The organism is Bacillus sp. FSL R5-0434 (assembly GCF_038004745.1).
GTDB lineage: Bacteria > Bacillota > Bacilli > Bacillales > Bacillaceae > Bacillus > Bacillus halotolerans.
Window position 1 is genome coordinate 577,977 of record NZ_JBBORV010000001.1, and the last position, 115,343, is coordinate 693,319.

102 protein-coding genes, 4 tRNA genes, 3 rRNA genes, 4 pseudogenes and 3 riboswitches (2 of these 116 cut by a window edge) are annotated in these 115,343 nt (G+C 43.6%); of the genes and pseudogenes, 81 read left to right on the plus strand and 32 right to left on the minus strand.

Going from position 1 to position 115,343, the window contains the following annotated elements; translation table 11 throughout:
- Positions 1-301: the start of an MBL fold metallo-hydrolase gene (locus tag NYE43_RS03030; RefSeq protein ID WP_095714180.1), read on the minus strand. 461 nt of this gene lie to the left of the window's left edge; the window shows 301 of its 762 coding nt (coding positions 1-301); it begins with the start codon at positions 299-301; its stop codon lies beyond the left edge, outside the window.
- Between the two features lie 282 nt (positions 302-583).
- Here NYE43_RS03030 and NYE43_RS03035 point away from each other — a divergent pair, with 282 nt between their 5' ends.
- A complete protein-coding gene (locus NYE43_RS03035) occupies positions 584-1,003 on the plus strand; it encodes an Lrp/AsnC family transcriptional regulator (RefSeq protein WP_024120359.1) in 420 nt (139 codons plus the stop codon).
- A gap of 281 nt (positions 1,004-1,284) precedes the next feature.
- Here NYE43_RS03035 and NYE43_RS03040 read toward each other — a convergent pair whose 3' ends face one another.
- The gene (locus NYE43_RS03040; RefSeq protein WP_095714182.1) at positions 1,285-1,869 is read right to left on the minus strand and encodes a DUF421 domain-containing protein; all 585 of its coding nucleotides are present in this window, start codon (positions 1,867-1,869) and stop codon (positions 1,285-1,287) included.
- A 328-nt stretch (positions 1,870-2,197) separates the two neighbouring features.
- Here NYE43_RS03040 and NYE43_RS03045 point away from each other — a divergent pair, with 328 nt between their 5' ends.
- The 4 genes from NYE43_RS03045 to NYE43_RS03060 all read left to right on the plus strand — a co-directional run bounded on the left by NYE43_RS03045 (position 2,198) and on the right by NYE43_RS03060 (position 4,235).
- Positions 2,198-2,533 carry a thioredoxin family protein gene (locus tag NYE43_RS03045; RefSeq protein ID WP_024120361.1) on the plus strand — a complete coding sequence of 112 codons (336 nt, stop codon included), beginning with the start codon at positions 2,198-2,200 and terminating at the stop codon, positions 2,531-2,533.
- A gap of 159 nt (positions 2,534-2,692) precedes the next feature.
- A complete protein-coding gene (locus tag NYE43_RS03050; protein WP_024120362.1) occupies positions 2,693-3,292 on the plus strand; it encodes a TetR/AcrR family transcriptional regulator in 600 nt (199 codons plus the stop codon).
- On the plus strand, positions 3,289-3,633 hold the full coding sequence (locus NYE43_RS03055; protein ID WP_024120363.1) for a DoxX family protein: 345 nt from the start codon (positions 3,289-3,291) through the stop codon (positions 3,631-3,633). Before NYE43_RS03050 ends, NYE43_RS03055 begins: the two co-directional genes overlap by 4 nt.
- Positions 3,634-3,761: 128 nt before the next feature.
- Positions 3,762-4,235: a GNAT family N-acetyltransferase gene (locus tag NYE43_RS03060; RefSeq protein ID WP_185848246.1), complete on the plus strand. Its 474-nt coding sequence runs from the start codon at positions 3,762-3,764 to the stop codon at positions 4,233-4,235.
- 10 nt (positions 4,236-4,245) lie between these two features.
- Here the strand turns inward: NYE43_RS03060 and NYE43_RS21675 are convergent.
- Positions 4,246-4,562, minus strand: a pseudogene (locus NYE43_RS21675) (HIT domain-containing protein).
- Between the two features lie 350 nt (positions 4,563-4,912).
- Between NYE43_RS21675 and NYE43_RS03070 the strand changes: the two are divergent.
- From NYE43_RS03070 to NYE43_RS03085, 4 genes are all read left to right on the plus strand, one after another.
- Entirely contained in the window at positions 4,913-5,938 is a 1,026-nt protein-coding gene (locus NYE43_RS03070; RefSeq protein ID WP_341060840.1) for a Gfo/Idh/MocA family oxidoreductase, read from the plus strand.
- Between the two features lie 92 nt (positions 5,939-6,030).
- Positions 6,031-7,035: a LacI family DNA-binding transcriptional regulator gene (locus NYE43_RS03075; RefSeq protein ID WP_103671992.1), complete on the plus strand. Its 1,005-nt coding sequence runs from the start codon at positions 6,031-6,033 to the stop codon at positions 7,033-7,035.
- 82 nt (positions 7,036-7,117) lie between these two features.
- Complete coding sequence (locus NYE43_RS03080; protein WP_341060842.1) at positions 7,118-8,461, plus strand: sugar porter family MFS transporter; 1,344 nt, start codon at positions 7,118-7,120, stop codon at positions 8,459-8,461.
- Between the two features lie 15 nt (positions 8,462-8,476).
- Positions 8,477-9,298 carry a sugar phosphate isomerase/epimerase family protein gene (locus NYE43_RS03085; protein WP_341060845.1) on the plus strand — a complete coding sequence of 274 codons (822 nt, stop codon included), beginning with the start codon at positions 8,477-8,479 and terminating at the stop codon, positions 9,296-9,298.
- A gap of 54 nt (positions 9,299-9,352) precedes the next feature.
- Here NYE43_RS03085 and abc-f read toward each other — a convergent pair whose 3' ends face one another.
- The 3 genes from abc-f to dinB form a co-directional block, all read right to left on the minus strand.
- Positions 9,353-11,002: a ribosomal protection-like ABC-F family protein gene (abc-f, locus tag NYE43_RS03090; RefSeq protein ID WP_101860707.1), complete on the minus strand. Its 1,650-nt coding sequence runs from the start codon at positions 11,000-11,002 to the stop codon at positions 9,353-9,355.
- A gap of 338 nt (positions 11,003-11,340) precedes the next feature.
- Complete coding sequence (locus NYE43_RS03095) at positions 11,341-12,720, minus strand: amino acid permease (RefSeq protein ID WP_024120370.1); 1,380 nt, start codon at positions 12,718-12,720, stop codon at positions 11,341-11,343.
- 178 nt (positions 12,721-12,898) lie between these two features.
- A complete protein-coding gene (dinB, locus tag NYE43_RS03100; RefSeq protein ID WP_024120372.1) occupies positions 12,899-13,408 on the minus strand; it encodes a damage-inducible protein DinB in 510 nt (169 codons plus the stop codon).
- Between the two features lie 167 nt (positions 13,409-13,575).
- Between dinB and NYE43_RS03105 the strand changes: the two genes are divergently transcribed.
- The 3 genes and pseudogenes from NYE43_RS03105 to NYE43_RS03115 all read left to right on the plus strand — a co-directional run.
- Positions 13,576-14,034, plus strand: a complete 459-nt coding sequence (locus tag NYE43_RS03105) for a MarR family transcriptional regulator (protein ID WP_103671995.1) — start codon at positions 13,576-13,578, stop codon at positions 14,032-14,034.
- Positions 14,031-16,688: an MMPL family transporter gene (locus tag NYE43_RS03110; RefSeq protein ID WP_341060847.1), complete on the plus strand. Its 2,658-nt coding sequence runs from the start codon at positions 14,031-14,033 to the stop codon at positions 16,686-16,688. Before NYE43_RS03105 ends, NYE43_RS03110 begins: the two co-directional genes overlap by 4 nt.
- A gap of 37 nt (positions 16,689-16,725) precedes the next feature.
- A pseudogene (locus tag NYE43_RS03115) lies at positions 16,726-17,020 on the plus strand (SDR family oxidoreductase); the annotation flags it as partial.
- 40 nt (positions 17,021-17,060) lie between these two features.
- Here the strand turns inward: NYE43_RS03115 and NYE43_RS03120 are convergent.
- The 3 genes and pseudogenes from NYE43_RS03120 to NYE43_RS03130 form a co-directional block, all read right to left on the minus strand.
- A complete protein-coding gene (locus tag NYE43_RS03120; RefSeq protein ID WP_038954157.1) occupies positions 17,061-17,690 on the minus strand; it encodes a nitroreductase family protein in 630 nt (209 codons plus the stop codon).
- A gap of 15 nt (positions 17,691-17,705) precedes the next feature.
- Positions 17,706-18,199, minus strand: a pseudogene (locus NYE43_RS03125) (MarR family transcriptional regulator).
- A gap of 82 nt (positions 18,200-18,281) precedes the next feature.
- Positions 18,282-18,839 (minus strand): helix-turn-helix domain-containing protein, encoded by a 558-nt coding sequence (locus tag NYE43_RS03130; RefSeq protein WP_044161601.1) that lies wholly within the window; start codon positions 18,837-18,839, stop codon positions 18,282-18,284.
- A gap of 118 nt (positions 18,840-18,957) precedes the next feature.
- On the opposite strand from NYE43_RS03130, the gene NYE43_RS03135 reads away from it, so the two are divergent.
- The 3 genes from NYE43_RS03135 to NYE43_RS03145 all read left to right on the plus strand — a co-directional run bounded on the left by NYE43_RS03135 (position 18,958) and on the right by NYE43_RS03145 (position 21,407).
- Positions 18,958-19,683, plus strand: a complete 726-nt coding sequence (locus NYE43_RS03135) for an AzlC family ABC transporter permease (RefSeq protein ID WP_024120378.1) — start codon at positions 18,958-18,960, stop codon at positions 19,681-19,683.
- Positions 19,680-20,003, plus strand: a complete 324-nt coding sequence (locus tag NYE43_RS03140; protein WP_024120379.1) for an AzlD domain-containing protein — start codon at positions 19,680-19,682, stop codon at positions 20,001-20,003. Before NYE43_RS03135 ends, NYE43_RS03140 begins: the two co-directional genes overlap by 4 nt.
- 198 nt (positions 20,004-20,201) lie before the next feature.
- Positions 20,202-21,407, plus strand: a complete 1,206-nt coding sequence (locus tag NYE43_RS03145; RefSeq protein ID WP_024120381.1) for a Bcr/CflA family efflux MFS transporter — start codon at positions 20,202-20,204, stop codon at positions 21,405-21,407.
- Positions 21,408-21,447: 40 nt separating this feature from the next.
- Here the strand turns inward: NYE43_RS03145 and NYE43_RS03150 are convergent, their stop codons facing one another.
- Entirely contained in the window at positions 21,448-22,185 is a 738-nt protein-coding gene (locus NYE43_RS03150; protein ID WP_044161595.1) for a sulfite exporter TauE/SafE family protein, read from the minus strand.
- Positions 22,186-22,437: 252 nt separating this feature from the next.
- Between NYE43_RS03150 and NYE43_RS03155 the strand changes: the two genes are divergently transcribed.
- The 5 genes from NYE43_RS03155 (at position 22,438) to NYE43_RS03175 (ending at position 27,772) form a co-directional block, all read left to right on the plus strand.
- Positions 22,438-23,112: a GntR family transcriptional regulator gene (locus NYE43_RS03155; RefSeq protein WP_059291861.1), complete on the plus strand. Its 675-nt coding sequence runs from the start codon at positions 22,438-22,440 to the stop codon at positions 23,110-23,112.
- 138 nt (positions 23,113-23,250) lie between these two features.
- Positions 23,251-24,513, plus strand: a complete 1,263-nt coding sequence (locus NYE43_RS03160; protein ID WP_044161592.1) for a glycoside hydrolase family 18 protein — start codon at positions 23,251-23,253, stop codon at positions 24,511-24,513.
- A 204-nt stretch (positions 24,514-24,717) separates the two neighbouring features.
- A complete protein-coding gene (locus NYE43_RS03165) occupies positions 24,718-24,849 on the plus strand; it encodes a hypothetical protein (RefSeq protein WP_024120384.1) in 132 nt (43 codons plus the stop codon).
- A gap of 138 nt (positions 24,850-24,987) precedes the next feature.
- Positions 24,988-26,172, plus strand: a complete 1,185-nt coding sequence (locus NYE43_RS03170) for a macrolide family glycosyltransferase (RefSeq protein ID WP_024120385.1) — start codon at positions 24,988-24,990, stop codon at positions 26,170-26,172.
- Positions 26,173-26,560: 388 nt separating this feature from the next.
- A complete protein-coding gene (locus tag NYE43_RS03175) occupies positions 26,561-27,772 on the plus strand; it encodes a BclA C-terminal domain-containing protein (RefSeq protein ID WP_341060854.1) in 1,212 nt (403 codons plus the stop codon).
- Positions 27,773-28,382: 610 nt separating this feature from the next.
- On the opposite strand, the gene NYE43_RS03180 is transcribed toward NYE43_RS03175, so the two are convergent.
- Both NYE43_RS03180 and phoB read right to left on the minus strand, forming a co-directional pair.
- Positions 28,383-29,090 carry a membrane lipoprotein lipid attachment site-containing protein gene (locus tag NYE43_RS03180; RefSeq protein WP_341060856.1) on the minus strand — a complete coding sequence of 236 codons (708 nt, stop codon included), beginning with the start codon at positions 29,088-29,090 and terminating at the stop codon, positions 28,383-28,385.
- A gap of 64 nt (positions 29,091-29,154) precedes the next feature.
- Complete coding sequence (gene phoB, locus NYE43_RS03185) at positions 29,155-30,543, minus strand: alkaline phosphatase PhoB (RefSeq protein WP_216394945.1); 1,389 nt, start codon at positions 30,541-30,543, stop codon at positions 29,155-29,157.
- A 322-nt stretch (positions 30,544-30,865) separates the two neighbouring features.
- Between phoB and NYE43_RS03190 the strand changes: the two genes are divergently transcribed.
- Positions 30,866-31,843: an HD domain-containing protein gene (locus NYE43_RS03190; protein WP_216394944.1), complete on the plus strand. Its 978-nt coding sequence runs from the start codon at positions 30,866-30,868 to the stop codon at positions 31,841-31,843.
- A 220-nt stretch (positions 31,844-32,063) separates the two neighbouring features.
- Positions 32,064-32,630: a YdhK family protein gene (locus NYE43_RS03195; protein WP_216394943.1), complete on the plus strand. Its 567-nt coding sequence runs from the start codon at positions 32,064-32,066 to the stop codon at positions 32,628-32,630.
- A 15-nt stretch (positions 32,631-32,645) separates the two neighbouring features.
- Here NYE43_RS03195 and pbuE read toward each other — a convergent pair whose 3' ends face one another.
- Positions 32,646-33,812: a purine transporter PbuE gene (gene pbuE, locus NYE43_RS03200; protein WP_185848235.1), complete on the minus strand. Its 1,167-nt coding sequence runs from the start codon at positions 33,810-33,812 to the stop codon at positions 32,646-32,648.
- A gap of 54 nt (positions 33,813-33,866) precedes the next feature.
- A riboswitch (purine riboswitch) is annotated at positions 33,867-33,966 on the minus strand.
- A gap of 179 nt (positions 33,967-34,145) precedes the next feature.
- Between pbuE and NYE43_RS03205 the strand changes: the two genes are divergently transcribed.
- From NYE43_RS03205 to NYE43_RS03240, 8 genes are all read left to right on the plus strand, one after another.
- On the plus strand, positions 34,146-34,457 hold the full coding sequence (locus NYE43_RS03205; RefSeq protein ID WP_024120394.1) for a PTS sugar transporter subunit IIB: 312 nt from the start codon (positions 34,146-34,148) through the stop codon (positions 34,455-34,457).
- A complete protein-coding gene (locus tag NYE43_RS03210) occupies positions 34,457-34,789 on the plus strand; it encodes a PTS lactose/cellobiose transporter subunit IIA (RefSeq protein WP_024120395.1) in 333 nt (110 codons plus the stop codon). The genes NYE43_RS03205 and NYE43_RS03210 overlap by 1 nt, the downstream gene beginning before the upstream one ends.
- 17 nt (positions 34,790-34,806) lie before the next feature.
- On the plus strand, positions 34,807-36,132 hold the full coding sequence (gene celB, locus NYE43_RS03215) for a PTS cellobiose transporter subunit IIC (RefSeq protein ID WP_024120396.1): 1,326 nt from the start codon (positions 34,807-34,809) through the stop codon (positions 36,130-36,132).
- A gap of 18 nt (positions 36,133-36,150) precedes the next feature.
- The gene (locus NYE43_RS03220; RefSeq protein WP_024120397.1) at positions 36,151-37,548 is read left to right on the plus strand and encodes a glycoside hydrolase family 1 protein; all 1,398 of its coding nucleotides are present in this window, start codon (positions 36,151-36,153) and stop codon (positions 37,546-37,548) included.
- 156 nt (positions 37,549-37,704) lie between these two features.
- Positions 37,705-38,418 (plus strand): transcriptional regulator GmuR, encoded by a 714-nt coding sequence (gene gmuR, locus NYE43_RS03225; protein WP_024120398.1) that lies wholly within the window; start codon positions 37,705-37,707, stop codon positions 38,416-38,418.
- 28 nt (positions 38,419-38,446) lie between these two features.
- On the plus strand, positions 38,447-39,346 hold the full coding sequence (locus NYE43_RS03230) for an ROK family protein (protein WP_216394942.1): 900 nt from the start codon (positions 38,447-38,449) through the stop codon (positions 39,344-39,346).
- A complete protein-coding gene (gene manA / locus NYE43_RS03235; RefSeq protein WP_216394941.1) occupies positions 39,343-40,293 on the plus strand; it encodes a mannose-6-phosphate isomerase, class I in 951 nt (316 codons plus the stop codon). Before NYE43_RS03230 ends, manA begins: the two co-directional genes overlap by 4 nt.
- A gap of 16 nt (positions 40,294-40,309) precedes the next feature.
- Positions 40,310-41,398 (plus strand): glycoside hydrolase family 26 protein, encoded by a 1,089-nt coding sequence (locus NYE43_RS03240; RefSeq protein ID WP_341060865.1) that lies wholly within the window; start codon positions 40,310-40,312, stop codon positions 41,396-41,398.
- A gap of 57 nt (positions 41,399-41,455) precedes the next feature.
- Here NYE43_RS03240 and NYE43_RS03245 read toward each other — a convergent pair whose 3' ends face one another.
- Positions 41,456-42,310 (minus strand): manganese catalase family protein, encoded by an 855-nt coding sequence (locus tag NYE43_RS03245; protein ID WP_216394940.1) that lies wholly within the window; start codon positions 42,308-42,310, stop codon positions 41,456-41,458.
- Between the two features lie 335 nt (positions 42,311-42,645).
- Here NYE43_RS03245 and NYE43_RS03250 point away from each other — a divergent pair.
- The 12 genes from NYE43_RS03250 to tsaD all read left to right on the plus strand — a co-directional run bounded on the left by NYE43_RS03250 (position 42,646) and on the right by tsaD (position 51,796).
- A tRNA-Arg gene (locus NYE43_RS03250) sits at positions 42,646-42,722 on the plus strand.
- Positions 42,723-42,735: 13 nt separating this feature from the next.
- Positions 42,736-42,809 (plus strand) — tRNA-Gly (locus NYE43_RS03255).
- Between the two features lie 168 nt (positions 42,810-42,977).
- Positions 42,978-44,527 (plus strand): 16S ribosomal RNA (locus NYE43_RS03260).
- 169 nt (positions 44,528-44,696) lie between these two features.
- Positions 44,697-47,624, plus strand: a 23S ribosomal RNA gene (locus NYE43_RS03265).
- Between the two features lie 53 nt (positions 47,625-47,677).
- Positions 47,678-47,793, plus strand: a 5S ribosomal RNA gene (gene rrf / locus NYE43_RS03270).
- Together the 16S, 23S and 5S rRNA genes with 4 tRNA genes alongside form the textbook arrangement of a ribosomal RNA operon.
- A 22-nt stretch (positions 47,794-47,815) precedes the next feature.
- Positions 47,816-47,892, plus strand: a tRNA-Met gene (locus tag NYE43_RS03275).
- A gap of 9 nt (positions 47,893-47,901) precedes the next feature.
- Positions 47,902-47,978 (plus strand) — tRNA-Asp (locus NYE43_RS03280).
- Between the two features lie 181 nt (positions 47,979-48,159).
- Entirely contained in the window at positions 48,160-49,137 is a 978-nt protein-coding gene (thiL, locus tag NYE43_RS03285) for a thiamine-phosphate kinase (RefSeq protein WP_198097604.1), read from the plus strand.
- Positions 49,138-49,151: 14 nt separating this feature from the next.
- On the plus strand, positions 49,152-49,628 hold the full coding sequence (gene tsaE / locus NYE43_RS03290; protein WP_095714311.1) for a tRNA (adenosine(37)-N6)-threonylcarbamoyltransferase complex ATPase subunit type 1 TsaE: 477 nt from the start codon (positions 49,152-49,154) through the stop codon (positions 49,626-49,628).
- Positions 49,609-50,298 (plus strand): tRNA (adenosine(37)-N6)-threonylcarbamoyltransferase complex dimerization subunit type 1 TsaB, encoded by a 690-nt coding sequence (tsaB, locus tag NYE43_RS03295; protein WP_095714312.1) that lies wholly within the window; start codon positions 49,609-49,611, stop codon positions 50,296-50,298. Before tsaE ends, tsaB begins: the two co-directional genes overlap by 20 nt.
- A gap of 9 nt (positions 50,299-50,307) precedes the next feature.
- Positions 50,308-50,763, plus strand: a complete 456-nt coding sequence (gene rimI / locus NYE43_RS03300) for a ribosomal protein S18-alanine N-acetyltransferase (protein ID WP_095714313.1) — start codon at positions 50,308-50,310, stop codon at positions 50,761-50,763.
- Positions 50,756-51,796 (plus strand): tRNA (adenosine(37)-N6)-threonylcarbamoyltransferase complex transferase subunit TsaD, encoded by a 1,041-nt coding sequence (tsaD, locus tag NYE43_RS03305; protein WP_059335927.1) that lies wholly within the window; start codon positions 50,756-50,758, stop codon positions 51,794-51,796. The genes rimI and tsaD overlap by 8 nt, the downstream gene beginning before the upstream one ends.
- 226 nt (positions 51,797-52,022) lie before the next feature.
- Here the strand turns inward: tsaD and NYE43_RS03310 are convergent, their stop codons facing one another.
- Entirely contained in the window at positions 52,023-53,951 is a 1,929-nt protein-coding gene (locus NYE43_RS03310) for an ABC-F family ATP-binding cassette domain-containing protein (RefSeq protein WP_024120408.1), read from the minus strand.
- 126 nt (positions 53,952-54,077) lie between these two features.
- On the opposite strand from NYE43_RS03310, the gene moaC reads away from it, so the two are divergent.
- The 4 genes from moaC to tatC are packed head-to-tail and all read left to right on the plus strand — an operon-like array spanning position 54,078 to position 56,194.
- Entirely contained in the window at positions 54,078-54,590 is a 513-nt protein-coding gene (moaC, locus tag NYE43_RS03315) for a cyclic pyranopterin monophosphate synthase MoaC (RefSeq protein ID WP_010333208.1), read from the plus strand.
- Positions 54,587-55,234, plus strand: a complete 648-nt coding sequence (locus NYE43_RS03320; RefSeq protein ID WP_010333209.1) for a redox-sensing transcriptional repressor Rex — start codon at positions 54,587-54,589, stop codon at positions 55,232-55,234. The genes moaC and NYE43_RS03320 overlap by 4 nt, the downstream gene beginning before the upstream one ends.
- Before the next feature lie 21 nt (positions 55,235-55,255).
- Complete coding sequence (gene tatAY, locus NYE43_RS03325) at positions 55,256-55,429, plus strand: sec-independent protein translocase protein TatAY (RefSeq protein WP_010333210.1); 174 nt, start codon at positions 55,256-55,258, stop codon at positions 55,427-55,429.
- Positions 55,430-55,435: 6 nt separating this feature from the next.
- Positions 55,436-56,194 carry a twin-arginine translocase subunit TatC gene (gene tatC, locus NYE43_RS03330; protein WP_081638244.1) on the plus strand — a complete coding sequence of 253 codons (759 nt, stop codon included), beginning with the start codon at positions 55,436-55,438 and terminating at the stop codon, positions 56,192-56,194.
- A gap of 44 nt (positions 56,195-56,238) precedes the next feature.
- Here the strand turns inward: tatC and NYE43_RS03335 are convergent, their stop codons facing one another.
- Entirely contained in the window at positions 56,239-56,430 is a 192-nt protein-coding gene (locus NYE43_RS03335) for a DUF4305 domain-containing protein (RefSeq protein WP_024120410.1), read from the minus strand.
- The gene (locus NYE43_RS03340) at positions 56,427-57,161 is read right to left on the minus strand and encodes a CPBP family intramembrane glutamic endopeptidase (RefSeq protein ID WP_024120411.1); all 735 of its coding nucleotides are present in this window, start codon (positions 57,159-57,161) and stop codon (positions 56,427-56,429) included. The genes NYE43_RS03335 and NYE43_RS03340 overlap by 4 nt, the downstream gene beginning before the upstream one ends.
- A gap of 238 nt (positions 57,162-57,399) precedes the next feature.
- On the opposite strand from NYE43_RS03340, the gene groES reads away from it, so the two are divergent.
- From groES to NYE43_RS03360, 4 genes are all read left to right on the plus strand, one after another.
- Entirely contained in the window at positions 57,400-57,684 is a 285-nt protein-coding gene (groES, locus tag NYE43_RS03345) for a co-chaperone GroES (RefSeq protein ID WP_003155970.1), read from the plus strand.
- 46 nt (positions 57,685-57,730) lie between these two features.
- Entirely contained in the window at positions 57,731-59,365 is a 1,635-nt protein-coding gene (gene groL / locus NYE43_RS03350) for a chaperonin GroEL (protein WP_010333214.1), read from the plus strand.
- 1,403 nt (positions 59,366-60,768) lie between these two features.
- Positions 60,769-61,071 carry a hypothetical protein gene (locus tag NYE43_RS03355; RefSeq protein ID WP_341060874.1) on the plus strand — a complete coding sequence of 101 codons (303 nt, stop codon included), beginning with the start codon at positions 60,769-60,771 and terminating at the stop codon, positions 61,069-61,071.
- Positions 61,072-61,947: 876 nt separating this feature from the next.
- Positions 61,948-63,399 (plus strand): DNA-methyltransferase, encoded by a 1,452-nt coding sequence (locus NYE43_RS03360; protein ID WP_341060876.1) that lies wholly within the window; start codon positions 61,948-61,950, stop codon positions 63,397-63,399.
- Between the two features lie 10 nt (positions 63,400-63,409).
- On the opposite strand, the gene NYE43_RS03365 is transcribed toward NYE43_RS03360, so the two are convergent.
- Genes NYE43_RS03365 through NYE43_RS03380 form a run of 4 tightly spaced genes read right to left on the minus strand, consistent with a single transcriptional unit; the run spans position 63,410 to position 67,801 of the window.
- The gene (locus tag NYE43_RS03365; protein ID WP_341060878.1) at positions 63,410-64,279 is read right to left on the minus strand and encodes a DUF3883 domain-containing protein; all 870 of its coding nucleotides are present in this window, start codon (positions 64,277-64,279) and stop codon (positions 63,410-63,412) included.
- A gap of 3 nt (positions 64,280-64,282) precedes the next feature.
- A complete protein-coding gene (locus tag NYE43_RS03370) occupies positions 64,283-66,058 on the minus strand; it encodes a DEAD/DEAH box helicase (protein WP_341060880.1) in 1,776 nt (591 codons plus the stop codon).
- Positions 66,045-67,328, minus strand: a complete 1,284-nt coding sequence (locus NYE43_RS03375; RefSeq protein WP_341060881.1) for a hypothetical protein — start codon at positions 67,326-67,328, stop codon at positions 66,045-66,047. Before NYE43_RS03375 ends, NYE43_RS03370 begins: the two co-directional genes overlap by 14 nt.
- Before the next feature lie 14 nt (positions 67,329-67,342).
- Complete coding sequence (locus NYE43_RS03380; RefSeq protein WP_341060883.1) at positions 67,343-67,801, minus strand: BglII/BstYI family type II restriction endonuclease; 459 nt, start codon at positions 67,799-67,801, stop codon at positions 67,343-67,345.
- A 705-nt stretch (positions 67,802-68,506) separates the two neighbouring features.
- Here NYE43_RS03380 and NYE43_RS21680 point away from each other — a divergent pair.
- A pseudogene (locus NYE43_RS21680) lies at positions 68,507-68,633 on the plus strand (hypothetical protein); the annotation flags it as partial.
- Between the two features lie 180 nt (positions 68,634-68,813).
- On the opposite strand, the gene NYE43_RS03385 reads toward NYE43_RS21680, so the two are convergent.
- Positions 68,814-71,294 carry an NB-ARC domain-containing protein gene (locus NYE43_RS03385; protein ID WP_341060885.1) on the minus strand — a complete coding sequence of 827 codons (2,481 nt, stop codon included), beginning with the start codon at positions 71,292-71,294 and terminating at the stop codon, positions 68,814-68,816.
- Between the two features lie 233 nt (positions 71,295-71,527).
- On the opposite strand from NYE43_RS03385, the gene gutB reads away from it, so the two are divergent.
- The 3 genes from gutB to NYE43_RS03400 all read left to right on the plus strand — a co-directional run bounded on the left by gutB (position 71,528) and on the right by NYE43_RS03400 (position 75,136).
- Complete coding sequence (gutB, locus tag NYE43_RS03390; protein ID WP_341060887.1) at positions 71,528-72,589, plus strand: sorbitol dehydrogenase; 1,062 nt, start codon at positions 71,528-71,530, stop codon at positions 72,587-72,589.
- A gap of 83 nt (positions 72,590-72,672) precedes the next feature.
- Entirely contained in the window at positions 72,673-74,061 is a 1,389-nt protein-coding gene (locus NYE43_RS03395) for a glycoside-pentoside-hexuronide (GPH):cation symporter (protein WP_024120419.1), read from the plus strand.
- A 106-nt stretch (positions 74,062-74,167) separates the two neighbouring features.
- Positions 74,168-75,136: a carbohydrate kinase family protein gene (locus NYE43_RS03400; RefSeq protein ID WP_341060889.1), complete on the plus strand. Its 969-nt coding sequence runs from the start codon at positions 74,168-74,170 to the stop codon at positions 75,134-75,136.
- A gap of 64 nt (positions 75,137-75,200) precedes the next feature.
- Here NYE43_RS03400 and NYE43_RS03405 read toward each other — a convergent pair whose 3' ends face one another.
- The gene (locus NYE43_RS03405) at positions 75,201-76,196 is read right to left on the minus strand and encodes a potassium channel family protein (RefSeq protein ID WP_341060893.1); all 996 of its coding nucleotides are present in this window, start codon (positions 76,194-76,196) and stop codon (positions 75,201-75,203) included.
- Positions 76,197-76,833: 637 nt separating this feature from the next.
- On the opposite strand from NYE43_RS03405, the gene NYE43_RS03410 reads away from it, so the two are divergent.
- Positions 76,834-78,255 carry a sugar porter family MFS transporter gene (locus tag NYE43_RS03410; RefSeq protein WP_213418369.1) on the plus strand — a complete coding sequence of 474 codons (1,422 nt, stop codon included), beginning with the start codon at positions 76,834-76,836 and terminating at the stop codon, positions 78,253-78,255.
- Between the two features lie 49 nt (positions 78,256-78,304).
- On the opposite strand, the gene bdhA is transcribed toward NYE43_RS03410, so the two are convergent.
- Positions 78,305-79,345, minus strand: a complete 1,041-nt coding sequence (gene bdhA / locus NYE43_RS03415) for a (R,R)-butanediol dehydrogenase (RefSeq protein ID WP_024120423.1) — start codon at positions 79,343-79,345, stop codon at positions 78,305-78,307.
- 440 nt (positions 79,346-79,785) lie between these two features.
- Here bdhA and walM point away from each other — a divergent pair, with 440 nt between their 5' ends.
- Positions 79,786-80,157, plus strand: coding sequence for a cell wall metabolism protein WalM (gene walM / locus NYE43_RS03420; protein WP_081638245.1), 372 nt, complete (start codon positions 79,786-79,788; stop codon positions 80,155-80,157).
- A gap of 65 nt (positions 80,158-80,222) precedes the next feature.
- Entirely contained in the window at positions 80,223-81,269 is a 1,047-nt protein-coding gene (locus NYE43_RS03425) for a hypothetical protein (protein ID WP_268544203.1), read from the plus strand.
- A gap of 32 nt (positions 81,270-81,301) precedes the next feature.
- On the opposite strand, the gene NYE43_RS03430 is transcribed toward NYE43_RS03425, so the two are convergent.
- From NYE43_RS03430 to gabP, 6 genes are all read right to left on the minus strand, one after another.
- Positions 81,302-81,460 (minus strand): hypothetical protein, encoded by a 159-nt coding sequence (locus NYE43_RS03430; RefSeq protein WP_038954158.1) that lies wholly within the window; start codon positions 81,458-81,460, stop codon positions 81,302-81,304.
- A 184-nt stretch (positions 81,461-81,644) separates the two neighbouring features.
- Entirely contained in the window at positions 81,645-81,854 is a 210-nt protein-coding gene (locus NYE43_RS03435; protein ID WP_003234008.1) for a cold-shock protein, read from the minus strand.
- A gap of 82 nt (positions 81,855-81,936) precedes the next feature.
- Positions 81,937-82,752: an alpha/beta fold hydrolase gene (locus NYE43_RS03440; protein WP_341060901.1), complete on the minus strand. Its 816-nt coding sequence runs from the start codon at positions 82,750-82,752 to the stop codon at positions 81,937-81,939.
- 13 nt (positions 82,753-82,765) lie between these two features.
- On the minus strand, positions 82,766-83,752 hold the full coding sequence (locus tag NYE43_RS03445) for a DUF4003 family protein (protein WP_341060903.1): 987 nt from the start codon (positions 83,750-83,752) through the stop codon (positions 82,766-82,768).
- Positions 83,753-83,856: 104 nt separating this feature from the next.
- Complete coding sequence (cotA, locus tag NYE43_RS03450; RefSeq protein WP_341060905.1) at positions 83,857-85,398, minus strand: outer spore coat copper-dependent laccase CotA; 1,542 nt, start codon at positions 85,396-85,398, stop codon at positions 83,857-83,859.
- 86 nt (positions 85,399-85,484) lie between these two features.
- A complete protein-coding gene (gene gabP / locus NYE43_RS03455; RefSeq protein ID WP_059293380.1) occupies positions 85,485-86,894 on the minus strand; it encodes a GABA permease in 1,410 nt (469 codons plus the stop codon).
- Positions 86,895-87,306: 412 nt separating this feature from the next.
- Here gabP and mneS point away from each other — a divergent pair, with 412 nt between their 5' ends.
- The 22 genes from mneS to purD all read left to right on the plus strand — a co-directional run bounded on the left by mneS (position 87,307) and on the right by purD (position 111,529).
- Positions 87,307-88,179: a manganese transporter MneS gene (mneS, locus tag NYE43_RS03460; RefSeq protein ID WP_024120430.1), complete on the plus strand. Its 873-nt coding sequence runs from the start codon at positions 87,307-87,309 to the stop codon at positions 88,177-88,179.
- Positions 88,180-88,338: 159 nt separating this feature from the next.
- Entirely contained in the window at positions 88,339-89,301 is a 963-nt protein-coding gene (locus NYE43_RS03465) for an AAA family ATPase (protein WP_024120431.1), read from the plus strand.
- Complete coding sequence (locus NYE43_RS03470) at positions 89,301-90,497, plus strand: DUF58 domain-containing protein (RefSeq protein ID WP_101861360.1); 1,197 nt, start codon at positions 89,301-89,303, stop codon at positions 90,495-90,497. The genes NYE43_RS03465 and NYE43_RS03470 overlap by 1 nt, the downstream gene beginning before the upstream one ends.
- A gap of 20 nt (positions 90,498-90,517) precedes the next feature.
- Positions 90,518-92,722 carry a DUF4129 domain-containing transglutaminase family protein gene (locus NYE43_RS03475; protein ID WP_341060909.1) on the plus strand — a complete coding sequence of 735 codons (2,205 nt, stop codon included), beginning with the start codon at positions 90,518-90,520 and terminating at the stop codon, positions 92,720-92,722.
- 161 nt (positions 92,723-92,883) lie between these two features.
- Positions 92,884-94,425: a glutamine-hydrolyzing GMP synthase gene (gene guaA / locus NYE43_RS03480; RefSeq protein ID WP_268498651.1), complete on the plus strand. Its 1,542-nt coding sequence runs from the start codon at positions 92,884-92,886 to the stop codon at positions 94,423-94,425.
- 143 nt (positions 94,426-94,568) lie between these two features.
- A riboswitch (purine riboswitch) is annotated at positions 94,569-94,670 on the plus strand.
- Positions 94,671-94,805: 135 nt separating this feature from the next.
- On the plus strand, positions 94,806-96,128 hold the full coding sequence (gene pbuG, locus NYE43_RS03485; RefSeq protein WP_024120435.1) for a hypoxanthine/guanine permease PbuG: 1,323 nt from the start codon (positions 94,806-94,808) through the stop codon (positions 96,126-96,128).
- 214 nt (positions 96,129-96,342) lie between these two features.
- Positions 96,343-97,140, plus strand: coding sequence for a hypothetical protein (locus tag NYE43_RS03490; protein WP_024120436.1), 798 nt, complete (start codon positions 96,343-96,345; stop codon positions 97,138-97,140).
- A 129-nt stretch (positions 97,141-97,269) separates the two neighbouring features.
- Positions 97,270-97,437, plus strand: a complete 168-nt coding sequence (locus tag NYE43_RS03495) for a Fur-regulated basic protein FbpA (RefSeq protein WP_010333239.1) — start codon at positions 97,270-97,272, stop codon at positions 97,435-97,437.
- A gap of 214 nt (positions 97,438-97,651) precedes the next feature.
- On the plus strand, positions 97,652-98,206 hold the full coding sequence (locus NYE43_RS03500; protein WP_024120437.1) for a DUF2179 domain-containing protein: 555 nt from the start codon (positions 97,652-97,654) through the stop codon (positions 98,204-98,206).
- Positions 98,206-98,403 carry an NETI motif-containing protein gene (locus NYE43_RS03505; RefSeq protein WP_101861358.1) on the plus strand — a complete coding sequence of 66 codons (198 nt, stop codon included), beginning with the start codon at positions 98,206-98,208 and terminating at the stop codon, positions 98,401-98,403. The genes NYE43_RS03500 and NYE43_RS03505 overlap by 1 nt, the downstream gene beginning before the upstream one ends.
- Before the next feature lie 79 nt (positions 98,404-98,482).
- Positions 98,483-98,584, plus strand: a riboswitch (purine riboswitch).
- Positions 98,585-98,724: 140 nt separating this feature from the next.
- Positions 98,725-99,213, plus strand: a complete 489-nt coding sequence (purE, locus tag NYE43_RS03510; protein WP_024120439.1) for a 5-(carboxyamino)imidazole ribonucleotide mutase — start codon at positions 98,725-98,727, stop codon at positions 99,211-99,213.
- Positions 99,206-100,348: a 5-(carboxyamino)imidazole ribonucleotide synthase gene (gene purK, locus NYE43_RS03515; protein ID WP_341060913.1), complete on the plus strand. Its 1,143-nt coding sequence runs from the start codon at positions 99,206-99,208 to the stop codon at positions 100,346-100,348. Before purE ends, purK begins: the two co-directional genes overlap by 8 nt.
- Positions 100,345-101,640 carry an adenylosuccinate lyase gene (gene purB / locus NYE43_RS03520; protein WP_255004889.1) on the plus strand — a complete coding sequence of 432 codons (1,296 nt, stop codon included), beginning with the start codon at positions 100,345-100,347 and terminating at the stop codon, positions 101,638-101,640. The genes purK and purB overlap by 4 nt, the downstream gene beginning before the upstream one ends.
- Positions 101,641-101,714: 74 nt before the next feature.
- Positions 101,715-102,440 (plus strand): phosphoribosylaminoimidazolesuccinocarboxamide synthase, encoded by a 726-nt coding sequence (gene purC, locus NYE43_RS03525; RefSeq protein ID WP_095714332.1) that lies wholly within the window; start codon positions 101,715-101,717, stop codon positions 102,438-102,440.
- A complete protein-coding gene (purS, locus tag NYE43_RS03530; RefSeq protein WP_010333246.1) occupies positions 102,433-102,687 on the plus strand; it encodes a phosphoribosylformylglycinamidine synthase subunit PurS in 255 nt (84 codons plus the stop codon). The genes purC and purS overlap by 8 nt, the downstream gene beginning before the upstream one ends.
- Entirely contained in the window at positions 102,684-103,367 is a 684-nt protein-coding gene (purQ, locus tag NYE43_RS03535; protein WP_341060916.1) for a phosphoribosylformylglycinamidine synthase subunit PurQ, read from the plus strand. The genes purS and purQ overlap by 4 nt, the downstream gene beginning before the upstream one ends.
- Complete coding sequence (purL, locus tag NYE43_RS03540) at positions 103,351-105,579, plus strand: phosphoribosylformylglycinamidine synthase subunit PurL (protein WP_341060917.1); 2,229 nt, start codon at positions 103,351-103,353, stop codon at positions 105,577-105,579. The genes purQ and purL overlap by 17 nt, the downstream gene beginning before the upstream one ends.
- On the plus strand, positions 105,555-106,985 hold the full coding sequence (gene purF, locus NYE43_RS03545; protein ID WP_024120445.1) for an amidophosphoribosyltransferase: 1,431 nt from the start codon (positions 105,555-105,557) through the stop codon (positions 106,983-106,985). The genes purL and purF overlap by 25 nt, the downstream gene beginning before the upstream one ends.
- A 100-nt stretch (positions 106,986-107,085) precedes the next feature.
- Positions 107,086-108,126: a phosphoribosylformylglycinamidine cyclo-ligase gene (gene purM / locus NYE43_RS03550; protein WP_341060919.1), complete on the plus strand. Its 1,041-nt coding sequence runs from the start codon at positions 107,086-107,088 to the stop codon at positions 108,124-108,126.
- Entirely contained in the window at positions 108,123-108,710 is a 588-nt protein-coding gene (purN, locus tag NYE43_RS03555) for a phosphoribosylglycinamide formyltransferase (protein WP_059293371.1), read from the plus strand. Before purM ends, purN begins: the two co-directional genes overlap by 4 nt.
- Positions 108,707-110,245, plus strand: a complete 1,539-nt coding sequence (gene purH, locus NYE43_RS03560) for a bifunctional phosphoribosylaminoimidazolecarboxamide formyltransferase/IMP cyclohydrolase (protein ID WP_103672125.1) — start codon at positions 108,707-108,709, stop codon at positions 110,243-110,245. Before purN ends, purH begins: the two co-directional genes overlap by 4 nt.
- A 15-nt stretch (positions 110,246-110,260) precedes the next feature.
- Positions 110,261-111,529 (plus strand): phosphoribosylamine--glycine ligase, encoded by a 1,269-nt coding sequence (purD, locus tag NYE43_RS03565; protein WP_341060922.1) that lies wholly within the window; start codon positions 110,261-110,263, stop codon positions 111,527-111,529.
- Between the two features lie 39 nt (positions 111,530-111,568).
- Here purD and NYE43_RS03570 read toward each other — a convergent pair whose 3' ends face one another.
- Positions 111,569-111,991: an Lrp/AsnC family transcriptional regulator gene (locus NYE43_RS03570; protein WP_024120450.1), complete on the minus strand. Its 423-nt coding sequence runs from the start codon at positions 111,989-111,991 to the stop codon at positions 111,569-111,571.
- Between the two features lie 143 nt (positions 111,992-112,134).
- Between NYE43_RS03570 and NYE43_RS03575 the strand changes: the two genes are divergently transcribed.
- Positions 112,135-113,409, plus strand: coding sequence for an APC family permease (locus NYE43_RS03575; protein WP_341062711.1), 1,275 nt, complete (start codon positions 112,135-112,137; stop codon positions 113,407-113,409).
- A gap of 14 nt (positions 113,410-113,423) precedes the next feature.
- Here NYE43_RS03575 and NYE43_RS03580 read toward each other — a convergent pair whose 3' ends face one another.
- The gene (locus NYE43_RS03580; protein ID WP_341060924.1) at positions 113,424-113,657 is read right to left on the minus strand and encodes a YgaP family membrane protein; all 234 of its coding nucleotides are present in this window, start codon (positions 113,655-113,657) and stop codon (positions 113,424-113,426) included.
- Positions 113,658-113,784: 127 nt separating this feature from the next.
- Between NYE43_RS03580 and NYE43_RS03585 the strand changes: the two genes are divergently transcribed.
- A protein-coding gene (locus NYE43_RS03585) for an adenine deaminase (protein ID WP_024120453.1) crosses the window boundary here: on the plus strand, positions 113,785-115,343 show its 5' portion. Its footprint extends 184 nt past the window's final position; the window shows 1,559 of its 1,743 coding nt (coding positions 1-1,559); it begins with the start codon at positions 113,785-113,787; its stop codon lies off the right edge, out of view.

A 115,343-nucleotide genomic window follows, 5' to 3' on the forward strand; every position in this document is an offset into this window, starting at 1 on the left:
TTCTGACTTCTTTCGCATCTTCTTCATTTTGTACAAACATTTTTATGTCTTTTGGCAACATGTCTTTGGCTGCATCATCAAAGTGATCCAAATGCAAATGAGTGACAATGACTGCATCAAGATTGTTGATGATATGATCCGCTGATGTCGGCAAGCTGACTAAAGGATTTTTTTGGTCTTGTCGTGGTGAATTTGGGAATGGAGGATAAGTGCCCTTTTCTGCTAACATTGGATCTATTAAAAACGTTTTGCCTGCATATTCGACAACAAGTGTGGCATTACGAATTTGTTGAATGTTCATATTAAAACTCCTTTTCTTTGATATACGTATAGCTTATACTATGACCAATCGCCAAATACATGGATGAAATCAAGTCTTTTTGCCGTTTTACTTGAATGTTGAAAGAACCTATTACACATGAACATCGAACGGGCTAGAGTGCATCCTGATTGAAGAGAATGCGGACAACCAAAATAGTACGCGGGTTTTAAAAAAGTGAATGTATTTTTGGAACTCGGACATAGGTGCCAATTTACTTAGCGCATACGATGTTTTCATTTGTTTTTGAAAGGATAGGATATGATGTTGGATCACACGGATATGCAAATAATAGAAGAGTTATCTAAAAACAGCCGCATTACAATGAAAGAATTAGGGGAGAAAGTTCATTTGACGGGCCAAGCCGCTGCATCCAGGGTTGCCAAATTAGAAGATAACGGAGTGATTGAGGGTTATACCATTAAAGTGAATCAAGACAAATTGGGATATTCTATCCATGCCTTGATTAATATCTATACAAAAAGCACGCACCATCAGCCTTATCTTTCCTTTATCAAAACGCAAGAGACATACGTCATCAATAATTATAAAATCAGCGGGGATGGCTGTTATCTTCTGGAATGCAGATTTCCCTCTAACGAATTGCTGGATGAATTTTTGGTAGGCTTAAATCAGCATGTAAACTATAAATTGTCTATTATTATTAATAACATGCAACAATAAAAATGCATAAAGTAAGAATATATAAATGCTAATAAAAACCAAGGGTGTCAGCCTTTGGTTTTTGTTATAAGGCGGAAGGATAATGAAGTTTGATGAAGACATTTAATCAGACTGTGGCGAATCATCCGTAATTGGAATCCATTAGTGATTAACAAATTACGAATATCATCTGGATCTGTGGGGTTCTTTGGAACAGGGAGGCGCTGCACCAGCTGTTCAACTGAATGGCCGACAATTGATGAAAAAAGGCACACAAAGACGTCCAATCACAGGCGCCTTTTTTAATGCAGCTTTTTAGGACTGGGATTTACATTTTCATGATCGATTTCATCAAATAAATTTCGGTTATTTGAATGGGATGGCTGAACATCTTCTTTGATAAAGTCGGGGTGAATGATCTTTTTTAAATCCCTGACTGTTAAAGGCTTGGCTTCATCAATTAATTCTAAGCCTAATAGGCCGTTTGCTTCTAACGTCGCCTTTTTGACATCCTGTAAAGTAGAAACGCCGTGCAGCCTCAATTGCATTTCCAGCTGATCTAACGTCAGTCTCATTCTCTTTAAATTGTCTAAATGTAATTGGCCATCTTCAATGATAATTGTCGCTTTCCCGGTTAACAGCTTTTCAATCAAATTAGACTTTAGCTGAATCCATTCCATAAAAAGGAGTGAGAGCGTAAAAATGACAGCTGCAACTAGTGTTTTTAATAGGCTGTTTTCGATGATCGGCTGAACAATGATGGTTCCGATCGAAATCATGACAACCGTTTGTGCCGAGGTCATTTGCGCAATTGATTTTCTTCCTGAAATTCTAAGCAAAATCACCCCAGATATCATGAGGACAAATGCTTCCCAAGTAAAACTCATCCTACCACCTGACCAGTAATGTAAAGGATTATAACGCCGGAGGCTAAGTGCAGAGCGTCTTTGACCATTTGAACGTTAATATATCCGAAAGCCTGGTTGTTCATTCAGCATGATGAATGACTTTGTATGTTGCCAAGCTGCCCGCATGAGAATAAACAGCGATAAAGTTGCCTTACAGCGGTTCGCGTTCCAAGCGGCTTAGAGCAGGTGAAAAGATTTGTCTTACAATTTTGGACAGGTTGTATAAAAATAAAGCAGATATATGGACATTCTCAAGGCTGGTCCCGTATATTTCAGGAGGTAAATACCAATCAGCAGGAGGAATGGGATGAAAGAGGTTACTGAATTACTATCACTGAATGCAATAGAGAATTTTATAAACCGTCACCAGTTAAGTTTTATCTATATATCAAGACCAAGCTGTACAGTATGCCACGCAGTTTTGCCGCAGCTCAGAGAATTGCTGGAGCAGTTTCCGCATATCAAACTAGGACACGTTAATGCTGACAGTGTGGAGGAGGTTGCCGGCAGATTTTCGGTCTTCACCGTCCCCGTTCTTCTTTTATTTATTGAGGGTACTGAATTTCTGAGAGAAGCGCGTTTCGTGCATTTTGAACAGCTGGAACAGAAATTAAAAAGAGTTTATCAATTATATGAGGAATAAAATGTGCAGCTAAACGAACATGGCTTCAAGTCATGTTCGTTATGTTTTTATGAAGGAAGCAGATGGATATGAAATTCATTGACATAAAATCCAAATTCATGAAATAATACTCATAAGTAATGTTACTGAAAAGTATCTTTTTGTGGAGGCTGATCCGATGTGAAAAGCAGAAAAGGACGTAAAGGGGAGGAGAGCCGGAAACGATTGCTCAAAGCTGCTGCACATGAATTTTCGATTCGGGGATTTCATGAAACGAAGGTAAGTGCCATTGTGAAAAGAGCTGGACTGACGCAGCCTTCCTTTTATCTGTACTTTCAAAGTAAAGAAGCCATCTTTGAGGAGTTAATCAACGATTTCCACTCTCGCTTAAGAAAGCTGACAGAATCACTTCTCCTGGAAACCGGATTACATGCGAACGATGTAACAAACGGAGTGCTCTCTGCTGTGGCAGCTGTTTTTCAGTTTCTGGCGGAGGACAAGGATTTAACAAGGATCGGTTTTTTTCTCAATCCAGAAGCGAAACAATTGAAACAAGATGTGGCGATGGTTTTGAAAGACAACTTAGAAGCAGAACAGCGCCTTGGCTATTTTCGTTCCGAATTGGAAATGGAAACCGTGGCGGAATGCTTGATCGGCATGATTGAACATTTGACCGATTCATATTTGTTAACCGGAATCAAAGATCCGGCAAGTCTCGCCGAGCCGGTTGTCAATCTCTTAATATACGGGATGCTTCCAAAAGGGAGTGACGCAAGATGATATCTATGATCATGAAAGTCAGTTTGGCAGCTTTTATGCTCGCAGGAGGCATCATAAAGGTGTTCCGCGTGCCCTTTCAAGTGGAGCATTGGCGGCATTATCAATATCCGTTATGGTTTCTGACTGTTACTGGTATTCTTGAAATAGCGGGGGCATTTGCTATGACAGCGGGAATTTGGAATCGGTATGCAGCATTTGGGGCAGGCGTCCTGTTTGTCGTTCTCATGGCGGGAGCGGTTCATGCGCACATTGTTCGAGCGCGCCAATCAGTACTCATGACGATCCCTGCAATGATCTGTTTGATTGTTTCTATCATTATAATCATTTGGGAGTCCACGTAAGCTATTCACTTAACAAACCAATTTGCAGGAGACCTCCTTCTCTTATCGAATAATAGAAAATAGATCTTCATTTGTACGTTATTCGTACGGCACCAGCTGGACTTTTTTTCATAAAGGAGGAATACAGGATGGCGTTAACTTTGGAAGACATGACTGTGGAGGAGTTCGAAGCATTTCGAGGGATGTCCGTGCAAAATTATGCGAAACAAAACATACAATCGGGAACTTGGACGGAAAAAGAGGCGTTTGAGAAATCGGAACAGGCATATGAGAAAATGATTCCGAATGGACGAAACAGCAGCAATCATTTCTTTTGGAACATCATAAATGAAGAAGGGGAAAGGATGGGCTGGCTCTGGCTGTATGCTGATCCGCTTCATCCGCAAAAGGAAGCGTTTATCTATTCCTTTGGATTGTATGAAGCCTTTCGCGGTAAAGGGCTGGCTCAATTGGCGCTTCAAAGTCTGGATGAAAGAGCAAGAGAGCTTGGGGCGGAAAGACTTGCTCTCCATGTGTTTGCACATAACGAGACAGCCGTCTATCTTTATCAGAAGATGGGATATGCCATGACCAATATACGTATGCGGAAACAGCTGTGCTGATAATAGCTGCTTATTTAAGCGGTTTCCCAAACACAATATGCCAATGCAGATGTTTAGAGTCATGGTAAGCTCCTAAGTTGGTGATCACACGGCATGCACCTTTTTCTTCCGTCACTATGGAAGCGACCTTTTGAATGACACCCATTCACATCATGGTCGTTCTCTTCCAGGGTGATCATGAGGAGATATGTTTCTTCGGGACAGCCACAACATGGACTGGATAAAAAGGGTTTGTATGATAGTAAGCCAATACGTTATCTGCCTCTAATACCTTATTTGCTTCGTTTTGCCGCTAAATACGTCATCACAGTAAAAGTCTTCAGTCATATGATCCATCCTCACTTTATTTCATTTTCTCTTCTGCTTTTCTTCATTACCTCTCTTCTATATATGAGAAGTTTCCATCTGAACGATCAGGGGCCGCACACCATTGGTATTTTTTTGCCCCTGAACCCTTAGTCGTTGCTGGCTTGATCGACGGGCTAAAGGAGAGGTCTGCTTAAACACAGAAAAAAAGATTGACCTCAAAAATGTAAGGGGTTACAATTGGAACCAATTAGGAAAGACTTTCTCTATCCTTAAATGTATTTAGAAATATTTTTAGGGGTTATTTTTTATTCTATAATGATATTAAAGGGAAAGACTTTCCTTATTTTCGCAGAATGGGAGTGGTACTGTTGGGAAATGTACAGGTTGGGCTATTAGGTGCGGGACGGATGGGAGCTTTTCACGGAGAAAGTATTGCGTTCCGTGTGAAAGGAGCAGATTTGTATGCGGTTGCAGATCCGGTTCCGGGGAATGCAGAAGCATTTGCAAAAAAGCTCGGCTCAAATATTAAAGCGTTTACGGATCCGTTAGACATGCTGGAGCATCCGGCTATTGATGCGGTCATCATTGCGTCGCCAGCAAGGACGCATGCCGCAAACATTATTGCAGCGGCAAAGAAGGGGAAAGCTGTATTTTGCGAGAAACCGATGGCTGTTACGCTGGAAGAAGCGGATGAGGTCATCAGAGCAGTAAATGAAGAATCTGTTCCGCTCCAGGTCGGTTTTAACAGACGTTTCGCTAAAGGCTTTCGCAGTGCATATGAAGAAATCTGTGCAGGAAAAATCGGCACACCACAGTTAATGCGTTCCATCACAAGAGATCCGGCACTCGGCGATCCGACTTCAATTCCTCAATGGACGATTTTTTTAGAGACGCTGATTCATGATTTTGATACCTTACTCTTTCTCAATCCAAATGCAAAGCCAATTGAAGTCTATGCCGCGGCCGATGCTCTTGTCAGACCTGATTTTAAAGACAAAGGATTTTTGGATACTGCAGTTGTCACGATCAAATTTGATAACGGAGCGATTGCAACGGCGGAAGCGAATTTCCAAGCCGTTTATGGATATGATGTCCGCGGAGAAGTGTTCGGATCTGAAGGCATGCTGACCATCGGAGATATCCGCCATACAAACATGACAAGGTATAACAAAGACGGAGTCAGCTACAACACGATTCGCTACGATCAGGACTTATTATTTGATGCTTATGTTGATGAGTTACAATCATTTGTGGATGCCGTTCGAAATCATAAGCCAACCTTAGTTACAGGCGAAGATGCGCGTGCGGCACTTGCCATTGCCGCAGCTTGTATAGAATCTTGCAAAACGAAGCGGCCTGTTACACTAAAAAACGGAGTGCCGCAAACGGTTTGAGTTTTTGATAGAAGAAGCTCCTTTTTAAAAAGAAATTCTGGTAAGCATTCGTTTATACTAGAGAGGATCTATTTTATAAAGGTGGCCTTCTTATGAAAACAACCATTTATGATGTTGCTAAGGAAGCAAACGTTTCAATCTCTACGGTTTCAAAGGTTCTTAATAACACCGGCAATATAAGTGAAAAAACGAAAAATAGAATTTGGAAAGTGATTGAGGAGCTTCAATATCAGCCAAGTGTTGTGACTTCAGCCAGAAAAATGATGAAGACCATCGGGCTGCTCATTCCTGACATCGCCAATCCGTTTATGGCCGAACTGGCCAGAGCCGTGGAGGACAGCGGCCGTAAAAAGGACTTCAGTGTCATCATATGCAGTACGGACAATCATTCGCTGAGAGAAGAAGAATATATCACCATGCTGAAGCAAAAGCATGTAGACGGCATTATTGTGGCGACGGGTCTCAAAAACAGTCAGGCGATACGCGAGCTGATTGAAAGCGACATGCCGGTTGTCATGCTGTCGAGAGATATACCGCATCTGCCTGTAGACACTGTAGTGGCGGATGATTTTAAAGGGGGATACGAGGCAGCTGTCCATTTAGCCCATTTAGGGCATGCAAATATAGCTGTCATAGCAGAAAAGATTAACAATACATCAATCAAAAATCGTGTCATCGGCTTTAAAGAAGGACTGCAGGTTTCAGGAATCCAAATCGATGAATCAGCCATTCTGGACTGTCCATATGACTTGTCAGCCAGTAAAGACATCAGTTTAAAGCTGCTTAATCAAAAACATAGGCCGACAGCTGTCTTTGTGACGACTGAGCTGCTTGCTTTAGGCGTTTTACAGGCTGCTAGGCAGCTTCACATTTCTATTCCTTCATCTCTTTCTCTAGTTGGGTTTGACAACAGCATCCTTGCAAAGATCAGTGATCCCCAATTGACGACTATCGCACAGCCGACTGAAGAAATGGGAGAAAAGGCAATCGAACTGCTGATGGACGGCATGGCCGATTCAAAACAAAAGAAAGTGATACAGCGTGTGATGCTGTCTCCTTCATTAATTGTGCGGAATTCAACGGCGTCACTGTTATGACCCTGTATTTTGGGGGATCTTTCTCTTAAACGAAGGGATATCCCCTCTTAAACGTTAAATACAATCAGTCGGAGGTGTCTTAATGACATCCAAAAAGGCCTATATCAGTCTTATTTATTTTTTCGGGGCATTAGGAGGTTTGCTGTTCGGGTACGATACGGGTGTAATATCCGGCGCGCTGCTGTTTATTAGAGAAGACATGGAGCTGACTCCATTTTTAGAAGGATTGGTTGTCAGCGGAGTACTGATTGGCGCTTTAGCCGGGGCAGCCTTTTGCGGAAGATTTTCCGACCGCTATGGCAGGAAAAAAACAATCATCTGGCTAGGTGTGCTTTTTACAATTGGAGCCATTGGAACAGGCTTAGCTCATAATATCGGAATATTATTACTATTCAGAATGGAATTAGGTGTAGCAGTTGGAGGAGCTTCGGCAATTGTTCCTTTGTATCTGTCAGAAATGGCGCCTGCCGCGATCAGAGGCAGAATCGCTTCATTGAATACATTGATGAATTCTTTCGGAATTCTCATGGCGTATATTGTAAACTTTGTTTTTTCATCTTCGGGCAGGTGGGATCTGATGCTTCTATTAGCAGTGATTCCCTCTTTCATTCTCATGGCTGGCATGTTTTTTATGCCTGAAAGCCCGCGATGGGTGCTGCAGAAAAGAAGTGAGGATGAAGCACGCCATATTTTGCTTCTGACGAGAGATCCGAAAACAATCGATGCTGAGATCCGCAGTATGAAGGAGATTAAGACGAAGGAACGTGTTTCCATATCAACATTATTATCCCCGGCAATCAGGCCGATCTTATTTTTAGGTATTGGGGTCGCCATCTTTCAGCAAGTAATAGGCACGAATACGATTATTTATTATACACCGACCATCTTAGAAAATGCGGGGTTCGGCGCTTCCAGTGCCATTGCAGGAACCATTGGCATCGGCATTATCAATGTCTTATTTACGATCATCGGCTTGCTGCTGATTGATATGATAGGGCGAAGAAAGCTCATGCTGATCGGCAATGTCGGAATGTCTTTGGCACTTGGTATTTTGGGCATCAGTACGCTGTTCTTTCATGCACCCGATTGGCTGCTGTTATCCTGCTTATGCTTGTTTATGGTAGCGTATTCAGCGAGCTGGGGAATGGTCGTTTGGGTTGTGCTGGCTGAAATTTTTCCGTTGCAGGTCAGGGGAACGGCGCTGGGAATTGCTAGTACCTGTCTGTGGCTGGCAAATATTGCAGTGTCGCTGTCCTTCCCGCTGCTTTTAGATCTGATAGGTACAGGTGCTTTATTTCTCATGTACGGCGCCATTGGTGTACTTGCCTTTCTCTTTGTTTATCAATATGTGCCAGAGACAAAAGGCAAATCATTGGAACAGATTGAAGGAGAAATCATGTCAAAGAATACAGCTTTATCTTTCTAAAAGGAGGATTTCAATATGGGAAGAGAATATGGGTTATGCTTATGGACTTTCGGCAGCATTCCATTTGAACAAAAATGCCGGCTGGCTGCAGAAATCGGAGTAGATGGGGTTGAGGTCGAAGGGGATATTTCGCTGAATCCGAAAGACATTGCCGAAACATTGGCTGCTCATCAAGTAAAGGTTTTATCGATAACGCCAAGGAATGTGGATATTTCAAGTGCGAATGAAGAAGTTCGTTCAAAGGCTGTGCAGTATTTCTTAGATTTACTGGATTGGGCTGTGGATTTAGGGGCTCCCCGTATCTGTATTCACGGCGATGTCGGTAATGTGAGAGGGAGCGGTGATGATACAAGGGATTGGAGTTTACTAGTCAAAAGCGCTAATAGGATCATGGCTAAAGCGGAGGAATTACAGATTCAGGTGGTATTTGAAGTACTGAACCGATACGAAAATCACCAAGTGGTCACTTGTGAAGAAGCTTTACAATTCATTCGCGATGTCGGCAGCCCCAATCTCGAAGTACTTCTCGATGCGTATCATATGAATATAGAAGAAGCTGATCCTGTAAAGGCCATTAAATTGGCAGGGCAGAAACTCGGAGTCTATCACGTGGCTGATTCAAATCGCCAGGCGATCGGAAACGGCCATGCGAATCTCAAAGAGCAAATCGAAGCGCTTAATTTTATCGGTTATAAAGGCCCGATAATTATGGAGATGGTGGCGGCTGGACCGGATCCGTTTACTCCGATGAAAGGAAATGCCTATTTGGAAGTAGCGGCAGGGTATTATAAGTCATCATTAGAGACATTAAGGTCATGGGAAGGCTTGAAAATATAAAGAAATAAAGGACAACGGCTGTTGTCCTTTTTAATGCCGCTTGAACATTCCCGCTCAGTTTTTTTTATCTTGATGATCAAGCTCTTTCATCCGTTTCGTAAGCTCATTGAAGGCCTGATCCAGCTCCTTGTACCCTTTATCATTTGGCGTCATAAAACTGAGCTTTCCCAGCACTTCTTGTCTTTCTGTCTCAAGCTTTAAACGAAGCTCCTCCCGGTCATTTCTTTCTGAAGGAACGTCATTCAATTGCTTTTCGATGCCATTGTTTGAGATAACGAGTTTGCTGTTCGTTGTTTTCTCGAGAAAATAACGGTCGTGCGATACCACAATCAGTGTGCCGCTGTATTGTGACAGTGTTTCTTCCAGCTGTTCGCGTGACGGCAGGTCGAGGTGATTGGTCGGTTCATCTAATATCAGCACGTCTTTTTCCTCTAAGATATAAGCCATCAGCTTGCACTTTACACGCTCGCCCATACTCATATGTTGAATTGGTTCTGTCCATTGAGAAGCGGTAAATCCCAATCGCGTCATGATATTCTGGACATTTCCTCTCGCCTCGAACGTGTCTTGATAAAATAACTCCTCCGGTGTTTGTTCTAAAGGCAAATCAAATACTTCCTGTGTTAAATAACCGATTTTTGCTGATGGTGATATCCACACCTTTCCCTCAGCCGTTTCCTGTCCAAGAATGACTTTCAATAAGGTTGTTTTTCCGCTGCCGTTCGGGCCTGTAATGGCAACCTTTTCTCCGTGCTGAATCGTAAAGCGGGCGTTTTGAAACAGTGTCTTTTCGCCAAATGACTTCGTCAGATGTTGAACCTCCAAAAACCGTTTTCCTGTTTTATGAGTTGTATCAATTGAAAAACGAACAGTATATTCCGGATCGACAGGCTCAGCCTTTGTTTTTTCGAGTTCTTTTTCAAGCCGCTTTTGTTTCGATTTGATCTGGGCATCTGTGCGCTTTGCTTTTACACGATGGTATTCTTTAAACCCTTCCTTTTTCGTCGATTGTGCGTGGGCTTTTTTCGACCATGAAGTGAGTTCTGTCATTTGTGCTTCAATCCGTTCAATCATTTTCTGCTGTTTTTCATATTCGCGCTGCTGTGTCAGTCTTTTTTCTTTCCGGAACTTCATGTAACCAGAGTAGTTCCCTTTGTATTCAGTCAGCGTGTGGTCCTCGATTGACCATATTTTCGTGGCAGCTTCATCTAAGAAATACCGATCGTGCGAAACGAGAATGACAGTGCCGCTAACATTTTTCAGCTGCTGAATGAGAAATTGCAGGCTTATGTCATCAAGATGGTTTGTCGGTTCATCTAGCAGGAAAAGGTCTGCATCCTCTGATAGCCCTTTTGCCAGCCGTGCTTTCAGTTTTTCTCCGCCGCTTAACTGGCTGAAATCACGGGCTGGCACGTGCCATTTCTCCAGCAGTTTCACTTCGGCAGGTGTCTGATTCTCAAAGGAATACGATTCAGTCTCCTGTTCAACCAGCACCGTTTTTAAGCCGTGCTGCATCCATTGGATTTGTCCCTGTGACGGAATTAAGTCCTTGTTGATCAGGTGAAGCAGCGTCGATTTTCCAGCCCCGTTTTTGCCGATAATCCCAATGATATCGCCTTGCTGAACGCTGGCATTTATGTTTTTAAAAACGGTAAGATCCTTCACTTCATAGCTGACGTTTATAAGTTTTAATTGTTCTTTCATCTATATCCCTCGCTTTAAGGGAGAACAAAAAAATCCTCCCAAATGTTTTGGAAGGATTAGCCGTGCCTTTGCCATGATTAAATAAGCTATTCTTCAGAAATAGCGCGTACGTATTTAGAAAATGGGCAGACTAATCCTATTTTTTATGATTTGAAATATGCGATTTCAAACGTTAAAAATAAGATTAGTTAATCATTGTCCACCCATCATCCCTTCTCAATTTATTACAAACAATATAGCATATTTTTTAATTCGAAAGCAAAGGGAAATTGGAATTCCTCTGGATATCCAATCAAAAAAGCTCCTGCTCTCATTTCTGAGGCAGGAGCTTAAAAGGGTTATGGCTGCTTTAATTTTCTTACTTTATAAATCACAATCAACAAAATAAACCAAACCGGTGTAACAAATAAGGAAACCCGAGTATCCTGTGCTAATGCCAGTACAACAAGGACAAACGCCAGGAACGCCAAAATTAAGTAATTCGTAAATGGATAAAGCGGCAGCTTAAATTTGTTTGCTTTCGCCAATTCAGGTCTTGTTTTACGGTATTTCATATGGCAGATAACAGTAATTCCCCAAATATAGATAAAACATACGGTGGAAATACTTGTGATCAAGGTGAATACGCCTTCCGGCATGATGTAGTTCAATGTGACACCGATTAAAATCACGATAGCTGAAAAGAACAATGCATTTCTCGGTACCTTGCGCGGTGTCAGTTTCGCCATTGATTCCGGCGCATTCTTGTCTTTCGCCAGTGAATAGACCATGCGGCTTGTACTGAATACAGCGCTGTTGCAGGCTGAGGCAGCTGACGTTAATACAACAAAGTTGATAATGCTTGCCGCACCGACGATGCCGACTGCAACAAAGACCTGTACGAATGGGCTTTCGCTAGGATTGATGACATCCCATGGATAGATGCTCATAATCACAAGAAGCGCCCCAATATAGAAAAGCAGCACCCTTACAGGGATATTGTTGATCGCCTTAGGGATGACTTTTTCAGGGTTTTCTGTTTCACCCGCTGTAAGCCCGACGAGTTCAATGCCGACAAAGGCAAACACAACCATCTGGAACGAGAGGATAAATCCGTGTATTCCATTCGGGAACATGCCTCCGTGGTTCCAGAGATTTGAGAAACTGGAAACACCTGAACTTGTGGAAAAGCCTTTGAAAATCATAAAAAGACCGATCACAATCAGCGCCAAGATGGCAATGACTTTAATTAATGCAAACCAGAATTCCAATTCTCCAAACAGCTTGACGGTAGCCAGGTTCATAATCAGTAAAATAATAAGAGCGATTAAGCCCGGAACCCATTGCGGCACACCGGGAAGCCAATACTGTGTATATAGCCCGACCGCAGTTAAATCGGCCATCGCGATTGAAATCCAGCAGAACCAGTAGGTCCAGCCTGTGATAAATGCGGCCATATCGCCTAAATAATCCTGAACAAAATCAACAAAAGAGTGATAGTTCAGATTAGACAACAGCAGTTCTCCAAGCGATCTCATAATTAAAAAGCAAATGATCCCCGTGATCATGTAAGCAAATAAAATTGACGGTCCTGCAAAGTGTATCGATTTTCCCGAACCGAGAAACAGGCCTGTCCCAATGGCTCCGCCGATCGCAATAAGCTGGATGTGCCTGTTTTTCAGGCCTCTCGACAGTTTCTGCTGATTTATATTAGGATCTTGCGTCTTGTCGTCTGTCACTTTGTGTGTTCCTCCATTGAAAATTGTTTAAACATGTTTTTAGATACTATTATAACACTAAAATTTCTATCTTTTTTACTATACAGGAAATATGGAAGGAAATTTTAAGGTTTATCGATTCATCACAAGGTACGAAAAAAGCGGCTCAATCGTGGGAGCCGCTTTTGTTTACGCCATTTTATGACTTTTTCATATACAGATAAAGCCCATAATCAGTCGGAGCAGATGCGTACCCTATCTGACGCAGCATCGCTGTTATGTTGCCGCGGTGATATGTCCCGTGATTTACAACATGCGGCACCAGTTCAGAAGCAGTCGTTTTCATGATTCCGCCGGCGGGATTTTCAATCTGAAGGGGTTTATGGATCTGTTCCTTTTGCTTGAAAAAAGCTGTATATCGCTCGGACAACTTTAGAAACAGGGCTTCCATTTCCGCTAGCTCCTTCGCCACTGTCTGTTCTGTAAGCTGTTCAGCTAATGCCAAAGCATGGTTCATACTTTTTCCGGAAAACACTTCAATCCAGCCGAGATCAGAAAGATAAACATGGGACAACACATGGGATATTGACGGGAACACACTTTGGATCTCCTGACGATAAACCTCCTGTGGAAGCTCTTTTAATCGATTAAACATTTGCTGATGAGCCCATACGTTATATTCATACAATTGTAATGCTAGATCAGACATGTGAATTTTCCCCTTTCGCGTTTATTGTTTCTATTGTATACGAACAAACATTCTTTAGGGAATTTTCTGTGAATAAAATGTATTGACAGAACATAGTTTAGAGGGATAAACTATGTAGCATCGATCGAAAGTTTAGAGGTGTAAACTAAAATGCAGGAGGAAAGACGTTGAATGAACAGAAGCTATGCCAAGCGATAAATCTTTTCGTAGAAGTTTTACTTGAAGGTACAGAGTTTGTACATCATGAAGTCGATCAGGATATATTCAAACACATCTCCAGAGAACAGGCCGACCTGTTAAAAATTTTAAAAGTCAAGGGCCCATCTTCTCCCGGCAGCCTGGCCATGTATCAAAACGTGCATAAGAGCGCGATTTCTAACCGATTGAAGAAGCTGCTGGAAAAGGGATTGGTTGAGTGGGATGACTGTCCGGTAAAAAATGATAAACGCACGAAACGAATCAAAATTTCAGAAAACGGTGAAAGCATTATCGAAGAATTGGATTCAGCTATCTTTAACGCGCTCAAAGAGCTGATGCACGATATAGATGAGGAGCACTTACAATCATTCATTGACATATTTACCATTCTAAAAAGCAAATTTAAAGGAGGGGATCTTCCGGAATGAAATCGATTGTCAAATTCAAATGGGCCATTGCGGCGGTTATCTTAGCGCTGACTGTTATATTGAGTTTATTTTCTCCCAACTTAACGGAGCTGGCCAATCAAAAGGGGCAGTCACAGCTGCCGGCTGATTCCGTTTCAGAAAAAGCAAATGCTATTCTGAAAAAAGCCGGAGAAAACAATAATTCGATAAGCATTGTCTTTCCATTAGATCGTGCGCTAAATAAAGATACAGAGGATCAGCTCCGCAGCATGATCGATAACGTCAAAAAGATTGATGGTGTTGAAGAGGTAACATCTCCGCTGACAGGTGAAAAAGAAATCAAAGATCAATTGATTTCAAAGGATAAGAAAACCATTCTTATTCCCGTAACGATCACCGGGTCTGATAAGAAAGCGGAAAATATTGCTGATGATATTTATCAAATCGTTCCCGATGATTTGACGGCATATATTACGGGAGCGTCTCTTATCAATCAGGATTTTGCGCACAGCTCAGAGGATGGGCTTAAGAAAACGGAAGTGATCACAGTCTGTTTGATTATCGGCTTGCTGCTGATCGTGTTCCGCTCTGTTGTGACGCCTTTTATCCCGATTGTGATTGTCGGTTTCTCGTATGTAATCAGTCAATCTATACTGGGCATTTTAGTTTATAATGTTGATTTTCCTATTTCGACATTTACCCAAACCTTTTTAGTTGCCATCCTGTTTGGGATTGGAACAGATTACTGTATTCTTCTTCTGACTCGTTTCCGTGAAGAACTGGCAAACGGGCATGACAAAAAAGAGGCAACCCTTATTGCTTACCGTACAGGCGGAAAAACATTGTTTATCAGTGGGTTTGCGGTATTGATCGGGTTTTCTGCCCTTGGTTTTGCAAAGTTTGCCATTTTCCAATCAGCTGTGGGAGTTGCTGTCGGGGTTGGCATTTTAATGATCATCCTCTTCACTCTGCTGCCTTTATTTATGGTGACGCTCGGTGAAAAGCTCTTCTGGCCGTCTAAGAAAGTGCTGTCGCACAATGACAATAAATTGTGGGCGTTTCTCGGCAGACATTCTGTTGCCCGTCCGTTTCTGTTTCTCGTTATAACAGTCATCATCACGCTTCCGTTCATTTTGACCTATGATGACCAGATTTCATTTGATTCAACGGCGGAAATCAGCAGCGATTACAAATCCATCAAAGGTCTTGAAGCCATTAAGGATGGGTTTGGTGAAGGAAAAGCATTTCCGGTGAATGTGGTGATAAAAGGAGACAAGGATCTCACTACCGCTGAGACGATCCCTTATCTTGGAAATATCAGCAAAGCCATTGAGAAAGTCGAACATGTTGATTCCGTCATGACCATTACCCAGCCGACGGGTGAAAAAATCAAAGATTTATATATTGATAAACAGCTAGGCTCTGTGTCAGACGGGCTGGATAAGACAGTAAAGGGAATTGCTGATGTCCAAAGCGGGTTAACGGATATTGAAGATGGGCTGAATCAAATGTCCGGGCAAACCGGAACAGCCGCGAATGGCAGCTCCGGAGGCTCACTGTCAGATGCAGCTGACGGTTTGGGAAAAATCAATCAGCAGCTGCAGCTTGTCAGCAAACAGCTTTCTCAAACCGGCAATACCGCACAGGCGGTGCCGCAGCTCACAGCAATCAGCGGACAGCTTGGACAAATTCAAACCGGCCTTGAGCAAGCAAATGAGCAGCTTTCAGGCCAGCAGAAACAGGCCGGAACGCTGACAGAAAGCCTGAATCAGCTTGCCGAAGGTGTGAAGAGCGCAAATAATGGACTGACAAAAATCACCGACGGGATTACGGAATCCAGTGATATGTTAGAGGACATGAGCAAAAGCTCAACCGTTCGGGATACGGGGATTTTTATTCCTGATCAAGTCATGAAAGATAAGGATTTTAAGAAATCAATTGATCGGTATTCCTTTGCAGACGGCAAGGGAGTGCAATTAAGCGTCGCCTTGGAGTCAAACCCGTATTCAGAACAAGCGATTACGACCATAAACCAGATCAAAAAAGCGGTAGCCGGCGAAGTCGGCGGCACGCCTCTGGAGGACACTCAAATTGTTTACGGCGGGGTAACGAGCGTCAATGCCGATTTAAAAGAGCTGTCTACAACGGATTTCTCCAGAACGATGGTCATCATGATTCTCGGGCTGTTTATCGTCTTGACAATCTTGTTCCGTTCAATGGTGATGCCGATTTATATGATCGCTTCACTGCTGCTTACGTATTACACTTCAATATCAATGACGGAATTGATTTTTGTGAATATCTTGGGCAATGATGGAGTCAGCTGGGCGGTACCGTTCTTCAGTTTTGTCATATTGATCGCGTTAGGGGTAGATTACTCGATCTTTTTGCTTGACCGCTTTAAAGAAGAGGTTCAGCTTGGCATTCATCAAGGTGTCATCAGGTCAATGAGCAAAATGGGCTCTGTCATCATCACCGCGGCTATTATTTTGGCCGGTACATTCGCGGCGATGATGCCATCAGGCGTAAATACGCTGATGCAGGTGGCAAGTGTCGTCATTATCGGGCTGCTGCTGTACGGCCTTGTCATTCTTCCGCTCTTGATGCCGGCAATCATTGTGACATTTGGAGAAGGAAACTGGTGGCCGTTTGGCAGAAAGAAAAATAAAGAATAGAAAAAAAGAGTGGTGACAATTCATTTGTTCATCACTCTTTTTTGTAAATGTAAAAGGCACGTTTTTCACCTGTCAGCAAGCAATGGAGGAACAGGGGAGAATCATCAACTTTCCCTACATCTGTTGTCGGTCAAATGTTTCCGACATACAGCATATGCGGGAACAAAAGGGCTTGGGCAATTCACCCGTCAGCTTGCCAAAGAATTAGCCGTGAAACAAATCACCATTAATGCGGTACCGGAAGATATCGCAAATGTGATTGAATTTTTAACGAGCGAACAATCCAATGGATCACAGACCAGACGATCCGTGTGAATGGCGGATTTATTTAAAATGAAAAAGCTCCCAAGAGTCATTCTTGGGAGCTTTGTTTTATTTCCATTCTGCAATAGTATCAATCGGCAGACGGTAGGAAGCGTATCCTTCGTCCGCAGCTTTTCCGATGGAAAGAAGCATAACAGGCACATAACGCTCTTTGTCTAATCCGAAGGCTTCCGCGATGTTTTCTTTATCGTAGCCGCCGATCGGGTTTGTGTCATAGCCGTGCGCGCGTGCAGTCAGCATAAGCTGCATAGAAACAAGGCCGCCGTCAATCAGGATCGTTTCACGGTTCACCTGAGCCGGAAGCTTTTCAAAATGTGCTGTCAGGGCAGCGATTTGTCTGTCTTTTACCTCCTGCGGCATGTAACCGAGCTCCACGGCTTTTGAATAAATGTCTTCTAAGTAGTCTGCATTGTTCATGTCTGCAAAAACAGCGATGACGGCAGATGAAGTTGTGACCTGTGTTTGGTTAAAGCTTGCTAGCGGCGCGAGCTTCTCTTTTCCTTCCGGGCTGTCGATGACGAGAAAACGCCATGGCTGCGCGTTGACAGAGGATGGCGCAGTTGTAGCTTCCTCTAGGATTTCTGTCATCTCTTCTTTGCTGATTTTCACTGTCGGATCATAATTGCGAATGGAACGGCGTCCTTTCATAATGTCCATAAAATCGTTTGTTTTGATCATGTTGATACACTCCTCTTAAGCTTCGATATTATTTATATTGTTTCGCATGCGCGCCAGCACATCAATGAGCAGGCGGCGTTCTTCTGCACTTACATTTGCGAGCATTTCGTTCATGAAACGCTCCTTTTCCTTCTTAGAAGACTCAATTCGCTCTCTTCCCTGGTCTGTTAACCGAACAAGGGTGATGCGGTTGTCCTCGGGCTTGCGCCGTCTTGATACCATGCCTTTGGCTTCAAGCTGTTTTAGGTGTCTTGTGACGGCCGCGCTGTCGATATTGACTTTCTTTTGAAGGTCGCTTTGACTGATCTCATCCGCATGATAAAGCAATGTCAGCAATTCCAAACGAGATTGGCTGATGCCCGTGCATGCCTCGAACTTCACGCCAATCACTTTGTTCACGCCTTGCAGCTGATATAAAATCTCGGCTTCCTCAGAACAAAATGATGCCAAAACCCATCCCTTCTTTCTTGTCAAAAAAATAATTGATATATCAATAATTGACACGTCAATTAATATACAACGATTGATTTCAATTTGCAAGCCTTTTGCATATTTGAAAAACCTCCCAACATATAAGTTGGGAGGTTTTTGTTATCCTTGCGGCTCAGGATAAAACATCAGCAGAAAAAAGCTGGCCGTTTTCTGTGATGAATTGATGTAGCTGTGCGGTGTGGATCCCGTAAACTGCATGGCGTCTCCTGGTACCAGCGAATGCTCCTGATCCTGCAGATTGACGGTTAACTCGCCTTCTTTGATTAAAATGTATTCTTCTCCTAAATGTGTTTTTGCTTCATGTATGCATCCCGGTTTCAGATCGACAACATAAATTTCAAACTTTGTTTCAGGGTTGTACGGAAAAAAGGGGTAAACAATGTAGTTTTCTTCATTATCTGTAACAGGTTCAATATCTTTAAGATTAATTTTTCTTACTTTCGGCTTGTCTTCTTTCAGAAAAACAGAAAAAGATACTTGCAGTCCATTTGCGATCTTCCAGAGAGTGGTGACAGTCGGGGTCGATTTTTCTTTCTCAATTTGTCCTAGCATCGCTTTGCTGACGCCCGTTAACTCAGAAACTTGATCAAGAGTCAGGTTTCTGCTTTTTCTGAGTTTGACAAGATTCTTTGCGATAATGGCTTGGATATCATCCATACATGTATCTCCTTACGTCATATTCGCTTTATTATAACATATTAAAATCAGCTATTACATACAGTTGTAAGCTATAACATATATGTGTATAATATGTTAGACGAGGAGGAGAAACAGAATGATATCAGAGAAGGAAATCACTCATGCCCCAACTTGCGAGCCATCGTTCTTACAAGGGTTTAAAGATTGTGTCCCGACGCTGATCGGCTACATCAGTATAGGTTTGGCTGCCGGAATCGTGGGAATTGCCTCGCATTTAAGCGTCCTTGAGATTACGCTGTTGTCAGGTTTGGTTTTTGCCGGCGGCTCCCAGTTCGTTATCTGTGCTTTGTTAGCAGCGAATAGTCCGATGTCCGCTATTATCCTGACAACGTTTATCGTAAATTTACGCAATTTTCTATTAAGTGCCGCGCTTGCTCCTCACTTTTCAAAGTATTCGCTAGTGAAAAATGTGGGGATCGGCATGATGGTGACAGATGAGTCATTCGGTGTTGCTTCAAATAAGATTGTAAAAAAAGAACCAATTAGTGATCGATGGATGTTCGGTTTAAATCTCACTGCATATGCGTGCTGGGTGCTCTCTTGTGTGGCAGGGGCAGTCTTTGGTAAATGGATTACCGATCCGGAAACGTTCGGACTCGATTTTGCGGTGACGGCTATGTTTTTAGCATTGCTGATTTTGCAGATGGAACATGTTGTGCCTGCAAAGATTAAACACTATGTATCTCTCATTATTTATATGGTGATTGCGATGATTGTTTTCTCTTTCTTTATGCCGTCACATCTCGCTGTGATTATTTCAACGATCATCGTAGCGACAATCGGGGTGGTGACAGATAAATGAGCGTAAATACATACATCCTGATGGTGATTATCGGCTGCGCGCTGGTCACAATGATTCCCCGCGTGATTCCATTTTTAGTTGTACGGAATATTTCCTTGCCGGAGCCTGTGCTGAAATGGCTCTCCTATGTGCCGGTTTGTATATTGACGGCACTTGTTGTGAAGGATTGCATGATTCAATCCAATGATTCTCTGAAATTGAATTGGCAGGCAGCAGTTGTATTGATTCCTACTCTATTGATTGCACTGAAAACAAAAAGTTTATCTATGACAGTCATCAGCGGTGTTGTTCTTATGGCCGGCTTGCGCTTATGGGTATAAAACAGCTGCTTACATCAAAACTCACGATATCAGGGGGAAGCAAACCCTGGTATTTTTTGTGTCTCTGATTCAATCTTTAAGCGGCTTTCACTGGCTGAAAGTTATGGTACAATATACAAATGTTTTACAGCTTCAATCAATTGTTGGAGTGACATCTGTTTCAGATAAATAATAGATTGAAGGGAAGGTTTTGATAGAATGCTGCAAAATCCAACTGGAAAAGAGCGTTTGGCATTGGCATTTCTGCTCGGCATGCTTGCTATATTGGGCCCGCTTAATATAGATATGTATTTGCCTAGTTTTCCTGACATTGCCGATGATTTATCGGCCAGTGCCTCGCTTGTACAGTTAAGTTTAACAGCCTGTCTGATCGGGCTTACCATCGGCCAGGTGATTGTCGGGCCGGTCAGTGATGCGCAGGGAAGACGGAAACCGCTATTAATCTGTATTTTCTTATTTGCGTTATCTTCTCTGTTCTGTGCGCTTTCACCAAACATTACAACACTAGTGGCAGCCCGTTTTTTACAGGGGATTACGGCCTCTGCAGGACTTGTGCTGTCTCGGGCAATCGTGCGGGATGTGTTCACAGGGAGAGAGCTTTCTAAATTTTTCTCACTGTTAATGGTGATTACCGCAGTCGCGCCAATGATAGCGCCAATGACAGGCGGTGCTCTTTTATTGCTGCCGTTTGCAACGTGGCATACGATTTTTCACTTTTTAACGATCATCGGATTTGTGCTTGTACTGATTATTGCGCTGAGGTTAAAAGAAACATTGCCGCCAGAAAAGCGGATTCCAAGCTCAATTGGAACATCAGTCAGAACAATGGGGAGCCTGCTGAAGGATCGTTCTTTTATGGGCTACGCGTTAACTGTCGGATTTGTTCACGGAGGAAGCTTTGCTTATGTATCCGGTACGCCTTTTGTGTACCAGGATATTTACGGGGTGTCGCCGCAGGTATTTAGTATTTTATTCGGCATTAACGGCCTGGCGATTATTACGGGAAGCTTTATTATCGGGCGCTTTGGCGGAATCATTCATGAAAAAAGCCTGCTCCGCATGGCGGTCATTACAGCTATGATCGCGACTGCCGTGCTATTAACGATGACGATGATTCACGGTCCTCTCGCTGCATTGGTCATCTCTATTTTTGTCTATATGATTACGATCGGCATGGTTCTGACGAGCACATTTACGCTGGCCATGGAAAAACAGGGGCACCGCGCCGGAAGTGCAAGTGCGCTGCTGGGAATGCTCCCGCTGCTCCTTGGCTCCATCGTTTCGCCGCTTGTGGGCATTGATGAGACGACAGCTGTTCCGATGGGAGCAATCATGTTTGTTACAGCAGTTATCGGTTCGCTCGCCTTTTTTAGATTAACTAAAGAGAGCGTGAAGCAGAATTAATCAAAAAAACCTGACGGCATGTCAGGTTTTTTTGATTTTATTAAAATAGCAAAAGCAGGCCGGCGATGGCCGGAGTCAAAAAGATTGCGGATTTCAAGACGGCCTTTGGCATGAGATTGGTGAATTTCGCGCCGACATACGCACCGCACATGGTTCCGATCAAGACTTTGACCAGCAATACATAATCAACAAATCCTTCCGTGATATACCCTATGCCTCCTCCTACAGCAAGAGGGATAATGACAAGCATCGTCGTTCCGACAGAATGACGGATGGAAAGGTTCAGCATAATCATTAAACCGATCTGGATAAAAGGAGCAGAACCGATGCCGAATGTGCCGGAAAGTATGCCTGATACGATTCCTAAAATCACGGCTTTTGTGTACATTGAAACATTGCTTTGATTCCCTTGAGGTTTTTCTTTTAAAATAAATAATCTGATTAAAATGAGAATCGCTGATAAAAATAACATTCCCGCTGTCAAATAATGAAGCAAATCGGCCGGAATAAAAGATGTCAGCTTTGCCCCGAAAAATGACCCGACGGCAGCAAAGCATCCGACCGTTAAACCGATTTTCAATTGGATGTTGCCTTCCCGGTAATGGCTGTAGGCCCCTGATAAGCTGGTGAAAGCCATACCGGCGAGGGAAGTGCCTAAAGCTGTATGAATCGGAATATGAAAAACCAGGGTTAAAAGAGCAATAACAAAGCCGGCTCCCCCGGCACCAATAAAGCCTAAAATGATTCCGAGAAGAAACATAACAAGAATAATGAGCATATTTTTTCCTCCATTATATTCTGAGCTGTAAATGTAATGAATCTGAGTGATTGTAGCTGAGGCGAAGTGTCCGGCAGCCGATGAGAGGATTATCTCACTGGTTTACAGTAGTCTGTCGACCGTCGTTTAGCAAAAATATCGTACCGCAAATTTTGGAATTTGACAAGGCAGTTTGTTGCTTCCCTTTATCATCTGTTATATGATTTTGATGAAGAACAGCCCCTGAATCTATTCAAAAGAGGTATTATTTATATGGATGATTTTAAATTAGACAAGCCGACTCCTTATTACCTGCAATTTTATTTCCAGCTGAAAAAAATGATTTTTAACGGGACTTTTAAGCCGGGGGAACGGATCAATGAAACACAGCTGGCTAAAAGTTTCGGCGTCAGCCGCTCTCCGATACGGGAAGCTATGCGGCTGCTTGAGAAAGACGGCTTGTTAAGAGCAGATGACCGGAATGGATTTTCAATCGCTTCTTTAACCGCTAAAGATGTAGATGAAATTTATAAAATCAGAATTCCTCTCGAACTGCTTGCTGTCGAATTGGTCATAGACGAAGCGAATGACGAAGAGCTTCAAACGCTTGAAAAACAGCTTGAAGAAACAGAAAACGCTATTCGTAACGGAGCGGAAGAAACTGAAATGATCAGCTTAAACCAAAAGTTTCACCAGCTGCTTGTCGATTTTAGCCATAACAGGCATTTAAAAAACTTGCTTGAGCATGTAAACGATCTGATTCACTTTTGCAGAATCCTTAATTATAAAGGGGACAACCGCCCTGAAACGATCCTGCGTGAACACCGCAGCATATTTGAAGAAGTAAAAAAGAGAAACAAAGAAGCAGCTAAAGAACATATGATGGCTCATTTCAATCATGATTCAGAACATTTGAAGCGTGTGCTTGAAGAAGGAAAAGAAAATTAAATGACATGTACAGATACCGAGGATGAGTCCTTGGTATTTTTTATTGCTCTCATCACTTTAATAAATCGAAAATCATATATAAGGAAGCCCATTAATAAGATTCTATGATGATTGACTAACGAATAATGGGGGTTAGACATGTTTATCCATATCGTCCGGCCGGGTGATTCTTTGTTTTCCATAGGCAGAAGATACGGTGCTTCTGTTGATCAAATACGGGGTGTAAATGGTTTAGAAGAAACGAATATTGTGCCGGGGCAGGCTCTGCTCATCCCTCTTTATGTATATACAGTACAGCCGGGAGACACGCTGGCAGCTATTGCAGCAAAAGCGTTTGTTCCGGCAGAACGGCTAAGAGCCGCAAATCCCGCTATAAATCCAAATGCCTTGCAAGCAGGAATGAGACTGACGATTCCTAATATCTCAAACTATATTGCGGGAACGTTAAGCTTTTACGTGCTCCGCAATCCGGATCTAGATCGCGATTTAATCAATGATTACGCCCCGTATTCGTCTTCGATTTCCATTTTCGAATACCATATTGCGCCTAATGGCGACATTGCAAACCAATTGAATGACGCAGCCGCTATTGAAACCACATGGAGAAGACGGGTGACGCCGCTTGCTACAATAACAAATCTGACCTCAGCAGGCTTCAGCACGGAACTCGTACACCAAGTGTTAAACAATCCAACTGCAAGAACCAATCTGGTTAACAATATTTATAACTTGGTATCCACAAGGGGATATGGCGGCGTGACGATCGATTTTGAACAAGTGAGCGCTGCAGATCGGGATCTGTTCACAGGATTTTTGCGTCAGCTGAGAGATCGTCTGCAGCCGGGAGGGTATGTGCTGACCATAGCGGTTCCGGCAAAAACAAGCGATGATATTCCGTGGCTGAGGGGCTATGATTACGGAGGGATTGGAGCGGTTGTCAATTATATGTTTATCATGGCGTATGACTGGCATCATGCGGGAAGCGAGCCGGGGCCTGTTGCGCCGATTACTGAAATAAGAAGAACAATTGAATTTGCGATTGCCCAGGTGCCGCGGAGAAAAATCATCATCGGAGTCCCGCTCTACGGCTACAATTGGATCATCCCTTACCAGCCGGGAACAGTGGCTTCAGCTATCTCAAATCAAAAATCAATTGAAACAGCGATGAGGTACCAAGCACCCATTCAATATTCAAACGAATATCAATCGCCATTTTTTCGCTACAGAGATGAGCAGGGACGGACGCATGAAGTATGGTTTGAAGATGTCAGGAGCATGAGCCAAAAGATGCTGATCGTCCGAGAATATGGATTACAAGCAATTGGCGCCTGGCAGTTAACACTCGGATTCACACCAGCTCCGTGGCTTCTGCGGAAATTTTTTACGATCAGAAAGGTTTAAGGGCACCGGGCACGGTGTCTTTTTAGTGATGTTTTAAGCGGCTGCTGAATGCTTTTACCGTCTCAGCCTGCCTTGCGTTGTTTCTCGCATCGTGCATTATCTCTAAGCTGCTTCGTTAAAGTCAGATGATAATCGTTCACGGTGTTGAAATATAAGAAGCAGATAAATGCCATTCTCACACAAAGGAGGACATAGGCGTATTTTTTGACTGCGGTGCTTCGAGCAGCCCTGAGTTCCCGACATATTGTCATTTCACTGGCTGGCAGCGCTGGCGATATCCTTTATCGTAACGGATTGATCGCCGTAAAACCGCATCAGCCTAAAGCGGCAGAATAATTCGATCATTTGTCACTTGCATGGCGTCAGTCTCCCCCATTATGATCGATAGTGAGAACTATCATCAGTCTAATCAGGCACAAATTGCATATCATCTTATGAACGCTTACGGAATATGAGTGAGAGGAAGTTGTCAGAATGAAAAAAGTATTGATCCTGAATTTCCCAGCTGAAGGCCATGTAAATCCTACATTAGGCATTACGAAAGCCTTTGCCGATCGAGGATATGATGTCCACTATATATCCACTGAAAAATATAAAGAAAGATTAGAAGCGGTGGGAGCGACTGTCCACCTTCATCAGGATTTGCTGAGAACAACACCTATTCATGTCGCTTCGCCAAATGGCATTCTTGATTTCCTGAAAATACATATCAAAACCTCACTGGACATTTTACATGTCGTAAAAGAGTTGTCAAAAAGCATCCAATTTGACTTTGTTTATTATGATAAATTCGGTGCGGGAGAGCTGGTCAGAGATTATCTCAACATCCCGGGCATCTCTTCATCTGCTTCCTTCTTATTCGATGAAGAGCATTTAAAGGTATTGCCTCTGCATCCGGATTCAGAAGTGCCTTTACAATTGGATAAAGAGTGTGAAGATCTATTATTAGAGATGAAACAAAATTATGGTGTATCACCTGAAAATATGGTTCAATTCATGAATAATAAAGGTGAATTAAATGTAGTGTACACAAGCCGATATTTTCAGCCGGAAAGCCATCGTTTCGGCAATGAATTTCTGTTTATCGGTCCAAGCTTTCCAAAGAGAGCGGAAAAAACTGATTTCCCAATTGAGAAATTGAAAGATGAGAAAGTCATCTATATTTCAATGGGGACTGTATTAGACGAAACTGAAGAGTTTTTCAACTTATGTATAGATGCTTTTTCTGATGTCGAGGGCAAGGTCGTGATAGCTGCGGGAGAAAAAGCTGATCTGACAAGATTAAAGCAAGCGCCAGAGAACTTTATCATTGCTTCATATGTGCCTCAATTGGAAGTGCTGGAACAATCAGATGTTTTCATCACTCACGGAGGAATGAACAGTGTAAATGAAGGCATTCATTTTAACGTTCCTCTAGTTGTAATGCCGCACGATAAGGACCAGCCAATGGTGGCCCAGCGGCTGACTGAATTACAATCAGGTTATACAGTATCTAAAGATCATGTAACCGCGCAGTCTTTAAAACATGCAGTGGAAGAAGTGTTGAATAACGACCGGTATAAGGAAGGGATTCAAAAAATCAATCAAAGCTTTCAGGATTGCATGAATATGGAAGAGGTAATGGAGCGGATTGATCAATTTATAGATCAGAGAAAATAAACAGCAAAAAATACATTTGGATGATATAAGAAAAAAGAGTGAGATGAAAATGGTCTCACTCTTTTTTACTGATAGGGTCTTACAGGCATTGTGACAATAACCGGATTCATTTTGCGGGATCAGAGATTTTAGCAAAAGGATTATAAATTTGTATGGGCTCATTTTCTGGGAACGGCAGGGCAGCAGGAGGAATACTTTCGCATTCATTCACACTCAAAATCATTTTTCATATTATGAATAAGTGTATGGAAAATTATGTATCGAAAGGATGTGGATATAAATTATGTCTCGAAAGCCGTCACATAGGTGCCCTTACTGTGGATCTAACTCTTCAAGCCCCAGTTGTAGAGTAGGCCCTAAAAAAAATCCTGAGCCTAAACATTCATGTATGTGCTGCTGCTGCGTAAGGGGAGTAATAGGGCCGCAGGGACCACGCGGATTACGCGGTATTCCAGGCAGTATTGGAGCCACAGGACCACAAGGACCACAAGGACCACCGGGGCTGCCAGGGCTGCCCGGAGCAACAGGGGCCACAGGACCACCAGGACTGGCCGGGGCTACGGGAGCCACAGGACCACCAGGGCCGGCCGGAGCAACAGGAGTCACGGGAGCCACAGGAGACGCCGGACCAGCCGGAGCAACGGGAGCCACAGGAGCTACCGGGGATGCCGGACCAGCCGGAGCCACAGGAGCAACGGGAGCCACAGGAGCAACCGGGGACGCCGGACCAGCCGGAGCCACAGGAGCAACGGGAGCCACAGGAGCAACCGGGGATGCCGGACCAGCCGGAGCGACGGGAGCGACGGGAGCAACAGGGGACGCCGGACCAGCCGGAGCCACGGGAGCGACGGGGGACACCGGACCAGCCGGAGCAACGGGAGCGACGGGAGCAACAGGGGACGCCGGACCAGCCGGAGCCACGGGAGCGACGGGAGCAACAGGGGACGCCGGACCAGCCGGAGCGACGGGAGCTACAGGGGACGCCGGACCAGCCGGACCAGCCGGAGCCACGGGAGCTACAGGAGACGCCGGACCAGCTGGAGCCACAGGAGCAACCGGGGACGCCGGACCAGCCGGAGCCACAGGAGCCACAGGAGCAACGGGAGCAACGGGAGCCACAGGAGACGCCGGACCAGCCGGAGTCACGGGAGCGACGGGAGCGACGGGAGCCACAGGCACAGGAGCAGCTGGGTTATCCGAATACGGGTATATTTATAACTTAAGCGCTCAAACGGTAGCTATAGAGGCTGATGTCATTTTTGATTCAACAGGGATAACCACCCCTGGAATTACACATGCCCCCGGAACTTCTCAAATTGCAATTACCACTCCGGGAGACTATGAGGTCACTTTTTCTGTTTCGGGAGTAGAGCCTAACCAATTCACACTATTTTTAAATGGTGCGCCGATTACGAATACAGTCTACGGTTCAGGTGCAGGTACTCAGCAAAACAACGGTCAGGCTATTATAGCCATAGCAGCCGGCGATGTTCTAACTCTTCGAAATCATACGTCCGCTGCCGCAGTGACTCTCCAGACTTTGGCAGGAGGCACACAACCTAACGTAAACGCTTCAATTGTAATTAAAAAATTAGATTAACAATTAGCACTGTGTCATGAACAAACAAAAAGTACTCTATTGATCTTACTAGTACTTATATTTCAGCAGTGCTTTTTTTGACCTATTTATGTGATCATACAAACGCTCCAAGTTCTTTTTATCTCAGATATTTATTTTGTATGGGGAGAAGAGACAAATACTGAATTTCATAACTCACTGACAGACTTTTATCACTATAGGAAAGAAAAAGAAGCTCGATTAACTTTATTTCCTTCCAGTGAGAACTGGGATAGGGTGTGTAAAACAAAAAAAACGATATCGTACAAATGAGCAGACATACCTTATTTTATCGGTTAAACGATTCTTCGGAGGGTTGCAGCATCTAAAGAATTAACGAAGAAACGATTACAAACAGCTCGTTATTTAATGGTGTATATTCGGTGGCAACTAAAGGTTTTGGGTATGCCATCACCAAGGTGGGCTAGTGATATTAACAATTTATCATCGGTAAAACCAGCTCAAAAGTTAGGGTTTGACGACAGATAAAGTATTCTGTTTTCGCAAAAAATAAGATCATATCAAATTGGCATACAAGGTGACTGTTTAGCTTCTCCGATATACAAAAACCTTCCGAGTTGGAAGGCAATTATTAAAATGCAATTTTGATCTTTTGAGAATCAGTGATTTTCTTATGGTTTTGGTCAAAAACGTCACTTGTTGTGATTTCAATCCATTTGATCTCTTTTTTCTTCTTCTCAGCTGATGGTTCATCATGAGCATGTCCGCTTGCTGCGTTTACAATAAAGCCGAGATTGCCGGATTTTTCGGCGCCGCCTTCTAATTCACCATTCAACTCTTCGAGGTACATGTCTTTATTCCAATCAAAGGTTTCACCTGTATTTGTTTTCATCAATGCAATCGGGGCAAAATTCACTTTCTCGGAAGAAGTGTTTTTGATATCAACGAAAACTTTAACGAAATCAAACTCTTCATCGTGTGTTAATACATGAAAATAATCAATCATGCTGTAATCCGGACGTAAGTGGATCAGCTTCATTTCTTTTACCGTTAACTCTACGTTTCCAATCTTATAAGTTTGATTGACTTGTTTGATATCTTTTAAGACGGCTTCACCTTTGTCATCAGAAAACGTTTGATTTACCTTCAGCAATGACCGGTCATCTGTTACCTGTGAATTAGGCTGATACTCATCTATACTGTCCTTTTGAGACGAAGTGCTTTGCGGTGTGGCTTTTGCTGTTTGCTCTCCGGCTGTATTTTGTTTTTCAGAATCGGCGTTTGATGAACAGCCCGCAAGCATGACGATAAAAAATAAGATCGATAGAATCTTTTTCATCATGAGTCCTCCATTAAAAAGAGAGCCCGTTCCTTATACAAGCAACGGGACATCTTGTATTCTCTTACTTATCTTTAATCTTAATGTTGTATTGTAAAGCGTCGAAAACATTTTTGGCGATTTCAGTATTATCGATTTGGCCGGAAAACTTCTCACTGGACGGTCCGTACGCATAGACAGGAACATCCTCGCCGGTATGTCCGCTTGTTGTCCATCCTGTGTGGGAGCGTTTATTGAAAATCTCCTCAATCGCATTATCGATATCAAGGACTTCCTTCGATTTTGCCGCTTTTTCAACAGATTGAATTTCAGATGCAGTTAAAGCTAATTTCTTTTGATCAATATACGTTTTTAATGTTTTTTCAACATCTGCGCCGCCGGCGATTTTTTCTGCCATAAAGTCAGGCGTGCGTTTTGCCGCTTTAATTGGCTCACTGAACCAGTTGTAAATGCCGTCCGCACCGATGGAGTACCCGCCGGTTGAGTGGTCAGCCGTTGCGACAACCAATGTATGCTTGTCTTTTTTAGCGAAATCGATCGCTGCCTTGTAGGCTTGTTCAAAGTCTTCCATCTCACTCATGGCGCCGACAATATCATTGTCATGCCCCGCCCAGTCAATCTGGCTTCCTTCAACCATGAGGAAGAAACCGTCTTTGTCCTTGCTTAATTTTTTGAGAGCTGTGTTTGTCATGTCTTTTAATGAAGGAATATCCTTCGTGCGGTCGATCTTTTTAGGCAGGCCGCCGTCAGCGAATAGGCCGAGAACTTGGCTGTCCTTGTTTTTCAGCAGGTCCTTGCGGTTATCCACATAGCTGTATCCCGCTTTTTTGAATTCCTTTACCAAATTACGGTCCTTGCGGTCAAAATTGCTTTTTCCTCCGCCTAGAAGGACATCGATTTTGTGCTTGCCGTTCACCATTTCATCAAAATAGTCGTCTGCAATAGAATTCATGTTTTTCCGGCTGTGATCATGTGAGCCGAAAGAAGCCGGAGTGGCGTGAGTAATCTCTGAAGTGGCGACAAGGCCGGTCGATTTTCCTTTTTCTTTTGCCGCTTCAAGAACTGTTTTGACCTCTGAACCGTCATTATCCACTGCAATTGCATTATTATATGTTTTAACCCCAGCTGACATAGCGGTTGCGGCAGAAGCAGAATCCGTTACATTTTGTTCAGGGTCTTCAGGGTAAGTAGTCTGCTGGCCGACAAGGTACTGGTCAAAAGCTGTAGGCTCAACAACCTTAGTCTTTTTATTATCCTTTAAGTAACGGTGAGCGGACGTATAAGACACACCCATCCCATCACCGATCAAGACGATGACATTCTTAATTTCGTTTTGATTCCCCTTTTTCTTTTCCTGGGCGCTGGCTTCAGGTACGCTGCCGCTGACTAGGCTGCTGAACGCAATAGATGATAACACCGCAATAGGCAGCAGCTTCTTCGGGAATTTTTTCAACTGAATAACCTCCTAAAAATATGATCCTCAATGACAAACCCATTATATTTTTAAAGTGTTAAGCTAGTATTAATCGATTTTAAAGATTGAGTTTACAAGAATACAAGGAAATGAAAAGGCAGTGCCGAAAGTAAATATGATGTGCAAATCTGACCGGCTAGTGATTATGTATGTGACTAGAAGATGTCAATCAATCCCTTGATATAGAACTCAAAAAGAAATCGAGTTTGCTAGAGGTAATATTTCTTACTGAGGGGATATTAAAGGAAAACATGTGACCGGCAATGCACCCGAAGAAGAGAATAGATGTTGAGGTGACAGTATGGAAATAAACGATGTGCTTTACGGCAGGCATCAAATAGACGGAGTACTGGAAGAACTCATAAAAAGCGCGCCCGTGCAAAGATTAAAAGGGGTTTATCAAGGCGGCGCCAGCTTTTTAGTCAATCCAAAGTGGAATGTGACCCGGTATGAGCACTCCATTGGCGTTATGCTTCTAATCAAAAGGTTGGGGGGAACCATAGAAGAGCAGATCGCGGGTCTTCTCCACGATGTGTCGCACACAGCATTTTCTCATGTAATCGATTTTGTATTTGAAAATGAAGCGGAAGATTATCATGAAAACATTTTTCAACAAGTCATTGACCAATCCGAGATCCCTGGAATTCTAAAAAAACACGGTTATGATGCCGACGGTCTTTTATTAAATGATACAAGATGGACACTGCTCGAACAGCCCGCACCGGAGCTGTGTGCTGATCGCATAGACTACACGCTGCGTGACATGTATCAATATGGACAGATCACGCTCCGCGAAGCAGAAATCTTTTTAGATCGCCTCATTGTGAGAAACGGAAGGGTGTTTCCAGATAGTATCGGAACAGCCGAATGGTTCGTGCGAGTGTATTACAAGGAAGTAATCGATTTCTTTATGCACCCAGTGAATGTATATGGATATGAATACTTAACGCGAACGCTGAAGGCTGCGCTGCAGCACAATGTCATCGCCGCCGAAGATTTGCTGAAAACAGACCAAGAGGTGTTAGACATCCTGCATTCATCAGAAAATGAAGAAGTACGGAGACTGCTTGAAAAAATACATCCTCACATACAAGTAAAAGAGGATGACATTCATTACGATTTTCATCGAAAAAAGAAAATGCGTCTCATCGACCCTTCTGTTTTCCATCATAATGAATGGATCACATCCTCATCAGTATCTCAAAACATCAGAAAAATGGGAGAGACCGCTTATCAGAAAGCAAAAAAAGGCGTGTATGTCAAAGTAATCGAAAACTAACCGAAGCCGCGCAACCGCGGCTTTTATCCACCGCGTTTTATTCTGCGGATCACGGGGAATAGGACAAACAGCAGCATATTTTATGAGAATATCAGCGCATTTACATACCATCCGGGGGTATAGTATTCTTGAAAAGATCATGTTTGACAGGCAGATGTGAAGGCCATTCTGTTTCTGCGGATTACATTCACACCAAAAAATGAAGCAAAGGAGAATGAACATGAAGATTTCGAAAAAGGCACTTGGAATTTTATTGATGTCACTTATTTTTGTTTTATCAGCATGCGGCAATAGCGATAGCAAAAAAGAAAGCACTCATGAAAGTCATTCGGACTCCGGCTCACACGAAGAAATGGATCATTCCGGATCTGCTGAAGTTCCAGAGGGATTAACGGAATCGAAACATCCTAAATATAAGATAGGCAGCCAGGTCATCATCAATGCTTCTCATATGAAAGGTATGAAGGGCGCCGAAGCAACAGTTACAGGCGCATACGATACTACGGCATATGTTGTTTCTTATACACCGACAACCGGAGGACAGCGAGTTGATCATCACAAATGGGTGATCCAAGAAGAGATAAAAGATGCAGGAGATAAACCCCTCAACCCCGGAGATCAGGCGATCTTAGAGGCCTCTCACATGAAAGGCATGAAGGGAGCAACTGCTGAAATCGACTCTGCAGAAAAAACAACGGTATACATGGTGGACTATACATCGAAAACAAGCGGAGAAAAAGTGAAAAACCACAAATGGGTCACCGAAGATGAGCTTTCAGCTAAATAATAAAAAATCCTCCTTTTACAAGGAGGATTTTTTTGCTGTCTGAACAGGTCTTGTTAAAGAAATTAGAGCAAACAGGACAGCGATGATCACAATCGACCCGCCGCACCATGCTGTTGACACCACAGTACCCGTCTGATCCAAAACAACACCGCCAATGGCTGAGCCAAGGGCAATTCCGACTTGGAGGGCCGACGTGTTAAAGCTTTGCTGAATGTCAGACGAATCAGGTGCAATTTCAATTAAATAGCTTTGCTGAGCCGGGGCGAGGCTCCAGCTCAGAAGACCCCAAATCACCATAACAGGCAAAAAGAAAATCATAGACGATGTAGACAGCGGCAGTAAGAACATAATGATGGCAAAGGAACCGGTCACCAGCAAAATGCTCTTAAAGGAACCGAGCCGGTCAGAAAGCGCTCCTCCAAAAGGACCTCCGCATACAGCAGATATTCCGAAAAGGAAATAGCAAATGCTGACCCAGAAAGAGCTCAGGTGAAGAGTCTCTTCTAAAAACGGCGCAAAGTAAGCGTAAAGCGTGTAATGGCCAGCTAATGTAAACATCGTGACGAGGTGTGAACTCGCGATTTTCAGATTACCGACTGTCTTGAGTTGTTCCCGGAAAGGAATCATTTTCTCCGCTGGTATTCTTTCAAAGAAGATTGAAATAATCAGCATGGAGATCAGCGCCAACAGGCCGATGCCAAGGAACAAAATGCGCCATCCGAAGGAATTACTGATCAATATGCCAAGCGGCACACCTAATGCGATGGCAGAACTGAATCCCATAAAAATGATGCCGATTGCGCGGGCTCTGTATTCAGGCGCCACAATTTTCGGCGCAATTGTCAAGGAAAGGACCACAATCAGTCCTGTGCTCATCGCCGCCAATACCCTTGATACCATCAGCATCGCAAAGTTAGGGCTGAAATAGGCGACAAGGTTACTTAAAAAGAAAACAAATAACGCAATTAAATATAAACGCTTCCGTTCAACCCTCGCGGTCATTGCCAAAAGCAGCGGCCCTGAAACAGCATATCCCAGCGCAAACACACTGATCAGCTGTCCGGCCGAAACAATGGAAATGTGTAAATCATTTGCGATTTGAGGAAGAATCCCACCCACAATTAACTCAACCAATCCGACTGCAATCGTAGAAGCTGCAAGCAGAAAAACTTTAAAATTCATAACAAACTCCTTTACATAAATTTTTTGACAAATAAAAAAATCCTGATTACAAAAAAAGTGATACACAATTTTTGTAATCAGGATTTTACGGTTCCTGGTAGACACCCTCAATCCATATTATTGAGGTTATACAAGTAAAAATAGCTATTTAATTGATTTAGTTTCCGAGGATGAGTTTAACATATTGTGAGCGAATCTTCCATAGAAAATTTTGATAAATAGTTGAACTGAAAAAATATGAGTATATTTATTTTTACAAAAGTATAGACAATTAAAATTAAATGACTATAATAAATTTTGTAAGCGTTTTAAATAAAAGAGGGGGGTCATCCATTGAAGAAAATTTTACTGGCGTGCAGTTCGGGAATGTCCACCAGTTTGTTGGTGACAAAAATGAAAGAATACGCGCAATCCATCGGAGAGGAAGCGGAGATCTGGGCAGTCGGCCAGGATAAAGCGAAAGAAGATATGCAAAAGGCAGATGCGGTTTTAATCGGCCCGCAAATGAGCTTTCTGAAAAGCGAACTGCAAAAAGAAGCCGACCAATACAACATTCGGGTTGAGGTCATTGACATGATGGCTTACGGAATGGCTGATGGCAAAAAAGCTTATGAACAGGCTTTGTCATTAATGGGGCAACAATGATGGAGCAGATAAAAATCACCGATTTAACAGACGAACAAATCAGCTTTCAGCTTATTCTCCACAGCGGCAATGCCCGCAGCTGCATCATTCAATCACTGCGCGCCTACAAGGAAGGAAACAGGGGGGAGGCAGATGCCCTTATTGCCCAGGCTGAGGATGCTCTATCTGCAGCCCATGACATTCACTTTCAAATGATACAGAAAGAATCAAGCGGCGAGGCAGCCAATTTCTCATTGCTGCTTATGCACGCGGAAGATCATCTGATGTCAACATTGACTATGAAAGAATTGGTAAAAGAGCTGCTTGGCATCTTTAAAACAAAGAATATATAAAAATCGGGGTGGATAGGGTGTTCGAGAAAATCAGCCAGTTCCTTGTTCCAATTGCAGGGAGGTTAAATAATAACCGTTATTTGCAGGTGTTGCGCGATGCGTTTATGCTGGCCTTCCCGCTTACGATATTCGGGTCCATTTTTGTGGTGTTAACGAACCTGCCGTTTTTAAATAAAATCATGAATGCTTCAATGCTCACATCGTTTCAGTCCAATTTTGGCATTGCGTCTACGGCGACCATGGGGATTATGTCTGTCTTCGTCGTGTTTGGTATAGGCTATTATCTCTCAAAAAGCTATCAGGTTGAAGCTGTGTTTGGCGGTGCGATCGCTTTGGTTTCCTTTTTGCTGCTGACGCCTTTTATCGTTCAGCCGGAAACAGGAGATGCCATAACCGGAGTCATTCCGGTAGACCGCCTCGGTGCCAAAGGAATGTTTCTGGGTATGATCACGGCATTTCTTTCTGGTGAAATCTACAGAAGAATCGTTCAAAAAAATCTGACGATCAAAATGCCTGCCGGGGTTCCGCCGGCTGTAGCAAAATCATTTGCCGCACTTATTCCGGCTTTTATCACACTGACTGTGTTTTTGCTGATTAACGTTCTGGTCACCCAGCTTTTCAAAACCAACATGCATGATGTCATTTATCATGCGATTCAGGCTCCGCTTGTCGGACTTGGAAGCGGTATCATTCCGACGCTGATTGCTGTATTTTTTATTCAAATTCTTTGGTTTTTCGGATTGCATGGGCAAATCATTATCAACTCTGTGATGGACCCGATTTGGAATACACTTCAGGTGGAAAACCTGGCAGCCTACACAGCGGGGAAAGAAGTGCCGCACATCATCTCAAAACCGTTTATGGAGATTTATACAGTGGGGATGGGCGGAACCGGGATGACGCTGGCGATTGTATTTACGATTCTTATATTCATGAAAAGCAGGCAGATGAAGCAAGTATCAAAACTCGGCCTTGCTCCAGGGATTTTTAACGTAAACGAACCGATTATCTTCGGACTTCCGATTGTGATGAATCCAATCATTATCGTGCCTTGGGTGCTGGCACCGATGGTTGTTACGCTCGTCACCTATCTGGCCATGTCAGCAGGGCTCGTTCCGCCGCCGACCGGTGTGACGGTGCCGTGGACGGTTCCATTATTCATTAATGGCATTATGGCGACGAACTCAATCATGGGTGGCGTCATGCAGCTTGTTAATCTATTAATTGTCTTCGTGATATGGTTTCCGTTCCTAAAAGCAATGGATAAATTAAATCTCGCAAAAGAAAAAGAACAGGCTGTTCAGGAAACAGCACAGCAAAATGATAACAGCATCAAAATGTGACATAAGGAGAGAGAGAACTTGACTCAAACAGAACAGTATCGTTTTCCGAAAGATTTTTGGTGGGGATCATCCGCTTCAGCGACACAAACGGAGGGTGCCTCCGATCGAGACGGAAAAGGGAAGAATATTTGGGATTACTGGTTTGAAAAAGAGCCTCATCGCTTTTTTGATCATGTAGGGCCTGCATCCACATCGCAATTTTACGATAACTATAAAGAGGATATCAGGCTGATGAAGGAGCTTGGCCACAACTCGTTCCGTATGTCGATTTCATGGTCACGTTTAATACCGGGCGGAACAGGCGAGATCAACCCTAAAGCAGCGGACTTTTATAACAGCGTCATTGATGAGTTCATAGCTAATGGAATTGAACCCTTTGTCAATTTGTTTCATTTCGATATGCCGATGGAACTTCAAAACATCGGCGGCTGGGCAAACAGAGAAACGGTGGATGCTTATGAAAACTATGCGGGAACGTGCTTTCGTTTGTTTGGCGATCGCGTGAAAAAATGGTTCACGCATAACGAGCCGATCGTACCGGTAGAAGGCGGATATTTATATGATTTTCATTATCCGAACAAGGTAGATTTTAAAGAAGCCGTTCAAGTCGGGTTTCACACCATGTTATCGAGCGCCCGGGCCATTCGGACTTACAGAGAGATGAAGCAGGATGGAAAAATCGGCATCATCTTAAATTTAACCCCATCCTATCCGAGAAGCAGCCACCCGGCGGATGTAAAAGCGGGTGAAATAGCAGATGCGTTCTTTAACCGATCTTTTTTAGACCCTTCTGTAAAAGGCGAGTTTCCAAAAGAACTCATAGACATTTTAAAAACTGAAGGCTTTATGCCTGAATATGAGAAAGAGGATCTTGAGATCATTAAACAGCATACGGTTGACTTATTAGGTGTGAATTATTATCAGCCGAGACGTGTAAAAGCCAAAGAGCACCTGCCAAATCCGGATGCGCCGTTTTTGCCTGACAGGTATTTCGATCCTTACGTCATGCCGGGCCGCAAAATGAATCCTCACCGAGGCTGGGAGATTTACGAAAAAGGCGTTTATGATATCCTGATCAATTTAAAAGAAAATTACGGGAATATCGAGTGCTTTATTTCTGAAAACGGCATGGGGGTTGAAGGGGAAGAGCGTTTCAGAGACGAGCAGGGTATGATTCAAGATGACTATCGAATTGAATTTATCAAAGAGCACTTAAAATGGATTCACCGCGCTATACAGGAAGGATCAAACGTAAAAGGCTATCACTTATGGACGTTTATGGACAATTGGTCATGGACAAACGCTTATAAAAACCGATACGGATTTGTTTCAGTCAATCTGAAGAAAGACGGAGAAAGAACCGTCAAAAAGAGCGGAAAATGGTTCAAAAAGCTTGCTGAGAAAAATGGTTTTTAGGTTGCTATAGCTAAAAGGTCTTCCGGCGGTCAAAATTCCTAACAGAAACAACAAATAGCCATAACATTGATGAAACAGGGAAAAGAACTTATGATATCCGTAAAGAAGTTTATTCGATATCAAAATTTTTACTTTTACAGCTGCCGGAGGATACCAATGAATAAATACGAAATCATTGCAAATGAAATGAGAAAACGAATCAAAAATAATGTATATCCCATCGATCAGCCGATTCCCGATGAAGTATCTCTTGCAAAAGAGTTCAATTCAAGCCGCATGACGATGAAAAGAGCTCTAGATAATTTAGTTGCTGAAGGACTGTTATTCAGAAAACGCGGTCACGGAACCTTTATCATCCAATCTGCGATACAGGATGAACATGTCCATGTCGTCAGCAATGAAATCCTCGGACTGACCAATTTGTTAAAAGACAAAAAAATCAAAAGCAAGGTCATTCAGTTCGAGGTGCAATTTCCCACTGAGGAAGTGGCTGCCCATTTATCAATTGATCAGAAAACGCCGGTTTATTATGTTGTACGGCTGCGGATTGTGGAAGGCGAGCCATATGTATTGGAAAAAACATATATGCCGACACACTTAATACCCGGTATTAATGATGAGGTGCTGCACCACTCTATTTATGAACACATTACAAACGGGCTTCAGCTAAAGATTGCCGGAACGCACCGGAAAATCAGAGCCTGTAAATCTGATGAGATGGATCAGCAGCATCTGGGCTGCAAACAGGATGATCCCATTCTTGAAGTTGAGCACGTGGGCTTTTTAGATAACGGTATTCCATTTGAATATTCCTTTTCACGTCATCGGCATGACAAATTTGTCGTCACTTCGGTAAATGTAAGGCGCTGATCGCGGAGATAACAAGGAGGCCATCTGCATGCTTGGCGGTATTGAAGCAGGCGGCACAAAATTTGTATGTGCCGTCGGAACAGAAGATGGAACGATCATTGACAGAATAGAGATACCAACAGCGATGCCGGATGAAACGATAGAGAAAGTCATTCAATATTTTCGCCAATTCTCGCTACAGGCAATCGGCATCGGCTCCTTTGGTCCCGTTGATTTAGATGTAAACAGTAAAACATATGGAACCATTACTGCCACGCCTAAACCAGGCTGGAGGCACTATCCATTCTTGAAAACAATAAAAGAAGAAATGAATATTCCTGTCGGATTCAGTACGGATGTAAACGCTGCGGCGCTCGGTGAATCTCTTTTCGGCGCAGCTAAAGACTTCGACAGCTGCTTATATATCACGGTCGGCACTGGCATTGGTGCAGGCGCGATTATAGAAGGGCGGCTTCTGCAAGGATTATCACATCCTGAAATGGGCCATATCTATATTCGCCGCCATCCGGATGACACGTATCAAGGAAAGTGCCCTTATCATAAGGATTGCTTCGAAGGTCTGGCTTCCGGTCCTGCTATAGAGTCACGATGGGGAAAAAAGGCCGCAGATTTATCACATGTTAATGAGGTCTGGGAACTTGAAGGATATTACATTGCGCAGGCGCTGGCACAATATATCCTCATCCTGGCACCAAAAAAAATGATTCTTGGCGGCGGCGTCATGAATCAGAGTCAGCTGTTCCCTTATATATATCAATATGTCCCTAAAATAATGAACAGCTACTTTAATTTTTCTGAATTATCAGAAAGTATAAATGAGTATATTGTAGCTCCCCATTTAGGCAGAAATGCCGGAATCATCGGAACGTTTGTTTTAGCCGATCAGGCATTAAAAGCAGAAGAAGCATCTGGGGAGGTTCCATCATGAAGCATCCTTTATTTTTAGAGCCGATTTTTAAAGAAAGGATATGGGGCGGCACAGCGCTTCGTGATAGATTCGGCTATAGCATCCCTTCAGAAAAAACTGGTGAATGCTGGGCTGTCTCGGCCCATGCCAATGGATCATCGACTGTTCAAAATGGCCGGTTGGCAGGAAAAACCCTAGATCAAGTGTGGAAAGAATGCCCGGAGTTTTTCGGCTTTCCTCAAAGAAGCGTGTTTCCATTACTGGTGAAAGTACTTGATGCCAACATGGACCTCTCTGTACAAGTGCATCCTGATGATCATTATGCCATTGTGCACGAAAACGGAGACCTCGGAAAAACAGAGTGCTGGTATATTATTGATTGCAAAGAAGGGGCAGAACTGATTTTGGGACATCACGCAAGCACGAAGGAAGAATTCAAACAGCTTATAGAAAGCGGTGACTGGAACGGGCTGCTTAGGCGCATCAACATAAAGCCAGGAGATTTCTTTTATGTTCCAAGCGGCACGCTGCATGCATTGTGTGAGGGCACCCTCGTCCTTGAAATTCAGCAAAATTCTGATACCACATATCGAGTATACGATTATGATCGCTGTAATGACCATGGCCAAAAAAGGGATCTCCATATAGAAAAAGCGATGGAAGTCGTAAACATACCGCATGCGGATTCTGAACCAATACCGGCGGTGAAAGAAATGAAGGATGCCGTGATTACGTCTTATGTTCAGTCAGATTATTTCTCAGTTTACAAATGGAATGTCAGCGGCAAGCCGGTTTTTCCTTCTCCTCAAACCTATTTGCTATGCAGTGTTGTCGAAGGCTCAGGGATAATAGAAAACAACGGTGTGCAGTATGAATGCAATAAAGGCTCACACTTTATTTTGCCTGCCCATTTTGGCGAGTTTTCAATAGAAGGAACTTGCGAGCTGGTCATATCTCATCCTTCATAAGAACGGAGGAATTTCTGTGTTAAAGAAACCTATCATCTGTTTGTTCATCTTATTTTTATTTGCGCCTGCCGTTTTGGCTGAGCCGATCCAAGCACATACTGTGTCACCTGTTAATCCTAAAGCACAGCAGACAACAAAAGATCTGATGAATTGGCTCGCTCACCTGCCGAATCGTTCTGAAAACAGAGTGCTTTCCGGTGCGTTTGGCTTTTACAGTCATGACACATTCTCCATGGCCGAAGCAGAAAGAATCCGAAGCTCAGCCGGACAATCACCTGCCATTTACGGCTGTGATTACGCGAGGGGATGGCTTGAAACCTCAAACATTGAAGATTCTATAGACGTAAGCTGCAACAGTGATTTAATTTCGTATTGGAAAAGCGGAGGGATTCCGCAGATCAGTCTGCATCTAGCGAATCCTGCTTATCAGTCAGGACACTATAAAACACCGATTACCAACGATCAGTATAAAAAACTGTTAGACTCTTCTACAACAGAGGGGAAGCGGCTGAACGCCATGCTCAGCAAAATTGCTGACGGACTTCAAGAGCTGGAAAAGCAAGGCGTGCCCGTTCTGTTCAGGCCGCTGCATGAGATGAACGGCGAGTGGTTTTGGTGGGGTCTTACGTCATATAATCAAAAGGATGATGAAAGAATCTACTTATATAAACAGCTCTACATCAAAATCTATCATTATATGACTGACGAAAGAGGATTGGATCATTTATTGTGGGTTTACTCTCCCGACGCTAATCGAGATTTTAAAACAGATTTTTACCCTGGAGCTTCATACGTAGATATAGTTGGGTTAGATGCATACTTTCAAGATCCATATTCGATAAGCGGATACGACCAGCTGACAGCACTTAATAAACCATTTGCCTTCACAGAAGTTGGTCCGCAAACAGCAAACGGCAGCTTTGATTACAGCCTGTTTATGAGTGCGATAAAACAAAAATACCCTAAAACCACTTATTTTCTGGCCTGGAATGATGAATGGAGCCCGGCTGTGAACAGAGGCGCTTCTGCTCTCTACAATGATAGCTGGACATTAAATAAGGGAGAAGTATGGAACGGTGATACGCTAACACCTATAGTTGAATAAAAAACGTTTTACATTAATAAAAGGTTCTCAAGGATATCCTTGAGAACCTTTTGCTCATCAGGCGTTCATATCCCCTAAGCCGGGACTATGTTCATTCGGCATGTGCGGAAGAACCGGAACAGGAAATCCAGCCGGAGGTTCAGTTACTTGCAGCTCGCCGCCATTTCTGCTTGGAGATTTCCCTTGAAAGATCTCTGCAATTCTTGTTTCATCTAATCTGAAATTAAACTGTACATTATGGTAGCCTAATTCAACATACTTTCTGCACTCTGGATATTTATTAATGTCGTAATTCGGAACTGGAAAAAGCTTAGCCCAGTCAACACCCAAAGTCTCAAGCGCTTTAGCGAAAGCATTTTGATGAGCATTGTCACGAACAATAAGAAAAGCGAGTGTTTCCCGGAACGTCTGATTAGAGCTCATTTCATAAATTCTTGTTTTTTGGAGAACGCCAGTAGACTCAAGCAACAAGTTATCCAACAGGTCAGTGATTAAGTTTCCGTGATTATACACCCAGGATGCGTTCCAAGGATTGCCGCCCGCATCAACCGGGAGTGAACTCTGTGCGCCAATAATGTAATGATGAGGGTTAGCATGTTTAACTGCTTCATCAAGGGGGGCGTGGTCTATACCCTGGCTGCCGACTCCAGCACCGCCTGATTCATCCAATAAAGCATTGATTGTATTTTGCACAAGCTCTACATGGGCAATTTCTTCTAAGAAGATACCGCGCAGCAAATCACGATATTGTTTCTGCTTTCCTCTGAAATTGGAGCTTTGAAAGAAATATTGCATCATTGTACGCATTTCTCCGTAATGTCCGCCTAATATTTCCTGCAGTACTTTAGCTGCGGCCGGATCTGGCTTATCGGGTTTAATGATATTGATTAGTTCTTCTTTGTAGTAAAACATAACACGCCTCTTTTCTTATTTATTTTGTTTTTTATATCATCTGTACAATCAGATAAACTATACGGACTAACCAACAGCTGAAAAGAAAATGAGAAAAATGAAACAAAAACATAGAAAAGTGTTGACCGATAAAAAAACACATGGTATATTATTAAACGTCGCTGATGAACAGCACAGAACAAAATGAAAAACAAAAAAGTTTTTCGAAGGTGTTTACAAACACTTCAGAATGTGTATAATAGATAAAGTCGAATCAAAAAGATTTGAAAAAACATTCGAAAAAACATCTTGACTTTAACATCAATTAATAGTATGATAGTTAAGTCGCTCGATAAGCGCCCGTAGCTCAATTGGATAGAGCGTTTGACTACGGATCAAAAGGTTAGGGGTTCGACTCCTCTCGGGCGCGCCAATATAATATACATGCGGGTGTAGTTTAGTGGTAAAACCTCAGCCTTCCAAGCTGATGTCGTGAGTTCGATTCTCATCACCCGCTCCATTATTTCTTGAATGATCTTTGAAAACTAAACAAGACAAAACGTACCTGTTAATTCAAGTTTTATTATAAATCGCACAGCGATGTGCGTAGTCAGTCAAACTGAGGTCTGCACGATGCAGATCACGCAGATGTTGCCACAGGATGTGGTGAACTTAATCTGCGATCCATTTATCGGAGAGTTTGATCCTGGCTCAGGACGAACGCTGGCGGCGTGCCTAATACATGCAAGTCGAGCGGACAGATGGGAGCTTGCTCCCTGATGTTAGCGGCGGACGGGTGAGTAACACGTGGGTAACCTGCCTGTAAGACTGGGATAACTCCGGGAAACCGGGGCTAATACCGGATGCTTGTTTGAACCGCATGGTTCAAACATAAAAGGTGGCTTCGGCTACCACTTACAGATGGACCCGCGGCGCATTAGCTAGTTGGTGAGGTAACGGCTCACCAAGGCAACGATGCGTAGCCGACCTGAGAGGGTGATCGGCCACACTGGGACTGAGACACGGCCCAGACTCCTACGGGAGGCAGCAGTAGGGAATCTTCCGCAATGGACGAAAGTCTGACGGAGCAACGCCGCGTGAGTGATGAAGGTTTTCGGATCGTAAAGCTCTGTTGTTAGGGAAGAACAAGTACCGTTCGAATAGGGCGGTACCTTGACGGTACCTAACCAGAAAGCCACGGCTAACTACGTGCCAGCAGCCGCGGTAATACGTAGGTGGCAAGCGTTGTCCGGAATTATTGGGCGTAAAGGGCTCGCAGGCGGTTCCTTAAGTCTGATGTGAAAGCCCCCGGCTCAACCGGGGAGGGTCATTGGAAACTGGGGAACTTGAGTGCAGAAGAGGAGAGTGGAATTCCACGTGTAGCGGTGAAATGCGTAGAGATGTGGAGGAACACCAGTGGCGAAGGCGACTCTCTGGTCTGTAACTGACGCTGAGGAGCGAAAGCGTGGGGAGCGAACAGGATTAGATACCCTGGTAGTCCACGCCGTAAACGATGAGTGCTAAGTGTTAGGGGGTTTCCGCCCCTTAGTGCTGCAGCTAACGCATTAAGCACTCCGCCTGGGGAGTACGGTCGCAAGACTGAAACTCAAAGGAATTGACGGGGGCCCGCACAAGCGGTGGAGCATGTGGTTTAATTCGAAGCAACGCGAAGAACCTTACCAGGTCTTGACATCCTCTGACAATCCTAGAGATAGGACGTCCCCTTCGGGGGCAGAGTGACAGGTGGTGCATGGTTGTCGTCAGCTCGTGTCGTGAGATGTTGGGTTAAGTCCCGCAACGAGCGCAACCCTTGATCTTAGTTGCCAGCATTCAGTTGGGCACTCTAAGGTGACTGCCGGTGACAAACCGGAGGAAGGTGGGGATGACGTCAAATCATCATGCCCCTTATGACCTGGGCTACACACGTGCTACAATGGACAGAACAAAGGGCAGCGAAACCGCGAGGTTAAGCCAATCCCACAAATCTGTTCTCAGTTCGGATCGCAGTCTGCAACTCGACTGCGTGAAGCTGGAATCGCTAGTAATCGCGGATCAGCATGCCGCGGTGAATACGTTCCCGGGCCTTGTACACACCGCCCGTCACACCACGAGAGTTTGTAACACCCGAAGTCGGTGAGGTAACCTTTATGGAGCCAGCCGCCGAAGGTGGGACAGATGATTGGGGTGAAGTCGTAACAAGGTAGCCGTATCGGAAGGTGCGGCTGGATCACCTCCTTTCTAAGGATATTTACGGAATATAAGACCTTGGGTCTTATAAACAGAACGTTCCCTGTCTTGTTTAGTTTTGAAGGATCATTCCTTCGAAACGTGTTCTTTGAAAACTAGATAACAGTAGACATCACATTCAATTAGTAACACAAGATATCACATAGTGATTCTTTTTAACGGTTAAGTTAGAAAGGGCGCACGGTGGATGCCTTGGCACTAGGAGCCGATGAAGGACGGGACGAACACCGATATGCTTCGGGGAGCTGTAAGCAAGCTTTGATCCGGAGATTTCCGAATGGGGAAACCCACCACTCGTAATGGAGTGGTATCCATATCTGAATTCATAGGATATGAGAAGGCAGACCCGGGGAACTGAAACATCTAAGTACCCGGAGGAAGAGAAAGCAAATGCGATTCCCTGAGTAGCGGCGAGCGAAACGGGATTAGCCCAAACCAAGAGGCTTGCCTCTTGGGGTTGTAGGACACTCTATACGGAGTTACAAAGGAACGAGGTAGATGAAGAGGTCTGGAAAGGCCCGCCATAGGAGGTAACAGCCCTGTAGTCAAAACTTCGTTCTCTCCAGAGTGGATCCTGAGTACGGCGGAACACGTGAAATTCCGTCGGAATCCGGGAGGACCATCTCCCAAGGCTAAATACTCCCTAGTGACCGATAGTGAACCAGTACCGTGAGGGAAAGGTGAAAAGCACCCCGGAAGGGGAGTGAAAGAGATCCTGAAACCGTGTGCCTACAAGTAGTCAGAGCCCGTTAACGGGTGATGGCGTGCCTTTTGTAGAATGAACCGGCGAGTTACGATCCCGTGCAAGGTTAAGCAGAAGATGCGGAGCCGCAGCGAAAGCGAGTCTGAATAGGGCGCATGAGTACGTGGTCGTAGACCCGAAACCAGGTGATCTACCCATGTCCAGGGTGAAGTTCAGGTAACACTGAATGGAGGCCCGAACCCACGCACGTTGAAAAGTGCGGGGATGAGGTGTGGGTAGGGGTGAAATGCCAATCGAACCTGGAGATAGCTGGTTCTCTCCGAAATAGCTTTAGGGCTAGCCTCAAGGTAAGAGTCTTGGAGGTAGAGCACTGATTGGACTAGGGGCCCCTACCGGGTTACCGAATTCAGTCAAACTCCGAATGCCAATGACTTATCCTTGGGAGTCAGACTGCGAGTGATAAGATCCGTAGTCGAAAGGGAAACAGCCCAGACCGCCAGCTAAGGTCCCAAAGTATACGTTAAGTGGAAAAGGATGTGGAGTTGCTTAGACAACCAGGATGTTGGCTTAGAAGCAGCCACCATTTAAAGAGTGCGTAATAGCTCACTGGTCGAGTGACTCTGCGCCGAAAATGTACCGGGGCTAAACGTATCACCGAAGCTGCGGACTGTTCTTCGAACAGTGGTAGGAGAGCGTTCTAAGGGCTGTGAAGCCAGACCGGAAGGACTGGTGGAGCGCTTAGAAGTGAGAATGCCGGTATGAGTAGCGAAAGAGGGGTGAGAATCCCCTCCACCGAATGCCTAAGGTTTCCTGAGGAAGGCTCGTCCGCTCAGGGTTAGTCGGGACCTAAGCCGAGGCCGAAAGGCGTAGGCGATGGACAACAGGTTGATATTCCTGTACCACCTCCTCACCATTTGAGCAATGGGGGGACGCAGGAGGATAGGGTAAGCGCGGTATTGGATATCCGCGTCCAAGCAGTTAGGCTGGGAAATAGGCAAATCCGTTTCCCATAAGGCTGAGCTGTGATGGCGAGCGAAATATAGTAGCGAAGTTCCTGATTCCACACTGCCAAGAAAAGCCTCTAGCGAGGTGAGAGGTGCCCGTACCGCAAACCGACACAGGTAGGCGAGGAGAGAATCCTAAGGTGATCGAGAGAACTCTCGTTAAGGAACTCGGCAAAATGACCCCGTAACTTCGGGAGAAGGGGTGCTCTGTTAGGGTGCAAGCCCGAGAGAGCCGCAGTGAATAGGCCCAGGCGACTGTTTAGCAAAAACACAGGTCTCTGCGAAGCCGTAAGGCGAAGTATAGGGGCTGACGCCTGCCCGGTGCTGGAAGGTTAAGAGGAGCGCTTAGCGTAAGCGAAGGTGCGAATTGAAGCCCCAGTAAACGGCGGCCGTAACTATAACGGTCCTAAGGTAGCGAAATTCCTTGTCGGGTAAGTTCCGACCCGCACGAAAGGCGCAACGATCTGGGCACTGTCTCAACGAGAGACTCGGTGAAATTATAGTACCTGTGAAGATGCAGGTTACCCGCGACAGGACGGAAAGACCCCGTGGAGCTTTACTGCAGCCTGATATTGAATGTTGGTACAGCTTGTACAGGATAGGTAGGAGCCTTGGAAACCGGAGCGCCAGCTTCGGTGGAGGCATCGGTGGGATACTACCCTGGCTGTATTGACCTTCTAACCCGCCGCCCTTATCGGGCGGGGAGACAGTGTCAGGTGGGCAGTTTGACTGGGGCGGTCGCCTCCTAAAAGGTAACGGAGGCGCCCAAAGGTTCCCTCAGAATGGTTGGAAATCATTCGCAGAGTGTAAAGGCACAAGGGAGCTTGACTGCGAGACCTACAAGTCGAGCAGGGACGAAAGTCGGGCTTAGTGATCCGGTGGTTCCGCATGGAAGGGCCATCGCTCAACGGATAAAAGCTACCCCGGGGATAACAGGCTTATCTCCCCCAAGAGTCCACATCGACGGGGAGGTTTGGCACCTCGATGTCGGCTCATCGCATCCTGGGGCTGTAGTCGGTCCCAAGGGTTGGGCTGTTCGCCCATTAAAGCGGTACGCGAGCTGGGTTCAGAACGTCGTGAGACAGTTCGGTCCCTATCCGTCGCGGGCGCAGGAAATTTGAGAGGAGCTGTCCTTAGTACGAGAGGACCGGGATGGACGCACCGCTGGTGTACCAGTTGTTCTGCCAAGGGCATCGCTGGGTAGCTATGTGCGGACGGGATAAGTGCTGAAAGCATCTAAGCATGAAGCCCCCCTCAAGATGAGATTTCCCATTCCGCAAGGAAGTAAGATCCCTGAAAGATGATCAGGTTGATAGGTCTGAGGTGGAAGTGTGGCGACACATGGAGCTGACAGATACTAATCGATCGAGGACTTAACCTAATTTCTAATGATGTCACACCTGTTATCTAGTTTTGAGAGAACACTCTCAATTGTTTGGTGGCGATAGCGAAGAGGTCACACCCGTTCCCATGCCGAACACGGAAGTTAAGCTCTTCAGCGCCGATGGTAGTCGGGGGTTTCCCCCTGTGAGAGTAGGACGCCGCCAAGCAGTTTTATCATAATTATATCGTCGCGGGGTGGAGCAGTTCGGTAGCTCGTCGGGCTCATAACCCGAAGGTCGCAGGTTCAAATCCTGCCCCCGCAACCAAATTAAAATGGTCCGGTAGTTCAGTTGGTTAGAATGCCTGCCTGTCACGCAGGAGGTCGCGGGTTCGAGTCCCGTCCGGACCGCCATTTATTGTAAACGAAACGATCATGTTTTCGTTTTTTTTTGTGTTTTCTTTTATTACATCTTTTGCTTGGTATGATAGCCAAGCTTTCTTTATATCGGCAACATCTTGGATATTTCACCATAATCCGATACACTAGATACAGTACATATAAAACATAATCAGACCAAAAGGAGGTTTGGTTAATGGATGAGTTTGATTTAATTAATAGTATTACTCCGCGAACCATTCACCATTCTTCCGTTGATGTAGGAATTGGAGACGATGCGGCTCTTTACACAGCGAAAAACGGTGTGCAGGAAATTGTCTGTGTCGATACAATGGTAGAGGACGTGCATTTTAAATTGAGCTATTCTTCGCCGGAGGACATTGGATATAAGGCGTTGGCTATAAATATAAGTGATATTGCCGCAATGGGAGGTATTCCTAAGTTTTATTTAGTGTCTCTTGCGGTGCCTTCAAAATGGACGGCATCAGAAATCAAGGAAATGTATGAAGGAATGAATGAACTGGCGAAACTATACTGTATGGACCTGATTGGCGGTGATACAGTTTCTACTAACGATAAACTAGTCGTCACAGTGACTGTGATTGGGGAAGTTGAAAAGGGACGTGCCTGTTTGCGCAGTTTGGCAAAGCCGAATGATATTGTCTTTGTCACTGGTGAAATCGGTTCTTCTGCCGCTGGACTTTCATTGCTGCTAAAAGAGTCCTCTCATCCGGAAACATCATTTGAAACAGATCACTTTATCAATAGGCATAAACGGCCTCACCCAAGAGTGAGTGTTGGCAGACTATGCTCGAACGCTCAGCGTGTGGCTCTTAATGATATTAGTGACGGATTGGCAAGTGAATTGCATGAAATTGCTGAATCCAGCTCTGTTTCAATAGAAATTGACGAGAGCCTTCTTCCAGTTCATCCGGACTTGCCTAAGTTAAATTCCCAATGGAAGGAATGGGCTTTGTTTGGCGGAGAGGATTTTGAGCTGACTGGGACGATCTCAAAGGAAGACTGGGAAGTGTTACAGCAGGAGTGCAGCAGACTTCAACTGCCAATTAAAAAGATTGGATGTGTCCGTGAAAAGACAGAATCCAATGTCGTATTAAAGACAGATGAAGAAACAATGACTTTAGAGAAAAAAGGATATAATCATTTTAAATAAGACGGGTGACTCGTGTGAAGCAATTAAAATGGAGAACTGTAAATCCTGAAGAAACAAAAGCGATTGCTAAGCTGACTGCATCGTTTTCAAAGCCTGGGGACGTCCTGACATTAGAGGGCGATTTAGGAACTGGGAAAACAACCTTTACAAAAGGTTTTGCTGAAGGACTCGGAATTACACGTGTTGTAAACAGTCCGACGTTTACGATCATAAAAGAATATAACGATGGTTCACTTCCTCTTTATCATATGGATGTATACAGAATGGAAGACGAGAGTGAAGACTTAGGACTTGATGAATATTTTCATGGACAAGGTGTCTGCTTAGTGGAATGGGCACATTTAATTGAAGAGCAGCTTCCGCAGGAGCGACTGCAAATTGCCATTAAAAGAGCTGGTGATGATGAAAGAGAGATCACCTTTACAGCTGTGGGGAATCGGTATGAAATGCTTTGTGAGGAGATAAGTAGACATGACAATATTAGCAATTGATACATCGAATTATACTTTAGGCATAGCGCTGCTTCGGGACAACACTGTCATAGCAGAATACATGACATATTTAAAAAAGAATCACTCTGTGAGAGCGATGCCTGCTGTTCATTCTTTGCTGAATGATTGTGATACAACCCCGCAGGATCTTTCTAAAATTGTTGTCGCAAAAGGTCCTGGCTCGTACACAGGGGTGAGAATCGGTGTAACCATTGCCAAAACACTTGCCTGGTCTTTAAACATTCCGATTTCTGCTGTTTCAAGTCTTGAAGCGCTCGCGGCAAATGGACGTCACTTTGACGGTCTGATCAGCCCTATATTTGATGCGAGACGCGGACAGGTGTATACAGGTCTTTATGAATATAAAAACGGGCTTTTAGAACAGGCTGTGCCGGATCAAAATGTGATGCTGACAGAGTGGCTGGAGATGCTAAAAGAGAAAGATCGCCCTGTTTTGTTTTTAGGAAATGATACATCCATACACAAGGAGACGATACTGGATGTATTAGGAACAAAAGGAATCATAGGGTCTGCGGTTCAGCATAATCCCCGCCCTTCAGAATTGGCTTACTTGGGTGCGGATAGGGAAGCTGCTGATATTCACGGGCTTGTGCCGGATTATTTGCGGCTTGCAGAAGCTGAAGCGAAATGGATTGAAAGTCAAAAGTAGGGTGATAGGATGAAAACAAAAGCAGCAGTCAGAAAAATGCAGCTTGATGATGTTGATCACGTATACGAAATTGAAACATCCTCCTTTACGTCTCCCTGGACGAAGGATTCGTTTTATCATGAATTGCTTGAAAATCCGTATGCCCACTATCTCGTGATTGAAAAGGACGATTGTATCGCGGGTTATTGCGGGATTTGGATTGTGATGGACGACGCCCAAATCACAAATATAGCGATTAAACCAGAGTATAGGGGCCAGTCTTTAGGAGAAGCACTTTTTCGTTCAGCTCTCGAGCTTTGTAAAGAAAAAGAGGCGAGGCGGCTTTCGCTTGAAGTGAGGGTTTCCAATCACCCTGCTCAAAGTTTATATAAAAAGTTCGGGATGCAGCCCGGCGGAATAAGAAAGAACTATTATACTGATAACGGGGAAGATGCGTTAATTATGTGGGTGATGATAAATGAATGAGCAAAAAGATCTTTATATATTAGGAATCGAAACGAGCTGCGATGAAACGGCAGCAGCTATTGTAAAAAACGGAACAGAAATCGTCTCGAACGTTGTGGCCTCTCAAATTGAAAGCCATAAACGATTCGGAGGGGTTGTGCCGGAAATAGCATCAAGACATCATGTGGAGCAAATCACTTTAGTGATCGAAGAGGCTTTCCGTAAAGCAGACATGACATATCGTGACATAGATGCGATTGCAGTTACTGAAGGCCCGGGATTGGTGGGAGCACTGCTAATCGGGGTAAACGCCGCTAAAGCATTGAGCTTTGCGCATCATATTCCGTTAGTTGGAGTCCATCATATAGCGGGCCATATATACGCAAACCGTTTAGTAGAAGAGATTGTTTTTCCAGCGCTTGCATTGGTCGTTTCCGGCGGCCATACGGAATTGGTTTATATGAAAGAACACGGTTCATTTGAAGTAATCGGGGAAACACTCGATGATGCAGCAGGGGAAGCTTATGACAAAGTGGCGAGAACAATGGGTCTCCCGTATCCAGGCGGACCGCAGATTGACAAGCTTGCGGAATCAGGGAATGACACTATTCCTCTGCCTCGCGCATGGCTTGAAGAAGGCTCTTATAATTTCAGCTTCAGCGGGCTGAAATCAGCTGTGATCAATACGCTTCATAACGCGGCTCAAAAAGGACAGGAAATTGCGCCGGAAGATCTTTCTGCCAGTTTTCAGAATAGCGTCATTGATGTCTTAGTGACAAAAACGGCACGCGCTGCAAAAGAATATGGTGTCAAACAGGTTCTTTTGGCCGGCGGAGTAGCTGCAAACAGAGGACTCAGAGCTGCGTTACAGAAGGAATTTTCCCAGCATGAGGGGACGGCGCTCATCATTCCTCCGCTATCCTTATGTACGGATAATGCTGCAATGATTGCTGCGGCCGGTACAATTGCTTTTGAAAAAGGGATTCGCGGATCATATGATATGAATGGCCAGCCTGGTCTTGAACTGACTTCTTACCAGGGTCTCACGACATAATGGCGTGAGGCTTTTTTATTGTTATTAACAGATAATTCTCAATTTATCCACATATCTGTGAGCAATTATAGAGATATAGATGGATAAAGGGGTTGAGAGGCTGTTAATAAAGTGGATAAATTCAGAATATTTTGTGGATACTGTGTATAAACCGCTTTCTTCGTTTGCTTATAAGGCTATTTTCTGTGGATAAAAAGCACCTCTAAAAAAGAGGTGCTTGACTTTTTTAATCTTCTTCTGTGGATAGTTCTTCCCATTCTGATAATAGGTTTTCCAATTCTTGATTGAGTTTCTCGTTGTCAGCGTGGATGGCTTGTACCTTTTCGTGGTCCTGATATACTTCCGGATCACAAAGTAATTCATCATTGTGACTGATTTTTTCTTCTATGGTTTGAACTGTCGTTTCAATTTCTTCTATGCGTCTGAGTCGTTGTCGTTCTTTCTTTTTCCATTCTTTTTCTTCCTCATAAGAACGTTTAGAGTCGGATTTCATTGCAGCCGTGGCTTTTTCAGTTTCCTCTTGCTGTTTCATTTTCTCCAATTCCAGCTGCTGTGTTTTTTTCTCTGTATAATAATCGTAATCTCCGAGATATTCTTCAATATGGTTTGGAGAAAGCTCATATACCCTTGTTGCGATTCTGTTAATAAAATATCTGTCATGTGAGACAAATAACAATGTGCCTGGATAATCGATCAAGGCGTTTTCGAGAACTTCTTTGCTGTCTAAGTCTAGATGGTTCGTCGGCTCATCAAGAATGAGAAAGTTAGCTTTTTGCAGCATCAGCTTTGCCAGGGCCACTCTTGCTTTTTCGCCCCCGCTTAGGGAATGGACGGGTTTAAGCACATCATCCCCGGAGAATAAGAAATTTCCGAGGCACGTTCTGATTTCTTTCTCTTGAAGCTCCGGATACTCGTCCCACAGCTCATCAATGACGCGTTTAGAGGAAGTCAGCTCAGCCTGTTCCTGGTCATAGTAACCGACACTGACATTTGAACCGTACGCTATTGTTCCTTGATCCGGCTTCAATGTGTTTATTAATGTTTTCAGCAGGGTTGATTTTCCGATTCCGTTGGGACCTACAAGAGCGGCGCTTTCTCCTCTTGTAAGCCTAAACGACACATCTGTCAGAAGCGGAGGCTGGTTTTCATAGCTTATGGTCAGATCCTGAACCCGCAGGACCTCGTTCCCGCTCTGTTTTGTAATATTGAAATGAAAATTTGCTGATTTTTCGTCGCCGAGCGGTTTTGACATGACGTCCATCCGTTCAAGCTGTTTCCGGCGGCTTTGTGCTCTTTTTGTCGTTGAGGCTCTCGCCAGATTTCGGTCTACAAAGTCCTGCAGCTTGGCGATTTCATCCTGCTGTTTTTCATACAGCTTAAGATCCTTTTCATATTGGGCAGCTTTTTGGTCTAGATAAGCGCTGTAGTTGCCGTGATACTTTTTGCTTTCTGATCTTGATACCTCGTACACCTGGTTCACCACTTTGTCCAAAAAGTAGCGGTCGTGAGAAACAATCAGAATCGCGCCTGAATAGCCTTGTAAATAATGTTCAAGCCATGTCAGCGTATCAATGTCCAGATGGTTGGTCGGCTCATCTAGAATGAGAAGATCAGGCTGTGTTAACAGAAGCTTACCCAAGGCCAGTCTTGTTTTCTGACCTCCGCTCAGGCTTTGCACCTGTGTTGAATCGTCAAAATGGCTGAAGCCGAGACCGTGCAGCACAGATCTGACATCTGCTTCATACTGATAGCCGCCTTTATCTTTAAATTCCTGCTGAAGACGGTCGTAGGTTTTCATGATGCTTTCCAGTTCACTTGGGTCAGCTGCCGCCATTTTTTCTTCTATGTTTCGCATTTCTTTTTCCATTGCTTTTAAGTGATCAAAAACAGTCAGCAGCTCTTCTTTTATGGTAAGCTTAGAATCCAAGCCGGTATGCTGGGCCAAATAGCCCATTGTGATATCTTTCGGCTTGATCATTTCACCCTTTTCATATGAAAGGTGACCTGCGATAATTTTAAGGAGTGTAGATTTCCCCGCGCCGTTTCTTCCTACAATTGCGACGCGATCACGGTTTCTGACTTCCAGCTTTATATTGTTTAAAATAGTATCAGCACCAAATGATTTGGAAAGCTGATTAATTTGTAAGATCATCATATTATTTCACCTCTGCTATAATAAGTTAAGTGTAGCTTATGAACCAGAACTCAGCAAACAATACATTGGCCGAATAAGACATAGAGAAGAAAATAGTGTATGATCTGTTTAAGGAGAGTTTTTACTATGAATGGATTTTCTCATTTTAATGAACAGGGCAGAGCCCAGATGGTGGATATCAGCGAAAAATCTTCGACTGTCCGTACTGCGGCGGCTGTATCAAGCGTACACATGAAGAGTGAAGTGTACGAGAAAATAAAAAGCCATGATATCGGCAAAGGAGATGTACTTGCTGTCGCTCAGGTGGCGGGTATTATGGCTGCGAAACAAACATCAAATATCATCCCGATGTGCCATCCGCTATCCTTGAGCGGGGTCGATATTTCGTTTGACTGGAAAATAAAAGAAACAGAAGTTATACTTCATATAAAAGCACAGGTCAAAACGAAAGGGAGTACAGGTGTGGAAATGGAAGCGCTAACTTCTGCATCGGTGTGTGCCCTTACTGTTTACGATATGTGCAAGGCGCTTGATAAGGGGATGGTCATCGGTCCTACCTGCTTGCTGGAAAAGACAGGCGGGAAAAACGGTGACTTTAAAAGAGAACTATCCGAGTATAATTTGGAGGACCAAAAATGAATAAGGATCAATCAAAAATTCCGCAGGCGACGGCAAAACGGCTGCCGCTTTATTATCGCTTTTTAAAGAATCTGCATGCGTCTGGAAAACAGCGTGTATCATCCGCTGAACTCAGCGATGCCGTAAAGGTTGATTCTGCCACGATTCGCAGGGATTTTTCCTATTTTGGAGCTCTTGGCAAAAAAGGATACGGATATAATGTCGATTATTTGCTGTCATTTTTCCGAAAAACGCTGGATCAGGATGAAATGACAGACGTTATCCTGATTGGTGTCGGAAACTTAGGAACAGCGTTTCTTCACTATAATTTCACAAAAAATAATAACACAAAAATTTCTATGGCTTTTGATATAAATGAGAGTAAAATAGGAACTGAGGTAGGCGGTGTGCCCGTCTTTAACCTCGATGATCTTGAAAAGCATGTAAAAGGCGAATCAGTTGCCATTTTGACAGTGCCCGCAGTTGCGGCCCAATCGATTACCGACAGATTGGTTGCGTTAGGGATCAAGGGTATTCTTAATTTTACGCCGGCCCGTTTGAATGTGCCGGAACACATTCGAATTCATCATATAGATTTAGCTGTAGAGCTTCAGTCACTGGTTTATTTCTTGAAGCATTATTCTGTTTTAGAGGAAATCGAGTAACCGGAAAGGAGGAGCCCAAATATGCCGATCGGTCCTGGAAGCCTTGCTGTTATCGCAATCGTTGCTCTGATTATCTTTGGCCCCAAAAAGCTGCCTGAGTTGGGAAAAGCGGCTGGAGACACACTTCGTGAATTCAAAAACGCTACTAAAGGATTAGCGAGTGATGATGAGGAAAAAAAGAAAGAGAATCAGTAAGTTAGGATGACACAAATGAAAGTGAATCAAATGTCGCTGCTGGAGCATATTGCGGAGCTTCGAAAACGATTGCTGGTTGTGGCGCTGGCGTTTGTCGTTTTCTTTATCGCGGGATTTTTTTTAGCGAAGCCGATTATAGTGTATCTGCAAGAAACGGATGAAGCGAAGGAGCTCACGCTCAATGCGTTTAATCTGACAGACCCGCTTTATGTGTTTATGCAGTTTGCGTTTATCATCGGGATTGTCCTGACTTCGCCGGTTATTCTCTATCAGCTTTGGGCTTTTGTGAGCCCGGGCCTCTATGAAAAGGAGCGCAAAGTAACGCTCAGCTACATTCCGATCTCTATTTTGCTGTTTTTAGCGGGTTTATCTTTTTCCTATTATATTTTATTTCCTTTTGTTGTCGATTTTATGAAACGGATATCTCAGGATTTGAATGTCACTCAGGTGATTGGAATTAATGAATATTTTCATTTTCTTCTGCAGCTGACGATTCCGTTTGGACTGTTGTTTCAAATGCCGGTCATCCTTATGTTTTTGACAAGGCTTGGAATTGTGACACCGATGTTCTTAGCGAAAATCAGAAAGTATGCGTACTTTACGCTGCTTGTGATTGCTGCTCTGATCACACCACCTGAGCTTTTGTCTCATATGATGGTGACTGTTCCGCTCTTGATTTTGTATGAAATCAGTATTTTAATATCGAAGGCTGCCTATCGGAAAGCGCAGAAAAACAGTGCTGCCGATCAGGACGTTTCTTCTTAGCCAACATAAAAAATCCATTTCTCATAGAGAGAAATGGATTTTCTTTATTTCTGGTTCTTCTTTATTTTAAATGAAAAGGCGAACATCTTAAAAGAAATGCTGATGTTGTATGCAGCGAACACCATCAGCAGGATGGAGTAAAATGACCACATGCTGCCTGGCGAGCTTGCGGCGAGATAAGTAAAGATGCACCCTACGGCAAAGTAGATCATTCCCCACACTATCGGGTTTCTCATGAAAATAATCCTCCAATAATCAATTGCATTTGTGTGCTTTGCTGTTCAAGGTATTTCTGAACAGGCTCAAGCTGCATAATGACGACGAATGTATTCATCATTACATGGGCGAAAATCGGCACCCAAATCCGTTTGGTTCTCGCATATAGAAATGCAAAGGTAAAGCCCATTGCCGTATACAGCAGAAGGTGCGTTAAATCCGCGTGAACAATTCCGAAAATAATGGAGCTGATCAGTCCGGCAATAAAGAAATTTGTTTTTTCGTACAGCGCGCCGAAAATGATTTTTCTGAAGATGATTTCTTCTAATATAGGCCCGATGATAGAAGAAACGATAATCATAAGCGGGACTGCCTGAATCACATCCAGGATGGCTTTTGTATTTTCTGATTCTCTTCCGATGCCAAATACATAATATTCAATAGAACCGGCTATTCCTTGAGAGAAAAGGGCTATGAAAAACCCGGCTATCGCCCAAAGGATCGAAAGTCCGACCGAGTCTTTCTTTTCGTTCCGCAGCGTAGTTTTAGGCACAGTTCTGAGAATGAGCAAAACAACAATCAGACAGGCAATAAAACTGATGACGGACCATAATCCCTGCGCGTACAGCAGATTTTCTTTTGTGGGCTGTCCTCCCGCATAACCGAATTTAAATAACAAGGGAATCCCGATTACTGCTGAAAACTGCATGATGATATATGTCAAAATAATAAACCAATACTGTTTTCTCAAATGGTATGTACTCCTTTGTTAAATGGGTTTCTTTTGTCTACAGCTATTGTAACATAATTGAATCGGGGGTGAAAAAGCCAAGGGATATCTGAGCTGAAAAGAATGATGTAAGCGTGAAAAATTTTTTATCTTATCACTTGAAATTGGAAGTGAGATTCTTTATTATAAGAATTGTGTTAGCACTCTTTAGTGCTGAGTGCTAAAATTACATATTCATACTATTGAGGAGGTTATTACATTGTTAAAGCCATTAGGTGATCGCGTTGTCATTGAACTCGTAGAATCTGAAGAAAAAACTGCCAGCGGAATTGTGTTACCGGATTCTGCAAAAGAAAAGCCGCAAGAAGGCAAAATCGTGGCAGCTGGTTCAGGTCGCGTGTTAGAAAGCGGAGAGCGCGTTGCTTTAGAAGTAAAAGAGGGCGACCGCATTATCTTCTCAAAATACGCAGGTACTGAAGTGAAATATGAAGGTACTGAATACTTAATCTTACGTGAAAGCGACATTTTAGCTGTTATCGGCTAATTCTTAAATAAACAAATACTTAAAAATTCGAGGAGGTTTCGTACACATGGCAAAAGATATTAAGTTTAGTGAAGAAGCTCGCCGCGCAATGCTTCGCGGTGTCGATGCACTTGCTGATGCTGTAAAAGTAACTTTAGGACCAAAAGGACGCAACGTGGTTCTAGAGAAAAAATTCGGTTCTCCGTTAATCACTAATGACGGTGTAACAATCGCTAAAGAAATCGAACTTGAAGACGCGTTTGAAAATATGGGTGCTAAGCTTGTAGCTGAAGTAGCCAGCAAAACAAACGACGTTGCCGGTGACGGTACAACAACTGCGACAGTTCTTGCGCAAGCAATGATTCGTGAAGGCCTTAAAAACGTAACAGCAGGCGCTAACCCTGTAGGCGTGCGTAAAGGTATGGAACAAGCTGTAAACGTTGCGATCGAGAATCTGAAAGAAATTTCTAAGCCAATCGAAGGCAAAGAATCTATCGCTCAGGTTGCTGCGATCTCTGCTGCTGATGAGGAAGTCGGAAGCCTTATCGCTGAAGCAATGGAGCGCGTAGGCAACGACGGCGTTATCACAATCGAAGAGTCTAAAGGCTTCACAACTGAGCTTGAAGTTGTTGAAGGTATGCAGTTCGACCGCGGATATGCGTCTCCTTACATGGTAACTGATTCTGATAAGATGGAAGCGGTTCTTGACAATCCTTACATCTTAATCACAGACAAAAAAATCACAAACATTCAAGAAATCCTTCCTGTGCTTGAGCAGGTTGTTCAGCAAGGCAAACCATTGCTTCTGATCGCTGAGGATGTTGAAGGTGAAGCTCTTGCAACACTTGTTGTGAACAAACTTCGCGGCACATTCAACGCAGTTGCTGTTAAAGCTCCTGGCTTTGGTGACCGCCGTAAAGCAATGCTTGAAGACATCGCTGTCCTTACTGGCGGAGAAGTCATCACAGAAGATCTTGGCCTTGACCTGAAATCTACTGAAATCGGACAATTGGGACGCGCTTCTAAAGTTGTCGTTACAAAAGAAAACACAACAATCGTTGAAGGCGCTGGCGAAACAGATAAAATTTCTGCACGCGTCACTCAAATCCGCGCTCAAGTGGAAGAAACAACTTCTGAGTTCGACAGAGAAAAATTACAAGAGCGTCTTGCTAAACTTGCTGGCGGCGTAGCTGTCATCAAAGTCGGCGCTGCGACTGAAACTGAGCTGAAAGAGCGTAAACTTCGCATCGAAGACGCCCTGAACTCAACTCGCGCAGCTGTTGAAGAAGGCATCGTATCCGGCGGTGGTACAGCGCTTGTCAACGTATATAACAAAGTCGCTGCAGTTGAAGCTGAAGGTGATGCGCAAACAGGTATCAACATCGTGCTTCGCGCGCTTGAAGAGCCAATTCGTCAAATCGCGCACAATGCAGGTCTTGAAGGATCTGTCATCGTTGAGCGCCTGAAAAACGAAGAAATCGGCGTAGGCTTCAACGCTGCAACTGGCGAATGGGTAAACATGATCGAAAAAGGTATCGTTGACCCAACGAAAGTTACACGTTCTGCACTGCAAAACGCAGCTTCTGTAGCAGCAATGCTCTTAACAACTGAAGCTGTTGTCGCTGACAAACCGGAAGAAAATGCCGGCGGCGCAGGAATGCCTGATATGGGCGGCATGGGCGGTATGGGCGGAATGATGTAATTCTACACTTCATTCTGTGAAGTAGTGATGAAATAAATTTATATTTGAAGTAATAACCACTTCCTAATAAAAATAGGGAGTGGTTTTTATGTAGTTGAAATTTACTTATCAGGAATTTAGGAAATTAAAGACACGACCAAGACAAACATCAAGAATTATGAAAAGATTTTAGCCAAGTTTATTGATTACTCTATTGAAAATGGAGAGGACATTACATACAGCTTTGTTCGGCAGATCTGTTAATGTACCAAGAAAAAGGTGATAAGGCCAGCACGATTAACACTAAGCTGATAAGAATCAGAGCTTCATTAAAATTACATGGTGGAATGTGAAGTAATTAAGTACAATCCAGCTGATAAGGTGAAAATGCAAAAGGAAGATTTGGATTGGATTGATATTGTAGTCAAAGGCGAAAATGCAAATGAAGGGCATATTACCTACCGACAAGCTATGGTCAACTTCTGTATGAAATGAAGGTGTGAATATCATCGATCCAAATTTAAAAGTGGTGTGTAGCTTTCACTCAAGATATTCAACTGAATTTATCCAGCAGTTCGCAAGAGCAAGACGTTCGGACATTATAGACTGTATTGTGGCACCTACGAAAAAAATGTTACTTGGTTATAAGCAATCATGTCAAAATGAACTAATTGGATACTGAATCAGGTGAAACAGGAAGCCAACCCTAAATTTATGAAAATGCGAGAATATTACTTTATTGAATCAATTCTGAAACGGACTACATTTTAAAGTCGGCTGGAGCTTATGTTGCTAGAATTTATAAGACCATACCAGTAATTAATTCCGCTCAAGTCCATAGTACTTATAGACCAAAAGCTTTCTAAAAACTTAGAAGCTATGGTAGATGTGAAAATGTTTAATGGAATGCCAGAAATATCTTAAGGAAAGAATGTTTAAGTTAGATGGGAAGAAAACAATCTCGTGACGCTTTGTAAATCAAGTAAAACACAATTAGGAACTAAGGATTGGCTTGACTTCGATTTTGACCCTACAGATAACATATCATTTATTATGTCAGCTGCTTGATAGCAATTGGTTTTGTTTTTCCCCCTCCTAGGTCTTTTTTTAAAAACGTCTAGGACCAAGAGAATGAGGTGAGGTCAGTAAGAAAAAATTCAAATTCTCAGCAGCAAGAAATTGAAAGGTATGATTTTATGCCCTAGAAAAACTACTTGCAAACTTCCGTAGAAACTTATAAAAGGCACAAAGAGAACTAAGTAGCTGAAAAAGCAGTTGTAACCAATACTACAAGTCCTAGATCTAATGATATTGTGAAAAGCAGGTAACCAATGCTAAAACTGTAGAATCAGATCAAAAAGCTAATTGACCATTTTATACAGGTCGACAGTATTTCTTTGAACACGCTGGTGTGTAACTTATTTTTGAAATACAAAAACGAACAAAAGCTGTTATCACTAGATATGGATAGTGACGAGTGTGAACGGTACATACTCCGTCTCGAGAAATTTAACAAGCAAGTCAATGAATTTATGAAGCAGTTGTGTATTTTACTTAATGCTCGTCTTGCATATGCAAATGATATGGCTAAAGTAATAATTGAGAAAAAGAAACTTGAGCAAATGATGGAAACAAATAAACCACAACCTATTAACCCACTACTTGGTATTGCTGAAGAAGAGATGATGAATAGATTTACTGAACTTTTTTTAGGGATAAAATTTTAAGAGGAGCTCTTTTTAGGAAGCTCCCTTTATTACAGAACTTAAAACTTAAAAATTCTTCATAAGCTTACTAATTCAGTCTATCAATTAAACGGATAGTTTTATTCTATATTTCTTCACTACAATCGATCGTTTTGCTCCTTGGGTAAATCTTAAAGTATCCTTTGTTTCCGTCTTTTGTATCAATAACACTAAAAAATCCCTAATTTATTACTATTCGCAAGAAATTTATCATCTCATCATTGTGCTTGTGTATAATCTTTTCAAACACTAAAACATCTAATTGAATATATCCGATCAATCCACTCATGGGATTTTTTAATGTTCTTTTTGATAATTTCCTTTGATACTCGGTACCCAATTTTGAAAAGAATATCTAACTTCAGGTCTCAAATAAAGAAAGTTTTCTCTTTAACAAATTGTTCCCCTTCCTGTGTAATAACAAATTCATCCCGTTTTGATGTCCTAACCTAATTAATCCCTGTCACATTTAAATGTTTTTAACAAATATAATCGGTCATCTAGTTCTTGTTTTACTTTTAGAAAGAAGTTCCACTAAGCTGCTTACTTGTTAACAAGAAAAATATCCTAACAACTTGCTGCATTTATTTATACGCAAACTTCACCATCTAGAGGAACTTTAACAATCGCAACCTCACATCTTAATGTTTTAGAATACTCATAACAACACCTTTTTGATTTGTTTTTTATATTTTGTAATTTAAAATATATTGAGTAATTAAATCAATTGTAACCATTTATATCTAGAAGTCCATGTTAGTTAGAATTAAAACACCTATTGTAAAAAAAGGTATGGATCTTTCTTCAATCCATTGATATAATGAAACTTGCAAATAAATGTGTTAGGAATGAAAAAATATGATTCATATAAATGAACAATTATTAGACATAAATGATCTTAACCAGTATATTACATGTAATTCTAAACAACTTATTAAATACATGCCTGACGATATAGAGCCATTCATCGACCTCATTATTACTTCTCCTCCATATTGGGACATGAAACAGTATGGAGATGTAGAACAAACAGGATATAAACAAACTTACGAAGATTATTTAGATGATATTGAGCAAACTTTCGATACAATTTACAAATTATCTAAGGATACAGCTACGCTCTATGTAAATAGTGATACCTTAAAACGAAATGGACGATTAGTTCGATTACCCGATGATATTGCAAAAAGACTAGAAAATGTTGGATGGATCCATCAGGATATAATTATATGGAATAAAGGTAAAACTCTTCCATGGTCACGTAAGGGCCAAATGAGAAATACGTTTGAATATATACACATGTTTACAAAATCAAAGAATTATAAATATTATATTGAACGAATTAAAACAGTGGATGAATTAAAAGAGTGGTGGGTTAATTATCCTGAAAGATATAGTCCTGAGGGGAAAGTACCAGACAATATATGGGAATTTATCATTCCTACACAAGGTAGTTGGGGAACAAAGAAAGATTTTGGGAATGAAGAATTTAAACACGCATGTCCCTTTCCACCTGAAATGATGGCTAGAATGATTAAGTTATCATCAGATGAAGACGATGTGGTTTTCGATCCATATGCTGGAACTGGAGTTCTTCTTGCTACTGCCTTAAATCTTAATAGAAAATATTTAGGACTAGATACTAATCCAGACTACAAAAAGATATTTGAATATGTTACAAAACCACTTATCGAAGAAAAAATACATGAAATAAATAGTTATTATGACAATCAAGAGAGATTAAAAGAGCTCTTAAATGAAGCAATTTATAAATTACGTGTTTTAAAGTTTCCAAAAGCAATGATAAAAACATTGCTTAAAATTTTTGGACAAAAAGAAACCAATGAATTATCACCTTTTTTGGCAGCCATAGCCATCGAAGAGGAAATGAATGAACAGGAAAAAACAGAAAAGCATAAAATAGGTAAATCTAGTTATTATTTTGTGTTAAATAACAATTTTAATTATAACGATAGCACTGATTTTGAATCTAAGCTTACAGAATTAAATCAAAATGCCCCATTTTCCAAATATGGACTAATTACAAGGGTGCATTTAATAACAGTCGAAGAAGCAATAAATTTATTAGAAACTCATGAAAACAATTTATATTTATATAGTAACGGGATTGTAAACGACTCTTATGGGGAAGTAAATATAGAAGAAGCAATTTATTTTCTTGCAAACATGGATGCAAACCAAGAACATTCTGATAAAGGCATACCTCCTATACTTAGTAATATCAAAATTAATAAGTCTGATTACGAAGAAATACCCGCTGGAAAATATAAAAAACGGGGTTATCAATGATGATAATCCCCTACTGAAAGGGGCTAATGCCCCTTTTTGTTTTGCTTTTTATGGTATTTATATCAAGTGTAATCTTTACATTTTTCCATATTCCACAACCTTGGTTTAATGGGATATGTGATGATATATCGCTTTTATCAATGATAAATAACTCTGGTTCTTTCCCTAAAAACCACAAGTGAAACTGATAATACTGTGATGTTTCAGCTACATTCCACTCATTTCTTGTTAGGTAAAAGGTAAATGAATCCGAAGAAGTGGTAGTTGCTTTTACTTCTATTCGAAGAGGTGCCGGATCAGTTGAGCTAATACATGAAAGAATATCAAACCCAGATAAATTCGATTCAATTGACTGCCATACTGGATTTTTTCCGGTCCTATTTCTCTCATATTCTAAAGATAATTCCTCGCCTGCCCTACCTATTTCTAGCTGGGAGTCTTGCTGCTTTCCCCTGGCAATCAAAGCTAAAATATCCCACCACTCGATTACAGTATGATCATAGGAATCAGTCAGCTCCGCTTCCTTAAAGCACTGCTTTACATTAGAAGGGAAATACTGAAACGCCTCCTTTCTTCCTTTATGGATAAGATAAGACCAAGATGGTCTATATTCATCAATTATATCCATTAATTGGACACGTAATGCATCACGCATACTTGCTTGTATAAGAATTTTTTGACCACTTTCCGATATATTAATATTTCCCTCGAAGTCAAGCTTAATCCAATTGCATCTTTCAGCTACTTCGAGTAGTAATGACGAAGAAGTTGCTCCAAATCGATGAAATGTTGTCGAAAATTCCGTTGATTTTAGCGGTGTTTGACTAACAAATCTTAAAAACTTTTGAACAGAATAGAGAATGCCGACTGAAAATGCCATATTCTATTCTCCGCGTAAGTGGTTAATGAAATCAAGAATATCTTGTTCACTAAACCCACTTTCAATTTCTTCATCTGCATATTCAGGTTCAATCATTATGGATGGATCGTTTAATACCTGTGACATCCTGTTAATTTTATCAGATAATCTTCGCTCAACCGATTGATCTACACTATCTGGTGCTATAACAAGCTCTACGTGTGTTTCTATATCTGGTGATAAACCTAAACGATGAATTCTGTCTACTGATTGCAAAAAATGTGCTGCATTATAACTACGATCTACATAAATAGCATGGTGACAAACGGTATGTAAACTTATCCCTTCACCAGCTGCAGCAGGATTTGCAACTAAGACAAAACAATTTGGGTCATAGTGGAAACGTTTAATTTTTGCTTCTCTTGTATCACTATCTTCTTCACTACCTGAGTCAACACCACCATGAATATAATCTGCTCCTAAATCGCTAAGGCGAGTAGCAATTTGTTCAATACTTTCAACGAAAGTAGACCAAATAATGACTTTTTTTCCTTCACTGGCAAGTTGTCTAGCTCGAACACAGACGTAATTAATTTTAGGACTATCTCCTTCTAACAATACATCTTTTAATAGTTCGTGATGTTTGAAGTCACTATTTACAAGCAATGATGGATTAGAAGCAACTTGAAGCAGTCTTAAAGCACTTCTTCCCATTGAGCGCAATTTATTACGGTCACGTGCTAAAAAAATTTCAGCTTGTCTTAGTTCCTCATCCCTCATTAGATTATAAAGCCTTCTTTGAGCTGGGCTCATCTGAACAGGTGTTACACTATAAATGGGATTAGGTAAGCCTAATTCATTTTTAGTTGTCCGTACATAAACAGGACGAATATATTCAATGACTGATTCACTATCAGTTTTCACTTCAGGATATAGAAAGTTAAACTGTGAAATAAGATCAGCCGTTGAATTTGGAAGGGGTGTACCAGACATAATCAGCTTTTGTTCAGGCAAGTGAGATAAGCTTAATACGGCTCGACCATACACACCATCATTTCCTCGTTTGATCCGATGGCTTTCATCTAAATACATATAAAACGGAACCGTACTCAAATAGGAAGCAACCTCTGTTAAGACATTTGGGAGTTGCTGATAGGTAATCACCATTATGTGTGGATTACTTAATAACGCCTGATTTACAGCTCTTGAACCACCACGTAACCGTACCACTTTTGGACTTTCTGGCATACATATTTCTAAGGTTTCCTCCCATGCAGCAAAAGCATTCTTAGGTGCAACAATCAGTAATCGAGTGTTTTCAGCCTTTTTTAAACAATATAAAGCGAGTGCTTCAGTCGTTTTTCCAGCACCAGGGACAGAAAAGGTTGCCCCTGATGGTAGAGATCCTAGTCTTGCAACATTTCGAAGCTGTTGTGGTGTCAGTTGTCTTTGAAATCCACGTTCTAAAAGGAGACTTTTTACATCTTCTAGGGTGTATTCTTCATAGCCCTCTTGAGCACGTCTGTAGGTGTTTTCTCTTGCGACTGATAACCTTAAAAGCCTTGTTGCTTCTTCATCAGCAGTCAGAGGCAAACGGTGTTTTTTTCTGATTCGATTAATGGGACCACGAATGGATAAAAATGACCACCACGGCATTGTAAGTGTATTTGTTGTATTGATTGACACATCTTGACCGGCTTCTTTACATGTTCGACATAACTCGCGCCAACCAATATGATGTTCATTTTCTGTTATGAGTTGTGCAGCATGCCTATTCACCAAATACCTAATGTGTAACATTTAAAAGTTTCCCCTTTAAAGTTTCAATATGAGTTTCGATTGTTTCAAGTTGTGATTGAATACCATCAGTCTCCGTTTCATTGTCAAACATATTTACAGCATCCTGTAACATGGCATTGGCTCGTTGGATTTTTTGGATTACAGTAAACCTTTGTTGACGATCATCTTCAGCATCGATCATATCCTTTACAACATGAACAACGTTTTCTCTGTTTTCTTCTTTATCTAAAGTTTGAGCAAGAGCTATTAAATCATCTTCAAATTCACTGTTACTGAAAAGATCGTCACCTACTAGTTCATTATCCATCGAAATTTGCCCTTCTTCAGGTGGAAATTCTTCTTTTGCTCGTTCAATGATCGCATCGATATTGTCTGCAACTTTAGGTAAAAAGCTATATAAACGTCCCATACCTTTTAATGGGTTTTCAATAACAGAAAAAGCAATGCTCTGAAAGATATCCTTTTTATCTTCATCATCGCCTATTTTTTTTCTTCCTTTTATGATCGCTTCAAATGCTAACTGTTGATCGAGAATCTGGTAATATTGTTTTGGTATGTTACGTGATTCTAGGTACTGATCAACATAGGTCAATAATAAAATCAGCTCTTCAATTTGCTCAGGTTTCTTATCATAAATCCCAGCAATTTTTTCTGTTGTATATCCTTTTTTATCTCGAAGAGAGCGATACATACAAGCTTCAGCCGTCCAAACATAATCAGCTTGGATATCTTCAATAATTTGCAATTTACTTTCTAATGTCAGAATGTCTTCTTCCGAACAAGGAGGTAATATAATAACTTCGACATGAGAAAATCTTGGTGATATTACACCAGAATCAACTTCCTTTTGATGTAACTCTCTCATGGCACATAAACGGCGATTTCCGTTTACTACAAATCCATCATTATCTAAAATAAGAGGTTCTTCCTGTTGTTTATTTAAAAAATAAACAAGTAGATCGATACCTCCTGTTGATCTAAGCTGCTTTTTTAATATTCCATGCTGTACCTTATGTACTTCTTCTAATTCAATATCTCTTTCAAAATAATTCTCTGGTAAGTTATATTTTGTGTAGTGTTCTTCTTGTGCATCTTGCGTACGTCCATTTGATAAACGATATTTTGGCATGCCAATATCAACTTTGAAAATAGGAAAAAACTTTCTTTCATTTTGAAAGTTAATAGGGTGTTTGTGTTGATCGTTTGTAACGCTGTTTTGCAATCGATCAATAAGTTCTCTTCTTCTTGGGTAAGCCCAACCTAGTTCCACTCTGCATCGCTCCTTTAGATATCGATACCTATTACATGAATCGGCATCGTAATGATTTTTTTATATAAATCTAACTCTTCAACAAAACGCTCGAAATTCGCTAAATTCTCTCCCATGATGACAGCAGCTCGCTTTGTTGGAAGGATATAAATCCCTGCCTCTGCTTTTCCATTTAAATATAAGGTCTGAAGTTTAAGTATATCAGCATAAAACCTACCCACGTTACCTGTTTGAATACATAAACCAACGTTATCTTTCATAGATGTAATCGTAATGCCCTTTGATTTATCAATTTTAACTTTATCTGACCACCCTTGCAGTTGAATTAACCGTTCAACAGTTTTACGTAAGTTGGTTGCGCAACCTTTTTTGATTATAAATTCTACAGCATCCAGTGAATCAATTAGAGGTTGTAACATCTGTTCTTTGATTGCTTGTTTTCCTAAATGATGGTCATATGTAATGAGTTTCATAGGTGCACCTCTTTTGTAAAAAAGAAATATGAAAAAAGACTTAAGATTTAAACAATATCTTACCATAGATATTAGATTTTTAGCACCCTAAGTAACATTAAATTTCCAAAAAAAGCACCTAACTTAGACTCTGGAACAAGAGAAAACGATTAACGTATAGAACAAAGCTATGGAATGGATTTGTTGGTAATAAGACCAACCTAGTTGAAGTTAATATTGTGGCACGATTTGACGAGAAGAAGAAAAGAAATAATCGAGCTTTTTAAAAGCATTGGTTTGTTTAAGGGTTATGAAAATCTAATACAAAGAATACTGAGGAAGGGAAATTGAGTGAAAGTAAGAAAGGAAAAATGAAATATAGGAAACTAATAAAGTCCCTTTGCAAGACCTATGGTGGTTATATTCACAGATGGTAGACGAATAGAGACAGCTTCACGACAAGATATAGCTGATCTCGTGAAATGAGAATATAATTTATCTATGGGCATAATACAAAACATTATTAAAACTGGACGACCATATAATCCATTTTTGGAGCAAAATACAAAGTTAAAAGGATCAATGATAAAATATTCCAGGAACTTCACAACCAGCAACTACTACTGTTTAATGAAAGAAGTAGCAATATCTAAAGAAGTGGTTGTTGTTAACTGATTATAAATAAATTATCACTTAAAACCTCAGATGTGCTAAGCATTGACCCAAACTTGTTCTGCACTTCAAAACGCTGCGTCTGTAGGGGCAATGTTCTTAACAACTGAAGCCGTTGTCGCTGACAAGCCAAAAGAAAACTGGCGGCGCAGGAATGCCTGATATGGGCGGCATGATGTAATTAAACGGCGAAAACCCTTGATATACCAAGGGTTTGACCGTTGATTTCATTTGAAATGCTCATAGTATTCTATCAGTAAAGCTTTTTTAGTTTATAAAAAGAGAAGGTGTAGGTGTAAGATCGTTTGTCTAAGATTGACCTCATACTTTCCTAACTACAATGTGATTTCAATCTCTTCCTTCAATCACTCCCCAGTTCTTCCACCTCACCCCGAATCCCAATCGCAGGCTCCCACGAATCAATCAAACGAATCGCTTTCTGATTAGCTTCCATCGCTTTCGTTTTCTCTCCTTTACGATGCAACAGCTGCGCCATCCCATAATAATAATAAATCAGCTCAACCTGATTAGCGTTGTGTTTGTCATAAAGCATCTGCTCAAAGGCTTCTTCCGCTTTCTCAAACAGATCACATTTCACGTAAGCCACACCCAAATTGAAGTAGGCTTCTATCGTTTTTTCGCCCCCATACATGGAGCTGATTTGATTTGCCGCTTCGTATAATTGAATGGCTTCTTCATTATGATCTTTCACAAAGCTCAGATCTCCGCGAACCAATAGAACTCTGTGCTGAATCGCAGGGGAATTCGGTTTATCTTTGATTTCGGTTAAAATCGCTTCTGCTTTTTCATGACTTCCGGCTTTTAAATACAGCCTCGATTGCAGTGCGAGTCCCCATACCTTTAGATCGTGAACGTCTTGCTCTCCAGTGTCTGATTGTTCCAGAGTTTTCAGGCCGGCTTCAATTTGCTGAAGTGCCCCGTCTAAATCATTGACTTCCATCAGTGCCCAGCCTGCTGTGTCGATTCGGAAGAATGCTTCTCGTGTGTGTTGGCCTAATTGATGGGCGGCGTCGGCGGCTTTACGTCCGTATTCGATTCGCAGGGGCAGGTTGATTCTGCTTAGGAAATGGCTGATGCGGGTGATGAGTTCAATTAAGATTTCATTTTGTCCGGTTTCGCTTGACCATTTGATCACCTTTAGGATGTTTGGCCATTCTTTTTTGATTTGGTCCAAATCACGTCCCAGGAGATAGCTCCAATAGATAGAGTTTGGCTGTTCCCGCTTTAAGTGGGTTTCTGCATAATGAATATAATAGTGCGCCCAGCGGCTGCGGGCTTCTTTTTCATACTTCTGATTTTCGGATAAGTGCTGTTCTCCGTATGCGACAACGGTTTGATGGGCTAAGTACTGTGTCCTTTTGCTTCGTTCGGGCTGAATCAGAGCAAAAGACCGCATTTGTTCAACTGCGTAATGGAAACGGCGAGCGTCTAATCCGGCTGCTGCCGCCAGGCTTTTTTCATCTGGCGGCTTGCTGAAAAAGCATAGCGCCTGCCATAGCTTCCGGGTGTCTTCATTGCATCTGTGCCATGTGCGCCCAAATAGAAAATCAAACAGATCTAATAGTGAGTAGCCTGCTTTTCCGAGATCATGAATCAGCTGCCGAGCGGGAATGTCATCGTCTGACATATAGGCGATGCTGAGTGCCATGGCTTTCGGGTTTCCGGCTGTCGCTGAAATGAACTCGCTCTTCAGTTCTGGAGATAGTTCCAGCAGCTGCGCTAGCTTTTCTCGTTTAGTTGGATCGTTGCACATTTGCAGGCAGCGGTTCACTTCTTGATGAAAATATTCCAGGGCATCTGTTTGTTCAAGTCCGCTCAGCTGTATGGTTACCATTTCTCCGAAGCCTTCCCGATAGGTTTGCTTCAAGTTTTCACGTGCTGTGAGGAGGACTTTCACGCCTTGAGGCAGGCTGGTGATAAATTCGTGAATGTCTCTTTCGGCAGTGTCTATGCTGTCCACGATCAGCAGTACCGGTTTTTCTTTAGTATAATTGGCAAGAGCATTGCGGACGACAAATCGTTTTTCGTTTATGGATTTATCGATTTGTTCCGTTCGACCGAGCTGATAGGCAATCGTATTTAAAAAATCACTAAAGCTTAATCCCTTCCAATCAGCACTGAGCCAGATGATGCTGTTGAATGCCGGCCAATCTGAGGAATCGCCGATACAGGAATAGGCTGCTTCTAGAGCAGTTGTCGTTTTTCCCGTGCCTGCCCATCCGGTAATTAAACAGACGGGTGATGGGGAAAGCATCCATTGCCGTATCGCCTCGATGTCAAATCTTCTTCCTATAAAGTGACCCGACCAGCGTGACGGTAAGTTGTGTGTCAAAGGCATCTGTTCTGTAAGCGCATTCGTTTTATGGTCGAGAATATCGGGAAATAAACGTTTGACTGTTTTTTCAATATCTTGATCAAGCGGTGCTCCGAATGAATTGTCCTGCCGTACTATTTTTGCTTTTTTAAGACATGAGGCTGCCCATACAGGCAGTGCAGGTTTGATTACCGGTATAGTGGTGGTCTCAAGCAGGTCGGTAAACCACTGTATATTCATATCGGTTTTTTCAAGAATGATCCAGATCATTCCGAACAGTTTTCCGTCTTCGATTCTTCCGGGGACATAGTTCACACCCATCTGTCCGATCCAGCTTTTAATCGTGTTTGGGGAAACTCCCAGCTGGTGTGAAATGTTGTCTAAATAAGACTGTCTTGTTTTTTCGTTCTTATTCCTTCTGACTTTATAATCTGGATGAAGTTTTAATGACTTTACGCCAGATGCCAGCAATTCTGCAAATTGTTTTCGATCTTCAAGTTCAGCCATAAAACCTGCACCTCCTATTAGTACTATTTTATCAATCGTTCTAGTTTTGTATATGAAAAATCAAAAAGTACAGTGCGGCTGTCCTTTTATACAGCATGAAAAGCTGTTGAACATTCTGAAAAGCAGATAAAATGAGGACAGTAACAGAAAACGCAAAAATGTATGCACTTACATTTCTTGATGAAGCGGCCATATGTCGTTAGAAGTATTCATAAAGAAAGGAATTTGCCGTAATGACTCATACAGTACCTAAAACCATGAAAGCAGCTATTATGCATAACACAAGAGAAATCAGAATAGAAACATTGCCTGTACCTGACATCAGTCAGGATGAAGTGTTGATTAAGGTGATGGCTGTCGGGATTTGCGGATCGGATCTGCATTACTATGCAAACGGCAGAATAGGCAATTATGTAGTGGAAAAGCCATTTATCCTCGGACATGAGTGCGCGGGAGAAATCGCGGCTGTCGGCTCGTCTGTTGATCAATTCAAAGTCGGTGACCGCGTCGCTGTTGAACCTGGTGTTACGTGCGGACGCTGTGAAGCGTGCAAAGAAGGGCGTTATAACCTTTGTCCGGATGTACAGTTTTTGGCCACACCACCGGTAGACGGCGCGTTTGTACAATATATCAAAATCAGACAGGACTTTGTTTTCTCAATTCCAGATTCACTTTCCTATGAGGATGCTGCCTTGATTGAACCGTTTTCTGTCGGTATCCATGCAGCGATGAGAACGAAGCTTCAGCCTGGATCAACGATTGCGATCATGGGAATGGGCCCTGTTGGATTAATGGCTGTTGCAGCCGCTAAAGCATTTGGAGCCAGTACAATCATTGTGACCGACTTAGAGCCGCTGCGGTTAAATGCCGCGAAAAAAACGGGAGCTACTCATGTGATTAATATCCGTGAACAAGATGCTCTTGAAGAAATTAAAAAAATCACAAATGATAGAGGCGTTGACGTTGCTTGGGAAACAGCGGGGAATCCTGCGGCACTGCAATCTGCATTGGCTTCTGTACGACGCGGCGGAAAGCTTGCGATTGTCGGTTTGCCTTCTCAGAATGAAATTCCGCTAAATGTGCCATTTATCGCAGACAATGAGATTGATATATACGGCATCTTCCGTTATGCCAATACGTATCCAAAAGGAATTGAATTCCTTGCTTCGGGTATTGTTGACACGAAGCACCTTGTGACGGATCAATATGCGCTGGAGCATACGCAAGAGGCGATGGAGCGGGCACTGCAATTTAAGAATGAATGTTTAAAAGTGATGGTTTATCCGAATAGCTGAGTGAACAGGGAGAATCTCGTATTCTCCCTCTTATTTACTGGATTTGTATTCAATATTGAAAACGGATTCTTGGGGTGGAAAAGATGATTCAAACAGAAAAAGCAACGGTAATGAAGGCGAAACATCAAACAAAATCCAGTGCCGGTCTGTCCTGGCTTGAACGAATCGGATACGGCTTCGGTGATATGTCGTATAATATTGTGTTTCAATTTGTAAACGCATACCTGCTGTTTTATTACACGGACATCGGCGGCATACAGCCTGCGGTCATCGCTACATTATTTCTTGTTGTGCGGGTGCTGGATGCTATTTTTGACCCGATTATGGGGGTTATTTTAGATAAAACGAACACAAGGTGGGGAAAGGCAAGGCCTTATCTGCTGTGGGTTGCATTTCCTTTCGCATTATTTACTGTCCTGTGTTTCACCACGCCTCACTTTGGAGCAACGGGAAACATCGTATATGCGTATATCACCTATATTCTGCTCGGCATGTCCTTTAGTATGCAAACGATTCCGGTGAACAGCTTAACGGGCCGGATGACGAATTCTGTAAAAGAAAGGACGGTATTAACAACAACTCGTATGATCTTGGTTTATGTCGGAATCCTTCTATCCATCTCCTGCGCAACACCGCTTGCAGCAGCTTTGGGAGGAGAGAACCAGGCATTTGGGTTTCAAATGACAGCTCTCGTCTATGCCATTGTTAGCATCGCTTTGAACCTCTTTAGTTTCTTTACTGTGCGTGAGCGGATTGCGCCTAAGAAAACAAAGAAACAGGGAATGAAAAAGACGTTATCTGTTTTGTTTCAAAACAAACCTTTGCTGATTCTAACGTCATCATTTTTAGCTTTTGCAATAGGGTTTAATATTAAAATCAGTACAATGGTGTACTACTTTACGTATAACGTGAATCATAAGGAACTGGTGTTCTTTGGAACCGTTTTATTTTTTGGCGCAGCCCTCATCAGTAACTTGTTTATTCCATACTTTTCTGAGAAGTGGGGCAGGAAAAATGTGATGATCATATCGGCCGCTTTGTCACTGATTTCGTATGCAGGTCTGCATTTTACGGCGTATTCTTCGGTGACGCTCATTTTCATCTGGCTATTTGCTTCAGGGTTCTTTACAACCCCTTTAAATACGCTTGCTTGGGGAATGGTTGCCGATTGTGTTGATTATGCGGAATGGAAGACAGGGGTTCGTGCCGACGGAGTGGTAATTTCCAGCATGAGTTTTATCAATAAGTTAGGTGTTGCACTGGCCGGTTCGTTTTCTGCCATCTATTTAGGAATCGCAGGATATGTGGCGAATACTGATCAAACCGTGACGTCACTGAATGCGATTAAACATATGAATGCCTTAATTCCGGGTCTATTTATTTTACTCTCTATCATCATCATAGCCTTTTATCCTTTAACTGAAAAAAGATATAAACAGATCATCACCGAGCTTGAGAAGAAATCCAGGTAAGTGAATATATTTAATATTTCTAATATTCGATGTAAAAGGTTGTATTTATGACTGAAAGTAATATACTGAGACTGTAATCTAGAATATGTAAAAAGAGTGTGATAACATGCGAAGTCAGTCTGTTGTTTGTATTGGGGAGTTATTGATCGATTTCTTTTGTACCGATGTGGACGTTGATTTAAAGAAAGGGCGTCAATTTTTAAAAAGTGCCGGCGGTGCACCGGCAAATGTGTCAGCGGCGATTGCCAAGCTGGGAGGGGACGCTGCTTTCGCAGGAAAAGTAGGGAAGGATCCCTTTGGGTATTTTCTGAAGCAAACGTTAAATGCTGTTCATGTGGATACCTCTATGCTGGTGATGGATGAGAAAGCACCTACAACGCTTGCTTTTGTTTCATTAAAGAATAATGGAGAGCGCGATTTTGTTTTCAATAGAGGCGCGGATGCTCTGTTTACGATCGAAGATGTCGATCAGGATAAAATGAATCAAGCGAAAATCCTTCATTTTGGCTCAGCGACGGCATTGTTATCTGATCCATTTTGTACAGCCTATTTACGGCTTATGTCCATTGCGAAGGATAAAGGGCAATTTCTTTCATTTGATCCTAACTATCGAGGGGATTTATGGAAGGGAAGAGTCTCTGAGTTTGTTAGTGCTGCAAAAAGAGCCATTGCTTTAAGTGATTTTGTTAAGGTGAGTGACGAGGAGCTGGAGATCATCACTGGTGCGAAGGATCATGAAGAGGGCGTCAATATTCTCCATGGTATCGGAGCCGAGATGGTTGCCGTGACCCTTGGGAAAAACGGAACATTGCTGTCTAATGGCAAGGAACATGAAATCATTCCGAGTATTCCTGTCACTTCGATTGATTCTACAGGAGCGGGAGACGCTTTTGTCGGAGCGGCATTGTTCAAATTAGCTGGTACAGATAAGATTGAATCGGTAGAAACTGATTTTGAGCAGCTGCGTGATATCGTGTCTTTTGCCAATAAGGTGGGCGCTCTTGTCTGCACTAAAATTGGAGCGATTGATGCACTGCCGCGTATGGAAGAGATTGAAGCTTCTTTATCTTTGTAATAAAAATAGAGGATGTTTCTTAAAAGTCTTTTTGACTTTTGGGAGGCATCCTCTTTTTTACCCCTTACTCTTGTGCAGGCCACTTACGCGCACCCGCTTGAACAATGCCCAAAAGCAATTGCCGCCGTTCTTTTAAAGATTTGACCGCTGTTCGAAATGTTTGCTCCGATAGGGTTGGTATGCCGCAATCCCTTAGCTTCAAGAGGTTGGGCTCCGGCGGTTCTTGTTCAGCCGGATGGATATATGCTGTATGAACGGTGTCTAAGTAGTTTTTGACACTTGAGCGCGCTTCTCTTATGTGCAGCTGATTCGGAAGGTACTGCTTTGGAATGCCATACGTCAAAATGGTTAACGCTTCATCCAATACAGTGACTGCAATGACGGAAGATTCCTCGCGCTGTGTGCTATGGTAAAAATGTAGAATGGGGAAGGCGTTGTGCTGAGCGGTCAGCTTTCCCAGTTCTGAAGAAAATGTGACGAGAAGCAAATCCATGTCGTGAAAATGTCTTCCGTTCCACGCAGTTTGGACAATCGCTGTTCCGTTATGCCCAAGACTCAGTACACTCTGGGCGAATGAGCGCTTTTGATTAACCGCACTCAAGACAGAAATCAAATACGTGACAGAAAAAGTAATCGTAAGCAGACCTTCAGCTGTAGCACCGACTGTCACAAGCTTCCAAAGGGCACCGTTCGGTGTAAGGTCGCCATTTCCTAATGTAAACATCACATATCCAGAAAAATAAGCCCGGTCTGACCAGGAGGCTGGTTCTTTACTTTGAGTAACTACGAGAGAGTGAGGATCACTTGAGAAGATAAAAGTCCAGCCGCTCCAAAATAAACCGATCCACACCAATAATGTCATGCATAACAGCAGCGGCCCTGCCGTACTGAGAACCTTTGCGTGATCTCCGCTGATCTTACGGAAGCCTTTCCACAACCATGCAGACAAACATCTTGAGATCGGACCGGCTCCGCTCTCAAGCCATAATGTTGTCCATATAAAATCAATCATCCCCGCTGCCAACAATAAAATTCCTGCAAAGATATAAATCTCATTCAATTTTATTGCCTCCTCCTATTCAATAAGAGCCAGCCATTTAGCCATCTTTATTTTCCTCTTCTATTTCCTTTTGTCTTGAATCTGAAACAAACATTTGAATGTTTGAGCAGCGAATCATGCAGAGAAGATTTGTATAGGGGAAGTTACCCAACACTTACTCATTTTGATGAAGACAGAAATGAAACAGAAATTCACAGATAATACATACTGATTCCACATTTCCGGCAAGAAAAAAGTTCAATTTCCCCTTGAAGTGGTCATTTTACTGACATAAAGTTAAGGAATTTTCAGAAATTTATATTGACTGAAAGCGTTTTTGAAATTATGATAATATCAGAAGTGACAAATATATCACTATGAAATTACTATAACAACACTACAAAGTGACTATAAGATGACAATTCATTAAGTCAGACATCAAAAATATACCCATTGTTGTTTAGTAATAAATGAAATCGCTTCCAAATCAATTGACTTCATCACATGCTGAAAAGAAGGGAAGGTTATGAAGCCAGTGAAAAAAGACATTTTGAACTTTTTTCTGCGGCCTGCTCACGGCATTTGAGGAAGGCGGCACCCTAGAATGCGTTTTTGAAATACGCAGTGACCGATTTTGAAAAAGACTGGGGGAAACGGTATGAATACAAAAGGCAGTCAAATGTCATTTTTACGCACAATTATTTTAGTTTCGACTTTCGGCGGGCTTCTCTTCGGTTATGACACCGGGGTATTAAATGGAGCTTTACCATATATGGGTGAGCCTGATCAGCTTAATCTTAATGCTTTTACAGAGGGGCTCGTCACCAGTTCTCTTCTTTTTGGAGCTGCACTTGGAGCTGTGCTTGGCGGAAGAATGTCTGATTTTAACGGACGCCGTAAAAATATTCTTTTCCTCGCCATTATATTTTTTATCTCAACGATTGGGTGTACACTGGCTCCAAACGTAACAATCATGATCATCTCCCGTTTTGTGCTTGGAATTGCCGTCGGGGGCGCATCAGTGACGGTGCCTGCTTATTTAGCGGAAATGTCACCAGTGGAAAGCAGAGGACGGATGGTGACCCAGAATGAATTAATGATTGTATCCGGACAGCTGTTGGCCTTTGTTTTTAATGCCATCCTCGGGACGACAATGGGAGACAGCTCCAATGTATGGAGATTTATGCTCGTGATAGCGTCTCTTCCGGCCGTATTCCTGTTCTTTGGAATGATCAGAATGCCTGAGAGTCCTCGCTGGCTTGTTTCAAAAGGAAGGAATGAAGATGCTTTAGGTGTTTTGAAGAAAATCAGGGACGAAAAACGCGCTGCTTCTGAGCTGGTTGAAATTGAATCCGCTTTCAAAAGAGAGGATAAGCTTGAGAAAGCTACGTTTAAAGATCTTGCAGTGCCGTGGGTGCGCCGAATTGTATTCATAGGAATCGGAATTGCGATTGTACAGCAAATTACGGGTGTAAACTCCATCATGTATTATGGCACTGAAATTTTAAGAGATTCCGGATTTCAAACGGAAGCAGCGCTGATCGGGAATATTGCCAATGGTGTGATCTCCGTCCTGGCCACGTTCGTTGGAATTTGGCTGCTCGGTAAAGTCGGTCGCCGGCCGATGCTGATTACAGGGCTGATCGGAACGACAACGGCATTGCTGCTGATCGGGATATTTTCACTTGTGCTGGAAGGATCGCCTGCGCTTCCATATGTGGTTCTGTCATTAACGGTTTCGTTCCTGGCGTTTCAGCAGGGTGCGATTTCACCAGTGACATGGCTGATGCTTTCAGAAATTTTCCCGCTGCGCCTTCGCGGTCTGGGAATGGGTGTTACGGTATTCTGCTTGTGGATGGTCAATTTCGCAGTCAGTCTGACTTTCCCTATTTTGATGGCAGGCATTGGGTTATCAACAACGTTCTTCATCTTCGTTGCGCTGGGAATTTGCTCGATTCTGTTTGTGAACAAGTTTTTACCGGAAACAAAAGGTCTTTCGCTTGAGCAGCTTGAGGAAAGCTTCCGTGCTCATGATCGCAGTGAGGTTAAAGAAGAGTCCGGCGCTGAAGTGATTGGCTAAGTGGAATAAAAAGAATCCACACTTGAATGCGGATTCTTTTTTTGTATGTTTAGTTTGGTCTGACAAGAATTTTCACTTGGTTTTTCTCTTTGATCAGAGCTCCGAAGCCTTCTTCGATTAAATCGTCTAAGACAATCTTTTTCGTAACGAGTTTATCGGCTGAGAAATAGCCTTCTTTCATTAATGACAATACAGCTGGGAATACGTCACGGTACCCGATGATTCCTTTCACTGTACGCTCTTTGATTACGATATCGTTCGGATGAATTTCAGCGCCTTTTTCCCAGATGCTGACGATCACTGTCTCACCGGCGATTGTTGTAGATTGGATCGCTTGGCGCAAAACGACTGGAACCCCGGTTACTTCAAAGGCTACGTCAACGCCGCCTCCTGTAAGGTCTGCGATATGTGCCACTACATCGTCTGTTTTGGACGGATCCACAATAATGGCGCCGAGCTCCTCAGCTTTTTGCTGGCGCTCAGGTGAGAGCTCAACAGCATAAATTTCAGTAGCACCCGCAGCTTTCAGCGCTTCAATGACAAGAAGTCCGATCGGGCCGCAGCCGAATACAGCCGCTTTGTCACCGGCTTTGATTTTGCTTGAGCGGACAGCGTATAAAGCGACCGCAGAAGGTTCAACGAGTGCGCCTTGTTCATATGATAATTCCTCAGGAAGTTTGAATAACAGCTCTTCATCTACAGAAACGTATTCAGAGAATCCGCCGCCGCCTCCGGCTAAGCCGAGGAATCCCATTTGTTCATCAAGGTTGTACGCACCCTGATGTCCGTGTGTTGCAAAAATCGGTTCCACAACGACTCGGTCTCCGACTTTATAGTTTTCAACGCCTTCCCCGACTTCAACAACTTCACCGGAGAATTCATGCCCCATTGTGACAGGTGCTGTTTCTTTTGTTAAAGGATGGGGTTTGTCCACCGGGATAAAGATCGGGCCTCCTAAATACTCGTGTAAATCACTGCCGCAGATGCCGCACCATTTGACTTTGATCTTGACTTTTCCCGGTTCCGCTTTTGGCTCTTCAATATTTTCAATACGGATATCCTTTTGGTTATGCCATCTAGCTGCCTTCATGGATTACCACTCCTATATCTTTTGATATGAGTAATTCCGCACCGATCAATATGAACTGTTCACAAAATCGCCATTTTTTAAAACCAAAAAAAGATAAAACTTATATATAATATAATCTACGTTTTTTGAAATAAGAAACTTTGAAGAAAAAAGAGTCTCGCACACTCTTTTTTCTTTATGATGAGAGAGTATGATTGGTTTACATAACTATGAATTTGGCTTGAACAATACGGTAATGGTTCGTTCATATTGAATGCGACAACTACTCTATCAACAATTATAACGCTAATGCTGCAATTATAATAGGATAATCTTCCATGGTTTATTTTAGCAGAGGGGATTTTTTCGACTTTGTAACATTACTGTAAGGATATTGAAATAAAAAATCCCTGGTTGATCGTGTATAATTTTTCCTAGATGTTAACAAACAGGGGGACGAAATGTTGAAGAAAGTCATTTTAGCCGCTTTTATCTTAGTAGGAAGTACTTTGGGAGCTTTCAGTTTTTCAGCAGATGCCAGTGCAAAACATGTGAACGGAAATATTACTTGGTATAACGGAGTTGGGAAAAAAGGCTCTTCAGGTAAAAAACTTGGACATTGGGACTGTGCGACAAAGATCGGATTTGACGTACCTAGAAATGGGACAAAAATCAGAGCTTATGCTAAAGCGAAGCCTAAAAAGGTGATTACGGTTTATAAAAATGATGTTGGCAGAATGCCTCATGCAGTGCTGGATGTAAGCCCTAAAGCGTTTAAAGCGCTGGGATACCCATTAAGCAAAGGAAAAGTAGCGGGACATTACAGCTATTAATACATAGTTTAAATCTGTAAAGCAAGAAGTCGCATTCTTGCTTTTTCTATTGGTGGAGATAAGAGATGAAAAAAGGAATCGTTTTATTGGCAATCGTCGTTGTTTTGGCGGCAGCTGCAGGTTTTATGTTTTATTCTTTTAAAGATAAAGGCAGTGAGAGTGCCGCCGATGTTTCCGTGAACACGGAGAACAGTGAGAAGCTTCTGGTTTCGATTACCGATACCGATCTTCTGACGAAGTATTATGAAAATGATAAGGTGATCCACGAGGCGAAGCTGACCAGCTATCCGGCATTTGCCTTGGACCAAGAGCAGCAGGCGCTCTATTATACAAGCAATAACGATCAAAATGAGATGAGGCTTTTTAAGCTTGATCTTAAGTCTGATAAGAAAACTATGCTTTATAAAGGTCCGGAAAGCGCGGACAGCTTGTTTTTATCAAAGGATCGCTCAAAAATCTATTTTCGTTTAGGGAAAGCGGACGAAAGCAATTTTCGTATCGCATCCTTTGATTTGAAGACGAAGAAGTACAAAAACCTGTATCCTGCCGCTAATGACCAGGATGACAGCGTCAGCAGCTTCTTTTATAACCAAAAAACAGATTCATTTGCATTGCTTCATTATTCTGTAGAAGAAGATTACAAAAAAACGGATGAAGCCAATGAGAAGGGAATCGATCCTGAACCGACAAAGATTCATTTTTCGGCCGGTCATGAAAGCGGCCTTCATGAGCTTAAGAGCCTGGAGCAGTTTATCAGTGACATTGCTGTTTCTGATGACGATAAACGTATTCTGTTTACGTCATATACACAAAAAGGCACGGAGCAAACGGCTTCTATTCAAATGCTGAATGCAGACACGAAAACCTATGAAAAAATCATTTCAAATCAGAAAACATTTAAGCTGTTAATTGACGCGCAGCCGCAGTTCTCCAAGGACGGAAAGAAGATTTATTTCCTTGCCGAAGCCAAAGGGGCTAAAAAGCTGAAGGACGAAACAGGGCGTGAAGCCAAGGTTCGGACAATTTATTCTTATGACCTTGATACGAAGACGTTCAAAAAAGTATGGGAAAATCCGAATGGCATCATCAACAGCTTTTCTGTCATCAACTGAAAAAATCACTCAGCAAATGCTGAGTGATTTTTTTAATGGACGAGGTGCAGGGCAAATGATCCGAGCCATTTAAAGAAACGAATGATCGGTATTGACCAATTCATAAGTTCCGCACATGAGTTTATAGCCAAATTCAACTTTTTGACAGAAGCTCGTTTCTTCAGGTCAGCCTGCTGTTGGTTTTTGATCACATCATCACCCCTCATATCCATATTATACCATAACGGAAAGTGAAAAAGCCCGAAACGTTTACAGTTTTGGGCTTCATTATCTCGGCCTCTCGTCAAATCGGGAGGCCGTGCTATTGGATATAAAATTCGTATCTCTGATCGAGGATTGTTTGCTGATAGAGACTGCTTTTAAAAAAGGGAAGAGCTAACTTGTTTTCGTTTGGCTGTTGTTTTGGAGATTCACTAATGAACGGATGCCGTCGACCATTTTACTTCCGCACAAAGGGCACAATGGCGTGTCACTGCTGGCGAAGTTTTTTCTGGTCCAGCCGTTGCAGTCTTCTTTTGTGCATTCCCAAGTACTCACATCTTCCTTTGGCAGCGGTTCTTGATTTCGTTTGTTATAGTAAGACATAAAGTCACTTCTTCCCTCATGTATTTTACTGCACATTTCTTATTGTCTCATACTTTGCCCTAATCTCCTAATTCCTTTTTCTTTATGACTTTCCAATCTGCTCATCTAAAAAGGACAGGAGCGTGCTGTTGAAAGCATCCGGTTCTTCTAAAAACGGGCAATGGCTGCTCTTCGAAAATGTAACGAGCTTTGCGTTTGGAATATGTTCACGCAGGTGTTCTCCGGCTTCTATTGAGAAAAATTTGCGGTCTTCTCCGAAGCATAACAATGTCGGCACATGAACGTTTTGAATGGTTTCGCGATAATCAGCTGCCGTTTGATTAAATAAAATCGTACTTGAAATGGCTGCTGGCTGTTTCAGAATTTCGGCAAGCATCCATTCTGTTTCTGTTGATGCTGGCGGCTCTGCGAACATATTATTGATGAAGCTTTTGTAGAATGGAAGCGGCTCAGTTTGAATAGCGTGCATCGCTGTTTTCAAGCCGTCAAAGTCAAACGGGCCGTGTCCCCAGCCGTCCCATTGGTAGTCAGAAGCCGATTGATCGACGATAACAGCGGCTCGTATGTTATCATTCCCAAATTGATTGATATAATCCCATACCACGAAAGCGCCCATTGACCAGCCGACAAGGACGGCAGGATCAAGCTCCATCGCACACATAAATTCCTTGATATCACGGGCGTATTGGGAAATGGTGTGTCCATGAAGAACTTTGTCGGATTCGCCGTGCCCTCTAAGGTCGAGACGAATACATTGATAATTGGCAGATAGCGCTGAAAGTTGTTTGTGGAAAAATTGTCCGCTCATAAGCACGCCGTGTATAAATAGGATCGGTGTCCCGCTCCCGTGAGTTTCGTAGTATAGGCGGGTCTGATCTTCTAATGTGATATATGGCATGTTTTCTCCTCCTTTAGTTTCCGTCATGTGAATGAATGGCTGATGAACTGATGATCACAGCTGTCGCGGCTGCCTGCTGTGCTTGGATGGCCGTTTCAATTGCTGTGTATAGGCCTGATTCCATCAGCAGATTTTTCTCCATATACTCGCTGAGATATAAGCTGACAGCAATTTTGAAGTTCATATCCTTTTCCCATTTAAATGCTTTTTCTTGGTTCAGCTCATGAGTGATGCCTAAAACGGTTTTGATGTCCGGCTCTTCCAAGAATGTGAGAAGGGCGAGATCGGGATAATGAAAATCTTTTGGCTTTTTATGAGATTCAGTAATGGATTGAAAGATCAGTTTGCATTGGAAAACAAGGGTTTCAGGGTCTTTTTCACTTTGCAGGGCAAGAATATGGCTGACGTGTTGTAAGTATTGGCCTTTTTTAAAGCCATTAGCGGACAGCAGCTGATAACATGTTTCTGCCTTGTTCAGCGCCCGCAAACTATTTTCGTTTTGGGCAAGCAATACGGCAAGCGGAACATTTTGAGTTGAAGTGAGGAAATAGTGATTTTTCTTCATCTGCTGATAAACAGAGAGCCCCATGTTCATCTGTTCTCTTTGGTTTATCGTTTCGGTCTTGCCGGTGAGCATGATCAGAGCGGAAAGGTACGTGAAAATATCCCGTTTATATCCAAGCTTCACCATTTGGCTGTACACATCGATGAAAGTAAGAAACGCTTGCTTCGCCTCATGCTGAAAATGAATATCCAGAATTGAAGCGACAGTAAAGCGGTGGTGAGAATTGAGTGTTGAAAAGCTGCCGATGTTTGATTTTATATAGCTGCTCAAATCATAAAAGCGCTGAAAATCAAAATCTCTTTTATTCACAATATATGCAGATGAGATGAGCATTAATATCTGATTATGAGCAACTTTCCACCTTAATTTTGATTTTAATTCGTCATAAATTGAAATGTATTGATTTGTTTTATTTTTAAGATCGTTTGCCAGCATAAAAAGCAGCTCCTTTCTTCGCTGTTTCTAAGTTATACGATTTATGGAAGAAAAAAGTTTCATAGATAAAAAAACCTGCCTGCAGCAGGCAAGTTTTATGGGACTTATTTATGGGGGTCAATCACATCCATCGGTCTCATCATGTCATAGTCTTCATGCTCAAGAATGTGGCAATGCCATACGTACCGCCCAGTGTATGGCCCGAATGTTACGGCGATTCTCAGAACTTCACCGGCGTGGGACTGAACCGTGTCTTTCCAGCCTTTTTCACTTGGTGGCGGCGGAACGGCGGGTCCGGTGTAGGCCAGTTCTCCGCGCTCTTCAAAACGGGCTGTATCAAATGGGCGCCGGTCCAATACACGGAAGGAGACCAAATGAAGATGGATCGGATGTGTTCCGCGAGTCGGGTTGATAATCGACCATATTTCGGTAGAACCGGCTTTCGGTGCTTCAGTGACAGGATCGTGCCAGCGTTTGTTGTTAAGAAGAAGGACGGGTCTGCCGTATTGGTCTTGAGTGCCTGCCAGCTTCAATGTTCGGAGGTTTTGTATTCTTTCGTGCTGTACCGAAGGGTAAGATGCCAGGTATTTTGGTTTTCTGCTCTCGTCTTTTTGGGCTAACGGTTTTGTGACTCTGAATTGCATGATGTTTGCGTCTGTTTCTGGATTAACGTCACCGCCGCAGCCCTCGCTGTTTGCTAAAATGATCGATTGTCCTTCAAACGCGGCGAAGTCAATGAGAATATCAAAGCGCTCAGCCGGCGCAATACTGAAGGAGTTTAGCTTGACGGAGCGCGGCAAAAGTCCGCCATCAGAACCGATCTGGATAAATTCTCCGCCATTATCAAGTGATAGGTTATATGTTCTCGTATTAGAGGCATTGATGACGCGGAAGCGGTATTTTCTCGGTTCTACCTCCATGTATGGCCATGCCTTCCCGTTGACGAGAATCGTATCTCCGCAAAAGGCTGGAACGATTGACGGATTAGGCAGTGACGGTGAAGGGTTTTCCGGTCCGCTCGGATAAAATAAAGAGCCATCTTCATTAATCGTACGGTCCGTGATCAAAAGCGGCAAATCGTATTCACCTGATGGGAGCTTTAGACGTTTTTCCTTTGGTTCATGGATGATATAAGCACCGATGAGCCCGGCATACACATTCAGCCTCGTGAGCGCCATAGCATGATCGTGATACCATAAAATAGCTCCGCGCTGCTGATTTGGATAATGGTAAACCTCTCGTTTAAAATAAGGGCCTGTTTGTTCAAAGTCTTTAGAAAACCAGGCCTCAGGATAACCGTCGCTGTCATCTGGAGTGACGCCGCCGTGTAAATGAACGACGGTTTTCACCTCGGGTTCGGCATGCTGGCTGTCACTGTGATGAATGGTGTGATCAATTGGAAGAAAATGCTCTGAAGGAAGGTTATTCATCCATTTCACATAAACGTTTTCATTTCTTTTGGCCTTAATGGTGGGACCGGGGAATAAACCGTTATAGCCCCACAAGCGGGTTGGAGGGAGATCGCGGTGAAGCTGATGGTAGCATTCCTCCATGGTTACTTCGTAGTATGTGCTATCTTTTGACTGCTGTACCGGCTTTAGTGTATCTGGGATTGGGAGAGCATCCGCAAATTTTTCAAGTGTCATTTTCATCTGTCCTTATCTAAATATTCCCTAATTGGTACTATAGTTAATGACATTAAGGACGTGAAGGTGACAAAAAAATCCTGCCGTTAAGGCAGGATATCGGGCTGCTGCTGAGTGACCGGTTTGGCTGATGCTTTTTCAGTCACCTTGCGTTTTCTGAACACAAGATAAGAAAGCAATACAATGCCTGTGATAAAGCCTGTCAGCAGCAGTTCATCTCTCATAGATTCAATAAATGCCATGGATACTAAAATACCGCAGATGGCAATAATGGTCAGGTAGGTTAAGAACGGGAAGAACCACATCTTGATTTTCAATGCTTCCGGGTTTGTTTTTTCGAGGCTTTTTCTCATTCTCAGCTGGGAAACAGCGATAACAAGATAAACGAGCAGGGCGATTGCGCCTGATGAGTTGACTAAAAATAAAAAGACGGTGTCAGGTGAAAAGTAATTCATTACGACCGCGATATAAGAGAAAAATGTTCCGGCGACAATTGCTTGTACGGGAACTCCTTTTTTGCTCAGTTTCATAAAGCGGCGCGGCGCTTCGTTTCTTTCTGCGAGTGAATACAGCATTCTGGATGTGGTGTACAAACCTGAATTCAGGCAAGAAAGTACAGCTGTGAGGACGATAAAGTTCATAATTTGCGCGGCTGCCGGCACTCCAATATGTTCGAGAACAGCGACGAAAGGGCTTTCTAAAATATTCGCTGAGTTCCAAGGCAGAAGCGCAACGACAACGGCGATTGAACCAACGTAAAAGACAATGATGCGCCATACAACGGATCGAGTCGCTTTGGTTACGGATTGGACCGGGTTTGATGTTTCACCGGCAGCAATCGCAACAATTTCCGTTCCCATAAAGGAGAAGATCACGACAACAATTCCGAGTAATACAGAGCCTATGCCTTCCGGGAAAAATCCGCCTTGGCCCGTGATATTTGCGAAACCGACTGGATCACTGCCTGGGGCGAAGCCAAAAATAAATGCAAAACCAACGATTAAGAATGCGATGATTGTAACAACTTTAATGAGGGAGAACCAATATTCAAACTCACCAAATGATTTAACAGAGTAGATGTTTGTCAGTGTGAGTAAAATCGTCAAAATTAAGCTCGTCATCCACAGCGGAATATCGTGGAACCAGTATTGGATAATGCCTGCTCCCGCGATTGCTTCAATAGCGATAACAATAACCCAGAAAAACCAGTAGAGCCAGCCGATTGCAAATCCTGCCCACGGTCCGATAGCGTCATGAGCGTATTGGGAGAATGATCCGCTTGTCGGGTTTACAGCCGACATTTCACCAAGCATTCGCATGATAAAGATGACCAATAATCCGGCTAATGCATAAGAGACAATGGCACCGGGCCCGGTCGAGTGAATGACTGAACCGCTGCCAACAAATAATCCGGCTCCGATGACGCCGGCGATAGAAATCATCGTCATATGTCGGGTCTTTAATTCTTTTTTTAATCCTGATTGAGACTGGTTCATATGTTACCTCCTTGAAAATTAGAGTTGTTACTGAATATTATGATAATTGAAACTGTAACATAAATATACATTTTGTCGAAAATTTATGTCAGAAAATATAACAGTTTATTTCAAATTTGTAGGGTTTTGTTTGCTGTTTTTGGAGTGAATATGTTCGAAATAAAAGAAAAAATTTTCCGTCAATTATCCGTTTTTTTGATTTGTTATATTTTTGAAAAAGTGTTGGATGGCTAGAAGTATTGGTATCATTGGATTTGAAACACTTTTTACAAATGAAAATAATTTGTATTGGGTAAAAAATGTTCTATCGTCACTATTTTTCTGTGGTGAGTGAATCATGTTTCTATAGACCCACTGCGGGTCAGCTTTGTATCATAATGATAGGAAAACATGAGCGGAGAGGAGGTTTTTTATGGAGAGATATGATGAACTGAAAAAGGGAGAATCCGGGGCGCTGGTCAGTATTGCCGCGTATCTTGTGCTGTCCGCGATTAAGCTGATCATCGGCTATGTATTTCACTCGGAAGCTCTTACGGCAGACGGGCTAAATAACACAACAGACATTATTGCTTCTGTTGCTGTGCTGATCGGTCTCCGCATCTCTCAAAAGCCTCCTGACGAAGATCATCCATACGGCCACTTTCGGGCGGAAACAATTGCATCACTTATCGCATCGTTTATTATGATGGTTGTCGGCCTGCAAGTGCTTTTCAGCGCCGGTGAATCTATTTTTTCTGTGAAAGAAGAAACACCGGATATGATTGCGGCTTGGACGGCTGCAGGCGGGGCAGTCATGATGCTGATTGTCTATCAGTACAACAAAAGGCTTGCCAAAAAGGTGAACAGCCAAGCGCTGCTTGCGGCGGCGGCTGATAATAAATCGGACGCATTCGTCAGTGTCGGCACGTTTATCGGTATTTTGGCCGCGCAATTCCATCTTGCATGGATTGATACGGTGACTGCATTTGTCATCGGCCTTCTCATTTGCAAAACGGCATGGGATATTTTTAAGGAATCATCGCATTCATTGACTGATGGCTTTGACGTAAAGGACATGTCCGATTATAAACAGACGATCGAAAAAATCTCCGGTGTCAGCCGGTTAAAAGACATCAAGGCGAGATATTTGGGCAGCTCTGTGCACGTAGATGTAGTGGTTGAAGTGTCATCAGAGTTAAATATTACAGAAAGCCATGATATTGCGAATGAAATTGAGCGGAGAATGAAGGAGGAGCATGCGATTGATTATTCGCATGTTCATATGGAGCCTTTGCAAAACAAATAACTGGGTAATGAGAGCTTCCTGTCATGGGAGGCTTTTTTGTTTGAATGCTCTGTATGTATTGGCAGTAATTTGCTAGAATCGTTTTTTTATACAGGTCGTTTTTTGTGGTAAAGTTAGGTTACTATATGATGATTTTTGTAGATGACTAGGAGGAAGAGAATGTCATACCAAGAAGACCTGCATCCTTTGCTGGGAAAAGCAGTTGAACATATTGATAAAGTAATGGTTGGAAAACGGGACATCGCAAAACTCAGCTTAGCAGCTATTCTTGCCAAAGGACATGTGCTGCTTGAGGATGTGCCGGGCGTAGGGAAAACGATGATGGTTCGCGCTCTGGCGAAATCGATCGGCGCAGATTTTAAACGAATTCAATTCACACCGGATTTGCTGCCCTCTGATGTAACGGGTGTTTCTATTTATAATGCGAAAACAATGGAGTTCGAATACCGGCCGGGCCCGATTATGGGGAATATCGTGCTGGCTGACGAAATCAACCGAACATCCCCTAAAACACAGTCTGCCTTGCTTGAAGCGATGGAAGAGGGAAGCGTCACGGTAGATGGCAACACAATGCCGCTTGCCGCTCCATTTTTTGTTATGGCAACGCAAAACCCTGTGGAATATGAAGGGACATATCCTTTGCCGGAAGCCCAGCTTGACCGTTTTTTATTTAAACTTCGCATGGGCTATCCGTCCTTTGAAGAGGAATTGGATGTCTTATCTCTTCAGGAAAAAAGCCATCCGATTGAGACACTCGAGCCTGTGATTTCAAAAGAAGATTTCATCCGCCTGCAGAGAGAAGTGCAGGATGTCCGTGCTGATGACAGCATGAAGGAATATATTGTCGAAATCGTGCAAAAGACGAGACAGCATGCCTCTGTTCACTTAGGCGTCAGTCCGCGCGGATCCATCGCTCTTATGAAAGCGGCCCAGGCATTTGCGCTGCTTCATGACCGCGATTATGTCATTCCGGATGATATTCAATATCTTGCCCCTTATACACTGCCGCACCGGATGCTCCTGCAGCCGGAAGCAAAATTTGAAGGGATCCAGGCAGAAACAATCATACGGGAGATCATGTCTGGCGTGAAAGTTCCGGTTCAAAGGTCGTCGGTCCGCTGATGAAAAAGAAATTTCAATGGTTGATGTACGGGTGGAAACTGCTCGTATTAACGTTATTGACGGGTGCTGTTTTCTCTTATGCAATGTTTCAGGGCGGCTTTGTCAGCTGGTTTTTGTTTTATGCATGTCTCCCTTTTGTTGTATACGCCGGGCTGCTGGCGATGTACCCGCTCCGCTCCTTTCAGGTGTCGCGGCATATCGTCAAAACGCAATTGCATGCGGGAGACAGGCTGGAAGCTTCGATTACGCTTAAAAGAAAACTGCCGTTTCCCCTGATGTATATGGTAATTGAAGATTGTCTGCCGTCAGGGTTAGAGCCATTAAACGGAGATGAAGCTTTGGCCAAACAGCTGGTATTCCCGTGGTTCAAACGGAGCATCACGATGTCATATCAAATAACGCCAGTACCGCGTGGAGAGCATCATTTTCATGCCGTCAGGGTGCGGACCGGGGATGTCCTCGGACTGATTGAAAAAACGGCGTTTTATGGGGCAGACGATGCGGTGTTTGTTTACCCGTTCTTTCAGCCTCTTCAATATCAGCTGAATGAGCGATATCAGGAAGATGGCGTAAGCGGGGCATCACCTGTTCATCAGCACCATTCTTCTGTCGCAGCGAGTGTAAGGAACTATCAGCCGGGTGACCGTTTTGCGGCGTTAGACTGGAAGACTTCGGCGAGACGGAGCCAGCTGATGACGAAGGAATTTGAACCGTCGAGAAGCAAAAACCTGTTTCTTCTGATGGACCGTTTTAGCTCTGACGCATTCGAAGAGGTCGTTTCCGTGACAGCTTCGATTCTTCATTCTGTTTTGAAAAATGGCGCAGGAGCAGGTCTGGCTTCAGTCGGAAAGGAAAGGTCCATTTTTCCGATTCAGGAGGGAGAGCGGCATTTTAAACACATGCTCCATCACTTAGCCGTTTGTGATTGTGATGCTGCTGACCGCGTAAGCCGTTTTGCGGCTGAGGAGCTTGGGAAGCCGTCTGTTCGCCAGGCTGATAAAGTGATTGTCACGGGACAGATCACGGAGGATTTGATGAAAACGTCAGAAGCAGGGATCGGTCCGGTTACCATTATACTGGCAAAAGAGAAAGACGCCGATCTTTCCCAAGGTGAGCATATGATGATCGAACGCATGCTGAAACACCAAATCAGAGTTCAAATCATGAGAGGCGGCCGAGCTTCGCGTGTTGTTTAGAAAGAGAGGTGACGGTGTACATGCCGCTTGATGACCAGAAGGGAAGCCGTTTGAGCTTGCTGTTATTTTATTTTCTGGCTTTTTTATTGCTGTGGGAGTGGCTCAGGCCGCTGGACCATTTTACAGACACGAAGCATACAGGCTTTTTTATTGTCTTTATCGGCTTGACGTTTCTGCTGACTTTTTTCAGGATGAGGTGGTTTGTCACCGTTCCTTTTTGTGTCTTATTTACATTCATTTCGATACACATTCTGTTTTACCAAGGGTCTATTTTTGACTTAAGCTGGGTCAGCTCTTTTTTACAGGATGTCTATTTGAATATCACGTTTATTCAGACAGGACAATGGGATAATATGATTCCTTCTTTTCGGACCCTGCTGTTTTTTGTGCTGCTGTGGCTGCTGGTCTATCTCCTTCATTACTGGGTGATTTACCAGAGGAGGATATTATTTTTCTTTATGATGACAGTGGCGTATATTACGATTCTTGATACATTTACGCCTTATGACGCCGCTTACGCTGTTATCCGTATCGTGCTGATTGGCTTCTTTATGCTGGGCCTTCTGTATTTGGAACGCATTAAGCTGATGGAACGAATAACGTTACCGAAAGCGGCTGTTCTGAAATGGTTTCTCCCCCTGTCTGTGCTGATTTTGGCCGCGGTGGGATTTGGGCTTGCCGCGCCGAAATCAGATCCGAATTGGCCGGATCCCGTTCCTTTTCTCAAAAAAGTCACCAATCATGATCGTGTGCCGGCAGGAGAAAGCAAAATCGGATACGGGAATCACGATGAATCGCTCGGCGGTCCGTTTCAGCAGGACGCTACCCCTGTTTTCATGTGGCAGGGAAAAGAGCGCACATATTTCCGCGTGGAAACAAAGGATACGTATACGGGAAAAGGCTGGATTGAAACAGACACGGGCATGTCGTATCAGCTTAGCGGAGGCAACGTTGAAAATCTGTGGTTTGATCATAAGGTTTCCACAGAGCAGAACACTGTACGCGTGAAGGTCGATGAGCGTTACGGATATAACCATGTAATGTATCCGATTGGTGCGCAAAGTATTAAGCCTAAGCAGGCTGTCTCGCTTGAAATGAACGGGAACACTGAACAAATTTCTCCGATCAGTGAGCAGACCGGTGATATTCGGAACATGGGCAGTTATACAGTGACGTACAACTCCCCGGTCTATAAACAGGATGAGCTGAAAAAGGTGAAAGTGAGACAAAACAGTGAGGAGTACACATTCAGCGACCGCTATATGCAGCTGCCGGATACTCTGCCTGAGCGGGTGAGAACGCTAGCGATCAAGCTGACTCAGGATCACGATAATATGTTTGATAAGGTCAAAGCTGTTGAGGACTATTTAGGATCAAACGAGTTCACCTATGAAACAGAAAACGTCACCATCCCTAAAGATGATGAAGATTATGTGGATCAATTTCTGTTTGAAACAAAGATGGGCTATTGTGATAACTTTTCGTCCTCGATGGTGGTGCTCCTGCGTTCGGCCGGCATTCCGGCACGCTGGGTAAAAGGATATACGTCTGGTGAATATAAAGAAGCGGGGAACAAAAACGGCAGCATCTATGAAGTGACAAATAACAACGCCCATTCCTGGGTAGAGGTGTATTTTCCAGAGCAGGGATGGGTCACTTTTGAGCCGACAAAAGGGTTCACAAATCCGGCTGAGTTTGCTTCCTCCGATACAAAGGATTCCGGCAGCGAAAGCAGCAGTTCGCCTGAGAAAGCAAAAGAGGAACAGAAAGAAAAGAGAAAACAGCCGGAGAAAGAGCAAAAACAAAAGGAAAAACGTGAGCCTGCCGTTTCCAAAAAAACGCCGTCTGCGCATGCAAGCGTTGGAGCAGGCTGGTATGCCGCCATGGCTGCGGTTCTTTTGACAGCGGTTTTGCTTTATGTTTTCCGTTCGTTATGGCTTCCTGTTTTCACAGTGAGAAAATTGAAGCACCGCAGTGATCAGCATGTGTTTTTTGAGGCATACGGCGCGCTCCTGAAACAGATGAAAAGAAGAGGCCTGCCTAAACGTGACAGCGAAACGCTGCGGGAGTATGCAAAACGAATCAACGAAACATATCATTCTGAAGACATGTTAAAGCTGACAGCAAACTATGAACGGGTGCTGTACAGAAATGACGATTCGGCAAAGCTTTGGAATGAATCTAGAGAGTTATGGGAAAATTTAATTAAAAGAAGATGGTCTTGACCGCTTATCGACGTGTTGTTAGAATTAGTGAATATTATCGGAGTCTGGGAGCGAGTTGCCTGACTCCGGCAAACGGCCTTGCCAAAGAGGGCGGAGCATGTTTCATATCTGTCCTCGTTTTTTTCTGTGTCAAAAAACTTAGAGGAGATTAGGTGACAACCATGACAAAGTTAGTGAATGAAATGATTCTTGTCCTTGATTTCGGCAGTCAGTACAATCAGCTGATTACACGCCGCATCCGTGAATTTGGTGTATACAGTGAGCTGCATCCGCATACATTGACGGCTGAAGAAATTAAAGAAATGAATCCAAAAGGAATTATTTTATCCGGCGGTCCGAACAGTGTATATGATGAAGGCTCTTTCCGCTGTGACGAGAAAATCTTCGAATTAGATGTTCCTGTATTGGGGATTTGCTACGGCATGCAGCTGATGACTCATTACCTTGGAGGTAAAGTAGAAGCTGCCAGCCAGCGTGAATACGGCAAAGCGAACATCCACATCGAAGGAACACCTGATTTGTTCAAAGATCTTCCGAATGAACAAGTGGTTTGGATGAGCCACGGTGACTTGGTTGTAGAAGTGCCTGAAGGTTTCACTGTTGATGCGACGAGCCATCACTGCCCGAACTCAGCAATGAGCAAAGCGGATAAAAAATGGTACGGTGTTCAGTTCCACCCGGAAGTGCGCCATTCTGAATACGGCAATGACCTTCTGAAAAACTTTGTATTCGGCGTTTGCGAATGCGAAGGCGAATGGTCAATGGAGAACTTTATCGAAATCGAAATGCAAAAAATCCGTGAAACGGTCGGAGACAAACAGGTTCTTTGCGCGCTTAGCGGCGGCGTTGATTCTTCTGTTGTTGCTGTTTTGATTCATAAAGCGATCGGCGACCAGCTGACTTGTATCTTTGTAGACCATGGCCTGCTCCGTAAAGGCGAGGCTGAAGGCGTTATGAAAACATTCAGCGAAGGCTTTAACATGAACGTGATTAAAGTAGACGCAAAAGACAGATTCTTAAATAAGCTAAAAGGCGTTTCTGATCCTGAGCAAAAACGCAAAATCATCGGTAATGAATTCATTTACGTATTCGATGATGAAGCGGACAAGCTCAAAGGCATCGACTACCTTGCACAAGGTACGCTTTACACAGATATCATCGAGAGCGGTACAGCAACGGCGCAAACGATCAAATCTCACCACAATGTCGGCGGGCTTCCTGAAGACATGCAGTTTGAGCTGATCGAGCCGTTAAACACGCTCTTCAAAGACGAAGTGCGCGCGCTTGGCACAGAGCTCGGCATTCCGGATGAAATCGTGTGGCGCCAGCCGTTCCCAGGACCGGGACTCGGCATCCGCGTTCTTGGCGAAGTAACAGAAGAAAAACTGGAAATCGTTCGTGAATCAGATGCGATTCTCCGTGAAGAGGTTGCTAATCATGGTTTAGAGCGTGATATCTGGCAATACTTCACTGTTCTTCCTGACATTCGCAGTGTTGGTGTTATGGGTGACGCGAGAACATATGATTACACAATCGGAATTCGCGCCGTTACATCAATTGACGGCATGACTTCTGACTGGGCGCGTATCCCATGGGATGTGCTTGAAGTGATTTCTACACGTATCGTAAACGAAGTAAAGCATATCAACCGCGTGGTGTACGATATTACAAGTAAGCCGCCTGCGACGATTGAGTGGGAATAAGTAAAATTAGCGAAAACCATTTTCTTTGGCAATTATGCCGAGAAGATGGTTTTTTTTGTTTATTACGAACAAAATCGATTTTTAACCGACTATTGTTCGTTTTTTATATTGTTTTTTCAAATCGAAGTTGGTACAATAGACTCAGAAATCAAATAAGATGAATTCGTATAATCGCGGGGATATGGCTCGCAAGTTTCTACCAAGCTACCGTAAATGGCTTGACTACGTAAACATTTCTTTCGTTTGATATAAATAAAACAGGTTTATTTATTCAAACTGAAATCCGTCTGTAGTCAAGCGTCCCAAAATGTATTGGGGCGTTTTTTATTTGGCGATTTCAGGGCAGGATAAATAGCAAAGAGTGAAGGGAGTCATATAGCTTGAAAAAGTTTTTTCAGTTTGATGAGCTGGGTACCAGCTATCGCAACGAAATCATCGGCGGATTAACGACCTTTTTATCCATGGCGTATATCCTGTTCGTCAATCCGATTACGCTTGCTTTGGAAAGTGTAAAAGATTTTCCGGAAGCATTGAGAATAGATCAAGGCGCGGTCTTTACGGCGACAGCTTTGGCGTCTGCAGCAGGCTGTATCTTAATGGGACTGATTGCGAGATATCCGATTGCCATTGCGCCCGGTATGGGGCTGAACGCGTTTTTTGCGTTTTCTGTCGTTCTCGGTATGGGGATTTCCTGGCAGGCCGCTTTGTCTGGTGTTTTCATTTCAGGACTGATCTTTGTTGCTCTTTCTTTAACAGGTTTTCGTGAAAAAATCATTAACGCCATTCCGCCTGAGCTGAAATTGGCAGTCGGAGCGGGGATTGGCCTATTTATTACATTTGTCGGCTTGCAGGGCTCAGGAATTATTGCATCGAATCCTTCAACCCTTGTCACAATCGGAAACATTCACAGCGGTCCTGTGCTGTTAACGATTTTCGGTGTCATCGTAACGGTTATTTTGATGGTGCTTCGCGTCAACGCTGGCGTGTTTATCGGGATGCTGTTAACGGCGATTGCCGGGATGATTTTCGGTTTGGTTCCGGTTCCGTCTCAAATCGTCGGAAGTGTGCCGAGCCTGGAATCGACCTTTGGACAAGCTTGGATTCACTTGCCGGATATTTTCTCTGTGCAAATGCTGATCGTCATTTTAACATTCTTGTTTGTCGGATTTTTTGATACGGCTGGTACACTGGTTGCTGTGGCAACACAGGCTGGTTTAATGAAGGAAAACAAATTGCCGCGTGCGGGCCGTGCGCTTTTAGCTGACTCAACTTCCATCGTTATCGGCTCCGTGCTTGGGACGTCTACGACAACGTCTTATGTGGAATCAAGCTCGGGTGTTGCTGCGGGCGCTCGTTCCGGATTTGCGGCAATTGTAACTGGGTTTCTCTTTTTGCTCGCTATGTTTTTCTCGCCGCTTCTATCAGTCGTTACGTCAAATGTAACAGCTCCGGCACTGATCATTGTCGGTGCACTAATGGTAGCGCCGCTTGGCAAAATCGCTTGGGATAAGTTCGAAGTGGCGGTTCCCGCTTTCCTTACAATGATCATGATGCCGTTAACGTACAGCATTGCGACCGGGATTGCCATCGGATTTATTTTCTATCCGATTACAATGGTGTGCAAAGGAAAAGCCAAAGAGGTTCATCCGATCATGTACGGACTGTTTGTTGTATTTATTCTTTACTTTATTTTCTTGAAATAATGAATGAAAACCAGCTGCGATGTTGCGGCTGGTTTTTTATTTTGTGCGAAAGGCAAAACCATTTCATATCATATACCGTCATGTAGATGTGCCGCCATTGTTTACTTAAATGGAAATGACTTGACTGTTCAGGAAGGCTTCGGTACCTTATATAAGTGTTTTATTTTCTTACTGAATGGTATTCCGCCGTATATTTTTGATAGGAGTTGCTAACATGACGGAAGAAAGAAAAGAAACGTTTGAAGAAGAAGTTAACCAGAATGAAGGAATAGATGAAGAGCCGCTTTCGCGGATGTCCAGAAAAGCCAGCCGCCAAAGCAAGCAAAAGCAGAAACAAAAGCAGAAACAACATAAGGAACGCGTAGAATCGTCTGTGAAAGAAAAGCTATCCTCTGTTTGGGCAGCCATTAACAGATATTGCGGCTTTGCTTTTTCAATATTAAAGTCTCCGGCGAAAACTGTTGTGGCAGATGGTTTCTCTCATTATAAATATGGTCTTATTTCAATGCTCATATTCAGTATCGTTTTTTCAATCGGAAACTGGTTTCAGTTAAAGGCGAGCTGGAACAGGCCGCTTGGTTTTGGAGAGCGCCATCACGCGTTTTATGACGGATTTTTTGTTGTTCTTGTGTATATGCTCGTTTTTTTTGCTGTTATGGTCTTCTCCATATGGGCCGTGTCTCGGTATATGATGAAGCAAAAGGTATCATTCAAGGAAGCTGCGGCTGGTTTTGGCTCATTGCTTGTTCCGGTGATCGCCGTTTCAATCATTTGGATGATATTTGCGATCGTGAATGTACCGATGCTGACTGTCCTTTTTACAGTGTTAATGCTGTTTTCGATCTTCTTTATGATGGCGTTATATGTACAGCGTCTGTATCAGGCGGCAAGCGAGGCACCGATTGACTATATCTATTGTGTGTTTGCTGTTTTAGCCGTTGCGCTGCTGTTTGCGGCAGTGACTTGGCCGTTTATTTCTGAATATTTTACGGCATCGCTTATCCCGCTTTAATGTAAAAAAACCGGCTGAAAAGGCCGGTTTTTTTGATGTCACAGTTTTTACAAATATATCTAAAAAACACAGTTGAATTGTAGGATTAATCCGTGTATGATGAGGAAAATGCGGTGGAGGATGATGGACATGGCCCATTTACTTCGTCAGGCGATTTATCAAAAGAAGGAATTTTTAAAAACCAAATTAATGCTCTCAGAATTTTATCGCGGAAGAGGGGAACAGCTCGCTGATTATACGCTGAGTGAACTTGAGAAAGAATATGAGTCCCTTCGGAAAATGAAAAAAGAGATGTGACAATAGATAAAGAAAAATGAGTCTGCTGAAAAGCAGGCTTTTTTGTTTGGATTTTGAAAAGGACAGAAAGAGGGTAAACTATTGCTGAGTGATGAAGAGAGTGTGTCGAAAAATTTTGCCTGCGATGACGGCCATAGCTGATTGTAAAGGGTTCATTTCTCTAGTAGAATATGAATGCTTTACGTAAGTTGAATGAGTAAGGAGGTTTTATAAAATGATGCAAACCTTATTATCAAACGGATTAGCAATGGTTCTCATTATTCTGATTATCAATGTTGTTTATGTATCATTTTTTACGATAAGAATGATTTTAACACTGAAAGGCCAGCGGTATTTAGCGGCCGGTATCAGCACCATTGAAATTCTGGTTTATGTGACAGGGCTGAGCCTTGTGCTTGATAACTTAGACCAGATTCAAAACGTGATTGCGTACGCACTCGGCTATGGTTTGGGCGTTATTGTCGGCATGAAAATCGAAGAAAAACTGGCGCTTGGCTATATTATGGTCAATGTGATTACAAAAGAGCTTGACCTCGATCTTCCAAGGCAGCTTCGTGAAAAAGGCTACGGCGTAACGAACTGGGTGGCCGGCGGGCTTGAAGGCGACCGCACGGCCCTGCAGATTTTGACGCCGAGAAGATATGAGCTGCAGCTGTATGATACGATTAAAACGCTTGATTCGAAAGCTTTTATTATTGCGTATGAACCAAAAACGATCCACGGCGGCTTCTGGGTCAAAGCGGTGAAGAAGAGGAGAATTAAAGAATAATGGCAAAGCCGAAGAAGAAAAAGTTTGAAGTGACAGAACAGCAAACGATAGAAGCAGTGCTTCAGCAAATGAAAGAAGAAGGATATATGCCTGTACGTCGAATGGAAGAACCGATTTTCAAGGAAAAGATGGAAAATGGGTCAATTCATATCGTTCCGTGCGGAAAAAAAATCGTATTTGAAGGGAAATTGATCTAAAACACGAACATTAGAAGAATGAATTTTTGTATCGTTCGATAATATCGTTGACATTATCCAAGTCCGTTGTTAAGATAAACATGAAATCAAAACACGACCTCATATAATCTTGGGAATATGGCCCATAAGTTTCTACCCGGCAACCGTAAATTGCCGGACTATGCAGGAAAGTGATCGATAAAACTGACATGGATATATCGCAGAAGCGAACGACTGCCGATACATGCACCATGCCCGGTTTGTATTGCTTCCTCATAAGTCAATACAAAGCCGGGTATTTTTTATTTTCTGAAAACTAAAGCATTAGAAGGTGGGAACAGAATGCAGCCGCTAGTAGGGATCATCATGGGAAGCACTTCCGATTGGGAGACAATGAAAAACGCATGCGACATACTTGAAGAACTTGAAGTGCCGTACGAAAAGAAGGTGGTTTCCGCTCACCGGACGCCTGATTTCATGTTTGAGTACGCTGAAACAGCCAGAGAAAGAGGCATCAAGGTGATTATCGCCGGTGCTGGAGGAGCGGCGCACCTGCCGGGGATGACAGCTGCTAAAACGACGCTGCCGGTCATCGGTGTTCCGGTTCAATCCAAGGCGCTGAACGGACTCGATTCACTTCTTTCCATCGTGCAAATGCCTGGAGGCGTGCCGGTTGCCACAACAGCCATCGGAAAAGCGGGCGCTGTGAACGCAGGTCTGTTAGCGGCGCAAATTTTGTCAGCTTTTGACGAGGATCTGGCCAGAAAGTTAGATGAAAGAAGAGAAAATACAAAACAAACAGTGTTAGAAAGCAGTGATCAGCTTGTCTAATCAAATCATCTATCCGGGAGCCGTCATCGGCATTATCGGCGGCGGACAGCTTGGAAAAATGATGGCTGTCTCCGCAAAACAAATGGGGTATAAAGTCGCGGTCGTCGATCCGGTAAAAGACTCGCCGTGCGGGCAGGTGGCGGATATTGAAATCACCGCTTCATACAACGACCGTGAAGCGATTCGGAAATTGGCTGAGATCAGCGATATTATCACGTATGAGTTTGAAAACATCGATTATGATGCGCTGCATTGGCTGAAAGGTCATGCGTATCTCCCGCAAGGAAGTGAGCTGCTGCTCATTACCCAAAACCGTGAAACAGAGAAAAAAGCGATTCAATCCGCAGGCTGTGAAGTTGCACCTTACCGCATCGTCAAAACAAAGGATGAGCTGAAAGAGGCGGTTCAGTCGCTGGGGCTTCCCGCAGTGCTGAAAACATGCCGCGGCGGATATGACGGCAAAGGCCAATTTGTCATCAAGGAAACGGCACAAATAGAAGAGGCTTCAGCTCTTTTAGAGCACGGAACCTGCATTCTCGAAAGCTGGGTTTCTTTTAAAATGGAACTGTCCGTGATTGTTGTCAGATCGGTAAACGGAGAAATTTCGACGTTCCCGGCCGCAGAAAACATTCACCACAATAATATTCTGTTCCAAAGCATCGTGCCTGCACGGGTTGAAGAAAGGATTCAGGAAAAGGCAGATGAGCTGGCCGTTAAGCTCGCAGATGAGCTGAACCTTGTCGGACCGCTTGCTGTTGAAATGTTCCTGACAGAGGGCGATGAGCTTTTGGTTAATGAACTGGCGCCAAGACCGCACAATTCAGGACATTACACGCTGGATCTTTGCGAAACAAGCCAGTTTGAACAGCATATCAGAGCGGTCTGCGGCCTTCCGCTTGGAAAAACGGAGCTGCTGAAGCCTGGCATGATGGTGAATCTTCTCGGCGATGAAGTGAAGATCCCAGAGGAAGAGCCAGAGCTTTTAAAAGAAGCAAAGCTTTATGTATACGGAAAACATGAAATCAAAAAAGGCCGCAAAATGGGGCATATTACTTTTATGAAGCAGCCTGAAGACGAATGGATTCAGGAGATCACAAATAAATGGAGAAATAGAGACGGAGGACAAGCAGAATGATCGAACGTTATTCAAGACCTGAAATGTCCGCGATTTGGACGGATGAAAACAGATTTCAAGCATGGTTAGAGGTTGAAATTCTTGCCTGTGAAGCGTGGGCGGAGCTTGGCGTTATTCCAAAAGAAGACGTAAAGCTGATGCGCGAAAATGCGTCATTTGATATCAACCGCATATTAGAAATCGAACAGGACACGCGCCATGACGTAGTTGCTTTTACGCGCGCTGTATCCGAATCACTGGGCGAAGAAAGAAAATGGGTGCATTACGGCTTAACGTCAACTGACGTCGTAGATACCGCTCTTTCTTACTTATTAAAACAGGCAAATGACATTCTGCTCAAGGACCTTGAGAGATTTGTTGACATTATAAAAGAAAAAGCGAAAGAACATAAATACACCGTCATGATGGGCCGTACACACGGCGTACACGCAGAGCCTACAACATTTGGTTTAAAACTGGCGCTTTGGCACGAAGAAATGAAACGCAACCTGGAACGCTTTAAACAAGCGAAGGAAGGCATCGAGGTTGGTAAGATTTCCGGTGCTGTCGGCACATATGCGAACATTGATCCGTTTGTAGAGCAGTATGTTTGTGAGAAACTCGGCCTGAAAGCCGCACCGATTTCAACACAAACGCTTCAGCGTGACCGCCATGCTGATTATATGGCGACACTTGCTTTGATTGCGACAAGCATTGAGAAATTCGCGGTTGAAATTCGCGGACTGCAAAAGAGTGAAACACGCGAGGTCGAGGAATTTTTTGCGAAAGGGCAAAAAGGTTCATCAGCTATGCCGCATAAACGGAATCCGATCGGTTCTGAAAACATGACAGGTATAGCGCGTGTCATTCGCGGCTACATGATGACAGCTTACGAAAATGTTCCATTATGGCATGAGCGCGATATTTCTCATTCTTCAGCGGAGCGGATTATTCTTCCGGATGCGACAATTGGGCTGAATTACATGCTGAACCGCTTCTCCAACATCGTGAAGAACTTAACGGTCTTCCCGGAAAACATGAAGCGCAACATGGACCGTACATTGGGGCTGATCTACTCTCAGCGCGTGCTGCTGGCATTGATTGACACAGGCCTGACTCGTGAAGAAGCTTATGACACAGTGCAGCCGAAAGCAATGGAGGCATGGGAAAAGCAAGTACCGTTCCGTGAGCTTGTGGAAGCGGAAGAGAAAATCACTTCCCGTCTTTCTTCGGAAAAAATTGCTGACTGCTTTGATTATCATTACCATCTGAAAAATGTAGATCTGATCTTTGAACGTTTAGGTTTAGCATAGAAGAAGCTTTTAGGCGGCTTCTTCCCCGCTGCCTTAGTTTGAAAATTCCCAACATTCGGGTTAGGAGGCCTTCCGTGAATATTGTGAAGAATGAACTTTTATATGAAGGAAAAGCGAAAAAGATTTACAAAACCGACGACGAAAACACGCTGTATGTGGTGTATAAAGATTCTGCAACTGCCTTTAACGGAGAAAAAAAGGCGGAAATCAGCGGCAAAGGGCGCTTAAACAATGAGATCTCAAGCCTGATTTTCAAACACCTTCACGAAAAAGGGGTTAACAACCACTTTATCGAGCGCATTTCGGAAACAGAGCAGCTCATTAAAAAGGTAACGATTGTGCCGCTGGAAGTCGTTGTCAGAAATGTGGTGGCAGGAAGCATGTCCAAACGTCTCGGCATTCCAGAAGGCACGAAGCTTGAACAGCCGATTATCGAGTTTTACTACAAGGATGACGCGCTGGGTGATCCGCTCATCACAGAAGATCATATTTGGCTGCTGAAAGCGGCGACTCCTGAACAGGTAGAAACCATTAAGTCCATTACAAAAACAGTAAATGAAGAGCTTCAAAGCATTTTTGACGATTGTCACGTCAGATTAATAGATTTCAAGCTTGAATTCGGTTTAGATGCAGACGGGAAAGTGCTTTTGGCGGATGAAATTTCACCTGACACATGCCGCTTGTGGGATAAAGACACGAACGAAAAGCTGGACAAAGATTTATTCAGACGCAATCTGGGAAGCTTAACCGACGCATACGAAGAGATTTTCAATAGACTGGGAGGCATTCATCATGTATAAAGTAAAAGTTTATGTCAGCTTAAAAGAAAGTGTACTGGATCCGCAAGGGAGCGCTGTCCAGCATGCCTTGCACAGTATGTCTTACAAGGAAGTCGCCGACGTGCGCATTGGGAAATACATGGAGCTAACAATCGAAAAGTCTGACCGTGATCTTGACGTGCTAGTCAAAGAAATGTGCGAAAAACTTCTTGCGAATACAGTGATTGAAGATTACAGATACGAGGTTGAGGAGGTAGTCGCACAGTGAAATTTGCGGTGATTGTGTTACCTGGCTCTAACTGTGATATCGATATGTTTCACGCTGTAAAGGATGAACTCGGTCATGATGTGGAATACGTCTGGCACGAGGAAACAAGCCTTGACGGCTTTGACGGGGTGTTAATCCCGGGAGGTTTTTCTTACGGAGATTACTTGAGATGCGGCGCCATCGCCCGTTTTGCGAATATAATGCCAGCTGTAAAACAGGCAGCGGCTGAAGGAAAACCTGTTCTCGGCGTCTGCAACGGATTTCAGATTTTACAGGAGCTTGGCCTTCTGCCAGGTGCAATGAGACGCAACAAAGACTTGAAGTTCATTTGCCGTCCGGTTGAATTAATCGTGCAGAGCGACGAAACATTATTCACCTCTTCCTATGAGAAGGGCCAAGCGATTACGATTCCGGTTGCCCACGGTGAAGGGAATTTCTACTGTGATGACGAAACGCTTGCTTCATTAAAAGAAAACAATCAAATTGCTTTCACATACGGTTCCGATATTAACGGAAGTGTCAGCGATATTGCCGGTGTTGTAAATGAAAAAGGAAATGTATTAGGCATGATGCCTCATCCGGAGCGCGCGGTCGATGAACTGCTTGGAAGCGCCGACGGTCTTAAATTGTTTCAGTCTATCGTGAAAAATTGGAGGGAAACTCATGTCACTACTGCTTGAACCAAGTAAAGAACAAATTAAAGAAGAGAAAATCTATCAGCAAATGGGTGTCAGTGATGATGAGTTTGCATTGATTGAATCCATTCTTGGCAGATTGCCGAACTACACAGAAATCGGAATTTTTTCTGTCATGTGGTCAGAGCATTGCAGCTACAAGAACTCAAAGCCGATTTTGCGTAAATTTCCGACGAGCGGCGAACGCGTGCTGCAAGGTCCGGGTGAAGGTGCCGGAATCGTTGATATCGGTGACAACCAAGCGGTTGTGTTCAAAATTGAATCGCATAACCATCCATCAGCCATCGAACCGTACCAAGGCGCTGCGACTGGCGTAGGCGGCATAATCCGTGATGTCTTTTCAATGGGTGCGCGTCCTATCGCTGTATTAAACTCTCTTCGATTTGGTGAACTGACTTCACCGCGCGTGAAGTACTTGTTTGAAGAAGTAGTAGCAGGTATCGCCGGATACGGGAACTGCATCGGAATCCCGACAGTCGGCGGCGAAGTGCAATTTGACAGCAGCTATGAAGGAAATCCGCTTGTCAACGCAATGTGCGTCGGATTAATCAATCATGAAGACATCAAAAAAGGCCAGGCAAAGGGTGTCGGCAACACGGTCATGTACGTCGGCGCTAAAACAGGGCGTGACGGAATTCACGGCGCTACGTTTGCATCTGAAGAAATGTCTGATGCATCTGAAGAAAAGCGCTCCGCGGTTCAAGTCGGCGATCCGTTTATGGAGAAGCTTTTGCTTGAAGCATGTCTGGAAGTCATTCAATGTGACGCCCTAGTCGGCATTCAGGACATGGGAGCTGCCGGTCTGACCAGCTCAAGCGCGGAAATGGCAAGTAAAGCGGGTTCAGGCATTGAAATGGATCTAGACTTGATTCCGCAGCGTGAAACAGGCATGACTGCTTATGAAATGATGCTTTCTGAATCACAGGAACGGATGCTGCTTGTTATCGAGCGCGGACGTGAGCAGGAAATCATCGATATTTTTGACAAGTATGATCTTGAAGCGGTTTCTGTCGGACGTGTAACAGATGATAAACTGCTGCGCCTGACACATAAAGGTGAGGTTGTATGCGAGCTCCCTGTTGATGCCTTGGCAGAAGAGGCGCCGGTTTATCACAAGCCTTCTCAAGAGCCTGCTTACTACCGTGAATTTTTAGAGACGTATGTCCCGGCTCCTCAAATTGACGATGCGAATGAAACACTGAAGGCGCTCCTGCAGCAGCCGACGATCGCAAGCAAAGAGTGGGTTTACGACCAGTATGACTACATGGTGCGGACGAATACAGTTGTGGCTCCTGGGTCTGATGCGGGTGTTCTCAGAATCCGCGGAACGAAAAAGGCGCTGGCGATGACAACTGACTGTAACGCCCGTTATCTCTACCTTGATCCAGAGGTCGGCGGAAAAATCGCTGTCGCTGAAGCGGCGCGCAACATCGTTTGCTCAGGTGCAGAACCGCTTGCGGTTACAGATAACCTGAACTTCGGAAATCCGGAAAAACCGGAAATTTTCTGGCAGATTGAAAAAGCGGCTGACGGCATCAGTGAAGCGTGCAACGTTCTCAGCACACCTGTGATCGGCGGAAACGTATCGCTTTACAACGAATCAAACGGCACGGCGATCTACCCGACACCTGTGATCGGCATGGTCGGTTTAATTGAAGATACAGCACACATCACAACGCAGTATTTCAAACAAGCGGGCGACCTCGTGTACGTCATCGGCGAAACAAAACCTGAGTTTGCCGGAAGCGAGCTGCAAAAAATGACAGAAGGCCGCATTTACGGCAAAGCGCCGCAAATCGATCTAGATGTAGAACAGGCACGCCAAAAGGCACTGCTTGACGCGATTAAACAAGGCTTTGTTCAATCAGCGCACGATGTATCTGAAGGCGGCTTAGGCGTAGCGATTGCTGAAAGTGTCATGACGACGGAAAACCTTGGCGCTAACGTGACTGTTGAAGGGGAAGCAGCGTTATTATTCTCTGAATCTCAATCCCGCTTCGTCGTTTCTGTGAAAAAAGAACATCAAGCAGCGTTTGAAGCAGCTGTACAAGATGCGGTTCTTATCGGTGAGGTAACAGCTGACGGACTTCTGAGCGTTCAAAACCAAGACGGACAACAATTGATTCACGCGCAGACAAAAGAGCTTGAACGCGCGTGGAAAGGAGCTATCCCATGCTTGCTGAAATCAAAGGCTTAAATGAAGAATGCGGCGTTTTTGGGATTTGGGGGCATGAAGAAGCCCCGCAAATCACGTATTACGGCCTTCACAGCCTCCAGCACAGAGGACAGGAGGGCGCGGGCATTGTGGCGACTGACGGTGAAAAGCTGACGGCGCATAAAGGCCAAGGACTGATCACTGAAGTATTTCAAAACGGTGAGCTCAGCAAAGTAAAGGGGAAAGGCGCAATCGGACACGTTCGGTACGCAACGGCTGGCGGCGGCGGATATGAAAATGTTCAGCCGCTCCTCTTCCGCTCTCAAAACAACGGCAGCCTGGCGCTTGCCCATAACGGAAACTTGGTGAATGCCACTCAGCTGAAGCAGCAGCTTGAAAATCAAGGGAGCATCTTTCAGACTTCTTCGGATACAGAGGTTTTGGCTCACCTGATCAAAAGAAGCGGCCACTTCACGCTGAAGGATCAGATTAAAAACTCGCTTTCTATGCTGAAAGGCGCCTACGCGTTCCTGATCATGACTGAAACAGAAATGATCGTAGCGCTTGACCCGAACGGGCTTAGACCGCTGTCAATCGGCATGATGGGAGACGCTTATGTCGTCGCTTCAGAAACATGCGCATTTGATGTCGTCGGTGCGACGTACCTTCGCGAGGTGGAGCCGGGAGAAATGCTGATTATCAATGATGATGGCATGAAATCAGAGCGCTTCTCCATGAATATCAACCGTTCCATTTGCAGCATGGAGTACATTTATTTCTCAAGACCTGACAGCAATATTGACGGCATTAACGTGCACAGTGCGCGCAAAAGCCTTGGAAAAATGCTCGCTCAGGAATCAGCGGTTGAAGCTGATGTCGTGACAGGGGTTCCGGATTCCAGTATTTCAGCGGCTATCGGCTACGCGGAAGCAACAGGCATCCCGTACGAGCTTGGATTAATCAAAAACCGTTATGTGGGCAGAACGTTTATTCAGCCGTCTCAGGCTCTTCGTGAGCAGGGCGTCAGAATGAAGCTTTCTGCGGTGCGCGGTGTTGTAGAAGGGAAACGCGTCGTTATGGTGGATGACTCCATCGTGCGCGGAACAACAAGCCGCCGGATCGTAACAATGCTCAGAGAAGCGGGTGCGACAGAAGTGCATGTAAAAATCAGTTCGCCGCCGATCGCTCATCCGTGCTTTTACGGCATTGATACGTCCACACATGAAGAGCTGATCGCGTCTTCTCACTCGGTTGAAGAAATCCGTCAGGAAATCGGAGCCGACACTCTCTCATTTTTGAGTGTCGAAGGGCTGCTGAAAGGAATCGGCAGAAAATACGAAGACTCGAATTGCGGGCAATGTCTTGCTTGCTTTACAGGGAAATATCCGACTGAAATTTATCAGGACACTGTGCTTCCTCATGTAAAAGAAGCGGTGTTAACCAAATAAAACTTGAAAATGACATAAAGGCAGCGCAGTTTGGCTGCCTTTCTCTTTCTGCCCTTGTTCGGAGAGATATTTTGAAAAGCGCCTTAAAGGAGTGAATAGGATGTCTGAAGCATATAAAAACGCAGGAGTTGACATCGAAGCCGGATATGAAGCTGTAAAACGGATGAAAAAACATGTGGAGCGCACGAAAAGGCTTGGCGTTATGGGCAGCCTTGGCGGCTTTGGCGGCATGTTTGATCTGTCGGAGCTTTCTTATCAGAAACCCGTTTTAATTTCGGGAACAGACGGTGTCGGCACAAAATTAAAGCTGGCTTTTTCCATGAATAAACATGACACGATCGGTGTAGACGCTGTTGCAATGTGTGTCAATGACGTGCTTGCGCAAGGTGCGGAGCCGCTCTTTTTTCTCGACTATTTAGCGGTCGGCAAAGCAGACCCCGTGAAAATCGAGCAGATCGTACAAGGCGTTGCGGATGGCTGTGAGCAATCAGGTTCAGCCTTGGTCGGCGGAGAAACCGCTGAAATGCCTGGATTATATACAGCTGATGAATACGATATCGCAGGTTTCTCAGTTGGTGTGGCGGAAAAGGATGAAATCGTGACCGGCGAAAACATCAAGGAAGGCCACCTTTTAATCGGTCTGAGCTCCAGCGGCCTTCACAGCAACGGTTTTTCCCTTGTGAGAAAGGTGCTTCTGGACGATGCAGAGCTTGATCTCGACAAAACGTATGCGCCGTTTGAACGCCCGCTCGGCGAAGAACTGCTTGAGCCGACAAGAATTTACGTGAAGCCTGTGCTTGCGGCTGTGAAAAGCGGACTCATTGATGGAATGGCGCACGTAACAGGCGGCGGATTTATCGAAAATCTTCCGCGGATGCTTCCTGAAGGCTTAAGTGCGGAAATCGATCACGGCTCTTGGCCGATCCCGCCGATCTTCTCTTTCTTGCAGGAACACGGCAAGCTGAAAGAAGAAGACATGTTTAACGTCTTTAATATGGGCATCGGATTTGTTCTCGCGGTAAAAGAAGAACATCTCACCGAAGTCATCGGAACGCTTGAAAGTCACGGCGAAAAAGCCTATTTGATCGGGCGAGTAAAACATGGTGAAGGCGTTACATTCGGCGGTGCTGCACTTTCATGAAAAAGTTTGCGGTATTTGCATCCGGAAACGGCTCAAACTTTGAAGCCATCGTCACGCGTTTGAAAGAGGAGAACTGGGATGCAGCCGTTTCGCTCCTCGTTTGCGATAAGCCGCAGGCGAAAGTCATCGAGCGGGCGGAAAGATTCCAGATTCCATCCTTTGCATTTGAGCCGAAGTCTTATGAAAACAAGGCCGCATTTGAACGGGCCATTATTGAACAGCTTCATCTTCATGAAGCAGAATTGATCGTTCTCGCCGGGTATATGAGACTGATCGGTGATACGCTGCTTCAGGCATACGGAGGAAAAATCATCAACATCCATCCTTCCCTTCTTCCTGCTTTCCCTGGAATAGACGCAGTCGGACAGGCATACCGGGCGGGTGTGAAGGTTGCCGGGATTACCGTTCATTATGTCGATGAAGGAATGGATACAGGGCCGATCATCGCTCAAAAGGCAATTGAGATTACCGAAGATGATACATTAGAAACCATCGAACATCACATTCACAAGCTTGAGCACAAATGGTATCCGAGTGTGATCAAAGAGCTATTAGGATTAAATAACAGAGGTGAAAAGGCATGACCATTAAACGCGCACTAATCAGTGTTTCAGATAAAACAAATCTTGTTCCTTTCGTAAAAGAACTGACAGAGCTTGGCGTTGAAGTGATTTCAACCGGCGGCACAAAAAAGCTTCTTCAAGAAAACGGTGTTGATGTCATCGGAATTTCTGAAGTGACAGGTTTTCCGGAAATTATGGACGGGCGTTTAAAAACGCTTCATCCGAATATTCACGGCGGTCTTCTCGCAGTTCGCGGCAATGAAGAGCATATGGCGCAGATCAATGAACACGGCATTGCGCCAATTGACCTGGTTGTCGTCAACCTCTATCCATTTAAAGAAACGATTTCTAAAGAGAATGTGACGTACGAAGAGGCTATTGAAAACATTGATATCGGCGGACCTGGCATGCTGCGTGCGGCATCGAAAAACCATCAGGATGTGACGGTTATCGTTGACCCAGCGGATTACAGCCCTGTTCTGAATCAAATCAAAGAAGAAGGCGATGTTTCGCTTCAGAAAAAACGCGAGCTGGCGGCAAAAGTATTCCGCCACACTGCGGCATATGACGCGCTGATCGCTGACTATCTGACAAATGTTGTCGGTGAAAAAGAACCAGAGCAATTCACCGTTACGTTTGAGAAAAAACAATCGCTTCGCTATGGGGAAAATCCTCATCAAGAAGCAACATTCTACCAAAGCGCGCTTCCTGTCAAAGGATCTATTGCGCAAGCAGAACAGCTGCACGGCAAAGAGCTTTCTTACAACAACATTAAAGATGCAGACGCAGCTGTTCAAATTGTTCGTGAATTCACTGAGCCTGCTGCGGTCGCTGTGAAGCATATGAATCCGTGCGGCGTGGGAACTGGCGAAACGATCGCAGAAGCGTTTGACAGAGCGTTCGAAGCAGATAAAACATCGATCTTCGGCGGCATTATCGCATTGAACCGTGAAGTGGACAAGCCAACAGCCGAAGCGCTTCATCATATTTTCTTAGAAATCATCATTGCGCCTTCATTCAGCCAGGAAGCGCTTGATATCCTGACAGCGAAGAAAAATCTCCGTCTGCTGACACTTGATGTGACAGCTGCCGTCCAAAAAGAAAAACAGCTGACATCTGTACAAGGCGGATTGCTGATTCAAGATTTAGATATGCACGGCTTTAATGATGCTGAGATCAGCATTCCGACAAAAAGAGAGCCGAACGAGCAAGAGTGGGAAGATTTGAAGCTTGCTTGGAAAGTCGTGAAACATGTGAAATCCAATGCGATCGTTCTCGCAAAAGATAACATGACAGTAGGTGTAGGAGCCGGACAAATGAACCGCGTCGGATCAGCGAAAATCGCAATCGAGCAGGCCGGAGAAAAAGCGAAAGGCAGCGCACTCGGATCAGATGCATATTTCCCAATGCCTGATACAGTCGAAGAAGCGGCAAAAGCGGGCGTTACAGCTATCATCCAGCCAGGCGGATCTATCCGTGACGGGGATTCCATTAAAAAAGCGGACGAGTACGGCATTGCCATGGTATTCACCGGCATCAGACACTTCAAACATTAAGGGGATGAAAACGACGTGAATGTATTAATTATCGGTAAAGGCGGAAGAGAGCATACGCTGGCATGGAAGGTGGCGCAAAGCAGCCTTGTTGATACGGTATTTGCCGCTCCGGGAAATGACGGCATGGCATCTTCTGCACAGCTTGTAAACATTGAGGAAAGCGACCACGCCGGGCTTGTCTCATTTGCAAAAGAAAATCAGGTCGTGCTGACCATTGTCGGGCCTGAGGTTCCTTTAATTGAAGGCCTTGTTGACGAGTTTGAAAAAGCCGGTCTTCGTGTGTTCGGTCCGTCAAAAGCCGCTGCGATAATCGAAGGAAGCAAGCAGTTTGCAAAGGATTTAATGAAGAAATACGACATTCCGACCGCAGAATACGACACGTTTACATCCTTTGAAAAAGCCAAGGCTTATGTGCAGGAAAAAGGCGCTCCGATTGTCATTAAAGCGGACGGACTGGCGGCTGGAAAAGGCGTAACCGTTGCGATGACGGAGGAAGAAGCCATCGCGTGTCTGCATGATTTTCTTGAAGATGAAAAATTCGGTGATGCGAGCGCATCTGTCGTGATTGAAGAATTTCTTTCCGGCGAAGAGTTTTCCCTCATGGCATTTGTCAAAGGAGAAAAGGTATATCCGATGGTCATTGCCCAAGATCATAAACGCGCGTTTGATGGTGACAAAGGGCCGAATACAGGAGGAATGGGCGCTTACTCTCCTGTTCCGCAAATTTCGGAAGACACCGTGCGTCATGCTGTAGAAACGATCGTCAAGCCAGCCGCAAAAGCAATGGTTCAAGAAGGTCGCTCCTTCACAGGCGTTTTGTATGCGGGGCTGATGCTCACTGCGAATGGATCGAAGGTCATTGAATTTAATGCCCGCTTCGGCGACCCGGAAACGCAGGTTGTGCTGCCTCGTATGGATTCTGATCTGGTACAAGTGCTTCTAGATCTTTTAGATGATAAGGAAGTTGACTTGAGATGGAAGGATACGGCGGCAGTCAGTGTCGTGCTTGCTTCAGAAGGCTATCCTGAAAGCTATGCAAAAGGCACGCCGATTGGCAGCCTGACAGCACATGCTGAACAAGTTGTCGTTTTCCATGCCGGAACGAAAGCAGAAGGTGAAGAGTTCGTCACAAACGGCGGCCGTGTCGCCAATGTGACCGCTTTTGATGAAACGTTTGAAGCGGCACGAGACAGAGTGTACAAAGCCGTTGATGAGATCATCAAACCCGGCCTGTTTTTCAGAAAAGATATCGGAGCACGAGCTCTGAAGGCTGCCAAAAAATAAAGTGAAGAAAAACCCGCAGATTGTGCTGCGGGTTTTTTGTTATACAAAAGCATGCCGGAAAGCGGAAGAAGAAAGCACAACAAGCGTGGTCGGTTTTCCGTGGGCCATTGAAGCGTCTATAAAATCTTCTAGACTATGCACAGATTCCGTCACCACTTTTGTCACATAGCTGTACATACCTGTAATCCGGTGGTTCTCTGCCACATCGGGGTGAGCTGCGGCAAAGGCGGCGTAGTGTTTGCAGCTTTTCGGCTCCATCAGGATAAAAGCAGTGACATGTTTGTTTAGCTTTTCATAACAGATATCAGCGCTGTACCCGGTAATGACCCCTTTGTCCTCAAGCTTTCTGACACGTTCCGCCGCACTCGGAGAGCTGAGTCCGACAAGCTTTCCTAATTCAACCATCGTTAATCTGGCATTTTGCTGCAAATGCGAAAGAATTTGAAGGTCTGTATCATCCATTCGTATTGCTCCTTTACATATTTAGGTGAATTGATAAAAATACCTTTTATGATTAGGTGATGTTGTTGTTTTAGCTTAATTGTAGCATATAAGTGTCGTCATCTTTTTTCTATAATAAAGTCATCAACATGAGAGGAGGCATCATTTTGCCGGAATTGCAGCGTTCGATTACTTGGGTTCAAGGAGCGGCATTAACGATCGGGGCCGTATTAGGCTGCGGGATCTTAATTCTTCCGTCTGTCACGGCTGACACCGCTGGTCCCGCTTCTTTATTGGTTTGGGGATTTATGTCTTTCTTATCTTTTCTGCTCGTCGGCACACTGGCGCGCCTTGTCAGAATGGCACCAAGCGCAGGAGGAATCACGGCTTATGTACAGCTAGCTTTTCGGCCAAAAGCCGGAGCCATGTTGGGCTGGATTATGCTGGGATCGGTTCCGATCGGTGTGCCAGTGATCGCTTTGACTGGCGCACATTATGTCAGCTACGTCACACAGGCTTCAGATTGGCAGATTGCTTGCATTGCAGCAAGTATGCTGGCGATCTCCATTTTGCTTCATATCAGGGGCATTCAATTATCAGCAAACATCAGCATACTCGTCATCTGTGTCATTCTGCTGCTGCTTGTCATTTCTGTTGCTGTTTCACTGCCCCATGTAAAAGCAGCTGAATTTAAGCCTTTTCTGCCACATGGCTGGTTTGCCGCGGGTTCTGTTTCTGTCATCATCTTTTTTTCTTTTGTAGGCTGGGAAATGATTACCCCATTAGCTGAAGAGTTTAAACAACCGGAAAAAAATGTTCCAATCAGTTTATTCTTGGCGGCAGCTTGTGTGGCGGTGCTTTATATCATGCTATCGTTTGTCACTGTAGGCACTCATGCATATGGAGAAAAAGGAGAAATCGCATCTCTGACGATGCTCATATCAAAAGGTACAGGGGATATTGGGGTATATGTAACGACTTGTTTAGCTCTTTTTATTACATTCGCCACCATTCATGCCAACATTGCGGGATTTTCAAGAATGGTCTATGCGTTAGCGAGAGAAGGTCATATTCCCGGGTATTTCGGGAAGCTCAGTCATACAAAACATACACCTGTCCGTGTATTAACAGCGCTGGCTTTCGTGTTTGGTTTCGTTCTTATGGCAAACGGCATATTTCAAATTGATCTGACAACGCTCCTGAAAGGACCAAGCTCAGCATTCATCGCATCTTACATATGCACAATGGCGGCAGCGCTGAAGCTGCTGAACTGGAAGGATTCAGGCTGGTGGATGGCTTTGGGGGCGCTTCTTCTTTGTACAGTGATCTACTTATTTAGCGGCTGGGCTCTCTTGTATCCGGCTGCGTTTGCGGCTGTTGGTTTTTTCTATATGAAGACAAAGGGATATACTGAGAAAAAGCTTGATCACGTTTTATGATCAAGCTTTTTTGCTTACGATTCTTGATGATCCTGTCCATGGTTATCACCAGTGCTGTTTTGAAACATATAGGTCACAGGGCAGAAACGCAGTATGCCTGAACCTGCCTTCATGGCGCCGATAAAGATGCAGAACAGATGCATTCTGCACCAAGGTTTTTTCGTATACTTGGCACTGGCAGCTGACATAATTGTCAGTCCGCAGGCGATACGGAAGACGGCATTGATGAGACTGATGTTTGGTTTCATGGAATCTGCTCCTTTTACTTAAAAAAGTTTTTTAATCGAACCTTCAAAAATTTGTAACGTTTTTATCGTGCGTGATGGAGAAGGATGTGATAACATGAGTCTAATACATGTAAAGGAGAGTATGTGAATGTCCGAACGCACCTTTAACTGGAAAAACAAAGACATCAGGGCACAGGTTGATGTTGTAGACTCTAAGCTGCTTCCAACGCTCCTTTTACGGAATGCTCTCGTCTTAAATCCATATGTAAAACAATGGCTGAAAAAAAACATTTGGATTTATCAGGACCGTATTGTTTATGTTGGTCATGAACTTCCGGATAGAACCGAAGAAATTCATACGATTGATTGTGAAGGAAAATACATTGTGCCTGGCTATATCGAACCGCACGCACATCCTTTTCAAATATATAATCCCCAAACGCTGGCGGAATATGTGTCTCAGTACGGTACAACGACATTCGTAAATGATAACTTATTTTTGCTTTTGCAAAGCGGAAAAAAGAAAGCGCTTACTATTTTGAACGAACTCAAAAAGCTTCCGGTTCAGTATTTTTGGTGGTCACGGTATGACCTGCAGACCGAGGTTTTGAACGAGGATCACGTTCTTCCGTTTGACGTCAGAAAGCAGTGGATCGAACATCCGGATGTCATTCAAGGCGGAGAAATGACCGGCTGGCCGCGTCTTGTAGATGGCGATGATTTAATGCTTCACTGCATGCAGGCCACAAAAAAACAGCGGAAACGCATAGAAGGGCATTTTCCCGGCGCTTCAGATAAAACGCTTACAAAAATGAAGCTGTTCGGAGCGGATTGTGATCATGAAGCCATGACAGGTGATGAAGTGATGAGAAGGCTGGAACTGGGCTATTATGTATCACTTCGCAATTCGTCCATTCGCCCTGATTTAAGAAACATATTGCAGGAGCTTCATGAAAAGGGCTTCCGCTACTATGACCACTTTTTTTACACAACAGACGGCGCTACACCGAATTTTTATAAAGGCGGCATGACAAACGAGCTCATCCGGATTGCTCTGGAAGAAGGGGTTCCGGCAATCGATGCGTACAATATGGCATCCTTTAACATCGCAAAGTATTACCAAATGGATGATTATTTAGGCGTTGTCGGACCGGGAAGACTTGCGTCACTGAATATCCTTGAGGACCCGTTGCAGCCGAATCCGGTAACCGTTCTGTCAAAAGGCAAAATTCTGCGTGAAGACGGCCGTGATATGAATGCGTTTCCACATACGAACTGGAATAAAGGCGGTCTTGTCCCGCTTGAGCTTTCATATGATATGACGATGGATGATTTGCAGTTTTCCATGCCGATGGGCGTAAAAATGCGGAATGCGGTGATTATGGAGCCGTATATGATTGAGATCGACAACTCAGTCGAACAGCTTTCATTTGACCATGATGAAAGTTATTTAACGATGCTTGACAGACATGGGAAATGGCGCGTGAATACGATGATAAAAGGATTTGCGTCAAGTGTGCAGGGATTTGTGAGCTCCTTTACGACGACGGGTGACATTGTCGCGATCGGAAAAAACAAAGCGGATATGCTGCTTGCTTTCTCCCGCATGAAAGAAATCGGCGGGGGAATTGTGCTTGCGGAAAACGGAAAAATCCTTCACGAAATACCGCTTTCACTGTGCGGATGCGCTTCTTCGGAATCGTATGA

Coding starts and splice junctions, on each gene's coding strand:
- cotA (WP_341060905.1), bottom strand. CDS start 85,398: ATGACACTTGAAAAATTTGCGGATGCTCTCCCAATCCCAGATACACTA.
- NYE43_RS03075 (WP_103671992.1), top strand. CDS start 6,031: ATGAAAACAACCATTTATGATGTTGCTAAGGAAGCAAACGTTTCAATC.
- abc-f (WP_101860707.1), bottom strand. CDS start 11,002: ATGAAAGAACAATTAAAACTTATAAACGTCAGCTATGAAGTGAAGGAT.
- NYE43_RS03465 (WP_024120431.1), top strand. CDS start 88,339: ATGTCATACCAAGAAGACCTGCATCCTTTGCTGGGAAAAGCAGTTGAA.
- NYE43_RS03370 (WP_341060880.1), bottom strand. CDS start 66,058: ATGTTACACATTAGGTATTTGGTGAATAGGCATGCTGCACAACTCATA.
- purS (WP_010333246.1), top strand. CDS start 102,433: ATGTATAAAGTAAAAGTTTATGTCAGCTTAAAAGAAAGTGTACTGGAT.
- NYE43_RS03170 (WP_024120385.1), top strand. CDS start 24,988: ATGAAAAAAGTATTGATCCTGAATTTCCCAGCTGAAGGCCATGTAAAT.
- NYE43_RS03245 (WP_216394940.1), bottom strand. CDS start 42,310: ATGTTTTACTACAAAGAAGAACTAATCAATATCATTAAACCCGATAAG.
- NYE43_RS03320 (WP_010333209.1), top strand. CDS start 54,587: ATGAATAAGGATCAATCAAAAATTCCGCAGGCGACGGCAAAACGGCTG.
- NYE43_RS03150 (WP_044161595.1), bottom strand. CDS start 22,185: ATGCTCATTATTCTTGTTATGTTTCTTCTCGGAATCATTTTAGGCTTT.
- pbuE (WP_185848235.1), bottom strand. CDS start 33,812: ATGAATTTTAAAGTTTTTCTGCTTGCAGCTTCTACGATTGCAGTCGGA.
- NYE43_RS03505 (WP_101861358.1), top strand. CDS start 98,206: ATGGCAAAGCCGAAGAAGAAAAAGTTTGAAGTGACAGAACAGCAAACG.
- purN (WP_059293371.1), top strand. CDS start 108,123: ATGAAAAAGTTTGCGGTATTTGCATCCGGAAACGGCTCAAACTTTGAA.
- NYE43_RS03035 (WP_024120359.1), top strand. CDS start 584: ATGTTGGATCACACGGATATGCAAATAATAGAAGAGTTATCTAAAAAC.
- tsaD (WP_059335927.1), top strand. CDS start 50,756: ATGAATGAGCAAAAAGATCTTTATATATTAGGAATCGAAACGAGCTGC.
- NYE43_RS03195 (WP_216394943.1), top strand. CDS start 32,064: ATGAAGATTTCGAAAAAGGCACTTGGAATTTTATTGATGTCACTTATT.
- gutB (WP_341060887.1), top strand. CDS start 71,528: ATGACTCATACAGTACCTAAAACCATGAAAGCAGCTATTATGCATAAC.
- NYE43_RS03210 (WP_024120395.1), top strand. CDS start 34,457: ATGGAGCAGATAAAAATCACCGATTTAACAGACGAACAAATCAGCTTT.
- thiL (WP_198097604.1), top strand. CDS start 48,160: ATGGATGAGTTTGATTTAATTAATAGTATTACTCCGCGAACCATTCAC.
- NYE43_RS03060 (WP_185848246.1), top strand. CDS start 3,762: ATGGCGTTAACTTTGGAAGACATGACTGTGGAGGAGTTCGAAGCATTT.
- NYE43_RS03085 (WP_341060845.1), top strand. CDS start 8,477: ATGGGAAGAGAATATGGGTTATGCTTATGGACTTTCGGCAGCATTCCA.
- NYE43_RS03440 (WP_341060901.1), bottom strand. CDS start 82,752: ATGCCATATATCACATTAGAAGATCAGACCCGCCTATACTACGAAACT.
- NYE43_RS03140 (WP_024120379.1), top strand. CDS start 19,680: ATGAGCGTAAATACATACATCCTGATGGTGATTATCGGCTGCGCGCTG.
- tsaB (WP_095714312.1), top strand. CDS start 49,609: ATGACAATATTAGCAATTGATACATCGAATTATACTTTAGGCATAGCG.
- NYE43_RS03155 (WP_059291861.1), top strand. CDS start 22,438: ATGGATGATTTTAAATTAGACAAGCCGACTCCTTATTACCTGCAATTT.
- NYE43_RS03055 (WP_024120363.1), top strand. CDS start 3,289: ATGATATCTATGATCATGAAAGTCAGTTTGGCAGCTTTTATGCTCGCA.
- gmuR (WP_024120398.1), top strand. CDS start 37,705: ATGAATAAATACGAAATCATTGCAAATGAAATGAGAAAACGAATCAAA.
- NYE43_RS03040 (WP_095714182.1), bottom strand. CDS start 1,869: ATGAGTTTTACTTGGGAAGCATTTGTCCTCATGATATCTGGGGTGATT.
- NYE43_RS03110 (WP_341060847.1), top strand. CDS start 14,031: ATGAAATCGATTGTCAAATTCAAATGGGCCATTGCGGCGGTTATCTTA.
- NYE43_RS03495 (WP_010333239.1), top strand. CDS start 97,270: ATGGCCCATTTACTTCGTCAGGCGATTTATCAAAAGAAGGAATTTTTA.
- purL (WP_341060917.1), top strand. CDS start 103,351: ATGTCACTACTGCTTGAACCAAGTAAAGAACAAATTAAAGAAGAGAAA.
- purH (WP_103672125.1), top strand. CDS start 108,707: ATGACCATTAAACGCGCACTAATCAGTGTTTCAGATAAAACAAATCTT.
- NYE43_RS03470 (WP_101861360.1), top strand. CDS start 89,301: ATGAAAAAGAAATTTCAATGGTTGATGTACGGGTGGAAACTGCTCGTA.
- mneS (WP_024120430.1), top strand. CDS start 87,307: ATGGAGAGATATGATGAACTGAAAAAGGGAGAATCCGGGGCGCTGGTC.
- rimI (WP_095714313.1), top strand. CDS start 50,308: ATGAAAACAAAAGCAGCAGTCAGAAAAATGCAGCTTGATGATGTTGAT.
- NYE43_RS03145 (WP_024120381.1), top strand. CDS start 20,202: ATGCTGCAAAATCCAACTGGAAAAGAGCGTTTGGCATTGGCATTTCTG.
- NYE43_RS03570 (WP_024120450.1), bottom strand. CDS start 111,991: ATGGATGATACAGACCTTCAAATTCTTTCGCATTTGCAGCAAAATGCC.
- NYE43_RS03130 (WP_044161601.1), bottom strand. CDS start 18,839: ATGGATGATATCCAAGCCATTATCGCAAAGAATCTTGTCAAACTCAGA.
- purF (WP_024120445.1), top strand. CDS start 105,555: ATGCTTGCTGAAATCAAAGGCTTAAATGAAGAATGCGGCGTTTTTGGG.
- NYE43_RS03310 (WP_024120408.1), bottom strand. CDS start 53,951: ATGATGATCTTACAAATTAATCAGCTTTCCAAATCATTTGGTGCTGAT.
- bdhA (WP_024120423.1), bottom strand. CDS start 79,345: ATGAAGGCAGCTAGATGGCATAACCAAAAGGATATCCGTATTGAAAAT.
- NYE43_RS03360 (WP_341060876.1), top strand. CDS start 61,948: ATGATTCATATAAATGAACAATTATTAGACATAAATGATCTTAACCAG.
- NYE43_RS03445 (WP_341060903.1), bottom strand. CDS start 83,752: ATGCTGGCAAACGATCTTAAAAATAAAACAAATCAATACATTTCAATT.
- NYE43_RS03410 (WP_213418369.1), top strand. CDS start 76,834: ATGAATACAAAAGGCAGTCAAATGTCATTTTTACGCACAATTATTTTA.
- NYE43_RS03435 (WP_003234008.1), bottom strand. CDS start 81,854: ATGTCTTACTATAACAAACGAAATCAAGAACCGCTGCCAAAGGAAGAT.
- guaA (WP_268498651.1), top strand. CDS start 92,884: ATGACAAAGTTAGTGAATGAAATGATTCTTGTCCTTGATTTCGGCAGT.
- NYE43_RS03400 (WP_341060889.1), top strand. CDS start 74,168: ATGCGAAGTCAGTCTGTTGTTTGTATTGGGGAGTTATTGATCGATTTC.
- NYE43_RS03380 (WP_341060883.1), bottom strand. CDS start 67,801: ATGAAACTCATTACATATGACCATCATTTAGGAAAACAAGCAATCAAA.
- NYE43_RS03120 (WP_038954157.1), bottom strand. CDS start 17,690: ATGATCAAAACAAACGATTTTATGGACATTATGAAAGGACGCCGTTCC.
- purB (WP_255004889.1), top strand. CDS start 100,345: ATGATCGAACGTTATTCAAGACCTGAAATGTCCGCGATTTGGACGGAT.
- NYE43_RS03175 (WP_341060854.1), top strand. CDS start 26,561: ATGTGCTGCTGCTGCGTAAGGGGAGTAATAGGGCCGCAGGGACCACGC.
- NYE43_RS03580 (WP_341060924.1), bottom strand. CDS start 113,657: ATGAAACCAAACATCAGTCTCATCAATGCCGTCTTCCGTATCGCCTGC.
- NYE43_RS03475 (WP_341060909.1), top strand. CDS start 90,518: ATGCCGCTTGATGACCAGAAGGGAAGCCGTTTGAGCTTGCTGTTATTT.
- NYE43_RS03160 (WP_044161592.1), top strand. CDS start 23,251: ATGTTTATCCATATCGTCCGGCCGGGTGATTCTTTGTTTTCCATAGGC.
- tatC (WP_081638244.1), top strand. CDS start 55,436: ATGACACAAATGAAAGTGAATCAAATGTCGCTGCTGGAGCATATTGCG.
- NYE43_RS03180 (WP_341060856.1), bottom strand. CDS start 29,090: ATGAAAAAGATTCTATCGATCTTATTTTTTATCGTCATGCTTGCGGGC.
- NYE43_RS03230 (WP_216394942.1), top strand. CDS start 38,447: ATGCTTGGCGGTATTGAAGCAGGCGGCACAAAATTTGTATGTGCCGTC.
- dinB (WP_024120372.1), bottom strand. CDS start 13,408: ATGTCTGATCTAGCATTACAATTGTATGAATATAACGTATGGGCTCAT.
- moaC (WP_010333208.1), top strand. CDS start 54,078: ATGAATGGATTTTCTCATTTTAATGAACAGGGCAGAGCCCAGATGGTG.
- purM (WP_341060919.1), top strand. CDS start 107,086: ATGTCTGAAGCATATAAAAACGCAGGAGTTGACATCGAAGCCGGATAT.
- NYE43_RS03385 (WP_341060885.1), bottom strand. CDS start 71,294: ATGGCTGAACTTGAAGATCGAAAACAATTTGCAGAATTGCTGGCATCT.
- tatAY (WP_010333210.1), top strand. CDS start 55,256: ATGCCGATCGGTCCTGGAAGCCTTGCTGTTATCGCAATCGTTGCTCTG.
- gabP (WP_059293380.1), bottom strand. CDS start 86,894: ATGAACCAGTCTCAATCAGGATTAAAAAAAGAATTAAAGACCCGACAT.
- NYE43_RS03490 (WP_024120436.1), top strand. CDS start 96,343: ATGACGGAAGAAAGAAAAGAAACGTTTGAAGAAGAAGTTAACCAGAAT.
- groL (WP_010333214.1), top strand. CDS start 57,731: ATGGCAAAAGATATTAAGTTTAGTGAAGAAGCTCGCCGCGCAATGCTT.
- NYE43_RS03395 (WP_024120419.1), top strand. CDS start 72,673: ATGATTCAAACAGAAAAAGCAACGGTAATGAAGGCGAAACATCAAACA.
- NYE43_RS03135 (WP_024120378.1), top strand. CDS start 18,958: ATGATATCAGAGAAGGAAATCACTCATGCCCCAACTTGCGAGCCATCG.
- NYE43_RS03335 (WP_024120410.1), bottom strand. CDS start 56,430: ATGAGAAACCCGATAGTGTGGGGAATGATCTACTTTGCCGTAGGGTGC.
- walM (WP_081638245.1), top strand. CDS start 79,786: ATGTTGAAGAAAGTCATTTTAGCCGCTTTTATCTTAGTAGGAAGTACT.
- purE (WP_024120439.1), top strand. CDS start 98,725: ATGCAGCCGCTAGTAGGGATCATCATGGGAAGCACTTCCGATTGGGAG.
- manA (WP_216394941.1), top strand. CDS start 39,343: ATGAAGCATCCTTTATTTTTAGAGCCGATTTTTAAAGAAAGGATATGG.
- NYE43_RS03365 (WP_341060878.1), bottom strand. CDS start 64,279: ATGGCATTTTCAGTCGGCATTCTCTATTCTGTTCAAAAGTTTTTAAGA.
- NYE43_RS03045 (WP_024120361.1), top strand. CDS start 2,198: ATGAAAGAGGTTACTGAATTACTATCACTGAATGCAATAGAGAATTTT.
- NYE43_RS03190 (WP_216394944.1), top strand. CDS start 30,866: ATGGAAATAAACGATGTGCTTTACGGCAGGCATCAAATAGACGGAGTA.
- NYE43_RS03080 (WP_341060842.1), top strand. CDS start 7,118: ATGACATCCAAAAAGGCCTATATCAGTCTTATTTATTTTTTCGGGGCA.
- NYE43_RS03500 (WP_024120437.1), top strand. CDS start 97,652: ATGATGCAAACCTTATTATCAAACGGATTAGCAATGGTTCTCATTATT.
- NYE43_RS03425 (WP_268544203.1), top strand. CDS start 80,223: ATGAAAAAAGGAATCGTTTTATTGGCAATCGTCGTTGTTTTGGCGGCA.